Consider the following 109,104-nt stretch of genomic DNA (forward strand, 5'->3'; position numbering starts at 1 on the left):
TGGGGCCAAAACTCACCCGTGATCAAGACCCCCAAGATCGCTAAATGGGGCCAAAACTCGCCGGTAGGTGGAGCCAGCTCTCACCCCTGAAATCAGACGGTGTCGGGCCGTTATCTGTCGTTCGCGGAGCGGGAAGAGATCGCGTTATGTCGTGCCCGGAAGGTCGGCGTGCGCGAGATCGCGCGGCGTCTGGGGCGGGCGCCGTCGACGATCTCACGCGAGATCCGGCGCAACGGCTCGACGCGGACGTATGACGTGGAATATCGAGCGACGGTCGCGCAATGGCACGCCGAGCGCCGAGCTCGTCGGCCGAAGATGGCCAAACTGGCGGCCAACCAGCAGCTGCGCGAGTATGTGCAGCCGCGGCTGGCGGGACAGGTCCGCCACCCGGACGGCACGCTGGTGGCGGGGCCGCAGACGGCGCCCTGGAAGGGACGGAACAAACCCCACCGTCAGGACCGCCGCTGGACGACGTCGTGGAGCCCAGAACAGGTCTCCCACCGGCTGAAGGTCGATTTCCCCGAGGACGACACCATGCGGATCTCACACGAGGCGATCTACCAGGCCCTGTTCATCCAGGGGCGAGGAGCGCTCAAGCGGGAGCTGGTCGCCTGCCTGCGCACCGGGCGTGCACTGCGGGTGCCGCGAGCACGCGCCCGGCAGAAGGCCGTCGGCCACGTGACCCCCGAGGTGCTGATCAGCGCCAGGCCCGCTGAGGCCGAAGACCGCGCGGTCCCGGGCCACTGGGAAGGTGACCTCATCATCGGCACCGGCAGATCGGCGATCGGCACCCTCGTGGAGCGCACAACACGGTTCACCCTCCTGTTGCACCTGCCCCGGATGGAGGGCTACGGCACTCAGGAACGCGTGAAGAACGGCCCAGCATTGGCCGGCCGCGGCGCCGAAGCCGTGAGGGACGCGATCACCAAAGAGATCACCGGGTTACCCGAGCAGCTCCGCCGCTCCCTGACCTGGGATCGTGGAACGGAGCTGGCCCAGCATGCTCAACTGCGCATCGACACCGGCTTGCTCGTCTATTTCGCCGACCCCCATAGCCCCTGGCAGCGTGGCACCAACGAAAACACCAATGGTCTGCTGCGCCAGTACTTTCCCAAGGGCACCGACCTGTCACGATGGGATGCCGAGGAGTTGGCGGCCGTAGCATTCGCGCTCAACACCAGGCCCCGAAAGACCCTCGGGTGGAAGACGCCGGCAGAAGCCTTCAGCGAGCATCTAAACTTGCTGCTGAACAGCAGTGTTGCGACGACCCTTTGAACCCAAGGTGTCCATGTCGACCAGGATGGTTGCGTAGCTCTGCCCTTTGCGTTTGGCGAACTCGTCTACGCCCAGCACCGTGACCGGCCCGACCTCTGGGTCAGGAAGGGCGCGGATCAGTCGCAGCAGCGTGCACCGCGACACCGCCACCCCCAGCCTCGCTGTCAGGCGTGCTCCGGCCCGCCCGGCCAGCGCCAACGCGACCCGCTCCAACACAGCACGCAACCTGGGCGTGCGGCGTTGCCGCCACTGGGTCACCCCCTCGACCTGTTCAACGAACGTCGCCACCCCGCACGCGGGGCCGACACAGCGAAACCGGCGCACCTCCAGCTCAACCCGCACCGGCCGCCCGGCACACGACAGGTCCTTCAGACTGCGCCGATACCGGTCATGCACTCGCGCGGACGGCGTCCCGCACTCCCGGCAGGCCACCGGGCCCGAAACCGTCCGAGCCACCAGGACCACTCCCGTGTCCCCGATCTCGACCCGAACGAACTCCAGCCCGTCCAGGTGCGGGAACAGCACCTATAACAGGCGAGCCTGGTCGGACGACACCTCGTGCAGCACAATGGACCCCACGTGTCCGTTCTTCACGTCGATTTTCGAGTTATCCAGATCGTGACAGAACGGTCACGCCCATGCGCAGCCTGTTACAGGACCGCGATTGACGCCAGCAGCGCCGGAACTCACACTCCGTAACCCGCCCCATGAAGTGAGACAGAGCCGTTTCCACATGACCGCTAACACACGACCAGGCAGTGGCGACGGTGCGTATGTACCACCGGCTCGCCGGGTTGAAGCATCAGCCGGACACCGACGCGGCGCGGCTGCACTACGCGGGTACAAGCGTCGACGGGCCGACAACGGTCAGCGCAACCAGAAGGAAGCGCCGCCGGTCACGATCGAGGCTCTGCGCGCCATGGTGGCGGCCCGCGACCTAGCGACGGCGCGGGGCTGCGGGATCGGGTGCTACTCGTGTTCGGCTTGGCGTTGATGGGCCGCCGGTCGGAGCTGGCGGCGTTGACGCTCGACGACGTGCGCGAGGCGGGCGACGGCCTGGAGGTGACGATCCGCACCAGCAAGACCGACAAGGAGTCCCGCGGCGAGGTGGTGGCGATCCCGCGAGGCTCGCACCCTTTGACGGATCCGGTTGAGGTGTGGCGGTCCTGGGTGGATTTTCTTGCCGCGCGGAGCGTCATGTCGGGTCGGCTGCTGCGGTCTGTGGACCGGCACAGCAATGTGGGGGAGTCGATCAGCGAGGACGGGATCAACAAGGTGGTGCGGGAGCTCGCGGTGACGGCTGGGGTGCCGAACGCCGAGTCATTCACTGCGCACAGCTTGCGGGCCGGGGGCGCGACGGTGGCGTATGCGGCAGGGGTCCCGGTGTCGGTGATCGCCCGGCACGGCCGGTGGCAGCAGGGGTCGCCCGTGGTGTTGCGGTACATCCGGGCGGTGGATCGTTGGCGGGACAACGCTATGCGGAATGTAGGTCTTTGACCTCGTGACTAGTTATGTCGGTTCGGGATGGGAGAGCACGCCATGTCTGTAGCGCCGGAGCCAGGGCCAGCCGGGGAACATGTTGGAGAACTGATCGCGCAGCTCCAAAAGCTGGGGATGGACCTGCTGCATTTGCTAGAGGGGATAGGGAACGACGAACAGTCGAACCAGAGCGAATCAGGAGTCACCCGGTGGGATGCGCTGCTGGCGCGAGTCAGTATCGAGGAGCTGGAGGAGATTCTACAGGAGCGGCTCTCTGCCCTCCGCCTTCAGCGACGTGTCTTAGCTGCCTTGACGACGGATATGGCGTTGTCTTCTCCCGAAGACACTTTGTCGAGAATATTCGACGTCATCCGAGCTGATACGACGGGAGTCATGGCGCCCACTCCCGTGGTGCTCTACCTTGATGACGAAACCACCTACTCGTCGGTGCACAGCGCGCTCGTGGGAGCACTCGAGTCGTTCGGCCTGGAAATCGCTGTGGCAACGCAGACGCTTGAGGGGTCCATCTGGCAGGCGTTCGTGGCGGCGCTTAGACGTCAAGTGGATGGTGAGCGGCTAGACCAGGTTGGAGATCTTGCCGTCGCAGGAGCGAAGGCACGGTGGCACGGCGAGCCTCAGTCGCAAATCACCAAGGCACAGGGAGAAGCCATCGCCTCTCTGCTCGCAGCTCTGGAAGGTAACCAGAACGCGTTACTGGCGTTCAGTAACATCCTGATAGTGAAGGTCGATGGGGTTCCGCTCGTGCGGGAGTTGACGCCGGAGCAGGTGGAGCATCTTCAGAGGAATCCGCGGCTCTACACGGATCCGCGCCTGGCGCTGGGGATGCTCGATGATGGCCGAGTCGTCCAAGGGGACGTCGCTTCAGGGCCGGGCCAGCAGGCCATTGCGCCGTGACGTTATGTCGAATCTCTCGGCGCTTCTCGCTTTCGCGGCCGGACCTCGCTGTTGAACCGCTTGCGCGCCCATTCCACCAGGGCGTGAAGCCCTAGCCCGCCGGTCAGCACGAGCAGGATGGCGGCGCCCAGGCCGGTGTCCCCAATCGTCTCGATGCCGCCCCAGAGCAGGATGGCGAGTAGGGGGGTCCACGTCCGGAACTCGGAGCAGAGTATCCAGCAGAGAAGCCTACAAAAAGGTACGGTTGCGCGCTTGGCTAGCCACGCGCAGCGAGATTCCATGCTGGCCCACAAGAGACCTGCCGCGTATGTGAGAACCCGGCGGCGAGTACCTGTTGTTGCCAGTTCGAGAAGGTCCCATCGCCATGCTTCTTCAGCGTTCGGATCGGCTGCTAGCAGTGCTGCTAAGTCGGTTAGACGAGCCGCCAATAGGGGGCGACCGGAAGATCCCGTGAGGCCCATTGAGGACATGTAGGCGGAGTTTAAGGCATGAAGCGCGGAGCAGAAGCGATCGGGATCGAAATGAATCGCATGTTCCTTGGCCAGGGCCCAGACTGCGAGTTCGCTCCTTTTTGCGCCGCCGCGCCTATCTAGACTCCAGCGACCCGCCTTCCACTGGTAAATCTCGAAGTGAGCAGGGACGCCTTCGCTAGGCGTGAGACTAGACGACAGGGGAGAGAACTTCGCCCTGTATCTCAAGCCTGAGTCGGGTATCAGAATCTCGTACTCGGTAAGGTCGTGGGGGCTTGTGATAAGGAACCTTACATAGAAGATTCTATCTAGGGCCTCGTTACGAATCCCATACCACCTCATATTGGATTCATCACTATAGACGACGTGGGTGAAGTTTTTGTCATCTGCCCTCATCGTGCGGCGGTCCATCCCCAGTGACTGCTCAGCTTGGCACTCCTATTCGATAGAGCCTCGGCGGCGCTGCCGCGCCCATCAGCGGTCATCTCCAGCAGACGCTTCCGCGGCCCAGTCGTCTCACTTTCGTCCCAGTAGGAGCGCACCCATCCGATGCCCTCCAGTCGGCGGATGATGGGGTAGACGGTGCCGGAGCCGTGGCCGGTCATCTGGCAGATCTGGAGTCCGTATGTGGGCGTGCCCTCGGCTGCCGCTTCGAGGAGCACGCTGAGCACGTCGCGGGTGGGGGCGGTGAGCCGAATCGGGGAGGTCATCCACACTCCGATAGTCGAGTACGACCTATGTCGAGTACGACACTAAGGCATAGCACGCTGGCATGAGTGGGGGTCGTCGGAAGTCCACACTCGAATCGGGCCAGTTATGGCAGGCTCACCTGTCGTGTTGCGCTACATCCGGGCGATGGATCGTGGGCGGGACAGCGCCATGCGCAACGTGGGGCTTTAGAACCTCGCGCCCCGCGCCTACGCGTAGCAATAGCCCGTCCAGCACGGGCCAGCGCTGGTCACGGTCGAAGGCGTACGAGCTGGTGCAGCGGGCCGCGAAGCCGGCCCGCGTCGAGTCGAAGGTGACGCCGCACACGGCATGCCATACGTACGCGTTGCTCGCAGAGGAAGCGGGCGTGCCCATGCGGACGATCCAGATTGGCCTGAGCCACAAGGACGTGTCCACGACGGAGATCTACACGGCCGGCCGGGACAGACTGGAGAAGGACGTGTCGCAGATCGTGGCTTCGGCGATCGAGTGAGGTCCTCTACTGCGCCAAATTGGTCTCGCCATGCCGAACTGCACAAGTGTTCTCAAACGTTATCTCTGTGAATCATGGGCTTATATGCCTTGGGTGGGCCGTGTTTGGCGTTGACGCTTAAGTGTCAGGCCTTTGCCCGCCTGGCCCTCCCAGATCTGTCTCCTCTGCTCCGTCCTCGCCGAGGTCCAATAGGTGGTACAAGAGTCGATTCCGGTCCGGAACTTCATTTAGCGCGGCGGAGACTACGCTTGCCCAGATATCTACATAGGTTTGTCTATCAATCCCGCTCGGTATGCGGATACGGCTGGAGTGGCTGATGATTTGGGCCACGTTACGCCTGGTCAATTGAGTCGAACTCGCAAGAATGTCATCCCTAGGGATCCCAAGAAGATCGAGCACCTTGGGCAACGCCTCACGTCCATGGGTTCGCAAGAGATTGAGACACTTTCCGTTCGCTTCTTCGATGTCCTGTACCGAAGTCAGGTAGTCATAGATGTGCGCATACTCCGCCCTGGCCGTGAGTACAACATCGCTGGCCTTGGCGGACTCGATCATCCTTACTGCAGTCCGCCGCCTTTCGTTGGTGCGAAGAATGCGGGCGCGAATTAGCGACGCCAACAGGTCCCATGCTTCTATCGGCAGGGGCTCTAGAAATAGGCAAGTATCCACTACCGGCAGGAGTCGCTTGATACGCCCAACAACTATTGGGGATGTCAAAGGGTTGAATTCAATCATAAGCGACCCGAGGCGATCTATTGCGCCGCTGTGCGAATCGGCCTTACCCACAAGATGTCCGCACTCTAGGATGTGCAAAGTGGTCAGAGAGACCAAGGCGGACGAAAGCACCTGATCGCCCGCAGCCTCTGGGCTGAGCCTGGACGCATGGTCAACCACAGCCTGCGTTGAGGCAACGTGCCGAGACAGTCGCAATGCGAGTCTGTCTTGAGCCAACTCCCGACCCCACTGGGACTCGGCGATGGTTCCGTCAGCGCGAATATGACGTGAGGGCTGCGCCTCCGGTGAGTCGCGATCACCGATCAACAAATGGGCAGCTTCATGTGCCATCGCAAATGTAAGTGCCGAACGGAAGAGCAGAGCTGATGACGCAGTTAGTCTTGGGCGATAGCTAGCTATAATTCCATGGAAATTTAGCTGAATCAATAGGTCTCGAACTATCGCGGACCGGGCCAGTGCGGCGTACTGCTCGGGCGGGGCGCCTGCAATTGTAGGAGCTCCGAATCGGCTAATAGCAAGCCGCAAGGCTGGCCTCGATAGCTGGAAGCTCGCCAAGGTGGAGAGAACGAGAGTGATTGCTATGAACTGGTGAGAGACGAGCAATTGGCTGCTTCCGTCCGCGAATCGTCGGATACTAACGACATGCCCCGAGGCCGTGGAATGGACAGGGACAACGCCACCTATCGCGTCAGTGTCCAAGTTGCTGCGCTCTTGATCGCTAAGATCATTGATCGCATGTACCAGTTGATTCCAAACGCTATCGATGATGGCCTGCTCGGGGCTGTGAGAGGATTCAACTGGGTATCGCCATCGCAAGAACGCGCGTCGACCTGCTTCGAACCACCCGCTCGCAACCTCTGAGTCATCCTCCCAGGCCCTCCGCTCCCCTTGGTGGAGTTGCGTGCGTGCACGTTCCGCGTCCGAGTTCGTTAGAGATCGAGGTCGAATCGGTGGTCGATCATCCATGTGCGATCCTCGCACTCGTCTATCGAGAAATAGATTCAGCTATCACCGGGAGCGCCGTCTGTTCGACGCTGTGATCCCTCGGCCCCGAGTGTCGCGGCGGGCAAAAGAACCCAATGATAGGTATCATGTCGGATGATCCGCTAAGGGGCTATCCCCCTTGAGTCAAGTCCTTGGAGACTCCAATTGGACCAGATGCCAGCATACGATGAGTTCACAGAGGATGCCCTCCTCGCTGCCCTCGCGGTGGAGCTATACGGCGAAGCCGCTGAGGGGTTCGGGCCTCCTGACATTCGGCGGCGCATAGAGGACGCCCGCGACTGGGTGCAGGGGTGGCTGTCTCGACATCGACAGGGCCTCTGCAAGGAACTAGAGCGTCGCGGGTTCCGGTCTTCAGGCACAGTCGATGCAGTTGTGGACATCGCTACATTGGTAGACCTCCTAGTTGTGGGCTTTGGTCTCGGACAAGCAAGTGCTGCTATTGTTGGCGCCCTAATCCTTAAGTGGGGCCTCCCTACTCTGTGTAAGTAGTGCGTATGGCCTTGCCACGATAGGCGAACAGGCGTGCCGACAGGCTGCCTGCTGGGCTTGAACACCTGCCGACGAGGACGGCATGCGTTCTCCAGAGGTGCGCGAGGGCTAGCGCACTATGCAGTCGGTCAGGCTGCGCCTTACCGCGCATTGCAACTGTTTGTGCGATCTGGCGACCTTCATGGGAGGTTGCGGCGGCTTGACAAGCGTGCGTGGGTTGATCGCCATCGTGGGACGAGTTTTGGAGCTGGGCAGGCCCTTTCCTACACGATTTGGGCATCGCGAGTAGGTGTGTCGTCGCGCCAGTACCCCTCCATGAACCACATCGTCATCGCAAGCGCCGCAACCTCGATCGCCAGCCAGGCGTTCGCCTCGAACTCGCCCATCCGCATCCCAAAGGAGCCGGAGACGTCGCGCAGCGCCCACCAGGTGAGGAGTTTGCCGAGCGCAATCACGGCGATGACGAGTGTGCCGATAGGGGCGAACGCGCGCAGCTCGTCGATCTCCTCTTCGGGGATGCGGTCGAGCCAGCGGCTCAGGGGGCTCATGAGGGTGAGTGTACGACTGGGCCGTACGCGTTGCGCCGATTTGACAACGCTGCGTACGATGATCGTCAGTGTGGGTCTCGTATGATCGCGTACGGCGCTAGGAACGGATGCGCTGCCCCTGTAACCAACGGCGTACTCGTTGCCGCAGGCTTGTGGGGGCAGGGGGGCGGCGCAGAAGAACCTTCTCGGCTCGCTCCGCTTCTGCGACGAGTTCTTTGCCCAACTGGCGAAGCCACCACCGGCGGTTGTTCCTGCCTAGGATTGCGGTGGCAGGCGCGACGATGAGTGCCAGACCGGCATAACTTAGGCTTGGCCATTGGTCAGCGATGGTGATCTTCCCGCGGACGAGGCCTTGGGTGAGGACTGCCGTTGTGAGGCAATCGGCCAGGTACATGATGGCCAAGGGCGTCAACCACCATGCTCGCTGGATCGCCCAGCGTCGCATCGTCAGAGAGCTGGCCCGATGAATGTAGCGTTTGCCGACGCACTGCATACGCCTTACCCACGCCAACGCCTGAGTGAGTTCAGGTGCAGCTTGGCGTAGATCGGCGTATTCATGAAGCTTATGCCGTACCCGGTTGAGCCCGTGCGGACCCTTGCTGACGATTCTTAGCAGAGCCAGGCTGCCCCATGCAAGCATGGACAGTGACAGGATAAGGAAGCCTAAGCCGGCGAGGCCCACTGTCGTATTAGCATCGCTGTCTGTGTAGAGGTTCACTCCGACCCCGGCCACGACTGCCACGGCACCGGAGAGCAAGGGCGCATACACAAGCGGCACAGCCATCTCCGGCCGGACTCGGCCGACCTCTCGACTCCATCGGTAGACCGCGCGCGCCGCGACCTGAGCCAAACCTTGTACCACGAAGACGAAATAGACTAAGCCGCTGAAAATAAAGGCAATCGCTGCGGCGGCGTAGATCAGAAAGGTGATGGCGGTCCTCCTATATTCGAGCTAGATATGCGCTGCGCCGCTCGAACGGCTGAGTGCCGTCCCGAAACGCTTTGGTGGGAGCTCAATTCTTTCGAAATCGTAGGGCGAACTTGACGACTCTGCCAGCCTACGGTTCCTATGTTGCGGAGGGGGTGCTGTGGCCAAGCTCGCTTCCCAGGAATACCGCCTGGTCCCCGTCGCCGACCTTGAACCGCACCCCGAGAATCCGCACCGCGGCGACGTCGAAGTGATCAGCGAGTCCATCGCGGAGAACGGCTTCTACGGCGCGGTCCTGGTGCAGCGCTCCCGGATGCGTATCATCGCCGGCGAGCACCGCTGGCGCGGAGCCCAGACGCGGGGCCTGGCCGAGGTGCCGTGCGTGCTGCTCGACGTAGACGACGAGCAGACGAAGAAGATCCTTCTCGCTGACAGTCGCACCGCCGCGCTCGGCTAATGCCTGACCTGGATGAGGTGGTCGGCATGCTGGGGGAACCGACCCGGCAGGACGGCTGGGTGCCGGTGAAGTTCCGCACGCCCCGCCCGGTGAACGCCGCGTGGAGCGAAGCCGTGTCTGGCCGTGAACCGACGTAGGTGCTGGCCGAGCTGCTGGGTGTCGAGTGGCGGTGGGACGGTGAGGAGGCGGCGTGATCGCGGCTCGACCGTGCCGACCAGATCGCCGGCGACTATGACCCAGTAGGCACCGTCGTCGCGGTCGGTCTTGATGACCTGGACGGCGTCGAGCTCGTCGTCGGTGTACCAGCGGCGGCGCTTGATGGGGGTTGGCGTCATTCGCCCACGGCAGCGTGTCCCCCCACCAGGCGTTCTCCTGAATCTTCGCCGCCAGGGGCGACTCGCTCGGGAGGTGTCCCAATGTGGACACCGTGAGGCGGCAACCTTTCACTTGCCGTGGCCGTCTCACCGTTGTCACGTTCCACCCCCTACCCCCGGAGCCCTTCTTGCTCAGATGTCTGCTTGTCTCCGCAGCCCTCATCGGGTCAGCTCTGGCCGTCCCGATGGCAGCAGTAGTCCCCGCCTCGGCGGCCGTCCAGGCGCACACCGCCGCGTCCTGCTACAAGCAGAGCGGCACCCACTGGGTGTGCATCACGCCGGGCGCGTTCTGCCCGGCTGCCGCCCACGCCCGGTATGGGTACGCCAAGGTGACCAAGAGCAAGTACAAGTGCACATACAAGACCTCGGACCCGTATTGGCGCTGGAGACGCGCCTAAGGGGGCGGCACTGGTGACCTCGCCTGAGTCCTGCGGCAAACTCGAAGAAGCCCTGCTCAGACCTCGGGATCGCCTGCGCGCGGCTGGGCGAGAGCAGGCGGTCGCGCGCGGCCTCGCCGCGCCTCGAAGGCTGGTTTGGCGAGATCGAAGGCATCGACCTGACCCTGTCGCTTCTGCGCGACAAGCGCGCCCGCGCACGGCGACTCACGACGGCCACCGAGCTCGGCATGCCGACGGAATCGGGCCGTGGAGTGAGGCAACTGCCGGTCAGCGTTGTGTGCAGCGTAGGCGGTAGACATGAAAAGCCCCACCGCGACAGACTCGTGACTCAATGTGACTTTCTGGGTACTTCTCTGTCGTGTCCTCCGTTGAGGGTCCGGCAGACGATGGAGCGCCGGATGGCCTTACACCATCGTTGCCTTCTGACGTCCCCAACCGCGTTTCCAGGACCTTCCGTAACCTCCGCCGTCCTCCACGGCCGACGTCTAAGCCACCTCTAAGGTGGCTCAGACTAAACCCTCCCGTCACGCCGCCTTCGCGGGCTGAGCTGGACAAGTTGCCTATTAAGGAGCGCCAGGAGCTCTACAACGCCCATCGCCAACGACCTTGGCAGATGGTGACGTCTCTGAGTGTCTTCTTCGGCATCCTCTTCGCCGCCGGTGGTCTCGTCTACACCGCACGGACCTGGGAGACCAGCCAGGAATCCCAAGTCACCGACCGCTACACCAAAGCTGTCGAACAGCTCAGCTCAGCCAAGATCGATGGTCGCCTTGGTGGTATCTACGCCTTGGAGCGCCTAGCGAACGACTCCCCCCGCGATCACCAAACGATCTATGACGTACTCACCGCGTTTGTTCGCGAGCACGACCCAGGGCCCGGGGCGCCCCTACCAGAGAAGCCTGCAACGGACATTCAGGCGGCGCTGACGGTTATCGGCCGTCGAGACGCGACCCTGGATAGGGAAGATACTTCTATCCACCCTGGCCCCGCCTACGGTCAGATTCTCGATCTGAGGGTGATACGTGTTAAAGGCGCGAACCTGATTCACGCGGACCTGACCAGCGCGGACCTGGCCGACGCGAACCTGACCGGTGCAGACCTGACCGACGCCAACCTGCCCCGCGCGGACCTGACGGACGCAGACCTGGCCGACGCGTACCTGACCCGCGCGAACCTGACCACTGCGGACCTGACCGACGCGAACCTGATTCGCGCGAGCCCGTTCGACGCGGACCTGACCTACGCGGACCTGATTCGCGCGGACCTGACCAGCGCGGACCTGGCCGACGCGAACCTGACCGACGCCAACCTGACGAACGCAAACCTGAGGACTGCGGACCTTACCGACGCGGAGCTGACCGGTGCGGACCTGACGGGTGCGGACTTGCGGGGAATCACCGGCCTATCAGAGGCGGCAATACGTAAGGTCGCCAAGACAGATAGGACCCTCTTCGGCCCGATGCCGACGGAGTAGCGATCTCACCTAGATCCGATACCGCATGTGTCGTGGAGGCCGATGCCACCATCGGCGAACGGCGGCGTTCGTGCAGATAACGGAATGACGTTGTCAGCTGGACGGTCCTGTCCGCTCGCATCGCTCATGCTTGGTCAACGTGTGATCATGTCATTCTGCTTCGCCGTCTTGGGCGATCGCGCGGGCGAGCTGGGCGATTGGGCGCCACCGACGCTCATCCTCAACACGCTGCTGGGCGGGTTGCTCAACCACGTGCTGGCCACGCCGGAAAGCTGCGGCCGGAGATAACCGCCCGGAGCACCCGGTACGTCGAGGACGTCACGGCTTTCGTCCTGACCGCCGCCGTCGCGATCTACAGGCCACCGGCCTGACGATGGTCCCGGATGGTGACATATCCTGGTCCGGGCTCCTGGGTGCAGTATTCGCCGTGCATGTCGATCCCCTCGAATTCGGCAGGGAAGGCGGCCTCCGGCAGGAGGATGCCGACATCGAGCATGAATGTGACGCGCATACCGCTGCCCGGGTACGGATCGAACCTCTCCACGGCTGCGAGGGGCCGTATCCCGGCCAGCTCCTGACGGAAGCCCTGGCCGTCCCGCCACATCTCAACGGACGTCCTCTCGCACAACGCCGCCACGGTTGCCAAGCTCCACCAGTTGAAGCCGAGCAGGGAATCGTAATAGCCCAGGGCCGGCGTATCCTGCCAGGCAGGCGGCTCGTCAAGCGTCACCCGGAGACGGAGGTCACCCAAGACCTCGATCAAGCCGGAAAGGGTGTGGGACTCCGCAACACCGGCGGTGGGGTGCAGGATGTGGCTAGCGACAGTGGAAAGGATCTCGGTCGGCAGTCGGGGATTGTCCAGTCCCACGCGGAAGTACATGCCGGGCCGCTTGCGGACACTCTCGTCGAACTCGATAACCGTGATGTCGGCCGCAGTGTATTCATGATTCGCCATGGGGTAGTCAGGGGCGCGGTGCCGTGAAGGCCCGGTTCCCCATACCTCTTTCAATTCCGTACGTGCGGTTTTCCCGCATACGGCTTTGCGCCGCTAACGGGACCTTTCGTTCCGTATCATGCCGCCTGCCAGCGGGACGTGCTCCTCGGTGAATCGGACTCGGTTGGGGTTCGCGACAATGCGCAGCAGCTCGACCGCCCGGCCGTGCGGGTCCGCGATGACCTGGTCAGCGGCCAACACCCACGACCCGGACGCGAGCTTGAGCTTCTTGGCCTCGTCGCCGGTCGCGAGCCGCGCCCCGGCCGTACGGCGCGCGATGGCCGCGGGGGCGTGCCCGGCCTGGGCAAGCGTGGAGTAGATGCCGCCCGGCACCAGATGCTCGGTCGCGATCGGAGTGCCCTCGACCAGATCGCGCGGATAGATCGCCTCATCGAGCCGGACCGGCGCATCCCCGATGAATGCTGTCCGGCTTCGGACCACGATCGCGGTGTGGTCGGGGCGGCCGAGCAGCGCGGCCACCTCCGGGCCGGCGCCCTTGGATGTGATGCCGTTGGTAACCATGTGGCCCTCGACGCCTGCGAGCGTGCAGCACTCGGACCAGGGGAGTGGGCCGTGGCCGTGGGGGTTGTGCAGGATCAGGTCCACGACCTGCGGATGGGGGTCCTGCACGAGCATGCCGTAGCGGGGCACACGATAGATCAGTCCTTCCGCGAGGAGGATCTTGTAGGCGCGGCTGAGGGTGTTGGTGGAGATGCCGTGGCGGGCCATCAGCGTGTCGGCGTTCGGCAGGTAGGTGCCTGCCGGGTACACGCCGGTGATGATTTCCTTGCGGAAGTGGTCGGCGATGTCGCGGTAGGTGGCGCGAGCGGCGGCGGGCATGCCATGCATGTTATGCGCATGACAAGGCAGTGTCTAGCGAATGCCGCAGCCTCGCACGGCAGTGATCAACACGCGAACGCGAGCGCCTGCCTTTACGCCGACACACCCGCCATCGCCCAGGCATTCGAGGAACTGGCGGAGCAGAGGGCTGGTGATTTGACCTTGGCGATCCGTCGGTCCCGCCGACCGACTGAGCTGATCAGACGACGGTCGAGCTTATCTTGGCCCCCGCCGCGTAGATGTGATCGACTGATGAACATGCAGGCCATTTTCACCGCGTGTATCGCTGTGGCTGGGACCTTGCTCGGGTCGCTGGCCACCTACATCTTCCAAAGCCGAACGGCTGGTCGTGCCCAAAACTTCGCTCGCGCCGAGCAGTTCCGTCAGGAACGACTCACCGCCTACAGCACCTTTGCTGGTGCCGTGCTGGACTTGAGATCCAAGCAAGGAGCTCGATGGGGCGCAAAGAGAAGATTGCCCTCCGACCCGGTCTCCTACGCCGAGGCCAAAGCAGCGCAGGTGCTCAGCCGCACCACGGCGTGGCAATCCCTGTACAGAGTGCGCTTGGTGGCTGACGGCAAGGACGTGACTCAGCTGGCAACCGCCGCGATGGACCTCGCAGCGGACATAGACAAGATCCAGACCCTCGACGAACTGGACGGACGCATGGCCGAGGTCAGGAACGCGGTGGAAAGATTCATCGACGAGGCGTCCAAACAGGTGCGCTGAGAGCTCCATAGACGGCGGCTCGGCGGTTACGGTCCGGACACTCAGCCAGCGCGGCGAGGTGCGGCGGGATGCTCTGGCCGTGGAGCAGTGGGCGAAACTCATCGAGGCAGTCGGCGGGCTGCTTACCGGGCTGGCGTGGCCAGTCGCTGTCGTGCTCGCAGTATGGCTGATCATGCGACGGCACAACGCCGCGTTCGGCAGACTGATCGACCGGGTCACGTCATTGCAATTCCCCGGCGGCCAGATCGACTTGGCTGACCTCTGGCCGCCCAGAGAGAGCACGTTGACGAACTGGCCGAGCAAGTCGCAACCCAAGATGGCGAAGCGCAGCGGCGGCAGACAATACGCGAACTGACCTCGTCGGCCGTCGAACTCGGCGCGATTGAGCATTCCCGCAGAATCGCCGAACGCCTCGCCTTGCTGCCTGGCGCCGAACCAACCTCCGCAGTAGAGGCGGCGATCTTCGGCCTGGCTACTGCTGCCCCGCCAGAAGGGCCCTCAGCGGCATCCCAACTGCTCCGATTGCGATCATCCCCGCGAGGGCGTGGCGCCGCCCCCCTGACGAGGATGACCCACGGCGTGAATGATCCGCCCCGCAGCGTTACCTCTGCCCGTTCAGCCTTCGCGACCGGTGACGAGCCCGGCGAACCCAGGGGCGTCCGCGGTGTTCGACAGCGCTCAGGCGGTAGTCGTGATCAGCTCGTGGAACGCGACGGCCTGCGGCCGTTCTGGCCCCCGCGATGAGCATCGCGTCCAAGCGGGGCAGCTCGGCGCGGACGGATTGCGATCCGGTCTCCGTGGCGATGATGAGCGCCTCGCTCGCCGTGTCCGCCGCCGCGTCCGGAGCGTGGGCGGCGGCGTGCGCGTGCGCGAGCCGCGCCAGGTACGACGCCTTGTCGCGGCGGTGCGTCGGCGAGATCCCGCTGATGCACCGCGTCAGCAGGTCGATCGCGGGGCACACTCCGTGCAAGGGCGCGATCGTGCTCTACGACTGGGCCGGAAGCCGCAACATCCCGGCCATTGATCACGTCGGCATCGTCGAAGCCGTCCGCTCCAACAGCATCGTGACGATCGAGGGCAACACCGGCAACCGCGTGATGCGTCGCGAACGCTCGGGCCTGGTCGCCGGCTACGGCTACCCCGCCTACTCAGGCACCACACCCGCGCCCAAGCCCACGCCTGCCGAGCTCACCTGGACGGAGAAGATCGTGAAAACACTGCCCACGCTCAAGCTCGGCGCGCGAGGCTACGACGTCAAGACTGTCTTCTACCTGCTGCACGCCCGCGGCCTCGGCTTGTCCGGCTCCCTTGACGACACCGTGCTCGGCGAGTCGCTGGATGAGGCGCTGCGCCGCTTCCAGAAGGCGGCCCATCTGACGGAGGACGGCGAGTGCGGGCCGAAGACGTGGGCCGCGCTCCTGCGCGTGGTCTGATCGGGACTTAGAACTTGGTGTCGTTGTATGTTTTTGCGACCTTGCGGATCTCTTCCGGCGTTATACCCGTGATATTTCTCAGGTCTGCCCCGGTCAGGTCCGCCTGGGTCAGGTCTGCCTCGGTCAGGTGCGCGCCAGTCAGGATCGCGCCGCTTAGATCTGCCTCATGCATGTTTGATCGCCCGATCACAGTGATCGCTGCTTAGACATCGGCTGGAAGCTTCGGACGTGTGGAAGTTGGCGTCGCGACCTTCGAACCCTCTTCTGCTGATGGCTGTTTGGACGGCTGCGGTGCGGTGCGGTGCGGCTCGTGGTCCCTGACGAAATGCGATAAGACCTCTTGCACGGTGCCGTAGTCGCGTTCAGAGTCGCGGGCGATCCGTTCTAACGCGTAGATCCCACCAATCCTGATGTGCAAGTTGTTCACGTCTCCGAGCTGCTGAATGGCCTTCGTGTAGCGGTCCGTCACCTGCCCTTGCTCCGTCAACTCCAGCGTGCGAGTCGACGTCTGCTGCGTGAGTGCGAGGGAGCGGCGGGTCGTATCAGCGTTGCGCGCCGTGTAGTAGACGGCGACCAACGCGACCAGACCGGTGGCGATGGCCAGCGCCCGGCCCCGCACGGCATCGGCTGCGGTCGCGATGTCCTTCTCGGGCCGCTTGGTGAGGTCCGCATCGAGGTCCACAACCCAACGGGCACCAGCGCCGAGCACCCAGACCAGGGCGGCGAGCAGCAGCAACGCGGCGACGACGAGAATCCACGTGCGAGCGGGGAGCTTGCGGAGCGTGGCCCACATACTGGAACGGTACGGCGTGGCCCTGTACGACGGCTTGCACTCTGATGAGCGTCAGTGTCGTGGTGGGTGCTGTCACCAACCTTGTTTAGCGTCGCGGTGAGGTCGTTCAGCAACTCGAACCAGCCCGATTTCCAGCCCTGCACGTCCCAGTCCTGGTCGCCGGGAGGAGAAGCGTCACCTCGCCCTCGTCCGCCGGCTCCTCCGCCCTCCGCTCGGTCGGTGCGATGAGCCGCAAGGCGGAGGTGTTGCCGCAGGTCGGAAGCTATCAGCCGCCTCCATCACGCCGCTGCTGGTGGTCACGCCGTGCGGACCTCAACACCCGCCGCTTCCATCATGGAGCGGCGGGCCATCTCGTCATATCGGGGAAGCCGTGCGAGGACATGCGCGAGTGTAGGGGCGTCTTCGACAGTCTCCCTTCAGTGCCGGGGGATCAGACTCGCTTCCACCGCCACTGGCCGTTGCTGTAGATGCCGCACCGGTATTGCCGCTTGGTGATCTTGGCGTAGCCGTAGCGGCGGTGTGCTGCCTTCGGGCAGTACGCGCCCGGTGTGATGCAGTTCCAGTGGTTACCGGCCTGCCGATAGCAGGAGGCTGTCGTGTCGGCAGAGGCGGCCTGATCCCGGTTCGCTCGACGCCGCAGGTAAATGGGGTCACGGTGCCGTGCCCGGCTGCCGACCTTGAGGGAATGGCAGTGGGGGGACGGGACGACGGTGTGCACGGCTTGGTCGACGTCACCGTTGGGCTGGGATCAGGCGGCGTGTGCTCGTCCGGGGCGCTGACCCATCGCAGGGCCAGGAGAAGCACGACGAGCAGGGCTGCCGCCGACGCGATACACAGCACGGTCGGCCGCTGCGCTGGCGCGGCCGTCTCGAAGGAGGATCGCAGCGGGAACGGCTCTCCCACTTCTATGGCAAAGTCCTTCTCGTCTTTCAGGAACGACTGGTAGGCCTCGAGCGCGGCGGTCAGCGCCGTACGAAGGTCGGCCTGGTCAGGACAGATGCCGCGTGCGCGGGGGCAGACGAACCCGTAGAGCAGGTGCAGCGGGCGTCCGTGTTCGTCCTTGGGTGCGGCTGCCTGGCCGAGGTCGGTCCCGGAGACCCGGTGGGTGGCATGGACGACGCTGATCGGCTGTCCGGAGGGGGTGGTGAGGTCGATGATGCCGGGCCGGTCCAGCACGGCGCCGGGTTCGACGTGGTCGGCGAGTACGGTGTAGTCGCCATCGGTGACGAGCAGAGCGGGCGCGAGGAGCGTGCGGTAGCCGACGCGCCGCCCGCGAGAGATCAGGAACGGCCATCCCCGGGCGTCCACCGTCACTTTCCCGCTGACAGACGGGAGCTCGGCAGCCGCTCTTCCAGCATGGTGGGTTTGCCGCGCATGTCCTGCAGCACCTGCCGACGGACCCGCAGGAACTCACCGGCGCGCCGCGCCGCCTCGCTCGCCTGTGAAGCGGGGCCCGCCTGTCCCTGCTCGGCGGCCATGCCGCGGGAGTCCCGAGGTAGTCCCATGAGCACGTCTGCGGCGAAGGCAGCGAGCGGCAGGCTGAGGGCGCCAAAGAGAGCGCGTGCCGAGGCCTGGAAGGCCAGCATCGCCGTCGACTGGGCGCTATTCAGCCGAGTCTGGCGGCGGGCTTCCGCGTCGAGGGCGGCACGAAGCTTCGCATCCAGCCGCATCTCGACCTGGTCGAACAGGTCGGGGACCACGGCCGACAGCGGGACGTCGACGTAGGCGGGCCGGGCCTGGGCGCTGCGGATCTTCACCACGTGGCCGGAGGCGTCCAGGGAGGCGAACCCCGAGCCGACCGCGCTGACCGGGATGAGCCGGATCACGCGTTGGGCGCTGTGGAGGTGGACCAGCGTCCGGAAGTGGTCGTTGGACATCAGCAGGTCGCGCACGAGAGACAGGCGGGTGTTCTCGTCCTCGTGCAGGTGCGACAGCAGGTCCCACTTGGTGACGACGAAGCTGACCGGGCAGCTCGCGCCGATCATGTGCGGGACGAGGATGTTCAGGGTGCGGTGCAGTTCCGTCCAGCCCTGTGGGTCGCCGTCCAGGTGCTGGCGGATACGCCCGCCGTCGATGATGCCGAGCAGGGCGTGCGCCGAGTGCACCTGCGCGAAGAGCTCCGTACGCCGGTCGGAATTGATGTCGGCGGCGTCGGTCAGGAGCTCTCCGGCGTACTCCAGATAGTCCAGGCGAAGGACCTCGTGCACCCGGTCCCCGGCCTGGGTCTTGACGCCGAAGGAAAGGTGGCGTGTCTCGCTGGCGAAGGTGCCTCGCGGCCAGTCTTCGGCCTGTGAGGTGTTGGCCATCTGCGCGAACCAGCTGCTCAGCCTGGCCACGTCGCCGTCGGCGGCCGACAGGTAGTAGCTCTGCCGGGAGGGCGCCTGGAGCTCATGGAACATGCTGGCCAGCAGGAGTGTCTTCCCCGCCCCCGGCAGGCCGAGCGCCAGGACGTGGAAGGTGGGGATGACCGCCTGGATCTCCGCCTCGCCTGGCGGTGGATCGTCGTGCCGGCGCTTGCGGGAGCCGAAGCGTGCCATCAGGGTCGCCACGATCGCGGCCACAACAAATATCACGAGGAGAATTTCCATGGCTGTCACCGCTTTTCGATGGGGGCAGCAGAGAGGCAGCAGCTGGCAGTGGGCTGCCGACCACGTGCAGCGCGCTGGTGATCGCCCGAGTCAGGCACGCGATGACGACCGTGATGCACGCCGTGAGCACGGGCGTGGCAGAAGCGGGCGCCGCCGACGGCATCAGTGAAGGGTTCTCCCTTAGCTTGCCGGGACCAGGAACCCGTCCTGCTGATGGAAGGTGTACGGGCACTTCCGGGTCGTGTAACGGGTGTGGCTGCCGGGGCATTATGCAACCAGACAGGTGAGCAGGAGACGGGCAGTGGCTGCCCGCACGTGAAGCCGCGCATGATCAATGTCCTCATTCAGGGTCGACGTACTTGCAGAGGAGCCGGGGAACCTGAGTGATACATCCGCACTGCTGTCTCGGCTCGGGAGGATGGCCGAGCTCGCCCGAGGACGGGCGCGGCCATCGACCGCCGCCCACCTCGGGCTGATCCTCATCGGCATATCGCATGGTCAGGGTGGGAACGGTTCGCGCTCCCACCAAGCCGACAGGGTTGAACTGCGGGTCCGGATCGAGGGCAGGCCTTCACCGCCCCGATTCACCTCACCCAGGGCCAGTCTGTTGAGTGCGCTGTACCGCTGCCCTGGGCCAGGGGAGGGAGTCAGGTCTCCACGACGACCGGAGCCGCGACAGCGGTAGAGAAGTCGCTCAGAACTCCTGCGACGACCTTGAAGGTTGCCTTGATGTCCAGGATGTCGCCCTCGTCGGCCATCCAGTTCGCCGGAACGGCGAGCGTGATGGTGGACTTATACGGCGTGAGCTTCTGAACTGCGGTGAGGGGGTCGGTCTTGTCTTTTTTGAAGACCGCCTTCAGTTGGGTGATGTTGTTGATGGACACCATGAGGGTGACGTCCTTGACGACCTGCATGACGTTGGACCCGACCTGGTAGTCCGCCACCACGTTGAAAGGGTCGCCTACCTTGATGCTGGAGATCGCGAATCCCGCCGCGTCCTCGGCGCGGATGAGCAGGACACTGGCGTCGTTCTGTCCGGAAGCCATGATCTGTTCCCCTCTCGGCTGACTTGAGGTCAGCAAGACATCGAAAGATGGCTGGAACGCTATGGTGTTCGCCAGTAGGGTTCCCATAGGGCGAACTCCCCATTGACATCGACACGCCCAGCGCATATCAGGGGGCCCGCATGGGGGAATATGATGGGCATCTATCATCGTTATCGGCCGGCGATTATCGTTCCGTGCTGGAGTTTGTCGCCTCCGCACTCCGCTGCGCCGGGCCGACCTTTCCTGATACCGGCATCACCGGGCCGCTTCGCGACCTGTTCGATGCCGGCTGGGCCGGCGCGTGCGACATCGACCTTCGAGGTGAAGCCAGCCACAGCTGGGCCGACACGCCTCACCTCTACCCCGTCGGGTCACTTAAGTTCCACCAGGTCGCAATCGGCCATCCACTCACCCTGGCTTACCGGCGTTCCCGCACGCACTCCGCCCTGCGATTGAGCGATCACGCCGATCCCCGCAAACTAGCGTCGATTTACAGTCAATTCGGGGACGTGCTCACCGTTCCACTGGTCGTTGCGCCGCAGCGTATCGTCGGTCTGGCCTTAGGGGCCTCATCGCGATATTTCCCTTTGAGGCAATTGACCCTCGCGCGACAGCTCCACCCCATCCTCGCTGAGATCTACTCGCTGCAAAAGCGCGCAGTTCTCCCGTCCGCCGGTGAGCGGAAAACTTCCGCTCCCTTCCGCGATCAGGGCATCCCCCTTACCAGTCGTGAACTCGCCGTCCTGGACCTGATGGCCAACGGATTGATCGCCCACGCGATCGCCAACCAACTCGCCATCTCCGCCAGAACGGTCAGCAAACACATCGAGAGCATCTACCGCAAACTCGACACCCACGACCGAACAAGCGCAGTCATGCGAGGGCAAACGCTGGGACTTCTGCCCTCGCCGCCTCGCTAGCTCACGCCGAAGGGATCTGGGGGGACTGTACGGTCAAGAGAGACAGAGCCACTGACTGGACACACCCGGAAGCGGGACGGGCGTGATGCGATGGTGACTCCGTCCCCGCGTGAAGCGTGGACTTCCTGCGTCGGTGGCTAGGCCACGTTGCAGAGGACCAGCCCGGCCCGGAGGACGTTCGTTGCGCCGACGTGGTCCGCGTTCGCGGTGAAGCCGCACGCCGTGCACTGGAACTTTGCTTGGGTGACGCGGTTCTCCTTCGCGACGTGCCCGCATTCGAGGCATGTGCGGGAGGTATTGCGGGCGTCCACCGGGATCGTCAGGCGACCGGCACTTTCAGCCTTGTCCGCCAGGATCCTCAGGAACTGTCCCCAGCCCGCGTCGAGGATGCTGCGGTTGAGCCCAGCCTTCGCGGCGGCGCCATTCGGCAGGAATGCGCCGGACGTTTCGGGGTTGGGCTGAGGCGCGGGCGCCTTTGTCATGCCCGCGGTATTGAGTCGCTCGTGCGCGATCACGTCGTGGTCGCGAACGAGCGCTCGGGCGGTCTTGTGGTGGAAGTCGAGGCGCTGCCGCCGGATCTTCGCGTAGAGCTTGGCGACCCTCTGAGCGGCGGCGCGGTGCTTCTTCGTACGCTGCCGGGTGCGCTCAGGGAACGTGGCGAGGTGCCGTTGAGCGTAGGCCAGCTCGTCCGCCGCCGCGTCGAAAAACTTCGGGTTGGCGACGTGTGCACCGTCCGATGTGGTCAGGAAGTGCGTGATGCCCATGTCGATGCCGGCCACGGTGCCTGTGGACGGGAGGGGCTCGGCGGATACATCGTCGCACGAGAGGACGACGTACCAGCGTTTGCTCTCACGCTTGATGCTGATCGTCTTCACGCGGCCCCGAACGGGCCGGTGCTGGTGCACACGAACGTGCCCGACACTCTGGAGGCGGACACGGGTCTGCGGATCGTGCGGGGTGGAGTCCCAGCGGCAGCCGTCGCCGTCCTTGGGGAAGGCGACGGCGTCGAAGTGCCCGACGCCCTTGAAGCGCGGATATCCCGGCTTTTCCCCAGCCTTGACCCGGCGGAAGAACGCCTGGAACGCCTTGTCTAAGCGGCGCAATGTGGCCTGCTGAGAGGAGAACGACCAACGGCCCTGCCGCTCGGGGTCGAACGCCCGGATCTCCTTGAGCTGGGCGGACTGGTCGCTGTACCGGATGCTCGTTTTGGAGATGTGCCGGTAGGCATCCCGGCGCTCTTGGAGTGCGCCGTTGTACAGCGAGCAGTGGTCCCGCAGCATCTCGCCCAGCGCGACAGCCTGACGGGTCGTGGGGCGCAAGAGGAACTTGTACGCGCGAATCATGCGCCACCCCCTCCCCGGGGCAGGGAAATCGAAATCGCAGGAAAGGTACTGCTCAACGACGATCGTTTCGCCAAAATGCCCGAACTGGTGGCAGTTAGCTCGGGAGAGCCTGAGCTGCCGCGATAATGAGGTCTCGCGCCCGGTCCCCAGTCACAGCCTCATCCCAGAGCTTGTCGAGAACCTGCATATATCGAGCGGCTTCCTCACCGGTGTGACTGGTCTCTCCTATGAACGTCTCCACCATGACCAAGGGCTCGTCGGCGACGAAGATGGAGAAACCGTTCTGCGGCGTGATCGTCAACTGGCTTCCCATGGGCAGGATGCCAAAGCGGACGTGTTCCAGGCCGATGATGGTTTGCAGCCGGTCGAGTTGGGCGCGCATCACGGCCGGCGGGCAGATCAGCCAGCGAAGCACGGGCTCTCCGATCAGGAACTCGAACCTCTTGGCCGAGTCGTACAGCATCTGCTGCCGCCGCATGCGTGTCGTGACCGCAGCGTCAACGTCGTCGATATCGAGATCGTGCAGCCAGACCATCTCCTCGAGGACACGGCGGGCGTAGGCGGGGACTTGAAGCGTCCCGGGAACGTACACGGTCTCGAAGTTTCGGATGAGGCGGGCCTCGCGTATGAGCCGGCTGTAGTCCTCTTGGACGGCTTTCTGACCGGCCCGCATCCGGCTGTGGAAGGTCAACCGGGCAATGCGCGCTTCTTCTAGCAGCTGCAACAGCTCCGCCACCAGCTCCGGGCCAGCCGAGCACGTCGCGCCCCACGCCTCGACATCCTCAACGGACGGAAGCTGCTTGGCGTTCTCTATACGGGAGACCTTCGACTGCTGCCAGCGGTGGGCATCGGCGATGTCCTTTCCTGACAACCCTGCCTGCGCACGCAACGTCCGCAGGCGGGCTGCCAAGCCTTCGGGCCGGTTCAACCAGTCCTCTAGGGATTCCACTGTTCTGTTCCTCTTCTTAGGCGGGCGCGTCCTGGCCGACCAGGACGCTGTGGTGGACTGCCAGGTCCCGCCACTTGCACGCCTGTATCACGACTGCCGGGTCTTCGATCAGCTCGTACGCTTCGGGTCTGCCGGAGCCATCGAAGTGCATCTTGATCAGCCGTGAGGAATCGAGCAGCCACCAGTCGTCGCTGCCCGCCCTCGGCAGCAGGCCGATATCGTGCGCCTGCTGCCGAGGGAGATACCTCATGATTTCGCCTGCTTGACGGTTCCACTTGTCCAGCCAGCGCTCGAAGCGTTGGTAGTCCGTGGGGGGATCGTCCTGGATGCGCACGCGTTCGATGCGCTTACCCTGCCGTACGTGTTCGGAGATCTGGTCGTACCACGCCTTGTAGACCGTGGTTGGAGGCACTGGTTCCCCGCAAAGGAACGCAGCAAGGAGTTCGACCTCTTCGGGCACCAGATAGCTCGGTTGAAGTTCGAGACGGAAGGCTGTGTGCTCGAACTTCGTCAGCTCCTCGCCGAACTCGGCAGGGGTGATCGGACGACGGTCTTCGCTCACGCCAGTCCTAGGTCCTTGATCCGCTGCTGGACGAGGCGGTCGATGACGTCGGCGGGGACGTAGACGGCGTCCTCGTTCGGGGCGACGTTCCGAAGCTGGGATCGCGCCTCGTCGTCGATCTTCTTGCCTTGGGTGACGTAGCCGCCGGGAGCCTCGTAGAGGGCGGGGCAGTTGCCGCCACCAGAGTCGCTGGTCTTCCACATGAACTTGATGTTCATCGTGTGCCCTTCGGTTGGTTGGCATCACTGGGTTCATGCTCGCAAGTTGCGCGCTTCTTGGCAATGATCCCCGCCTGACGGGCGGGGATCATTACGCTGAAACGCGGAACCTGGCAGCCGTCAGGCTAATACACAGAAGCAAATCTTGCGCAATGCTTGACTATTGCTCATCTTGGATCCACGCTGACATCAAGGCAGCCGGTTCCGACCAAGCTGGCCTCGCTCCTCCTTGAGTGGTGCAACACCGAAGGAGGAGCTGAACAACAAGAGCGGCCCCCGGCGGTGCAACGCCGAGGGCCGCGGTCAGGTCTCCTCGCGAAAGAACAACCTGATGACTCCTATCTTGGCACCATCCCCACCTGGCGTGAACAACAGGCACGCCCCACCCCGGCAACTGCTGACGTTCGAGCAGAACCTCCGCCTCGAACGCCGCATCCTCACCGCAGAGATCGCCCAGGCCAACGGCCGACCGTGTCTTCCCAACCCCAACGCCTGGGACGACAACGTCGCCAAGCCCATCGCGAACAAACTGTGCCAGAGCTGCCCGGTCGCTGCCGCGAAGGCGTGCCTGCGCATCGCCGTCATCGACGAGGCGATCCTGCACGCCAACTCGGGCCGCAACCTCTACATGATCGTGTGGGGCACGCGCGGCGGCATGAACCCCCGCGCCCGCCGCCCTCTCGTCACCGAGCTGGCCGACCAGATCATCACCGACCGCATAGACCACGCTGAGCGAGCCCGCGCCGAAGCCGAGCGCAAGCGCGCTGAGGCTGTGGCGGCGAAGGCGGGGGCGGCGGCATGATTCTCGCTGCTGACCGTGGCCGCCACATCGACAGCCACGACACTGACGACGCGACGCCGGGCGCGCCCGGCAGCGTCTGCCACCTCATGCGGTCCGCCACGAACCCGGAGGTAACGCACCACGAGCGGTTCGTAACGCTCGGCGGGGACGAGGGGCCGACCGTTACCTGGACCGCCATCTGCGCGGACCAGTGCCCCAGCCTCGACGACAACGGTGTGTGGAACTGCACCGGATGCCCCGCCAAGGACCGGCCGGGCCCGCTAGCCGACGCCGAGCAGCACGTCATCTCCTGCACGAGGGGTGCGTGATGTCGCTCCTGATCGGTGTGGCTGTGCTCGTGGTGTTCGCCTGGATCTTCCTCCTGATGTGCTCCTGGATCTTCAAGGTCGTCGCGCACTTCCTGTTCCGGCTCAAGCCGTACCGGATCGTCGGCCACTGCTTCGACACCGGCATGGTCAAGGTCTGTTGGCGGGACGAGCCCGACCACACCTACACCTACACACCCGCTCGCCTGGCCTCCCTGGAGCAGGGGAGGGCCGTCCGATGATCGTGAAAATCACCCTCGCCACCGCGGTCATCGCGGCTCTCCCCATGGCCGCCGCCTCCCGCTGCGCCCCCGAATCCCCGGCGGGCGCGAGCTCGGCCGGGCCGGCGTGCAGCCCGTCCAGCAAGACGCGGGCCAGCCTGAACCTGAACAAGGAACAGGCAGACAACGCCGTCGCCGTGATCCGGGTCGCCGCCGACATGGGCCTGCCCGAGCGCGCGACGGTGATCGCCATCGCGACCACGCTCCAGGAATCCGACCTCGACAGCAGCGTCGTGGGGGACGGCGGCCTCGCGATCGGCATCTTCCAGCAGCATCCGTCCTGGGGCCGCAACCGCACCGATCCGGCCGCTTCCGCGAAGCGGTTCTACAGCCGCCTCGTGAAGGTCAACCGTTGGCAGACCCGGCCGCTCACCGAGGCGGCCCAGGCCGTCCAGCGCAGCGCCTACCCCAATGCCTACGCCAAGCACGAGACCCGCGCCGAGCGGATCGTCGCCAAGCTCACCACCTGCACGGAGGCTCGCTGATGACCGGATATCCGCTCCTCACCGAGTACGCGTGCGGTGCCCCGTTCCACCAAGTGACGGTCCCGGTGACGATGGACCGTCCGTCGTTCCGCGGCCAGACCGAATTCACGCTCCGGCCCGGGACGGTCACCGACGACGCTGTCGAGTTGTTCGGGTACGCCCACTGTCAGGCGTTGGCCGGTGCCATGCATGAACTGACCGGCTGGCCGTTCGCCTGGTTCGAGCGATGCAAGGACGGCCAGTGGGCGTTCACACATGCAGGGGTGGTCACCCCTTCCGGTCTCATGCTGGACATCCACGGCCTGCGGACCCCGGAGCAGGCGATGAAGGCCATCTGGGCGGACATCGGGTTCGACGTCCGATGGACGCCTCTCGCCTCGCCGCCCTATGACGTGGTGCCGTGGACCGCCTGGACCGACGCCTCGCTCGGTTCGACTGCCTGGGCCGGCTTCGCGCTCGGTGTCGAGATCGTCCGCTACTTCGCCGAATGCCTGTGCAAGGAGGCCCGCTGATGAGCCTGTTCAACCTGGCCCACACCAGGGGCAATCCGTGCCAGGACATCCGCAACTCGCTCGGGACGCACATGTCGCCCCAGCACGAGCCGTGCTCGATGTACCGCGATTCCGACCAGATCGTCCATGTGATCTGGGGCGGCGACGTGGAGTTCCGCGCCACCGGCGCATGCCCTGTGCTCGCCCCGGCCGCCACCGAGACGGCGTCGGCACATCCCTGACCCTGCTCCAGCATCCACGCCACACGTAACCAGCAAGATGAGGAGATCATCCCGTGACCGCCCAGCCCAGCACTCACGACCACGTGCGATGGCCGCTTTGGGGCCTGCTCGTGTTTTGCGGGGCTATCTCCTTGACCTTGAGCGTCATGCACGCCATGAGCAAAGCCGCAGCCGGAGACCACAAGGCCATGGTGGCGGGCTTCCTGATCGGCATCTCGCCGGTCATCGCCGCCGCTCTCCTGGCTCACCTGCTCACCGACCCCTACGCGGCCGGGGGCTTGAAGGCCGGCGTCGGCCTGGTGTTCGTGGGCGGCATGGCGCTCAGCGTGAACGCCCAGCACGAGGTGGTGCTGCCCTTCGTCGGCGGCAACGACTTCCTGGCCATCCTGTTTCCGATCGTGCTCGACCTGTCCACCGTGATGGCGCTCCTGGCGCTGTCCGGGGTCGGCTACTCCTACAACCGCGCGGTCCAGTTGGAGGAACTCCGGGCGGAGCTCCAGCCGGTCCTGGAGAGGGAACTGCAGGGGAAGTTCGCGGAGGAACAGGCCGCCCGCGAGACGGAACTGCGAACGGAACTCGGGCGGAACAAGGACACGGAATTCGCGGAACTCCGGGCGGAACTCACCGAGGAACGCCGGGCGGAAATCGTCGCCCTTCGGAGGGAACTCAACGAGAAGCACAGTGAGGAACTGACCGACCAGGAGCAGACCCTCCGGAAGGAGTTCGCAAAGCGCTGGGAGGTGGCTGAGGTCGAGATTCGGCGCGAGGCCGCGTCCGAATCGGAGGCTCTGGTCCGGGATGCCGAGATCGCTGCCGAGGCCCGTGTTCGGCTGGAGCTGACCAAGAACGACACCAGTGGTCAGCGTCGGCAGAAAGCGATCGGGCGGGGCACCAAGAACGCCAGCAAGCCCCAGATAAGCGTGCGCGACCGAGCCGCCGCCATCCTCCGCGACAAACCCGACATGAAGGCGAGCGATCTCGCCGCTGCGATCCCCTGTACTCCGAAGTATGCCCGCGACCTGATCAAGGAGCTAGTGCCCGGTCGTGGAAACGGTCAGGACGAAACCAGCGGAGAGGAGTTGCGTCTCCGTGTGGTCCCGTAGCCGGAGTTCCGGCCCGTCTTCCCTCTGCGCCGGGGCTCCAGTTCCCTCCCGAGTTCCCTCCGCGCGACCCGGTTGTTCCCTGCCGAGTTCCCTCCATCGTTCCCTCGCCAGTTCCCTCCTGAGTTCCCTCTCGCGCGGGGCGAGTTCCGTCCCGAGTTCCGCGTCCCAGTTCCCTTCTCGACCCCGAAGGAGTTCTCCCGCGATGACCGCCACCGACATCCTCGCTCGACACATGCCGCTGCCCGTCTGGGACATGGCCACCGGCGACGTCCTCGACGGCGAACTCATCTACGGCCCAACCCTGGAGCCGCACCACGTGACCGTCCTCCTGGAGGGGTGGATGCTGCTCGTCCCGCACACCGACCTGGCCGGCGGCCTCACCCGCGTGATGCGGGTCGAGCTGGGTGGCGGGCTGCTGCTGAGCATGTTCCCGCATGCCGGGGGCGAGTACGTGGTGTGGGAGCTGTCCCAGCCCGCCGCGGGCGATGAGCGGGTGACGGTGCTGCTCGTCAAGGTGCAACCCGCCTGGCTGCTGCCGTACCTGGTGGCGGCTGGGGAGGTGGCCCCGGCCGGGGTCGAACTGTCGGTCGTGGACTGGGATTCGGCGGCGGCCGAGTGGTTCGGAGGCCCGCATGAATGTGACGGTGAGTGACCGGCGTCGGGGGTCCTCCACCCAGGGGAGCCCTCGACCAGGGCGTTCCCCGCACCCCCTACACGTAGAGGCGCGCCCGCGCGCCAGCGCGCCAGCGGGCGGGCGCGCGAAGGCATCGTATCCGCAACTACGCATGGTGACAACCCGGAAGGTGGGAATGGCGCGGCTGACGCGGGCGCAAATCAGGCAGGAAGCCCGAGACGAGGAGTACGAGCGGCGCAAGAACAAGGCCACGACAGGCCGGGAACTGCTCGACGCGGCCCTGGATCTGCTGCTCGCCGAGCTGACCGACCTGTCCAAGCTCCTGGCCCGCCGCGAGGACGAGGCATGCCGCGACCTCGCCCAATCCATCGAGTCCATCGCCAACGAAACCCGGAAGGAGGCCGACGATGAGCGGAAGAATCAGGTCACCGTTCGCCAGCAGCAGCACCTCAGGCGGCGCTGACGCCCCCGCACCCCCTGCCGAGCAGCCAGCCACCGCCGCGACGGCTACGGCGACGCCGGACGACCGGCCCGCCGAGCAGGCCACCCCGTCCACGTCTCCCGCCGGGCTGGCCGCGTCCACTCGCCAGATGACATGGCTCGATTGGCTGGAGACGCGGATGCCCGCGCTCGGCGCCCAGCGGCTCCCGGCCACGGCCACCGTCCGCGCCTACCACAAGGACGGCAGCTACGTTCCGTGGGAGTCGGACGCCTTGCGCGCCATCTGCCGCCTCCACGGCGCATGGGTCGCCGTCCCCTGGTGCTTCGTCTTCACCGCGGTGGCGTGGCTGGGCGCGGGCGACTACCGGCGCCGCCTGCGCAAATTCAGGGAGGAGGGTCTGCCCGGCCTGTACCGGTCCCAGCTTCCGCCGCTGGACGCGCTGCATGGCTTCTCCCGCGTGTGGGTGGCCTGGTGGGCGGCCGTCGCCTGGACAAACCTCAAGATCACGCGGCTGCCCATGACCGCGTTCTTCTACGTGCTCCCGGCCACCTTCCCGTTCTGGTGGCCCCTGTTGTGGTCGCTGCTGCGATCGATCTTCACTAGGTGAAAGGACCACGCCATGGAGTGGTACAACGTTCTCGCCGCCGTCTTTCTTGGCGGGGGCCTGGCCTTGGGCAAGTTCCGGCGCAAGGACAAGAGCAAGGGCCACCAGCCACGTACCAAGATCGCCTACGCGGCGGCGGGTGCGCTGCTGCTCGCCGGTCTGTGCGGCATGCTCACCCCGATCGGTGGCTGGTCGGCCAACCTTGGCGACTGGCTCTCGGGCAGTGTTGTGATCGCCGCCCTCTTTGTCATCGCCGCCGCCACGTTCATCGGCATCGGCGTGGCGATCGACCTCAAGGACGGCGTCCCGGACAAGAAGGCTCTCCTCGCCTGCATCATCGCCCCGCAAATCCTGATGATCGCGTTCGGCGCGATATGGGGTGCCAGCGTCCACAAGGAGATGGTCAAGCGGGCCAACCTCACTCAGGAGAGCATCACCACTGCGCAGGTCCGCTGATGGAGATCGTCAAGATCCTCGTTGCCCTCGTGATTCTGATCCCGTGCGCCCTGTACGGGATCAGCGCGATGCGGCGCGAGCGCGAGCAGCCCGAACCCCAGCCACAGCCGCAACCTGGGCAGGAGCAAGCGCAGACGCCGCCGTTCGAGCCCGACCCGGCCACGCACACGGTCCAGCAGACCTTCAACAAGACAGAGAAGGTCACGAACGTCGCGCTCACATGGGTCAAGCAGGCCATCACCGGAGGCTCGGACAGCACCCGTCCCGCGATCGACCCGCCACGGCCCAGGCCCGGACTCGAGGACGGGTGGGAGTGGAAGCCGCCGACCAGCCTGGACGGGCTGCCCGACCTCACGGAATACGACGTCGAGGTCGAGCCGTCCGCTCCACACACCCCGCCCCCACCGGATCGGGTTCAGGCGGCCAAAGCCATCGTGATCGAGCGTGGCCTGTTCGACCGGCTGCGAGACCTGTTCAGCAGCGGCGACAAACCCGCCGCGCTGCCCCCACGCGAGCCGGCCCAGCCGCCGGCCCTGGGGCAGGCGGACCCGGACTGGATCGCCGCGATCCCCGATCCCCGCCAGTTCCCCGAACCAGAACTCCCGAACCTGCCTGAACCCGAGCTGCCTGCTCTCGACATTCCGGCCGGGTTCGACGTGGCCATCGAGCGGGTCCCCACCACAGCGGTCCCCGAGCCCACCAATCCGATCGCACTCCCGCCCGCCAACCCCCCACCGGAATCCACCGTCACCGCCGAGGTCATCGAACCTGTCGAGATCATCGCACCCATCGACCTGCAAGGAGTGGACATGGAACTCGTGCCGCTCGGCCGCCGCACCATGGCCCACGTCCCAACCCCCGGCGGACTGCGGGTCGCGCTGAAGACCGGCGGTTTCCGCATCTTCCGGGGTTGGCTGGCCAGCTTCCGCAAGGCCAACGACACCGACCTCGGACACGCCAAGCACATGCACCGCATGGCCCTCGCGCACGTCCAGCGTGCCCGGGTCAAGCTTGCTGTTGCCGCCAACATGCTCATGGCCGTCCAATCGGACGGCATCGGTCCAAACGTGGTCCGAAGGTGCATGACAACGTTCAGCCAATGCCAACGTGAGTACGCAGCCGCTTTCCAGGCCGCCACCGCAACCGCAGCGCTTGTACGAGCCTCGGGCGGCACCCCCACCTCCATCAAGGACGCGATCCACGCGCTGGAGCGCGACCACGGCGGCATGGCCGTCGCCGCTCGCAAGATGACCGTCGAGCCCGTCCGCGACCTGGAGTGGTACCGCCGATAGTCCCTCCTCCCGTCCCATCGCCGCGCCCGACATCCGAAGGAGAACCACCCCGTGGCCGCCACGCCCACCGACGCACCGCCTCAGACCGGCCCGGTGCCGCAGACCAGCCCGCCTCCTCCATCGCCGGAGCAGGAGAGCGTGTCCGGGCTGGCCGCCGCCGTCTCCACCTGGAACTGGACCCAGATCAAGAACCGCGCCGAACGGTTCCGTCACACCTGGCCCGCGCACGCTGTTCCTCCGGTTGTGTGGGGGAGCGGCATGCTCCTCCACACCCTCGATGTGCCCGGCTGGCAGGTCGCCGCCGGCGGGGCCGCCGCATACGGCGTCACTGCCCTGGTCCGGATGTTCATTCCGAAGTTGCGTAAGCGGCTCGCGTCCCGCTGGTGGTGGGCCGCCGCAGGGGCGTGGCTCACCATCGCCGCCGAGGCTGGGGCGGACGGCTGGATGCAGACGCTGATGTTCGCCGGGGCCGGGCTGGCGATCCTCCCGCGCATCTACCGCTACCGGACCCGCATCAGCCTGCCGGACCGGCCGAAACGGCAAGCCCTCCCATCCCGGCCCACACCGCAGGAAGAAGACCGGCCGGACCCGTATGTGATCCGCTGGGACGCCACCACCGCCAAGAAAAGTCGGGGCGCGCTGCCAGGCTCCAAGCTCACCAACCGGACCGAGTTCAACTATGGCGGCGCACACGGTGTCCGCTACAGGCTCGTCCTCGACGGGAACATCACCCGCGAGGCCATGGCCGCCCGCGAAAAGGTGTGCGGGGACTTCGGCGCCACCATCGACGAAATCCAGATCGAGGCACCCCTGGACCGGCGTCTCAACGCCGCCGAGGTGACGTTCCTCAACAAGCTCGCCGTCGAGGACATCCAGTGGTGGAACAAGCCTGGTCTCGACATGGAGACCGGCATCTGGGAGATCGGCCCGTTCGCCGATGGTCGCGGCGACGCCGCTCTCAGGCTCTGGCAGCCGGGGTCAGGCCCTCGGCCCGTCACCATCATCGGCGCGCAACGCACCGGCAAGAGCACACTACTCAAGTCGGCCGCGTGCGAATTCAAGGACAAGCCGATCAAGCTGCTGTACGGCGACCCGATGAACGGCCAGTCCTGTCCCCAGGTGCTGCCCTACCTGCCCAAAGACGGTGTCGCGGTCGAGCATCTAGGGATCAAGGCACTGGTAGAGCGGGTTCACGCCGAGAAAGAGCGCCGCAGCCGCTTCCTGGCCAACGTCGAATGGACCGACCAGTTCGGCAACAAGCTGCGCGGAGTGCAGTCCTACGACCACCCCGGCGCACACGGCCTCGACATGCTCGTGCTCGCGCTCGATGAGTTCCACGCGCTGGCCCGCGACGCTGAGCTGGTGGAGATGGTGTACGACATTCTCGCCGAGGGCGCCAAGACCGGCATCGTGCCGTGGATCCTCGATCAGAACGCGTACGTCGCTTCGTTTGGCGGCGGCGACCTGCTGGGTCTGCTCAACGCAGGCAACGTGATTCTTCTCCGCAACGGCGACCCGTACATCGCTCAGGCCACCATCAACCAGACGATGGAGGTCTACCCACACATGATCGATGAGGTATTCCCGAACGGCGCGGACACGGCGGGCTGCGGCTACGTCAAGGGAGCCACGAAACGGCCGGTCATGGCACGGCTCCGGAACGTGGAGAACCTACACGCAATCCTGAGCGACGAGCCGCCCGCCCCGATCTGGTGGATGCCAGCGAACCCAGACGAAGCCGCCACGCAGGCTGCGGGCACTCCCAACACCGGAGGCCAGCTCGGCGACGACGGCGAGGAAGACGGGTTGCCCGAGGGCACGCCGCAGCTCGGCGACGACGGCAACGGCATGCTCGAAACGCCCGACCTCGACAACCTGATCGCCTTCATGAAACTCGCGCCTGAGGAGCTGGCCGTCGCCGAGAGCGCGATCCGGCCGCTGCTGGCGCATGCCGAGCAGGGGCTGACCGTCATGGACATGTCGCTGGCCACCGGCATGCAGCCCATGCCGATCCTGCTGGCCGTCCAGTCGCTGGAGGGCAAAGGGGAGGCGAAGCCGGTCGATGACGAAAGTGACCGGTACGTGGCGGTTGGGAAGGCGTCATGACCTGCCTGTGGTTATGCGCCGAGGTGCGCGATCCGCTCCTTGATGGTCGGAGTCGCGAACCTTGCCCCCAGCGGTCCAGGCTGGGACTCGGGTTCGGCCTGCTCTGCACGCCACCTCAGGCTGTCCACGACGGCCTGTCGTCCGACCCAGTCCACGGCGAGATCGTCGGCCTCGAAGATGCGTTCCCGCATCGCCTGCGCACCGGCGAGACGGGGGCGCACGCCCAGCATGCCGCCGGTCATTCCCAGGCCGCCCAGGGCGATGAACCACGTCACGGCGCCGAGCAGTCCCAGCCCCAGCAGGACCGCGCTGCACACGATCAGCGGGAACGCCCACCCGCCGGCCGCCTCAGCGGACCGGCGCTCGCGTGTTGCCAGGTGCGCCTGGGCGACCTCGACGGCGACGATGCCCTGCATCACTCCCCGCGCCCCCGCGAGAATCACGCGGTCACCGATCGTCAGGACGGGCTTGGGGTTATCCGGCGTGGACGGCACAATCCGGACGCCGTACCCGTCCTCAATGAGAACGTCGGGGAAGGCGTACCGGGCGGGGACAGGGATGTCCGCCACCCGCTCACGAGCAACCTGGGCGTACGACTCCGCGAACGAACCGTCCATGCGCGCATGGTAAGCGCCGCCCGGCTTCCCGTACAGGACACAGATTCCTGCTGTCCTCTGGTTGGCGAAACCGCCAACGGAATTTTGGGCTTCCTCCGGCCACCCGGCCATGGGGACATCCGGCCCGTCACCGGGCCCGACGAAAGGAAACGATCATGACGAACCGATCCCCGAGGCGCCGCCCGTACGGCGGTGGCCAGCGTGGCGGCTCCCGCAACCCCAGCTGGCCCAGCACCGACTCCACCGACACGGCCGACACCGGCTGGTTCGGCACCAACTCCACCGAGGAGCCCCCCGCCTGCGACTCGTCCACCGACTCGTCGCCTACCAGCGACTGCTCGTCCGGCGCGTAGGGCTCAGATTCTCTCCGTAACCCGATGACCAAGGGCTGGCGCAGAGGCACGTGAGGGTGAGCCGCGTCAGCCCCCTAACTCTCAAGGAGATCACGAACGTGACCACCATGAACGAACCCCCGACCGGCCGGTGCTACCAGGCATACGTGACCGGCACGAACGACGACGACCTGCGGCAGAAGGCGATGCGCGAGGCCACGAAGTACTTCGGCCCCGACCTCAAGCTGTGGCTGCCGCTCACGTACACCGCATCGGCAGTCACCGCTCCGAACTGGACCATGGCGGCCCAGTTCGAGGCGATGATCCCTGTGTTCGAGGTCCTGGAGGCCGACCAGTGAGCACGAAGGTCTGCGACAACACCAGCGTCGCCGCCCTCATCTTCGACGAGGACGGGCGGCTGCTCGTGTTCGACCGCAACACCGACCCGCCCGGCGCCGCCGGGCCGGCCGGGCACATCGACACTCACGGGACCGCCGCCGACGCCGTATGCGCGGAGGTTCACGAAGAGGTCGGACTGAACGTCGTCCGCCTCGAACTCTTCTTGGACGCGTGGTGGCCCAACCGGTGCCGTCGCCAGCCCGGCCCCCGCGGCATCGGCCACCACTTCTACTTCTACAAGGTCCAGGTGACCGGCCATCTCAGGCCAAGCTCTCGGGAGACCCGCAACGTCCGCTGGCTGGACCGGGGACAGCTCCGGGAGCTGACGCGGCGGACAATCAAGTACGCCCGAGGCTTCATCAGTCACGTCGAGTTCCGCGCCGCGCCTGGCATCGAACCGGTCTGGGTGTATGGGCTCGCCGCCGCGGGCCTGGTCGAGGCGTCGCACGACGACCTCGCCCTGCTCGACCAGGTCGCCGCCGACTTCGTGCCAGGGGGAAGCTGATGGGCGAGCTGTTTCGCGCCGTCGAGATCGCATATGCCGGAGACGACGGCATCTCTCACGTGCTGTACGCACGCGTCGGCGAAGGCCAGTACGAGATTCTGCTCAACCCGAACGATCTGGTCGCCCCGCCAGAGGACGTGGTCATGTCGGTGTACGCGCAGCTCACCCCGACCGGGGACGTCGGCCCGCGCGTGATCCGGCTGAGCTGGGTCACCGGCATGAAGCTGTGGGAGCCGCCGCTGGACTGCGGCTTCGCCCGTGAGGGGTGGCTGTGATGCCGGATAGTCGGCTGATCCAAGCAGCCCGGCTGCTGAGGGCCGCCGCGCTGGACGAGGACGACCAGACAGTCGTCGTGGCCAGCGAAGCTCTGGCCGGTCTCCTGGAAGTCATCGACGCCACTGCCCAGAAGCGCCTGCCTCTGAACGTCTTGGATGCTGCGGAGCACCTGGCCGCCGCGACGGTGGAGTTGCTGACCGTGGACACCGCATGAGCAGCCGCGTAGACGACAGCGCCCTTCAGCGGCTGATCGACCAGCTCGCCACGGACGCCCAGCAGACGCTCGCCGCGTACGAGGAAGCGCACGCCGCCAAGTACGAGCGCGGAAAGGATCTCGCGTCTCAGCGGCTCCAGGGGCTCCGCGTTGCGCTGGGGAGAGCTCTCGCGTTGCAGGCTGGCGTCCCGCCCGAAGGCGTCGTGACGGCTTTCAACCGGGGCCGTGACTACCAGGACCGGCTCGTGGCCCCGTCTGTGTCTGGGGAGGCGTGATGTGCACGCACGCGACCGCGCCTGGCCCGCTTCTGCCGCCTGACCTGCCCGAGGGGTTTCCCGCTCATGGCCTCCAGGTCTACGACGCCGAGGAGGACGACTACCTGTTCACCTTCGGCCACGTCACTCCGGACCAGATGACGGCGGCTGTTGCCGAGTACATCCGACACATCCACTTCCCGCCCGACGCCGTGGTGGACGACCCGCTGGCCACACTCGTGGGCGGGGCTGAGCGGGTGCGGGCGACGATCTGCTATGGCTACGCCACGTATGACCCTCGGCCGACCGGGTTCTGCTCGTTCAGCGCCGACCTGTTCGTCGATCCCACGACGGAGGGCGCGCTGCCGATCACGTACTGGCCGGGGGAGTTCGGCTGATGAGGTACGTCGGAAACACCGCGTTTACGACCGTCCAACACCCGTCCGGACACGGATGGGTGGCCCTGTTCACATGCCCTGGCCCTAGCGGCGGGTGCGGAGCCAACGGCGTCGCGCTCGCAGACACCCAAACCGGCCCGTTCAACGGGTGGTGCAGCCGCGGGCACGAAATCCACTTCCCGTATGCCACGCCGATCTCGGAGGGGCAATGAGGTACACGTACACGGACGGCCAGCCCAAGGTGGCACTGATCGGTGACCTGCTGTACGGCGTCGCGGGCGCGCTCGCCACGCTCACGGTCGTCATCGCCGTGCTGGCAGCCGTCACCAGTCGCACCACCAAGCCGCGCTCCGCGCCGGAGATGCACACGTCCTGGCGGACGGCCGAAGGGCGGCGCTGATTCATGCCGCACATCGAGATGCAACGACTGATCGACCAACTCACCCTCGACATACAGCAGGAGCGGCAGGTGCACGCGCAGGCGTACGCCATCGCCCACCACCGCGGGGAGCAGATCTCCGAGGGGCGGCTGTCTGGCCTGCACCTCGCTCTTGGCCGAGTCCTGGCCTGGGGTGACGGGATCGCGGAGGAGGACGCCACAGCGGCGCTTTACCGTGGCCGCGAATACACGGGGGAGGGAGCGTGACGTACGTGCACACGGACGGGCGGCCGGCGGGTGTCCGCATCACGCCCGAGACACACCCGAGCCGGTGGCTGGCGGAGGAGGTGGCGCTGTTCCGGCAGGGCCTCTGCTCCTGGGTCGTCGAGCAGGGCAACTGGACCGGGACCAAGCGCTGCCGCGAGCAGTCCGACCCGGAAGCGGACTTCGGGCACTGCACGGAGCACGCGCTGGCTGTCGAGGACGACTACGGCGGCGCGAACTGGTGGGAGGGCCTGGGCGAGGAGCACGACGACCCGACCATCGACTGGAAGCGCGACCCAGCGCTCCGGCCGGAGGCATGACGGATGCCACGTGAGGTACCGGCCGACGCTGCCACACCCTGCACCCGTGACGGGTGCGGCGGCACGCTGGAGCCCGTCGAGGACGAGGCGTACTTCGGTATCGAAGGCGACGCCCACGTGCTGCTGCGCTGTAGCAGCAGGTGCGGCATGGAGTCCGTGCACTACTTCGGCTGGGAGGGCGAGATGGAGGCATGGGCCGACTACGGCAACGATTGGCCGGAAGTCTGACCTCCCAGCCGAAGTGATCTAGTAAAACAGCAGGTCACAGGGCTATTCATGGCTCAGTGGACAGGATTGATCGCGTAGCCATAAGGTGACAGAGACGCGCGTTGATCGCGTCTCTCGCGCCGCATGCCGAGGCATGATCGTCTCGGTGGTGGTGCGGGAGACGCGATCACTCGGACGCCACCCCTCGGTCGCGCGGGAAAGGCCATTAATGATCGGCAACAACCTGGCGACACGCCCGGCCGCCCCGGATTCAGGCGCCACCCGCTACTTCCGGCGTACGCAGCGCACCCCTCACCTCGTCGGATAAGGGCTTCCGCCACCCCCCGTTTGGAGGAACCCGCATGAGAATCCGCATCATCGGTCTGCCTGAGGAAGCCACCCAGGCCGCCAACCTGATCGCCCGCACCTTCGACGTCGTCGAGATCTCCCGCCCCATCCCGTGCCGAGGCGCCAGCCGCAACGTTCGCATCTACGCCGAGGTCCGGCTCCCACAACCCGCTGAGTAGCGCAACGGCCCCGGGCTCAAGCCTGCAAGCACCGCCCGGGGCCGTACCCCTACCACCTCAACCCGATAGGAGTGCCTCCATCATGGCCGCATCCACCCGCCGTAACCAACCTGGCTCCACCCGGCCGGCCCGGAAGAAGGCCGTCAACTCGGCAAGCATCGACGACAAGTGGATCACCGTCCCCGAGATCTTGGAGGAGCTGAAGATTGACCGGCGGACGTGGCAGCACTGGGTGACCCGCGGCTGTACGCCCGAAGGAATGATCCGACTCCCCAGCGGGAGATACCGCATCCCGCGCGACCACTACCGAGCGTGGCTGGCCTCGCTCGAGGTGGACGCGTGAGCAAATCGTACAAGGTCAAGTTCTGGAAGATCAGGCGCAACGCGAGCAGCAAGAAGCCGTCGTACGTGGTGCGGTGGACCGTGGACGGCAAGCCCTTCTCCAACACGCTCGGCGGGTCGGAACTGGCTGAGAACTTCCTCTCCGACCTGCGCCAGGCAGCAAAGAACGGCGAGTGGTTCGACACCGACATGGGCCTGCCTCAATCGATGCTCAAGGCCAAGAACTCGCGTACCTGGATGGCGTTCGCCAGGGCCTACATGAAAGCCCGGTGGCCGCATCTGGCGCCCGGCACACGCCAGAATGTCGCCGAGGCCCTGGTCGCGGTCACACTGGTCCTGACGACCGACCGCAAAGGCCGCCCAGGCACTGCGGTGTTGCGCCGCGGGTTATTCAAACATGTGTTCCTCCCCGAGGAACGCCAGCCGGAACTCGACGGGCAGGCCGCCGCCGCGCTGCGCTGGCTGGAGGCGGCCTCACTGCCGGTGAACGAACTCAAGGAGACCCGCCACGCCCGCGCTGCTCTGGAGGCCCTGGCTGTATGCCTGGACGGCACAAAGGCGGCTCCCTCGACGTTCAGGCGCAAGCGGGCCGCGCTGCACACCGCCCTGGAGTACGCCGTCGAACTGGAGGAACTCGACGCCAACCCCCTAGATCGGGTCAAGTGGAGGCCGGTCAAGTCGAGCAACCTGGTGGACCGGCGCGTGGTCGTCAACCCTCGGCAAGCACGCGAATTGCTGATCGCCGTGACCTACATCGGACGCACGCGCGGACCCATGCTGGCGGGGATGTTCGCGTGCATGTACTTCGCCGGCCTGCGCCCGGCGGAAGCACAAGGGTTGCGCGAGAAGGACTGTTTCCTGCCGGTGCAAGGCTGGGGTCAACTCACCCCGGCCAGAACACGCCCGCAGAGCAGCAAAGATTTCACCGACTCTGGGCGGGTCTTCGAGGAGCGCGGCCTGAAACATCGCGAGGATGGCGAGGACCGTCCGGTGCCGATCCCTCCAGAGCTGGTCGCCATCCTGCGCGCCCACATCGAGACCTTCGGCACGACTCCGGACGGGAGGCTCTTTTACACCCGCGGCGGTGGCACGTTCACCAGCGATAGCTATCCCCAGGTGTGGCGGAAGGCCCGCCAACTGGCGTTCACTCCTGAGCAGGTGGAGTCCCCGCTGGCTGGGCGGCCCTACGACCTGAGGCATGCGGCGGTGTCGCTGTGGCTGAACGCTGGCGTGCATGCCCCCGAGGTTGCCGAGCGGGCCGGGCACAGCGTGGCCATACTCCTGAAGATCTACGCCAAGTGCCTCGACGGCCAACGCGGGATTGCCAATCAGCGCATCGAGATGGCACTGGGGGAAGAATGATCGACAGGGCTTCGCTACGGAATGTGCACGGAATGGCCACGCCCCTGTGTGGCCTGTCTCATTCTTCCTCGCAGGTCACAGGGGCATTCCTGGAACCAACGGGCGTCAGTCAGACTAGATGGCATGAGGATAGGTTTCGCCGTGCCGCAGTCCGGGCCGTGGGCCACGCCGGGCAACATGCGCCGTGTCGCCGCCCGCGCCGAGGAACTGGGATACCACGAGCTCTGGACCTTCCAGCGGGTGCTCTATCCGGTGGGGCACCCGATGGGTCCGACATATCGCAGCGTGCACGACCCACTCGTCACGCTCGCCTACCTGGCGGGGGTGACGAACACGATCAGGCTGGGCGTGGCGATCATCAACGCCTTCGTCCAGCCGGTGCTGCTGGCCAAGCAGCTCGCGACCCTCCAGAACGTCTCCATGGGCCGGCTGACGGCCGGGCTCGGGCTGGGGTGGCTGCCGGAGGAGTTCGAGGCGGCGGGAGTCGGCTTCGAACACCGGGGGCGCAGGGGCGAGGAGTTCGTCCAGGTCCTGCGCAAAGCGTGGAGGGACGGGGTGGTCGAGCACCACGGGGAGTTCTACCAGGTGCCGCGCTCCCACATCGACCCCAAGCCGTCGCCGGTGCCGCCCATCCTGCTCGGCGGCACCGCCGACGTGGCACTGCGCCGAGCCGGGCGGCTCGCGGACGGCTGGATCAGTTCGAGCCGGGAGGACCTGTCGGCGGTCGCCGGGCGGATCGAGCTGATCAAGTCGGCGGCCGTGGAGGCGGGTCGCCGCGACGCCGACGGGTTCCGCTTCGTCTGCCGGGGGGTGACCCGGGTACGCCCTGGCGGGGCTGAGGAGCGGCAGCCGCTGACTGGGACCTTCGAGCAGATCCGGGCGGATGTGGGGGAGCTGGCGGCGAAGGGCGTGACAGATGTCTTCCACGACCTGAACTTCGACCCGGAGATCGTCACGTCCGACGCCAAGGAGGCGATGCGCCGCGCGGAGGAGGCGCTGGAGGCTCTGGCCCCCTCCGCCTAGGAACCGCCACCGCCTGCCCGGCATCCATCGGTCGCTTTCGTCGACGATTCGCGTGATCCTACGGTCGCGATTATGTGGCACGTTCCATTCTGATCGCTCGGCATGCGATTGCGCCGAGGACGTGTGTGTGGACTCTTCGCAGGGAAGAAATCATGCTTGCTCAACCCTCCAGGACGCTCCGGCGCACCTCATTTCGCGCCCTCATGCCCATGCCTCTGAAATCCCGCTCAACGATCCTTGACACGTGATCATTCTGGCATTCATACTCCGTTCAAAGCGCTTCGATCAGCCCCCTTTTGTGTTCACGCACGGCAACTCCAGAACGCAAGGAGTGACGTCTCGAAAATGCATCCGGGAACGTTAGGACGTAACGCGCGGCGAGGATTTTTCCTGGTCCTCGCCGTCATGCTGGTGGGGACGGTGGGTATCTCGCCGGCATTCGCCCACTGGAACGGCACCGGCCAGGACATCGCCAGTATTCACATCTACCCCTACAGCTATAACGGCACCTGGCAGACGCCGATGAACAAGGCGCTGGCCAACTGGAACGCGACCTCGAGCCCGGCCAATTTCTACAAGAACTCGAATTCCGGCTCGACGATCACGGTGAAGTCCTACAGCAACACCTATTATGGGCACTATCAGCGGTGCGGCGGGATGTGCATGTACATCCGGCTGAACTCCCGGACGATCAACAGGGACGCGTCGAATTTCTCGAACTTCGTCACGAGCACGTTGGTTCACGAGCTCGGGCACGCGTTGAACCTCGCGCACAACTCGGGCACCTCGATCATGAATTCGAGCAGGAACCGCAACTCGATGACCAAGCCCCAGTCGCACGATGTCGCCGACGTCAACGCCTACTACTAAAGGAGGCCGACCAGTGCTACGGCGTCTTGGCGCGATTGTCTTCGCCGCGGTGTTCGTGACCGCATGCTCGGCGCATGAGGAACCCGTCCTCTATCGAGCCGACTATCCCCAGTACCAGAGCGCCGATGCGCTCTTCGACAAGGCGACCCTGGTCGTCGAAGCCCGCATCGTCGGGGAGCCGCGTTATCTCCAGGAACAGGCGGAAGCGCCCGATCCGGCGGAGACAGATCCGAACCTGAATCCCAACGCGGGAGCCCCTGCCGCGGTGGCCGCTGAGCCCGAGGCCCCACCGACGGTCATCACCGTCTACACCGCCCAGGTGATAAAGGTCTTCAAAGGTCAGGCTCAGGCGGGGCAGTCCATCGAGGTCAAAGAGCTCGGGGGAAACTTCGAAGGTGTGACCTACGCGGAGGAACACACCACTGCGATGAACGAGGACAGCGGCTACGTCCTGTTCCTGGAAACCTACCCTGACTCGCCCGCCGCACTGCTCAACCCCGTCCAGGCGAAGTATCCGCTGGACACCTCCAGCAACCCCGCGTCGCTGCCGGATAACCCCCTCAAGCTGACGCGTGCCGAACTGGAGACGATGTCTTAATTCGGAAGTATCCAACCCCGAAAAGCCCGCCCTGTGCGGGCTCTTCGGCATCTCCGGGTGCACTATTAAGCCATTGTGGGACCCTGCAGCTCTGGAGAGGACCGAGCATGGCCCCTCAGCGCAGTGCCACACGTCGCCGACGCCCCACCGTGAAGACGGCGCGCAGTGTGGCGTACGTCATCGCCGCCGCGGTGCTGACGATCAGCTTGGGAGTGGCGACCAACCAGGTGCTCAACGGCGGCGATTTTGAGCCGCTGTGGTTGGTCCTGGGGCTGGTGCTGGCGGTGCTACGCCGAGCTCCAGCCGGTCCTGTGGCCGGATCTCACTGACGGCAGCGGCCGCCCGAAAGAGCTGAACGAGATCAGTCCGCGGGATCTGGGGGTACACGTCAACCGGTTCGCCGCCGACGGGCAGCAGCCCTACATTCCGCGTGCCGCCGACGATCTGCTGGCAGCGGCGTTCAGCGACGACGACGGCCCGCGTCTCGTGATCGTCCACGGGCCTCGGCTCGCGGGAGCCACCGCCACACTCGCGCACGCGGTGCTCACTCACCTGCCCGGTCACTGTCGGGTGGTGGCCTACCACGACGATCCCCGCCTGCCGGTCGGCGCGATGATCGAGCACGCGGCCCGTCATCGCGCCGATCGTGGTGGTGTTGTGGTGCTCTGGCTGGACGGTCTGGTTCCGCAGCGCCTGGATGATCTGGCGGCGATTCCGCTGGACCAGTTCACGCCAGGCTTGTGGGTGGCGGTCACCCTGGCCTACGGCGGGTCTCGGGAAGAGCCGCTCTCCGGTCGGACGGCCAGATTCCTCGACGAGAACGCGGTGCGGGTCGAACTGGGGACCATCACGCCGGTCGAGCGTCGAGCCCTCGAGTCCTGTAACGCCTACGCCGCTCTGCGGCCGGTGCTGGCCGAAGGCCATGATGTGCTGATGGGCCGCCTCATGGTGGCCTGGGAAGAGCTCCGCCGTGCCCTGGCCGGTGACGGGGAACACTTCACCGACCGCATCGCGGTGCTGCACGCCGTCACCGATTGGTACCGGCTGCACCTGGACACCAAGCGCTTGCTCACACGCGACATTCTTGACCATCTCTTCCAGACTTACCGGCGCGAGATTGCCGCTCTCCCGCCCGATGCTCCCGTACCCGTCACCGGCTACCGCTCGGCCCTGAAGTGGGCCATGACCGCCGACAGCAGCCGACCGCGGCTGATCGATCTCAAGGCTTCGGGGTCGGGCCGGTTCTATGGTCCGCACTCGCTGCTGACGGTGTTCGCCGAGGACGCGAGCGAACCGGCCTGCTGGCCCGTGCACGACGCCTTATGGGCTTATGCCGACGAGTACTTCGATGGGGATCAGCGCCGGGACATCGGTTATGCCGCTCTGCAGCAGCAGGCGTACCCGGCGGCGTTCTCCCTGCTGGATCACCCCGACACCGACATCGAGGCGGACGTGTGGGGGCGAACCGCCAGTCAGTTACAAGATGCCGGGGAATTCGATGCGGCGCGCCGCTGGTGGAGGAAGGCGATCGCCCTCCGCCATCCCGACCATTCGCCGTACGCGATGTACGAGCTCGGCCTGATGGAAAAGCGCCAAGGCAATGTCGAGCAAGCCCGGCACTGGTATGGCGAGGCGATCGCCAGCGGTCATCCCGAACACGCGCCCCGTGCCAAATGCAGTCTGGGGCTGATGGAAAAGCAGCAGGGCAATCTGGACGAGGCCCGGCACTGGTTCGGTGTGGCGATCGCCACCGGTCATCCCGAACACGCGCCCTGGGCCATGATCCATCTGGGCGCGTTGCTGCACGAGAAGAACGAGATTGCTCCCGCCCGGCTCTGGTACGGGGAGACGATCGCCTCAGGCCATCCCGATCACGCGCCGAACACGATGCACGACCTCGGACTGCTGGAAAAGCAGCAGGGGCATGTGGAAGAAGCCCGCCGCTGGTACCGCGAGGCGATCGCCAGCGGGCACCCGGAGACGGAGCAGCTCGCGCGCAGGGCGCTGCGTGACCTCGAGAGGCGGGAAAAGGATCTACGGCGGGCCGAGCAGTACTCCCAGTACGGTTATCTCGCCTACGCCGACCCGTCGATGATGCGGCCCCCGCGCACCCCGAAACCTGAGGAACGCCCGTCCAAGCAGGACCCTTCGCCGCCCCAATAACGGGCTTGGCTCCTACCGCACAGATTTACGCCATGCCGAGCATTGATTCCGCTGTCCTCATCGCAGCGACATTCCCGGCGACATCATGGACCCGCACGACCCTCGCGCCCCGATAGACGCACATCGTGTTCGCCGCAATCGTTCCGGCCTTCAGTGCTTCGCTGCCCGGCACCACCCCGAGGCTTTCCCGGATGAAATGCTTGTTGCTGCACGCCACGAGCACCGGATATCCCATTGCCGCGATCTCTCCCAGTCGGCGGGTTATCGTGTTCGAGTGCTCGGTGGTCTTGTTCAGGTCGTGCCCCGGATCGATGAAGATTTTCTCCGGTTTGATGCCACAGCCGACCGCGGTGTCCGCCCGTTGCCGAAGGAATTCCGCCACCTCGCCAACGACATCCTCATATTGGGGACTCGCTACGACCTCGCCCGGCCCGCCGATGCTGTGCGTGATGACAACGCTCATCCCCGTTTCGGCAATAAGGCTCGCCATTCCCGGCGCACGGAGCCCGTTCGTGTCATTGATAACGTCGGCACCCGCCTTGTAAGCCGCCTCCGCGACCTCCGGCAGATGGGTGTCCACGCTGATCACGGCGTCACTCTTCTCCCGGATACCCTTGATCACGGGCACCACTCGGTCTATCTCTTCCGCCCCCGACAACGGCGGCTGATCAGAGCGGAACGCCCGGCCCCCTACATCAAGCCATTCCGCGCCATCCCGTAGTGCCCGCTCCGCCGTCCTGATCGCCTCACCGGCCTCCATCGACCGATTCGGATCCAGGCCCGAGTTTGGCGTACGATTCACAATTCCCATCACGACCACGTGCCGGGACAGGTCGAATTCTCGCCTTCCCACTCTCCGCACCGGCGCAATGAGCTTGGGATAGTACACCTGCATTACGTTCGGCTCCGTCCAAAATAAATGATCCGCTCAAAGCCATGAAAAGGCCCAGCATACGCCGCATCATGGGGATCGACATAGCCGCCACCTCATTGGGACCCGACCGGTCTGCCAGCATGAGGTGCCTTCCTGCGGCGTCGCCTGCGCGCGCGAGGTGGAGGACGCCGAACCCTCTACGAGTCACCGCGAAAAGGTCACAACCCAGCCACGAACAGTCCCCGCAACGGAGCGATCACTGCCATTTCAGCGAGCTTCGTGTCGTCCAGTACGTCTGAGGGCTCTCAGTCAGTACGGCCAGGCGCTCGTCCAGTTCCGTATCCCAGTCGACGCGGATCGCGGTCAGGTTGCTGCGGAACTGATCCACCGAGGCGGCCCCGCTGAGCACCACGCCGGCCCACGGTTGGGCGAGGATGGCCGCCAAGGCCAGGGCGTCCGGCGTGAGGCCGCGTTCCCGGGCGGCATGGTCGAGCGCGGCAGGGGCGGTGTGGGAGGTCAGGCGGCCGTTCGCCACGCCCTCCTTGACGATCACCCCCATGCCGGAACGGTGCGCCCGAGCCAGGGCCGGGCCGGCGGATCGCTCCAGCAGGTTCCAGGTGGCCTGGACCGTGTCGAACAGGCCGATCTCGACCGCCCGATCAATGGTGTCCGCCTGGTGCGGACCGGTCGTGGACAGGCCGACCGAGACGCCCCCGGCGCGCAACTCACGCAACTCGGCCAAGATGTCCTCGTCGTCGAGCACGCCGCTTTCGACGGTGGCCGAGTGGATCTGGTAGAGCGAAAGATGCTCGCCCAACAGCGCTCGGGTCTGGCCCAGCTGGTGTCGCAGCCGGTCAGCGGACAGTTCCTTCACCTCGTGCCGGTCGGCGTCCATCTGCCAGTCACCGACGTAGGCGTACCCCCATTTCGACCCCACGGTGACAGCCCCGGGCGCGATGGCGCGCTCACGCAGCCAGCCGGCGAGGAACTCCTCGGCTCTGCCGTAGGAGCGGGCCACGTCGAAGTACCGTACGCCGGCCGCCAGCGCCGCATCCAGCACCGCCCAGGTCCGCGCCCGCATCGCGGCGACGCTGCGATCACCGCCGAGATCCTCCTCCCGGCCGAGCGTGATGTACGCCGGCCGGCCCAGCGCGGCCAGCCCGATCCCCACCGGCGTGACCGGCAATCCGAGCCTGCCCATCGGCCGCACAACCAGCTCATCACGCATCGCGGCGCCTCTGCTTTCTCAGTCGATATCGTCCGTCCACCACATGCTTACCGGGTCCCGCACCGTGATCGGTCACGCCTTCTTGGGCTCCGTGCCCAAGGACAAGCGCCCGTTTGTAGCTTGCGACACTGTTCGGCACCTCTGAACGACCGGCCCTATAGCGCACCGCAATCGGTTCCGGGCAGTTCCCAGTCATTCACGACGGAGATGCCCACACGCGCTGTGCCATGAGGGGGCATCAGTGGTGAGTGCCGTTCAGCGGCACATCGCGTCGATGAGATCCGGGAAATGCGGGAACTCCGCTCGTGCGGCGGTCACGATCTGACTGGGGGAACGGCGGCGGCCGGGTGCGTGTCGCTCGGCGATGGCATGGAAGGCCTCGTTCGGCTGTGCCGGGGAGTCCGGGTCCGTGAAGGCCTCGGCGGGGCCCAGACCGGCGGCGAACAGCCAGAGGAGGTCGCCGAGATCGCGGGCGATCACACCGTACTCACCCTCGGAACCGATGTACACGACGGGCTGGTCGATGATCGCCGCATCGGGCCGTACCAGCCAGAAGCCGGTGTAGTCACCCGCCCCGGTCGTGCCGAAGAAGCGGAACTCGCTGCCGTCGACCTCTTGGTTGCCGGTCCACAGGCGAAACCACCACGCTGTCCGGTCGGGCTCCTCGAACTGGTCGTACGGCTCGAAATCACAGCCGCTGGCCTCGTCGGTCTCCTCGTCCCACTCCCACTCGAAGCCGACCTCGGCCACCTCGGCCAGGGCGGTGGGCAATGCGAGGTCTTCGGATGTGTTCGCCACCTCCGAAAGATTAGACGATCGCTGGAAGCCTGGTGATTCAAGCGCGAGCCGCCGGGACGGTCGCGGTCGCCTCGGTGAAATGCCCGTCGTCGACGACGGCGAGGAAGGTCCTGACGGCACCGAGGTCCAGCTCCATGAACAACTCCTGGTTGTTTCCCTCGGCGTGTCGGTTGTTGGACACCCCGCGACAGGCTCCGATTTGATGAGCGGCGCCAAGGGACTACAAGCCACCGCGAGCGCGAAAGACGCCTCATCCGGCCCCGGAACCCCCTCATCATCCAAAAGGAGAGACATGACCGTCACCACCCCGGCGCTGGACCCTCGGACCACCGCACTGCTCGTCATGGACTACCAGCCGGCGATCCTGGCCTCGCTCCCCGAGTCGGCCGACCCTGAAGCACTGCTGTCACGGGTGGCCGGCGCCATCGCCGACATGCGAGCGCACGGCGCTGCCATCGCCTACGTACGGGTCGGCTTCACCGAAGCCGACTGGGCCGCGATCCCGCCGGCCAACAAGACCTTCTCCTTCATCGGCCGGCAGCGCCTCATGCACCACGAGGATCCCGCCACCGCCTTTCACGATCAGCTCGCCCCCGAGCCCGGTGACATCACCGTCCGCAAGACCCGCTACGGCGCGCTGTCCACGACAGACCTTGACCGGCGGCTGCGGGATCGCGGCATCACCACCCTGGTCATCGCCGGCATCACCACCAGCGGCGTCGTCCTGTCCACCGTCATCGACGCCGCCGACCGTGACTACCAGCTCTACATCCTGTCCGACGGCGTCACCGACCCGGACCCGCAAACCCACCACACCCTGATGACCAGCGTTCTCCCTAGACTGGCGCACATCATCGACACCGCCGAACTGCGCTCATTCCTGCACGAGACGGCGACCAGCAGGGCATGACCGGTCAGGCAGGTTCGGGGCCGCCGAAGTACTCGTCGTCTTCCGACTTGGCCACGGCGGAGCCGGCCGCGCAGACCGCGCAGTCTTCGAGCTGGTGGAGGAGGACTCCGTACCAGCGGAGCACGCTCTGCTGGTCGATGGACACCCCCATCGGCTCGAGTCCCGCGTGGGCCAGCTCCCGGCGGTTGATCCACTGGTGGATCGGGGCGACGAGGTCGGCGCCGAGGGTGGCGAACGCGGGCGACTCGCCGTCGAGCAGCTCCAGCAACGCCAGCTTGGCCATGTGGAGGGCGATGGGCACGATGTCGGTGGACAGTCCCGGCTGCGGGGCCACCGCGCGGTCGGTGTAGGAGACGCGCGCGGCGTCCTCCGCACTGCTGATCTCGTTGTCGGCGGCCTGTTCGGGAAGCGCCTGTACGAAGCATTGGTAACAGGGCGTCAGACCAGGGATGACCCGCTGCACGATGCCGCCGTACGCGCGACGGTAGACACCCCCGAGGATCAGCGGAAGCCCCTCTTGCAGGCACATCCGGTTGATCAGCAGCCGGCTCTCCCGGGTATCGGTCGCGCAGATCACCAGATCCGCCTCGACGTACCTGATCAGGTCCTTGACCTGCCGGCGGGTCTCACCGTTCAGGTGCAGGCCGCTGGTGAAGACCCGCGCGGCAGGATGGTGCTGATGTACGACGTCGCGCATCGCGTTGGCCTTCAGCCGGCCGACGTCCGCGAGCCCGCACTCGTGCCGCGAGACGTTCCCCACCTCGAGCCGGTCGTGGTCGAGGAGCAGGAAGCGGCCGACTCCGGCTTTGGCGAGTTCGCGCACGATGAAGCTGCCGCCGGAGCCCAGGCCGAGCACCGCGACGGACTTCTTCCGGAGCACGTCGGTCTCGAAGATGCCGTGCACGCGCTCGAAGGCGTCCGCGGCGGCGGGGACCACGGAGGTCCCGATCCGTTCCCCGACCGGCAGGCCCAAGCCGGACGTGCGATGCGCGCGGATGCCGTCGTCCTCGGTCCAGCACACGATCAGCGGGCCGGGCTCGTCGAGGACCCAGTCGTCCGCGGGCTGTTCCGGCAGCACCAGAACGTCGTTGCCGGCCGCTCCCTCGACGGTCGCCAGGTCACCCTGGTCGCGCAGCCGCATGCCCAGCCTCTTCGGGCCGGGCGTCGCGACTCGCGCGATGACGGCGAGCGCGCTGTCCGTGAACACCACATGGCGGGGCACGGTCGCCTGGTCAGTCATGAGCGAACGCCTTCATGTCCTCGGCGGACACGTTCGGGATCTGGTCGCCGGGCCGGTCGCCGACCGAGCGCACTTCGAACTTGCCGGTCTGCGGGTTGAGCACCATCCGCTTGCCGGACGGCGGGTTTCCCCCCGATGCCTTCATCTGTTCCATGAACGCCCGGATGTCGTTGTGTTTATCCGTGGCCATGGGGGCCTCCTGCGGTTTCGATTCTTTCACGCGTCTATGAGAAAATTCTTGATCGGCTTGCCGTCTTGCAGGTGGCATTCATACGCGACGATCCACAGCAGGCCTTTCTCGACTATCTTCAGCATCGAGTGCTCGACCGACCAGTGCTCGGGACGATAGGTGCAGATCTTCACCCACCCCGGCTGATCGGTCTTCCAGGTGTGCATATCGTGGCTGGTGCCGTAAGACTCGATCGTCCGCCACCCCATATAGCCCTGCAACGGGCTGGGATAGCTGACGTAGGTGCTCGGGCACTCGTCCGGATAGCCGGGCGGGACGGTGATCGTCACCCCGTAGCCGTTGCCCATGTTGCTCGTCCAGTAACCGCTGACATATGTGTGACCGGTCGGTTCGTAGAAGCTGAAGGACGGGAAGTACGTCCGCAGCCCATTCGAGTCTTCGACGAGTCGCATTCTCTGGTAGTAATCCCAGGCCACAGTTCCCCCCTAGAATTCAACGAAGCTTTTCCAGAAGCAGGACTCCCCAATTCAGCGGGACGCGCAGGTCGTACAGGTCCGCCCGCTGCCGCGCGCGCCATTCCACGACCTCGTGCGACTTCCCGCGCGCCACCGCGACTCTGCAGTCGGCGATGACAGCGCGTTCGCCGTCCCAGGCGGCGAACAGGAGAAGGCGCGTCGCGCGGCCGGGAATTCTCACGATCACGGCGATGCGGTCCGCATGGATCACCTTGACCTCGACGTCGTAACGGCCGGCCAGCGGCCGCACCGCGGGCTCGATGTACTGGGTGACGAAGTCGGGGAGATCAGGGATCGGCAGGAGCGCGATCCGCCCTTCCGAGGGAGGTGACGGCTTCGTGGGAGCCGCTGCCTCTCGCGGCCGCTCCTCCGGATCGTCCGGCCGTTTCTCGGAGACCGCCGAGCTGCCGGCGAGCTCCTCGGCTACCGGCTTGGCGTCCGATGCCTCAAGTGAATCGTCGGCGCGGTGGTCGTCGGCGACCTCGTCGACGTCCCCGGAGTCTGACCGTACGCCCGAGACGAAACGCCGCCACCCGGACACCGCCGACGCGGCCGATCCGGCAAGCCGGTAGGACTCCTGCGGCAGCCGCGAAGCGGGCCGCATGGCCGTGCTGAGGCCAGGTCTGTCCACGAGCCCGCCCACGAGCCTGGCGAGGGTGCCGCGCAGCGGGCTCTCCCCGGGGAGCACGTGGAAGAAGGTCTCCGCCCTGGTGAGGTTACGGGCGTCCAGATAGAAGAAGGGCGTGAGCTGGACGCGGTAGTCGCTCCCGGGCCTGCCCCGGCCACGCCGGGAATTCGCCGGGTCCTTGCTGACGAAGTTGGCGAGTATCTCGGTGTACTGCGGACGGTGATACTTCTGCGCGTACCTGCGGGTGCGCTCCCGGTCGCCACTGCTCGGTTCCATCAGACCGATCCAATGGTGGGAGTGCCACATGCCGATGCATTGGACCCCGAACCCGTCCCAGGCGACCTGCTCGAGCGCGCGGGTCACCTGCGGGTCGAGTTCCAGTGAGGTCTGTCGTTTCAGGACCTCTCCCGCCGGACGCGTCGCGAGGAAGACGGTCGGCCCGCCGCCGTGGCCGAAGAGGCCGAAGAGGCTGCCACCGGTCTCCAGCTCGTGATGGTCCAAGGTCTCGTCAGTGATCACCGCGAGTTCGGACTCATAGATGCGGACCACGAAATGCTCGCTCATCCGAGCACCTCCACGATGTCGAGCAGGGTCCGCTCCGGTGACCAGATGGATGAGTCGAGCTCGAGGTGCTCCGGTCCGGTGTCCTCCACGTAGAAGACGTCGGGCGGGGTGGCGGGGAAGCCGGCGTCGAGCACGAAGGAGACCCCCAGGGCGTTCGTCGAGACGATCAGCGCCACGCGATCTCGATCGAGCTCCAGGGTGTCCACGGTGAAGCCACGTCGCTCGAGTTCCATGACTTCCATCTCCACCCGGCAGGCGAACACGTCCTGGGCGCCGACGTCCTGGGCTCCGATGGCCTGAGCCGGTGCGTCGGCCGGCGCGGGCGCGGGACCGCCGATGGGCCCGGCTGTGTCCGGGCGCAGGCTCACCACGGCGCCGCGAAGCTGCCAGTAGGTCTCCACGCAGGTCAGTACGAACCAGGCCACGATCGCCGCGACGATCTGCTCGTCCGGGTGGTCCAGCTCGGTCATGTTGATGTACTGCCAGATGGGCAGCGCGCCCTCGCCGGACTGGCCCATGGTCGTCCGGTCGTCCCAGCCGAAGCACGCGATCCGGATCGGGAAGCCTGTCAGACCGTCGACCGTCGGGAAGAGAGAGCTCAGATACGCGAACGCGTTGAGCTGATCGCCGTCGGCTTCGAAGTAGACGACCACCGCCGGGTGCGAGGGGAACTCCAGGGCGCTGATCTCCGCCGCGCCCGTCGAGCCCTCGATCAGCCGGCTCACTCCGCCGTCGCTGACGAACGCCCCTGTGTGCAGCGCGGCATGCCGGGAGAAGTCCGGGATCTGGCGTAACGCGTCGTGGACCAGACCGGTGACCCGGCCACTCGTGCCACCGGCGAAGCTCATCGGCGAGACCAGCACCGCCGGCCGCTGATCGGTGGTCATCGAGCGCAGCCGTCCGATGGTGCCCAGTGGATAGTGCGCGTTCAGGCTTTTGTAACGTTCCAACAGGAGCTGTCGCCGGTGCTCTTCGTCCAGATAGGCCATCCGCGCGGCCTGCCGCCGTTCATCGGCGACTCGGCTCAGCCCGTCTTGGTGGTTCATTGTACGGATGACGCCGCGGGTGCGTAATTCGTCGCCGATGAGTTGCGGAATCAAGTTGACGAAGCCCTTGATCAGAGATCCGCCGATGAGACCCAGAAACCACTCCATGCCTCATGCCCCCCTGCTACCTCCACAACGGGATTCCCCGGGTCCCGCGAACAGGAGGCCATCATAAACCTCTATGACCGGAGAAATCATGCAATATAACGCCGTTGGCTACGCGCTCCAAGATTCTCTGAGTCGGAAAGGGCTTTCACATGATCTGGTCTGTTTCGTGAGGGAATGAATGACTCCTACGGGCGAATTGTCGCCGACTCGCCGCTGTGTGTTGCTGTCGCTATTATTATGAATTGCCCCGATATATGGTCTATCGCCCTCGCATGCCCCGCCAAAGGGCGCGCCAGCGGAATGATCTCCCGCTTTTCGGGATGCGTCGGCGCGATCAAGACAGTTCACCGACGGGCGCGGCAGTATGCGTTCCATCGCCGGCGCACCGCCAAACAGCCATCCCGTGTTCCCATCCGGCGTGCAGGCCACGATCGTGCGTGGCGCAGACGGGCCAGACTCTCCAGATCAACGCCATGATCGTTTCTTGGACGGCATCGGCGACTTCCCAGAGCACCCCTTGAGGGTCGCTTCCCGCGTTGGCTGGGATGCCGTTGCCGTGATAGCGACCCTGGAACTCCACCCAGGCAAGACTTCTGCTGTCCTCCTCGTGGGTGGTCAGGCGGAGCGTACCGGTGATCCCTCCGGTGCGAACGTCGCGTTCCACGACCTCCAGCGCGCGTTCCAGCGTCGTCCACAGGCGGGGTTCGAGGGCGAAGGTCGGCTCGACGTTGGTGTCGCGGAGCAGGCTCTCGCCCGGGCGGGTCAGGTCGCCGTCGCGCAATGCCGGGTAGATGCGGCCCATCAACTCGTCTTCTGCCTGTTCGGCTCGCTCTTCGGAGTCCACACCGCAGTCTTGCCTACTGCGTGAACTCAGGCCACCGTGCAGCCGACCTTGACCTGGTGCCTGTCCGACCAGCGCCCGGACAGCCCGTCCTGCGCCTGGGCGTAGGCGAGGAAGCCATCGGTGCTCCCGAGCTTCTGGCAGTCGATGACCCCCGTCTTCACGCTGAAGCTGCCTCCGGCGATTCCCTTGTGGCCGGCGGCCTTCGCCGTGCCCTGCCAGATGATCTGGTGGTTGGGCCGGTAGATGTACAGCTTGGTGGTGCCGTAGTTGAAATGGTCGCCCTTGATCATGATCTTTGGGAGGTCGGAGTCCGAGAGTACGGGCTTGCCGGGCTCCACGGGGTCGACGTACGAGGTGACCGTCAGCCGGGTGGTCACCCAGCGGGTGGATGCCTGAGCGTTGTCCGTGGCGGCCCGCCACTGTACGGCCGGCGTCACGCAGACCTCGTCTCCGGCGAAGGCCTTGCGCCACACGTAGCCTGCGACGCAGGTGTGCGGACCATCGTCACCGGAGATCCAGCGGCGAGTTGCGGCCGCGTTGTCGGCGGCGGCCTGGGACCGGGCGCTCGCCCTGACACAGACGTAGTCCGTGGGTCCGGCCTGGCGCCAGACATAGCCGTCGAGGCAGTAGTCCGGGCCGGCGGCCGCGGAGGCCGTGGCGGCGGGAACGACGGTGGCCAGGCCCGCGACGGCGGCGGCCGTAAGACCGAGCAGGGTGCGCTTCATCGGGTGCTCCTAGATACGAGGGGTCCCGGTATGGACGGTTCGTCCGGACCCTGTGCATCAAGGAATAAGCGACCTCCTTTGCAGGATCATTGGTGGGCGCTCAACGATCGCTCGCAAGGCCGCTAGGGTGCGCCGTACCCGAGTTGATCTAGATCGGAGGAGTACGCGGCGATGAACGTGAGGGAGCCCGACTGGGCGTACGTGGCCAAGTCCCTGGTCAAGGTCGTGGCCGTTACCGCGGCGCTGTTACTGGTGCTCGGCGTGGCCGAGCGGGTTCTGTGGCTGTTCACCGACTTCGGCGACGAGCGGGTGGCCCAGGTGTACGGCACGGCCGCCCGCGTCGTGAACCCGGACAAGCGCCTGACGAGCGGCTACAGCGATGGCGGGGCGCTGTGGGGGACGACCTACACGCTGTTGGGGGAGCCGCGCAAGGCCGGTCGCGGCGAGGGTGAGGAGGAGTACGCAATCGAGGAGAACTCGTTCGGGTCCGTCCGGGCTCCCTCCCTCGGAGGGCCGTCCGGCGGCCTGGCCCGCGCGATCGATTCCGTGGAGGAGGACGCCGACGTCGACAAAGAGCTGACGGAGGAGGCCCGGAAGACCATCGACGCACTTCCCCAGACGCTCGACGCCGTCGCGGTCGTGGAGTTCGCGGACTCGATGACCGCCGAGCGGCTCGTCGCCTTCAACCGCAGGCACAGCATCTGCGGAGGGGCGGACGTCTCCTACATCTACTCGCTGTCCTACTACGACGACTCCAGCGACCCGCCCTCGGCGAACGCGGTCGTCTGGAACCGCGACATGACCAAGGACGGCTTCTCGACAGAGGTCAGCTATCAGTGCGAGACCGAGCCCACGGCGGCGCTGGCGGAGTTCCGCCGGTGGGTCGGGCTGCTCAACGAGGGGGACGACCTCAAGGAGTTCGACCTGGACTACAAGTGGCTCACCGAGGACGCCGAGGAGGGCGTCGTGCACGGGCTCGTCGTGGACCGCTGGAAACTGGCCGACCTGCGCAAGCTCCTCGACGACCCCGAGGTGCGGACGGTTCGCCTCGCCGACGTCGCCTTCGACCTTGGCGAGGCCGGATAGCGGCATCGATCCCGACAAATCTCATGATATATGGCCGAACGCAGTTACGATCTTACGCACCGTAGACTATCGTGACGTTCTGGAAATTCCGGTTTCCCGTTTGCCCATCGTTCCGCTGAGACCGAGGATGCCCATGTCGCCTGGCCCGGCCATGCCTCAGTCCGAACCGCATCAGGCACTCAACCGTGCCGGCGTCGCGGAAGGGCGCGCGTCGCACCGACGCGATCCCAGCCGGCCGCTGCGCGAGACCCCCACGCGCCGCTAGCGCAGGCTCTCCGGCGGTCAATAGCTCTCCGCCGGTTTCCCCCGACCCCAGGATCGCCATGCCGTCAGACTCCTTCAGCGTCCCGATAGTGATCGGCGCCGCCGTTCTCGCCCTCGCCCTCGTGGGCGTCCTGATCCTCCACACGCGGGTACGCCGCGACCTCGCCCAGGCCCGTGGGCAGCTCGTTCAGGCCCGTCAGGCCCAAGTGCACCTGACGGGCGAGTCCAGTGCCAGGGACCAGCGGCTGGTGCGCGCGGAGCACCAGGCCAAGGAGAGCGCGGAGCTGCTGCGCGAGGCACGCGCCCAGCAGGACCTCGTGCACGCCGAGACCGAGTACCTGGTCTCGAAGCGGATCCCCGCCCTGCTGTCGCACCTGCGCGCCCCGCACGTGATCGTGCCCGGCGTACAGAACCCGGCGCTCGCCGGCACGAACGTCGACCGGCTGCACCGCGCCATCCTCGACACGCTCACCCGCGGTGTCCGCGAGGAGGGCGAGCGCATCGACGAGGCGGCCCAGGCGGTCGTCAGAGGCGCGATATCCCGGGTGCAGACCCAGGCACTGCGCGCCCAGGACCTGCTCGCGGACCTGCAACAGCGCTACAGCGGCGACGAGCACACCACACTGCTGCGCGAGGTGCTGGGGCTCGACATGTTCAACGAACTCATCATCCGTCGCGTGCAGGTCACCGGCATCGCCTGCGGCGCCACACCCGGCCTGTCGCGTGACGACACCTATCTGGTGGACCTCATGGTGGGCGCCATCTCACGGGTGGAGAACTTCGAGCAGCGCATCGAGGGCCCGGCCAACCACCTGCGCCGCCGGATCGGGATCGCCGCCCGCGCCGCGGAGTCGATCCTGTTCATCACCGCGGAGCTGCTGGCCAACGCGGTCCACCACTCTCACGGCACGCTGAAGGTGACCATCGCCGTGCACGAGACCAACAACGGCGCCGCCATCGTCATCGACGACGCCGGCGTCGGTCTCAACGAGGAGCAGTACGCCCGCGCGACCCGCCTGCTGAGCGGCACCCACCCGGTCCGCCTGGTCGACCTGGGCAACCCGCCCCGCACCGGCTGGGCCGCGATCGGCCGCCAGGTCGCGCACTACGGCATGCAGGTCACGATCAAGAAGAGCGCCTTCGGCGGTGTCCAGGCCGTGTTGAGCATTCCCACAGCCCTGCTGGTGGAGATGCCCGAGGACAGCAGGCCGTCGGTGCTGGCGCCCGAGCCGGTCCGGGCCGGCGTCCCGACCGCCGCCACGGTCATCCGATCGGGACCCGCAGCCGCCTTCCGACCGGAGCCCGTGCGGTCCGAGCCGGCGCAAGCGCGCCGCCCGGAACCCGCGACGGGGCGTGACCACACGGAGGAGCTGGCGCCGCTGCCGCAGCGCCGCCGCCAGACGACGCGTGCCGCGTCCGGCTCCAGGCCCACCGGCGGACCGGGCGGCTCCAGCGGCTCCAGCGGTGCCGACGGCTCGGGCGGAGAGCCGCTCACCACTCCGGAGGAGGCTCAGAAGCGGTGGGGAGACTTCCAGGTCGGAGCCGAAGCGGGCCGCCGCGAAGCGCTCCCGCCGCAGCAGCATGACATCACCGAAGGGAATTGACCGCTCCATGGACACTCACAGTGCTTCCGGTCGTGTTCAGACCAGGGGCCGCCCGTTGTCCCTCGACGTGTCCTGGGTCCTGTCGCCCCTGCTGGCACTCCCCGGCGTCGTCCGCGGCGTGGTGCTGAGCCGTGACGGGCTCATCCTCGGCGGCTCGGCCGACGTCAGCGCCGAGACCGGCGAGCGCTCCGCCGCCATGACGAGCTCCGTCCTGGGGGCCGCCCGCGCCCTGTGCGACGGCCTCAGCGACGGCACCGAGAGCGAGGTGGTCGACATCGTCATCTCCGCCGGCAGCGGCTACTACTACATCGCCCCGGCCGGCGACCGCGCCGCCATCGTCGTCGCGGCCACCGGAGCGGTCAACATCGGCTCGCTGGCCTACGAGGTGCAGCTCCAGGTGCAGAAGCTGATCAAGGCTCTGAACGAGGCCAGCGCGGCCAGGGTGCCAGGCGTCCGGACATGACCTCCGGACGGCAGCGGCGGCGGGTCGTCCCGGACTACATGGCCGCCGCGAGATTGACCGTGCCCGACCACATCACCGTCGAACGCACGACCTTGGTGTCCATCGTGCCCGACGCCGCCACCGACGGGCTCGACCCGCCGGGGTCGCATCTGCTGGCCCTGCTGGGGGACGGGCCGTTGTCGGTGTACGAATGCGCCGCGCATCTGGGCCTGCCGTACTGCGTGGTGCGGTTGCTGGTCGCCGGGCTCGTCGGCGGCGGAACGCTGCTGACCCGCGATCCGCCGGCCGCCGACCTGCCCGACATCGAGATCTTGGAGTTGGTGCTCAGTGGCCTCCGCGCTCTCTGACAGCCGTATCAGTACCGAACACATCCCGGTCAAACTGGTCATCGCAGGGCCGTTCGGCGTGGGCAAGACGACCATCGTGGACGCGCTCTCGGAGATCAAGCCCCTCAACACCGAGGAGGTGCTCACCCAGGCGGGCACGCTGGTCGACGACCTCACCGGCGTCAACGAGAAGACGACCACGACCACCGCGATCGACTTCGGCCGTCTCACCCTGCCGGGTGTGGTGCTCTACCTGTTCGGGGCGCCGGGACAGACCCGGTTCCAGGTCCTGTGGAAGGAGCTGGTCCGCGGCGCGCTGGGAGTGCTGGTGCTGGCCGACACCCGCCGCATCGACGACAGCTTCGCCGTACTCGACCTGGTGGAGAATGCCGGCATCCGCTACGCGGTGGCCGTCAACCACTTCCCCGACTCGCCGGATTACCCGCTGGAAACCGTGCGCAAGGCGCTCGACCTGGACCCGAGCACGCCGCTGGTGGTGTGCGACGCCCGTGACCCCGCCTCCGCCCGCGCCTCGCTGATCGCGCTGGTGGAGCACATCAGAGAGCTGGTGCTGTCATGACCCTGCGCTACCTGCCCGACGCCGGGCGCCTTTATGGGGACGAGTACGCCAGGGACCCCCAGGCGATCTATGCGGAGCTGCGCCGGCAGCACGGCGCGGTCGCGCCCGTGGAGATCTCCCCGGGCATCGGGGCCCACCTGGTGATCGGCTATCAGGCCGCCGTGGACGTGCTCACCAACGCCGGCGGCGTCTGGAGCAAGAATCCCAGCGCCTGGCAGGCCCAGCTCCCCGACACTCCCGACGCCGCGGGAATGATCGCCATGCTCGGATACCGGCCCAGCGCGCTGTTCGCCGACGGGGCCGAGCACGCCCGCTACCGGAAGGTGGCCTCCGACTGCTTCGCGCTGGTCCAACCGCACAAGCTGCGCCAGATGGTGAGCGAGGTGGCCGACTCGCTCATCGCCCAGTTCGCCGCGAAGGGCGAGGCCGACCTGGCCGCCGACTTCGCCCGGCCCATCCCGCTGCGCGTCTTCAACCTGCTCTTCGGGCGCCCCGACTCCGACAGCGCCACCTTGAGCAAGGCTCTGTCGGACATGATGGAGGCGGACGGCGAGGTGGGCAAACGGGGCAGCGACGCGTTCAGCCAGTACATCGGCGAGCTGATCCAGGCCAAGTACGCCCAGCGGGGCGACGACCTGACCTCCTGGTTCATCGACCATCCAGCCGGGTTGGAGGGCGACGAGCTGGTGCAGTCCGTGGTGCTCGTCATGGCCGCGGGCTTCGACCCCACGTCCAGCCTGATCTCCAACGCGATCTCCCGGATGGTCAGTGACGACCGCTACTACAGTTCCCTGTCCAACGGGGCGCTCAGCACGTACGACGCCGTGATGGAGGCCCTGCGCGCCGAGCCCGCCATGGCGAACTTCGGCCCGTACTTCGTGCGCCAGCCCGTGCACTTCCACGGCACCTGGATCCAGCCGGACGAGCTGGTCCTCGTCTCCTACGCCGCGGCCAACACCGAGCCCACCGACGTGCCTGAGGAACTGCGCTCCGACGGCGGCGCGTACCTGAGCTTCGGCGCCGGGCCGCACCGCTGCCCGGCCAGCGACCCGGCCCTGCTCATCGCCGTGACCGCGATCGAGCGGCTGACCTCTCACCTGTGCGACCTCGAACTGACCGTGCCGCGTGAGGAACTGCCGTGGCGGCCGGGCCCGTTCCACCGGTCGCTGGCGCACCTGCCGGTGCGCTTCACCCCTATCCGCCCCGATCAGCCAGGAGATTCCCCTTGGGCACCGCATGCCCCGTCGTCCTCAGCCCCTTCGGCGCCGATCGTCCCGCCGAGCTCCACCAGCTACGTGACCTCGGCTCCCTGGTCCTCCTAGAACTCCCGGCCTGAGCCGTCACCCGGCACGACCTGCCCGCCGACATGCGGGCCATCATGGACGCCACCGCCACCTCGGAGCCGGGTGCGCCACCACGGTCGCGGAGCGCTGCCGCATCGGCGCTTCAGTCCGCCAGCCGCAGTGCCTCCGCGGCGACCGCGTGACGCAGGCCGCGGATACCGTCGCGGCCGCGTACCGGATGTACGGCGTTCGTCAGCAGCACCACGGTCAGCCCGCGCGCGGGATCGACGACCAGCGAGGTGCCGGTGAACCCGGAATGGCCGAAGGCTGCGGCGCCCAGCGGTCCCACGATGGCCGGGTCGCCGATCCGTACGCCGAGACCATGCCGGAACGCCGCGCCCTCCGCTCCCTGGTCGCGGAGCATCTCGGCCGCGGTCTCCGGGCGCAGTAACCCGCCGCCGTCGAGTCGTAGCGTCTCGCCGAACGCCAGCAGGTCGTCCGCCGTCGCGAACACGCCCGCGTGCCCCGCCACGCCACCCAGTCCGTACGCGGTCTCGTCGTGCACCTCGCCGCGCACACAACCGGGCACCTGCGGCTCGGGCGTCCAGCCCGCGACGGTCTCCCGGTGTTCCGACGTCGCGTCGGTGGCCCCTTGGCGCTCCGGTTTCCATTCGGTGGCGGCGACCCGGGGCAGGGTCGCCGGCCCCGGCCGGTAGCCGGTGTCCGCCAGGCCGAGCACGCCCGTGACCCGGTCGCCGACCAGCGCGTCCAGCGGTGCGCCGCCCGCCAACTCGGCGATGCGGCCCACCATGACCATGCCCACGTCGGTGTAGAGGTACGGCCCGCCGATCGGGCCGGTGACCGGAGTGCCGATCATCGCCGCCATGCGTGTGGCCGGGTCGGCGTCGGGAAGTTCGAGGTCGATGCGGCGGGTGGGCTGCAGACCGGCCGTGTGGGTGAGCAGGTGCCGCAGCGTCACTCGCGGGTCGCTGTCCTGCAGCCAGGCCGCCACCGGCTCGTCGAGGTCCAGGCGGCCCTCTTCGACCAGCGACAGCACCACGGCCGTGGTGAACAGCTTGCTGATCGACGCCAGGTCGAAGACCGAGTCCCGGCCGGCCGGCGGCCGATCGGCGGCCAGGGTCCCCTCGGCGTCGGCGTAGCGGACGAGCTCCCCCGTCGCGGCCGAGGCCGCGACGGAGCCGTCCACGGCGATCAGGGCCACCGCCGCCGAGCACACGCGCGGCACGCCGTCCGCCAGGATCGCTTCCAACCGGTCGGACATCGTTCAGCCTCCCCGTGAGTACAGCCCCGTGCAGGCACCCCCGCACGGTCACCCTCGCTCAGTCACTCCCGCACGGTCACCCCCCGCGCAGTCGCTCCTGAGAGGGCACCCCGCGCGGTCAGCTGCTCAGCGCGTCGCTGAGCCGCTCGCCGTGCGATTCGAGCAGAGCCCGCGCCCCACCGGCGTCGAGCCCGTGCTGGATCATCAGCACCGCTATCTTCACCTGGCCGCTCGCCGCGTCCAGCGCATTTTCCGCCGTGTCGTGGTCGGCGCCGGTGATGTCGCTCACCATGCGGAGCGCCCGGTCCGCCAGCTTGCTGTTCATCGCCGACATCTCGACCATCTTGTTCCCGTACGTACGGCCGAGCCGGATCATCGAGATGGTGGAGATCATGTTGAGCACCAGCTTCTGGGCCGTGCCCGCCTTCAGGCGGGTGGAGCCGGTCACCACCTCGGGTCCCACCACCACCTCGATCGCGTGCTCGGCGGCGGCCGACAGAGGCGCGCCGTCGTTGCACGAAAGGCCGACGGTCAGCGCGCCCCGGCGGGTGGCCTCCGCCAGCGCACCGAGGACGAAAGGCGCACGCCCGCTGGCCGACACGCCCACCACCGAGTCGAGCGCGTCCACCTCCAGCGCCGTGAGCGAGGCGGCGCCCGCTTCGGCGTCGTCCTCCGCGCCCTCGACGGAGCGGGTGAGCGCGTCGAGTCCGCCCGCGATGACACCCTGGACGAGCGACGGATCGGTGCCGAACGTGGGCGGGCACTCGGAGGCGTCGAGCACGGCCAGTCGCCCCGACGTGCCCGCGCCGACGTACAGCAGCCGCCCGCCGTCGGCCATGCGCGCGGCGATCGCGTCGATGGCGGCGGAGATGGCCGGGATCACGACGGCGACCGCGGCGGGCACGGCGGCGTCGGCCTGGTTCATCAGCCGGGCGACCTGCTCCGTCGGCAGCCGGTCGATCTGGCTGTAGCGGGGATCGCTCTGTTCGGTGGGCGGCTCAGGGAGCGGATTGATCATGACGCTAATTTCCACCCTCTACTTCTCTCTTGTAAATATCTTTCAGACAATGGGTTAATGACGAACGTACGCAGCGGCGCTGAACGGCTGGCCACGGATCCCACCCTGGTGGGTGGCGACCGGCTGGGCCTGATCACCAATCCCACAGGCGTACTGCCTGATCTGACCCCGACGACGGACGCGCTCAGAGCGGCCGGAGTGCCGTTGACGGCGCTGTTCGGCCCTGAGCACGGCATGCGGGGCACCGCTCAGGCGAACGCCAGTGAGCACGACACGATCGACGCCAGAACCGGCCTGCCCGTCTTCGACACGCACAAGGTCTCCGGCGCGGCGCTGGACGATGTGGTGGCGCGATCCGGCGTGGACACGCTGGTGTTCGACATCGCCGACGTGGGCACCCGCTTCTACACCTACATCTGGACCATGTACGACCTCATGGCCGCCGCGAGCCGGCTGGGCCTGCGGTTCGTGGTGCTGGACCGGCCCAACCCGCTCGGCGGGACCGTCGAGGAGGGGCCGCTGCTCGACCCGGCGTTCGCCAGCTTCGTCGGCAGGTTTCCGCTGCCGGTGCGCCACGGCAGGACCGCGGGGGAACTGGCCACGCTGTTCGGCTTCGACCTGGCCCTTGAGGTGGTGCGAATGGACGGCTGGTGGCGCGGCATGACGTTCGCCGAGACCGGGCTGCCCTGGGTGATGCCGTCGGTCAACATGCCGACCATCGACACCGCGTACGCCTACCCGGGCACCGGGCTGTTCGAGGGCACGAACTTCTCCGAGGGGCGCGGCACCACCCGGCCGTTCGAGCTGGTCGGCGCGCCGTACGTCGATGACCGGTTCGCGCCGGCGCTCAACGCGCTCGGCCTGCCCGGGGTGCGGTTCAGGGAGACGTGGTTCACGCCGATGTTCCACAAGCACGCGGGCGCGACCGTGCACGGGGTCCAGGTGCACGTGTACGACCGGGTCGCGTACCGGCCGGTGCTGACCGGGCTGTCGATGCTGCACGTGGCCCGTACGCTCTACCCCGGCGAGCTCGCCTGGTGGGGGCCCGAGCTGTTCATGGACCACCTGTGGGGCTCCGACACGCTCACGCGGTGCTTGGACGCCGGGGAGGACCCACGCGCCCTCTGCCCCGACCCCGTCCACCCCGAAGGACGACTGCTCTATGCGTGACATCACGCCAGATCGCGTCGGTAGAGCCAGAAGACGCGTTCCGCCCGCGCGCCCACGGCCCGCGAGTAGAACCGCAGCGGCCCGACCCAGCTGATCTGGGCGCTGGACTGCCCGGCGGCGCGCATGTCGGCCAGGCAGCGGCGCAGCAGCACGCCGCCCACGCCGAGGGCGCGCGCCTCGGGCGCGGTCCCCATCGGCCCGAACCAGGCGGGGCGCGACCCCCAGGCGGCGAACCCCAGGATCCGGCCGTCGCGCTCGGCGTAGTGCAGCCCGGTGGCGTTGACGGCCTCCCAGGCCCAGTTCTCGTTCCAGTGCTCACGCACGAACGCGGCGACCCGCTCGCGTCCCTGCTCGGCCGTGTGGACGTGTACGCCCCGCTGGGCCAGCCGTACCAGGTCGTCGTCCACGGACAGGTCCGTGTCGAGGCCGGCGGTCATGTTCCAGGCCATGTGGTAGCGCTCGTAGCCGAGGCTCTCCGCCAGGCACGCGGCGGCGGTGTAGCGCACGTCGATGCCGGGCCAGGCGTAGCAGGGCGGGTTCCCGGCGAAGCGCGCCTGCGTCACGCCCGCCGACCGCAGCCACTCCTCGGCCGCGCGGACCAGCTCCCGGCCGTGTCCCCGGCCCTGTACCTCGGGGTGTACGGCCAGCAGGTCGACATGTCCGACGGCCGAATCCTTGCCGGACACCGAGGCCATGACGACCCCGCCATCGATCACCAGGGCGGTCCAGCGCCGACCGGCGGGCGGGTTCGCCAACCGGTCGACGAGGGCGGGCCCCTCGCCCGGGTCCAGTGTGAGCGCCGCCCGCGCCACCTCCGCGGCCGCCCGCAACTCCGCGGAGCCGCTCGCCTGGCGGACAGGCGTCACGGCGTCGCCGGCCTGGGGCACGGGCTCACACCTCGCTCATCGGGCGGGCGATGACGCTGCGCCGCTGCGGGTAGTAGCAGGCGTGCTCCTGCGGAACACCCTCCGTCACCCGGAGCAGCGGCCGCTCGTCCACGCACCCGTCCCCGCGGAACGGGCACCGGGCCGCGAACAGGCACCCGCTCTCGGACTGGCCCTCGGCGAGCGACTCCAGCGGCACCACCGGCTCCTCACCGGGCAGCTCCAGCCCGTGCAGCACGGGGATCGCCGACAGCAGCGACTGCGTGTACGGATGCACCGGGTCGGCGATGATCGTGTCGACCGGCCCCCGCTCCACGACCTGGCCACGGTAGATGACGTACAGCTCGCCGTCGCCGCCGATGTAGCGCGCGGTGGCCACGTCGTGCGTGATGAACAGCACGCTGACCCCCAGCCGCTCGCGCAGGTCCTTCAGCAGCGCCAGGATGCCGAGCCGAAGCGACACGTCGATCATCGAGACCGCCTCGTCGGCGACGAGCATCTCGGGATCGACGGTCAGCGCGCGGGCGATCACGACGCGCTGCCGCATGCCGCCCGAGAGCTGGTGCGGGTAGCGCGACAGGACCGTTCCCGGATCGAGGCCGACCAGCGACAGCACCTCGGCGGCCCGCTCGTCGATCCACCCCTTGGACCGGCCGGTCTGCCCGGCCCGCAGCGCCAGCGGCGCCTGGAGCGTCTGGTAGATCGTCCGGGTCGGGTTCAGGGCGGAGTACGGGTCCTGGTGGATCATCTGGATCTTGCGGAAGTGCGGCTGCCGGTGCTTGTGCTTGAGCGGTGACATGGGCGTGCCGTCGATCTCGATCTCACCCGAGTCGTACGTCTCCAGCCCGGCGATGATGCGTCCCAGCGTGGTCTTGCCGCAGCCCGACTCGCCGATGAACGAGGCGGACCCGCCCTTGGCGATCGTGAAGTCCACACCGCGCAGCGCCGGGACCTCTCTCCGCCCGAGGACGTTGCCCCGCTGCTTGAACGTCTTGGTGATGCCCGTTCCGGTAATCACGAAGCGTGCTCCTTCACCGTCACCGCGTGGCAGGCCACGACCCTGGCTCCGTCCGCCACGACCGAGGGGTCGACGGTGTCGCAGACGTCCATCCGCAGCTCGCAGCGCTCCCTGAACACGCAGCCCTCCTTCGGCACCGTCACCAGCGTCGGCGGGCGTCCCGGCAGCGCCCGGGCCTCGTCGATGTCGCCGACCAGCCGGGGGATGGCCCTGATCAGGCCCCTGGTGTAGGGGTGGCGGGGCGAGCCCAGCACCTGCCTGGTGGGGCCCTGCTCGACCAGCCGGCCGCCGTACATGACCGCGAGCCGGTCGGCCACCTCGGCCACCACGCCGATGTCGTGCGTGATCACCAGGGTGGTCAGGCCGCGTTCGGCGTGCACCTCGCGGACGATCTTGAGGATGTTCGCCTGGGTGATCATGTCGAGCGCGGTCGTCGGCTCGTCCAGCACGACCAGGTGCGCGTTGAGCACCAGCGCCAGCATGATGCCGACCCGCTGCCGCATGCCGCCGGACAGCTCGTGCTGGTGCGAGTCCAGCACTCGGGCCCCGTCGAGGCCCATCCGACTGAGCAGCTCCTTGGCCTCGCGGACCAGGCCGCGCGGGTCCTCGACACCATGGGAGCGGCCCAGGTCGAGGAGCTGCTTGCCGACGGTCTTGAGGGGGTTCAGGGAGTTCTGGGCGGCCTGGAACACGTACCCGATGTGGGCGCCCCTGGCCTTGCGCAGTTGCTCGCCCGCGAACCCGACCACGTCGCCGAGCCCGTCGATCTCCACACTGCCCGCCGCGATCCGGCCGGGCGGCTGGACCGCGTTCAGCAGCGACAGGGCCAGCGTGGACTTGCCGGACCCCGACTCGCCGACGATGCCGGTGATCGTGCCGGGTTCCAGGGTCAGGCTGATGTCGCGTACGGCGGGCAGTTCGCCCGCCGGTGTCTTGTAGACGACCGTGAGGCCGTCGATGCGCACTCCCGGCGCTTGGTCCGCCACTGCTACTCCTCACGCAGCCGGGGGTTGAAGATCTCGTCCATGGCGTCGACCACGAGCACGATGCCGAGGGTGAGCAGCAGGATCGCCAGCAGGGGCGCCAGCAGGTATCCGAGCGCGTTCGTGGTGATCATGGCGCCTGCCTGGAACACGGCCAGATTGAGCATCACACCCCAGTTGTCCGACTCATAGGGCAGGACCCCGAGGAAGAACAGGCCGACCTGCGCGTAGACGGCGCCGGTGACCGCGATGAGCATGTTCATCGCGATGTAGGGCGCCATGCTGGGCAGCAGTTCCTTGCTGATGATGTGCTTGGTGGACAGACCGAGGCCGCGCGCGGCCTCGATGAAGCCGCGTTCACGCAGGGAGAGGGTCTGCGCGCGCACGGCCCGCGCCACGCCGCCCCAGCCCAGCAGGCCGAGCACCAGGCCCATCTGGATCGGGCTGCCGAACTTCCAGACGGTCGCCAGGACCAGCAGCAGGGGCAGGCCGGGGATGGTGAGCTTCATGTCGGTGATCCGCATGAGCACGGTGTCCCAGCGGCCCCGCTTGAACCCGGAGAACAGACCGAGCGAGGTACCGAAGACGACCGTGATGAGCGCGGTCACCGCGGCGCTCAGCAGGACGTAGCGCGAGCCGGTGATGACCAGCGCGAGAACGTCCCGGCCCTGAGGGTCGGTGCCGAACCAGTGAGCCCAGCTCGGCGGCTGGGTGATGGCGTTGGGATTGTCCGGCAACTGGGCCGGGAAGAACATCGGCCCGAAGACGCCCATGAAGGCGAAGCCGGCGATGATGACCACACCCACCATCCGGCTGGGCTTGCGCTTCATCACCCGCCAGACGCCGAGCCAGAAGTTGCGGCGCATGGTCGCGGAGGTGGACATCGTGGTCTCGGGGATCAGCGTGTCGCTCATGACGCGTCCTCTCCGCTCCGCACCCGTGGATCGATGACCGTGTAGAACAGGTCGGCCACGATGTTCGCGACGATGATCGACGCGGTGATCAGCAGGAAGGCGCCGCCCATCAGCGCGTAGTCGCGATCGTTGACGCTGTCGATGAGCATCAGCCCCAGCCCCGGATAGTTGAAGATCTTCTCGATGAACACGGCGCCACCGAGGAGCAGCCCCAGGGAGAGGGCGAGGATCGTGAAGAGCGGCAGGATCGCGTTGCGCGCGATGTAGCGGAAGACGATCGACTTCTTCATGCCCCGTAGCTCGGCGGCCAGGATGAAGTCGTCGCCCAGCACGGTGACCACGCTGGACTTCATCGCCAGGACCCAGCCGCCGTAGGCCGACAGCGCGTACGTGACGACCGGCAGCACGGCGTGCTCGACGAGCGAGCCGATGTAGCCGGCGTTGAAGCCCGGATCGAACAGGATGTCCACCGGTCCGTCCGCGGGCAGGATGGGGATGAGCGTCGCGAAGATCACCACGAGCAGCAGCGCGAGCACGTACTGCGGGATGCCGTGCAGCAACGAGCCGGAGATGGCCAGCGCGTCGCCGAGCTTGCCCGTGCGCTTGATCGCCGCGTACACGCCGAGAACGACCCCGACGAGGAAGCTGAGCAGGGTGCCGACCAGCACCGGTAGAACGGTCCACTTGGCCGCTTCGGTCAGCACGTCGAGCACGGGAGTGCCCGGCCTGCTGACGGAGACGCCGAGGTCGAGGTGGAGCAGGCCGCCCATGAAGTCGGTGTACTGCTGCCAGAGCGTGCCCGTCGGCTGGAACCCGTACAGCACCTTGACGGCCTGCGCGGCCGCCTCGGGCGCCATGCCCCCCTCGATCAGCTTCTCGTAACGGGCGGCCATGGGGTCGCCCGGGATGTTGTTGATGATGAAGAAGCTGATCGTGGCGACTACCAGGATCATGACGAACCCGCGGGCCAGGTGGCCCGCGAGTCGCCGGATGATGATCATCATAAATTTACTGCTTCGACTTGACCATGCCGAGCTGGATCCACACACCGGAAGCGAGCACGCCGGTACCGAGGCGCAGGATCTCGTCGTCGTGTGGCCAGCCGGTGAATCGGCTGTTGTTGACGAACTGGTTGTTGACGTAGTCCCAGAGCTGGATGACCGGCAGGTCCTGGTTGGCCGCCGTCGCGAGCTGCGCCATGATCGGCTTGGCCTGGTCCTCGGTGGCGGAGTTGAGCTTGCCGGTCAGCTCGCCCGGGTTGATCTTGGCGCCGTCGACCTCGATCTGCTCGGGGTCGCCCATCCAGTTGCCGTTCTTGCCCGCCGGGGAGTGCTCGATCTTGCCCGCGACGTTGGTCCAGCCGTTGGAGGCCCCGTAGAGGCGCTGGAAGATGTCATACGGCGCGGGGCCGAGCGCCATGAGCCAGAAGCCCACGTCGTACTTGCCCGCTGACAGTTCCTCGAGGTAGAGCGGGTAGTCCGTGGTGGTCACGACCTCCGCGTCGATCCCGGCCTTGATGAGCTGGCTCTTGATGTTCTCCTGCGCCGAGAGCCAGTCGGAGAAGCCCGCCGGCGCGTGCATGGAGACCTTCCACGCCTTGCCGTCGGCCAGCATCCACTTGCCGTCCTTCTTCGTCAGACCGGCGTCCTTGAACTCCGCCTCGGCCTTGGCCACGTCCGGCTTGTACGGCTCGAGCTTCGGCAGCGTGTCGGGGATCCAGGCCTGCGCGGCCTTCTGGTGGATGCCGGTGGTGGTGATGGCCGGCGTGCCGCCCTCGGGCGAGGCGACCTTGGTGACCTGGTCGCGGTCGATGAGGTAGGCCAGGCCCCGGCGCACGTGCACGTTGTCGTACGGCTTCTTGGACTGGTTGAAGGCCATGCTCACGGCCACCGGCGAATAGCCCTTGATGACCTCGCTGCCCGGGGCCGCCTTGATCCGGTTCATCACGTCCGTGGGAGCGGCGACGAACCCGGAGGCGTCGAGCTTGCCGGCGGTGAGGTAGTTCCAGATCTGCTCGTTGCCGGTGTAGTTGAGGAACTTCACCTGAGCCGGAGCCACATTGGCGGCGTTGTAGAAGTTCTTGTTCTTGACCAGCAGCGCCTCGCCGGGGTTGACCCGCTCCAGCACGAACGGGCCCGCGGAGACGTCCTTGGGCGGCGCGAAGGTGAGCACCTTCTGGCCCAGGGTGGTGATCTCCGCGCGGGCCTTCTCGGCATCCGCGCCCTCGCCGCGGGCGGCCTTGAGCTTGTCCCAGAAGTCCGCGGGCAGGACGCTGCTCCAGACGTGGGCGGGCAGGACCGCCGTGTCGAGCACGCTGCGGGCGAACTTCGGACTGGGGTTGGCCATGTCCTGCGTGATCTTCAGCGTCTGCGGGTCCACGACGGTGACCTCGGCGGCGGCGCCGGCCGCGCCGGGCGTGACCGAGAAGGCCGTGCTGCCCTGCGTGTAGGCGATGCCGATGGACATCTTGACGTCCTCGGCGGTGACCGGCTTGCCGTCCGACCACTTGGCGTTGGGCTGAAGCTTCAGCGTGATGGACGAGTTGTCCGGGGCGATCTCCCAGCTCGCGGCGATGCCGGGCAGAGCCTGGTTGGGATCCGTCAAGTGGTTCTTCACCCACGCGATGCGCATCGCGTTGAAGCCCGAGAAGGAGTTGCCCTTCGGGTTGTACGGGTTCGCCGGCGCACTCGCATCGAGGCCCGGCCTGTTGACGTCGATTGTGGTGAAGAGCCCGCCACCACCGCCCGAGCTGGACTTGTTGGTGGAGCCACTGCTGCACGCTGTGGCAGTGGCCAGGCCCAGCAACGCTACTACCGCTGCTAGTCGCTTCATGTACCGCTCCGGGGGATGTCTCGGACCTGTTGAGGATCGCGGGGGATTAGCCCGGACCCTACGGTCACGCACAGGTCACGTCAATAATCTCCAGATGTTGTGAGGCTAATGTAATTTTTCTTCATAGGCTTCTTGGTGTAGCTTGGCGCCATCAACCCAGCATAAGTACCGCGGCCCCGTTGACCTGCCCGTCTGCCAGTCGGCGGAGTGCGACGTCGGCCCTGTCGAAGGTGTAGGGCGCCGTTGTCACGTGAGGCGGATGCCCGAGTGCCAGGTCGAGATAGGCCCGTCCGTCGGCCCGGGTGTTGGCGGTCACGCTCCGTAGCGTCCGCTCCTGGAAGAGGTGGCGCTGGTAGTTCAGCGAGGGGATGTCGGTGAGGTGGATCCCGGCCACGGCCAAGGTGCCGCCCCGGTCGAGCGCCTCCAGCGCGGTGGGCACCAGATCGCCTACGGGCGCGAACAGAATCGCCGCGTCCAGTGGCTCGGGCGGCCGGTCCCCGGCGGACGCCGCGCCGAGCCGCAGAGCCAGCTCCCTGGCGGCGGCTGACCTGGTCACCACGTGTACGACGGCCCCATGGGCGATCGCCGCCTGGGCGGTCAGGTGGGCGGACGCGCCGAACCCGTAGACCCCGAGCCGCCCGCCTTCCGGCACCTCGGCTCGCAGCAGCGCCCGATAGCCCACGATCCCCGCGCACAGCAGGGGCGCCAGCGTCTCGGCGGGCAGTTCTTCGGGCAGGGGATAGACGTATGCGGCGGGCACGGTCAGATACTCAGCGTAACCACCGTCGGCATCCCACCCGGTGTAGGCGGACGAAGGGCAAAGATTCTCTTTACCCGCCAGGCAGTACCGGCAGGCACCGCAGGTCCACCGGAGCCAGGCGACCCCGACCCGCCCGCCGACGTCCCCGTCGCCGCTGACCACCCGCCCGACGACCTGATGGCCGGGCGAGATCCCCGGGTGCCGGGGCGCCAGGTCCCCTTCGATCAGGTGCAGGTCGGTCCGGCACACGCCACAGGCCTCGACCTGGACGAGCACCTCACCCATCCCCGGCTCCGGCACGGGCTTGTCCACCATGACCAGCAGCCGGGCCGGGTCCGGAATCCACGCCTTCATCGAGACCTCCTCAGACGGTCGGCAACGCGCACGTCACGGCGCCTAACTCATCCCACCTGAGGAGCGTTCCCCTGGACAGGGCCCCGCCACGGTCGGTGGGTGGGGCCGGCCCATGCTGGCCGTAAAAAGAATCGGGCCGTAAAGAATGGGACGGCCCCGGAGTCAGGACGCCAGCCGGGACAGCGCGAGGGAGGCGTACAGGGCGGCGCCGTCCGGCAGGACGGAGTCGTCGAACTGCGCCTCGGGAGAGTGGTTGTACGGCGCGACCGCCGGATCACGGTCCGGCGGGCAGGCCCCCAGGAAGGCGAACGCCCCCGGGACGTTCTCCAGCACGTACGAGAAGTCCTCCGACCCCATCACCGGCTGCGGCGTCACGAGGAACCGCCCAGGCCCGAACAGCTCCTCCGCCGTCCTGGAGACGAACTCCGCCTCGGTGGGATCGTTCACGGTGACCGGGTACCCCATCCCGAACGACGCCTCGACCGACAGCCCGTGCGCGGCCGCGACCCCCTCGACCACCTCCACCAGCCGCCGTTTCGCCAGCGTCCGGTTGGCCGCCGAGAACGTGCGCAGCGTCGCCTCGAAGCGCGCCTCGTCCGGGATCACGTTGTCGGTCGTGCCCCCGTGGAAGGACCCGACCGTGACCACCACCGGGTCGAACACGTCGAACGTCCTGGTCACCATCGACTGCAGCGACGCCACCATCTCGCAGCCCGCCTGGATCGGGTCGAGCGCGCGGTGCGGGCTGGAGCCGTGGCCGCCGCGCCCCTTGACCGTCACCTCGAACACGTCGGCCGCGGCCATGAGCGGCCCGGGCCGGGAGGCGAACAGGCCCTGGGGCAGCATCGACGAGACCACGTGCAGGCCGTACGCCGCCACGGGCCGCGCGCCCGCCGCGTCCAGCACGCCCTCCTCGATCATGTGCTTGGCGCCGTCGTGGCCCTCCTCGCCCGGCTGGAACATGAAGATGACGTCCCCGGCCAGCTCCTCGCGCCGCGCGCTGAGCAGGTGCGCGGCGCCCGCGAGCATGGCGGTGTGCAGGTCGTGGCCGCACGCGTGCATCTGCCCGTCGATCTGCGAGCGGTAGGGCAGGTCGTTGCGTTCGGCGACCGGCAGCGCGTCCATGTCACCGCGCAGGAGTACGGCGGGGCCCGGCCGGCCGCCCCTGAGCACGGCGGTGATCGAGCTGAGCGCCTTTCCGGTGGTGATCTCCAGAGGCAGCCCGTCGAGCGCCGTGAGGACCTTCTCCTGGGTACGCGGCAGCGTGAGGCCGATCTCCGGAGTGGTGTGCAGCGAGTGGCGCAGCCGGACGAGCTCGTCCCGCATGTCCCGCGCGGATTCAGTGAACGACATGAAGAACATTCTTCATGTGCCGGTCAGGAAGTCGATATAGGACACTCTGTACGATGGGCCGGGTGACTCAGCGTAAACGGATCGATTCCTGGCTTTCCGACATGGACGGCGTGCTCGTGCACGAGGGCAGGCCGGTCCCGGGCGCCGACGTGTTCATCAAAAAGCTCAGCGAGTCCGGCAAGAAATTCCGGGTGCTGACGAACAACTCCATCTACACCCAGCGCGACCTTTCGGTACGGTTGGCCGCCGCCGGCCTCGAGGTGCCCGCCGAGTCGATCTGGACCTCGGCGCTGGCCACCGCCCAGTTCCTGCACGACCAGCGGCCGGGCGGCTCCGCGTACGTGATCGGCGAGGCCGGGCTGACCACCGCGCTGCACGAGGTCGGCTACGTGCTGACCGACCTCGACCCCGACTACGTGGTGCTCGGCGAGACCCGCACCTACAGTTTCACGCAGATCACCCGGGCCATCCGCCTCATCGAGGGCGGCGCCCGCTTCATCGCCACGAACCCCGACCCGGTCGGCCCGTCCACCGAGGGTTCGCTGCCCGCCTGCGGCGCGGTCGCCGCGATGATCACCAAGGCCACCTCCGTCGACCCCTACTTCGTCGGCAAGCCCAACCCGCGGATGATGCGCAGCGCGCTCAACGAGATCGAGGCCCACAGCGAGACCACCGCGATGATCGGCGACCGGATGGACACCGACATCGTGTGCGGGATGGAGGCCGGGCTCTACACCATCCTGGTGCTCACCGGCGTGACCCAGCGCGACCAGATCGACCGCTTCCCCTACCGGCCGTCGCTGGTCGTCGACTCGGTGGCGGATCTCATCGAGCTGATCTGAACCTGACGCCGGTTGACAGGTACGCCTGGGAAGGTGGTCCGCATGACGCGCATCTACCTGGAGGTCGGCCCGAAGAAGGTCTTCGCCTGTTCGCTGGAGTGGCCCGGCTGGTGCCGCGTGGCCAAGGGCGAGGAGGCGGCCATCGACCTGCTCATGGAGTACGCGCCGCGCTACCGGGTGATCGCCGGGCGGGCCGGGCTCCGGTTCGAGCCGGGTGATCCCGTCGTGGTCGCCCGTGAGCCGGGCAGCGACATGACCGACTTCGGCGCGCCGTTCGCGATCCCCGAGCTGGACCAGGCGCCGATCGACGCCGAGACCGCGGGCCGCTGGGTGGCGCTGCTGCGCGCCGCCTGGGAGCTGTTCGACGAGGTCGCCGCCGAGTCGCCGGAGGACCTGCGCAAGGGGCCGCGGGGCGGCGGGCGCGACCTGTCGAAGGTCGTGGAGCACGTCGCGAACGCCGAGCGCGCCTACGCCAGGAAGGTGGACGTACGGCACAAGCCGTACAAGAGCCGGGAAGACCGTGACGCGATGCGCGAGGAGCTCGCCGAGGTGCTGTCACGCCCCTGGCAGCCGCCGCAGACCACCGGCTGGCCGCCCGCCTACGCCATGCGGCGGACGGCCTGGCACGTCATCGACCATCTGTGGGAGATCGAGGATCGCCGATGAGGCGCGGCAGCGCGCTGATGTTGCGCGACAGGTAGGCGGCCACGGCCTCGGGGACGACGTGCCGGGAGGTGATCTCCGTCTCGCGCAGCGGTAACCGCACGACCTCGTACTCGCCGCGCGAGGGGTCCTCGAGCTCGGGCCCGTGGCGCAGGGCCGGATCCAGGGCGACCAGGCGGCAGCCGTACACGTGCTGGGTCTTGATCCCGCCCTGCCACGGATAGGTGACCGTGGTCAGTGGCGTCACGCTCGAGACGGTCGCGCCCAGCTCCTCCAGCAGCTCCCTGTGCAGCGTGTGCTCCAGGGTCGCGTCCTGCGGCTCGACGTGGCCGCCGGGCACCGACCAGTAGACCTGGCGGCCCGGCACCGTCCGCCGGAAGATCATCAGTCGCTCGTCGTGATCGAGTAGGACGCCCCGGACACTTGGTCGCATAAGGTCACCTTATTTGGCGCCGTGACCTTCGGGTAGCCTAACTTACGGTACCGTAACTACAGGGAGACGATCTTGATGGCGATGACTCAGACGGAACTGCTGCACGAGCTCGAGCCCGTGGTCGCCGGGGAGCTTGACCGCCACAACGCGATGGCGAAGGAATGGTTCCCGCACGAGTACGTTCCGTGGAGCCAGGGCCGTGACTTCGACGGCATCTACGGCGGCGAGGCCTGGCAGGACAGCGACTCGAAGCTCCCCGAGCCCGCCCGGATCTCGCTCATCGTCAACCTCCTCACCGAGGACAACCTGCCGAGCTACCACCACGAGATCGCCACGACGTTCGGCCGTGACGGCGCCTGGGGCACCTGGGTGCAGCGCTGGACCGCCGAGGAGGACCGGCACGGCACCGCGATCCGCGACTACCTCACCGTCACCCGCGCGGTCGACCCGGTCGCGCTGGAGCGCGCCCGCATGAGGCACATGGAGGCGGGCTACGTCACTGAGTACGGCACCATGCTCCAGCAGCTCGCCTACGTCTCCTTCCAGGAGCTGGCCACCCGCATCGCGCACCGCAACACCGGCCGCGCCTCCGGCGACGAGGGCTGCGAGCGGCTGCTGGCCAGGATCGCCGCCGACGAGAACCTGCACATGCTCTTCTACCGCAACCTGCTCAAGGCCGCCTTCGAGCTGGACCCCAACCAGACCATGCGCGCCGTGACCGACGTCGTCAAAACCTTCCAGATGCCCGGCTCCAGCATCGAGGGCTTCACCCGCAAGGCCATGATCATCGCCCACGAGGGCATCTACGACCTGCGCCTGCACCTCGACGACGTGCTCATGCCGGTGCTGAAGCAGTGGGCCGTGTTCGACAAGACCGGCCTCGACGCGGGTGGCGAGCAGGCCCGCGAGGAGCTGGCCGCGTTCCTGGCCAAGACCGAGACGACGGCGGCCAGGTTCGTCGAGCGCAGGGCCGAGCGCAAGGCGCGCGCCGCCGCGCGATGACCGTGCACGTCGCCCGTGAGGCGCGCGCCGCCGCGCGATGATCGTGCGCGGGGTGATCACCAGCCGTAGCCGAAAGGCTCGCGCGGCCGGTACGGCGCCTCCAGGCGGGCCACCTCCTCAGCGGTGAGGACGAGGTCCACGGCGGCGAGCGCGTCGTCCAGGTGGCCGGGGCGCGTCGCACCCACGATCGGCGCGGCGACGGCGCCGTTTCCGGGCCCCTTGCCGAGCAGCCAGGCCAGCGCCACCTGCGCGGGCGGCACGCCACGCTCCCCGGCGACGGCCCGCAGGGCCGCCACGATCCCCTCGTCCTCCGGCGTCCGGTCCTCGTGGGCCGCCCTGGTGGTGGCCCGCCCCTCCCCTCCGGCCAGCAGACCGCGGGCGAGCGGACTGTACGGCAGCACGCCCAGGCCCTGGTCGGCGCAGTAGGGGAGCACCTCGCGCTCCTCCTCCCGGTAGGCGAGGTTGTAGCGGGTCTGCATCGCCACGAACCTGGTCAGACCAGCCGACTTCGCCGCGTGCTGCGCCTTGGCCAGCTGCCAGCCGTACATGAGGGAGGCGCCGATGTAGCGGGCCTTGCCCGCCTTGACCACGTCGTGCAGCGCCCGCATGGTCTCCTCGACGGGCGTCTCGTCGTCCCAGCGGTGGATCTGGTACAGGTCCACGTGGTCGGTGCCCAACCGGCGCAGCGAGGCGTCGATCGAGTCCAGGATGTGCTTGCGCGACAACCCCCGCTCGTTGGCTCCCTCGCCCATGGGGAAGCCGACCTTGGTCGCCAGCACGTAGTCGTCGCGACGGTCGAAGAGCCTGCGCAGCAGGCTGCCGGTGATCTCCTCACTGACGCCGCCGGAGTACATGTCGGCGGTGTCGAAGAAGGTCACCCCGCCGTCCACCGCCCGGCGCACGATCGGCTCGGCGGCCTCCTCGGGCAGGAACCAGGGCACGTCCGCAGGATCGCCATAGCTCATCATGCCCAGGCCGATCCGCGACACCTTCAGACCCGAGCTGCCCACGCGTGTGTATTCCATGGGGATCATCATCCGGCAAAGCCAGTGCTTCCCCTTGACCCGGAGATGGTCTTGGACATCCACGACATCGGGAAGGTTCCCGACTACGGGCAACACATCAACATCTCTAGGAGTGAAGGGTGAAAATCTTCGGGATCGCCGCGAGCCTCCACGCGGGATCGTTTATCAACAAATTGCTGGAGGCAACGGGCAGGGAGCTGCCCAGGGGGGTGTGCCTGGAGTGCTGGCGGGGACTCGGCGCGGTCCCGCCCTACGCGCTCGGCCCCGTACCCGAGCAGGTGGCAGGCCTGCTCCGCAAGGTCGGCGAGTGCGACGCGGTGCTGCTCACCGCGCCCGAGCACAGCCTGCTCCCGGCTGAGCTGGGCCACGCGCTGCGCTGGATGGCGACCGGCGGACGCCTGGCCGGCAAGCGCGTCGCCGTAATGAGCGCGAGCGTGCGCGCCTGCGGCGCCATGTGGGCGCAGGCCGAGCTGTTCAAGGAGCTCACCGGGGCGGGCGCGGTCGTGATGGGCAGCGAACTGGTGCTCTCGCCCACCTGCCCGCATTTCGACGACCAGGGCCGTCTGACGGCCCCCTACCTGCGTGATCAGGTACGGGAGATCGTCGGCCAGCTCTGCCCTGTGCCGCTCGCCGTACAGCCGGTGTTCTCGGCCCAGCTCGTCCTGACGGGTCGTTCGGCGTAGTCCGGCCCGTGGCCGGGTCAGGGGCTGCGGCGCAGGCGCTTGACGTCGGAGCGGAGCTTCTTGGTGGCGATGCGGCGCTCGACCGAGCCCCGGCTGGGCTTGGTGGCGCGGCGGCGCTTGGGCGGGGGCGCGATGGCCTCGCGGAGGCGCTGGGCCAGGCGCTGTTCGGCGGCCTCGCGGTTGCGCAACTGGGAGCGGTACTCCGACGCGGCGATGGTGATCGTGGGGGCGCCCAGCCGGTCGAGGGCGCGGGCCTTGAGCGCCGGTGACAGGGCCGTCGTGGCGGAGACGTCGAAGACGAGTTCCACCCGGCTGTCGGTGGTGTTGACGCCCTGGCCGCCCGGGCCGGAAGAGCGGGAGAAACGCCAGACGAGCTCGGCGTCCGGGATGACGACCGAGTCGTTGACGACCAGCGGGCCGGGCATGTCGGGGTACTCCTGTTCCTTCAACGTGGAATGTCACCGTATCTGAGCGACATATCCCTAATGCAACGGCATTTCCAATAACGGAGGTCGCTGCGATTATGGAGACAACGATCTGTGGGGGAGGCCGATTCCGTGGTGCACGTGACGGCGGCGGCCGATTCCGTGGTGCACGTGACGCCGGCACAGATAGCGCTGACGGTGCCACTGGCCATCGCCTCCGCCACGGGATTCCTCCTGCTCCGCTGCCAGGGCAGGGGCCGGCCCTTCGGCCCCGGAGGCTGGTGGCTGGCGGTCATCATCATCCTGCTGACCGGCCTGGTCTCCTCCGCTGTGGCGCTGGTGAGCGGTGGGCTGCTGAGCAATTACCTGTCCACGGTGCTGGGCGCCGTCGCGCCGGGCGGACTGTGGCTGAGCCAGGTGCGCTCCCGCGAGGACGAGCGGCGCTCGCTGGCCAAGGAGGCGGCGACGTTTTGGCTGGTGTCGCTGCTGGCCCGGCTCGACCAGGCGATGGCCGAGGACCAGCGGCGCTGGTGCGAGCGGCGGGTCGACGATTCCTGGAGCGTGTACGAGCTGAGCCTGGCCGCCAACCGCTACCACGAGCGCATCGTCGAGCGGCTCTCGCCCGAGGAGCGCAGGAAGGAACGGGTGCACGCCCGGCTGGACGCGATCGAACGGCGGCTGGACGTGGCCGCGCTGATCGAGGACGGGGCGCCGCGCTCCAAGGTGATCAACGCGCTGCGCGGCTCCCGGCAGACGCGGCTGGCAAGGTATGAGCGGTATGTCAATGACCTGACCCGGTTACACGGCATCCTCCGGCATGACGCGGAGAACGACGTCCTGCGGCTGCTGGCCTCGGCCTATCGGGCCGGGTATCGGTCGCTGCCCAGGTTCGTGCCGCCGGCGCGGTCACGGATCACCGCGCCGCTCAGGCCTCACCCATGATTCTCTTCGACGAGCAGGATGGACTCCTCCTCGGCCTCGCTGAGCGTGAACTCGATGCGGGCGCCGAGCGCTTTGACGACGGCACCGAGCGTACGGAGCGTGAGGTTCTCGTCTCCCGACAGGATCTGGCTCACCCTGCCCGGCGAAACGCCCATCGAGGCGGCCAGATCGGCGCGGGACATCTTGTGCTCCCGCATGTACCAGGTGATCTCGTCGACGGCGTCCTGGGCGAGACCGCCCGGACTCACCTCGTCGGGCGTGCTCCGGCGAAAGGCCATCACGGTCTCGCTCTCAGCGCTCGGTTCCTTGTCTCTTCACTTTAGCTCTACCTAAACCTTTAGGCAAGACTAAACCTGAAGGCGCGCTGCAAGTGAGGTGTGTCACTATCGCTCTGGAATCACGGGGTGAATGGGGAGGCGCTGTGGCGGGCATCGTCGGCGTGCACGGGATCGGCAAGTACAACTACTACGTGGCGGCGGGCAACTCCGCGACGGGGGCGGCGGAGGCGATGCGCCTCAAGTGGGACCGCTACCTGCGGGTGGCGCTCGGGGGAGAGAGCAGGACCTACTTCAGCGAGGTGGCCTACTTCTCCCACCTGCTGCACGACCGGCAGCCCCAGCAGGGCCCGCAGGCGTTCGCGGCGCTGCCGGCCCCCGCCCAGCAGGTGCTCGTCGACTGGGCCAGGAACCTGGACATGGGCGAGCGCTTCACCGGAGCGCTCAAGATGTTCACCGGGTGGCTGCTCACCCGGCTCGACAGCAGGTCGGCGGCGTTCGCGTCGCTGTTCGCGCCGGAGGTGGCGGCCTACCTGACCGATTCGGCCAGGCGCGTGAGATGCCAGGAGGCCGTGCGCGACGCGATCAGGAAGAACAGTCCGCGGGTGGTGATCGCCCATTCGCTGGGCAGCGTCGTGGCCTACGAGACGCTCTGGGCCAACCCCGACCTCGAGGTCGACCTGCTGCTCACCCTCGGCAGCCCGCTCGGCATGCGCAACGTGGTCTTCGAGCGCCTCCTGCCCGCCCCGATCAACGGCCTCGGCCGGCGGCCCACGGGCGTCAAGCGCTGGGTGAACATCGCCGACAAGGACGACATCGCCGCCATCCCGGCCAACCTGCGGGGCAGCTTCACCGGCGTGGACCTGGAAGAACGGGTCAACCTCGACTGGATCGACTTCCACACCGCCGAGAAGTACCTGGGTTGCCCGGCACTCGACCCGCATCTGCGACCATTCCTGCCATGACGTGGATTGTCTTCGACTACGGCAGCGTGCTGTCCCTGCCTCAGCCCGAGTCCGACGCCGACGAGATGGCCCGGGCGGTCAACACCGACCCCGAGGCGTTCAAGCGGCGCTACTGGGAGCACCGCCTGGAGTTCGACCGGGCGTCGCTGACCCCGGCCGCCTACTGGTCGGCGGTCCTCGGCCGGCCGGCCGCCATCGCCGAGATCGCCCGGCTGGTCGCGATGGACGTGGCGAGCTGGGCCTACCCCGACGAGGGCACGGTCGCCATCCTGAACGATCTCCTCGACCGTGGCGGCGACGTGGCCCTGCTGTCCAACGCGCCCGCCTGCGTGGCCGACGGCCTGGACGGGCTGCCCTGGATCGCGGCCATCGAGCAGCGCTTCTACAGCGGCAGGATGGGCCTGGTGAAGCCGGACCGGGAGATCTTCGACCGGATGGCGGCCGAGCTCGACGCCGACCCGGCCGAGATCGTGTTCATCGACGACCGGGCGGAGAACGTGGCCGGGGCCGAGCGCGCGGGCATGACGGGCGTCCAGTTCACCTCCGCCGAGGCCCTGCGGGAGACGCTCAAGGCGTGACACACTGCGGCGGGAGGAGGACTGATGCTGTTCATCCAGCCTTGACTCCGCAGTCACGACCGTGTCAGTCGGGCTGGACATACCTGGACCGTGGACCGCAGATCCTTCCTCGCCGCGGCGGCAGTGACCTTCCTCGCGCCGTCCCAGCAGGCCGAAGCCCAGCAGACCAGAACCCTCAGGACCGACCCCTTCACCCTCGGCGTGGCCTCCGGAGACCCGTCGACCGACGGCTTCGTCCTCTGGACCCGCCTCGCCCCGAACCCCCTGTCCGGCGACGGCCGCGGCGGCATGCCCTCTCGCGGCGTGGACGTCGACTGGCAGGTCGCCACCGACGAGCGCTTCTCGTCGATCGTCAGATCCGGTACGGCCGAGGCCCGGCCGGGCGCCGCGCACACCGTCCACATCGAGGTCGCGGGCCTGGAGCCGGGACGCGACTACTTCTACCGGTTCAGGAGCGAAGGCAGGCTCTCACCCGCCGGCCGGACCAGGACCACACCGACGGGTGAGCGGCCGCTGACGTTCGCGGTCGCCGCGTGCGCGCACTACGAGCACGGCTACTACACCGCCTACCGGCGGCTGGCCGAGCAGGAGCCCGAGCTGGTGGTGTTCCTGGGCGACTACATGTACGAGTACGGCCCCAGCGGCTACACCGCGCTGGCCGGGCGGGTCCGCACGCACACGCCGGGCAAGTGCGAGACGCTGGCCGACTACCGGCTGCGGCACGCCCAGTACAAGAGCGACCACGACCTCCAGCGGGCGCACGCGGTGGCGCCGTGGCTGGTGGCCTTCGACGACCACGAGGTGGAGAACAACTGGGCCGCGTCCGTCTCCAGCACCGGCGCCCCCGGCTTCGCCCGGCGCCGGGCGGACGCCTTCAGGGCGTACTACGAGAACATGCCGCTGCGCCGGGCCAGCGTGCAGGGCGCGGTGCTGCGGGTGAACCGGCGCGTCTCGTGGGGGTCGCTGGCCCGCTTCCACCTGCTCGACACGCGGCAGTTCCGTGACGACCAGGCCTGCCTGGACGGGGTACGCGCCAGGTGCGACGACCGGCTGGCGGCCAAGCGCACGCTGCTGGGCGCCGACCAGTGGCGCTGGCTGGAGGACGGCCTGCGCGAGTCCGGCACCCGGTGGAACCTGCTCGGCCAGCAGATCCTGATGGCGCAGCGCGACTACAAGGTGGGGCCGGGCCGCGAGGTGAACCTGGACTCATGGGACGGGTACGCCGCCGAGCGGACCCGGCTGCTGGGCTCGCTGTCCGGCACCTCGAACCCGGTCGTGCTGACCGGCGACGCCCACATGCACCACCTGGCCGACCTCAAGACCGACTTCGACGACCCCGACTCGCCCGTGGTGGCCAGAGAGCTGGTGACCTCGTCGATCGCCAGCGACGGGGACGGGTATCGGGACAAGACGTGGATCGCCGAGGCGTTGCAGGAGAACCCGCACATCTCCTACATCGACCAGCGGCGGGGCTACATCATGGCCAAGGTCACTCGTGACGATATCTCGGTGGATTACCGGACGCTGGATTACATCTCCCGCAAGGGCGCCCCCGCCAAGACCGCCCACAGCCTGACGATCCCCGCCACCGCCCATGCCCGAACCTGAACGTCTGCTGGGAAAGGGCTGAGGGTTCGCTCAACGCAGAAGCGGCCGAGCCACCGAGGTGGCCCGGCCGGGGGTCGTCAGCTCTCCGGCCAGCTGGTGTCCGGGAACTCGCCCGTGGCGCTGCCCGCCATCACCACCTGATCGCTCTCACTGAGGCCTGAGGTGATCTCCACGTACTGGTCCCCGCGCACCCCGGTACGCACCACCCGCGCCGAGTCGTGCCCGCCCGAGCGCACGGTGACCACGCTCGTACCGTCCGCGCGGCTCTTCACCGCCTCGGCCGGCACGTAGATCCCGTCGTCGGCCGTGCCCGTCGTCACCGACACCGAGGCCGTCTGCCCGAGCATCAGCCCGCGCGGCGGCTTGTCGAAGGCGAGCGTCACCGAGTAGCGGACGAGCTTGTCGCTCACGGTGGCGGTCGGCGCGATGCGGGTGACCTTGCCCGTGTACTTCTCCGAGCCGCGCGTGGCCAGGGTGATGCTCGCTTCCTGGCCGAGTTTGAGCTTGTTCACGTCGGATTCGGTGACCATCGCGTCGACCTGGAGCTCGTTCAGGTCGCCGAGGCTGATGAACGTGCTGGTGCCCGCCGTGTCGCCGACCGATCCGGCCACCGACAGGACCGTGCCCGAGGCGGGGGCCACGATCCGGGTGCCGCGTACCTCGTCGGCGGCCTGCTCAAGGGCGGCCTGGGCGCGGTCCACGTTCGCACTGGCCTGGTCCTCGCTGATGCCGCCCTTGCCGTTCGCGCCGCCGCAGGGGCTGCCGCCCTGGGACTGGCGGGCTCCCGGCGTGGCCTTTCCGGTGGGCCTGCCCGAGGCGCCGGGCTTTCCGGTGGGTTTCCCCGTGGCCTTACCGGTGGGTTTCCCTGTGGCCTTGCCGGTCGGCTTGGCGGAGGACTTGCCCGTGGGTTTGGCGGAGGGCTTGGCGGAGGGTTTGGCGGTGGCGCTGCCGGTCGGCGAGGCCGATGGCCGGCCGCCGTCCGGGGTGGCCGTCACGGTCGCGGTGACAGTCGCCGTGGCCGTGACGGTCACCGTGACCGTGGGCTGCGGCTCGTGGCCGCTCGGCGTGGGCTCCGGGGTCGGCGTCCAGGTGGGCCGGGGGGTCGGGGTCGTGGCCGGGGTGAGCGCGGTGGCGGGGGCGGCGATGGGCGCCGCCGAGGGGCCGAAGGCGCCCTTGGCGGCGACCGCCCCCACGACCGAGGTGGACGTGCCGCTGCTGCTCGGCGAGCACGTGGCCGTACTGGTGGCGGCGGTCGTGGCGGTGGTCAGGGCCTCCTCGGCGGCGGCCAGGTCGGCGGCGGCGGCCGTGTAGCCCTCGCGTGCCGCCGTGCCGTCCACCCGGGCCAGCACCTGCCCCTTCTTCACCTTGGCGCCGACCTTGACGTAGATCTTGGTCACCGTTCCAGAGCCACCGAATCCCAGGTCGCGCCGCGAGCCGTCCACGGTGTTGCCCGCGGCCGTGACGGAGGCGGTGACGACGCCCCGCTTGGCGGCTGCCAGCCGTACCTGGGCGGCGGGCTCCGGATCGTCGCGGAGCGCCAGCACCAGGCCGGAGCCGGCCACCAGGACGGCAAGGGCGAGCCCGCCTAGCTTGAGCGCCTTAGGCGGGAAAGTCGGTCTCATGGAGGCCCATCATGGCGTGAGCAGGTTAGTACGGGGCTGCGAGGCAGCTCAGAGTTGTCTGTGTGTCTCCAGAGGCGTCCACTTTGTCAGCGAACCTTCAGCTAGCTCGCGGCTGTAGCGCAGACTGGTGTGCAAGGGTCACCGGCTGTGAAGGTGTCGACAAGGCGCAGAGCGCTGATAACCAACGGGGCCCTAGGCGTGCTCCTGCTGGGCGGTGTCGCGTTCGCGTACGCCCAGCTCGGCGGCACGGAAGAGGTGGCCAGTGAGACGGCCACCCGGACGGTGACCGCCGGGCGCGGCACCGTGACCGCCTCGGTGTCCGCCTCGGGCGCGGTGGAGAGCTCCAGGAGCAGAACGCTCGCGTTCGGGACGAGCGGGACCGTCGAGCGCATCTACGTCAAGGCAGGAGACAAGGTCCGCAAGGACGACATCCTGGCCAAGCTTGACGACGCGGCGGCGGAGGAGAACCTGTCGGCCGCGCGCGCCACGTACAACAGCGCCGTCGACGACGGGACCTCGACCGCCCAGCTCTACGCCGCCTACATCAAGGCGCGCAACGCCTACCGGGAGGCCCAGCGAACGGCCACGGCGACAGTGCTGAGAGCGCCGTTCGCCGGCACGGTCACGGCCGTGAACGGCGCCGTCGGCGGCTCCTCCAACGGATCCGGGACCTCCAGCGGCACCTCGACCCAGAGCACCAGCCAGAGCGGGCAGAGCGGCCAGTCCGGAAGCGGATCGGGGTCCGGGTTCATCGACCTGGCCGACACCGGCAAGCTCCAGCTCGTCGGCACCTTCACCGAGTCGGACGTCAGCAAGCTCAAGGTCGGCCAGGCGGCCACCGTCACGTTCGACGCGCTGCCGGGCGTCACCGCCACCGGCAAGGTCACCCAGATCGAGCCGGTCGCCTCCACCAGCAACAACGTCGTGCAGTATCCGGTGACGATCTCCTTCACCAAGGTCCCCAAACAGGTGCGCCTGGGGCAGACCACCACCGTCGAGGTCGTGACCGGCGAGGCGGAGAACGTCATCACCGTCCCGTCCACCGCGCTCTCCACCAGCGGCGGCCAGAACACGGTCACCCTGCTCAAGAACGGCCAGCAGGTCAGAACCCCGGTCGAGGTGGGCGTACAGGGCGCCTCGCTGACCGAGATCAAGTCGGGCGTCTCCGAAGGAGACCAGATCGTCCCGCCCGCCACGTCCACCACCACGGGCACCGGCAACCAGCGGCAGGGCGGCTTCGGCGGCGGCTTCCCGGGCGGCGGCGGCGTGCCGGGAGGCGGGCGATGACGGCTCCCGTCCTGAGCGTGCAGAACCTGGTCAAGGAGTACGGCGAGGGCGACGCCAGGGTAAGGGCGCTGCGCGGGGTGAACCTCGACGTCGAGCAGGGCGACTACCTCGCCATCATGGGCGCCTCCGGCTCCGGCAAGTCGACGCTGATGAACATCCTCGGCTGCCTGGACGTGCCCACCACAGGCCGCTACCTGATCGACGGCGCGGACGTCGGGCAGCTCGACGAGCACCAGCTCGCCAAACTACGCAACCGCCGGGTCGGCTTCGTCTTCCAGTCGTTCAACCTCATCCCGCGCATGAGCGCGCTGGCCAACGTCGAGCTGCCGCTGGTCTACGGCGGCATCGGCCAGGCCGAACGGCGCAGGCGCGCGCTGGCCGCGCTGGAGCAGGTCGGCCTCACGGACCGCATCCACCACGAGCCCAACCAGCTCTCCGGCGGCCAGCAGCAACGCGTCGCCGTGGCCAGGGCGCTCATCACCGCCCCCGCCCTGCTGCTGGCCGACGAGCCCACCGGCAACCTCGACACCGCCTCCACGCAGGACGTTCTGGAGATCATGGACAGGCTCAGCGAGTCGGGCCGCACGATCGTGCTCATCACGCACGAGAACGACGTGGCGGCGCACGCCAAGCGGGTCATCAGGCTGGTGGACGGCGAGATCGTGGAAGACGTCCGGCAGGGCCCGCTCGAGGGGCCGCCGCCGCGGATGGCGGAGGTCGCCCGATGAACCAGCTCGAGATCCTGCGCTTCGCCCTGCGCGGGCTGCTGGCCAACAAGATGCGCAGCTCGCTGACCACGCTCGGCATCCTCATCGGCGTCGCCGCGGTCATCCTGCTCGTCGCCGTGGGCGAGGGCTCCTCGCAGAGCATCCAGAAGAACATCCAGCGGCTCGGCGCCAACACGCTGACGATCTCCCCGTCCTTCTCGGGCGGTGGCGGGGGCGGCGGCGGTGGCGGATTCGCGCGGGCCGGCGGCGGCGGTGGCGCGCCCGGCGGCGGGCAGAACACCGGCCCGCGTACCCAGGCCAGGCAGCTCACCCTCGCCGACGCCAAGGCCCTGACCGACAAGACGGTGGCGCCGTCGGTCGCGTCGGTCTCGCCGGTCGTGACCGCCTCCTCGGCCGCCACCACCTACGGGGCGGCCAGCCACTCGATCTCCCAGCTCATCGGCACCTACCCGAGCTACTTCGAGGCCACGAACAAGCCGGTGACCAAGGGCACGTACTTCTTCAACGACGACGTGCTGGCCGCCAGGAAGGTCGTGGTGCTCGGGCAGACCGTGGTCGAGGAGCTGTTCGGCACCCTCGACCCGATCGGCAAGCAGGTGACGATCTCCGGCGTGCCGTTCACGGTCGTCGGCGTGCTGAAGGAGAGCGGGTCGACCGGCGGGCAGCAGGACGCCGACGACGTGGCCATCGCGCCGCTGCCGGCCGTACAGCAGAGCCTGACCGGGTTCGGCTCGCTCAACTCGATCGTCGTGCAGGCGAGCGGCTCGACGGCGACGGAGTCGGCGCAGTCCGAGGTCACGGGCGTACTCAACCAGCGGCACGGCATCACCGGCACCGCCTCGGCCGACTTCCGGATACTCAACCAGGCCACCCTGCAGGAGACCGTCAGCGCGGCGACCGGCACGTTCACCGTGCTGCTCGGCGCGGTCGCGGCGATCTCGCTGCTGGTCGGCGGCATCGGCATCACCAACATCATGCTGGTGACCGTCACGGAGCGGACCAGGGAGATCGGCATCCGCAAGGCCATCGGTGCGCCCAGGAGCGCGATCCTGGGTCAGTTCCTGATGGAGGCCACGCTGCTGAGCCTGGTCGGCGGGCTGTCCGGGGTGCTGGTGGCGTTCCTGGGCACCCGCTTCACCATCGCGGGCATCGAGCCGGTGCTCGTCCCGTCCTCGGTCGCGCTCGCGCTGGGCGTGTCCGTCGGCATCGGCTTGTTCTTCGGCAGCTATCCCGCCAACAGAGCCGCCAAGTTGAGGCCGATCCAGGCCCTGCGCCACGAGTGACAGACCCCCCCCGAAGGAGACAGAAATGGCCAAACTTGACGGCTCGCCCTACCCCGACGATCTGAACAGCGAACTGGCCGTCCAGCCGCGCAAGCCGCTGTCGAAGGTGACGCTCGGACTGATCGCGGGCGTGGTGCTGGTGGCCGGGGTGGTGATCGGCATCCAGGTACAGAAGGCGATGGGCGCGCCCGCCACGGCCGCCGCCGGCCAGCAGGGCTTCGGCAGGCAAGGTGGGATGCCCGGCGGCTACGGCCAGCAGCCGGGCGGCAGAGGACAGATGCCGGGCGGGTACGGTCAGAGGATGGGCGGCGCCGGTGGCGGCGGCACCGTGGGCACCGTCGAGAAGGTCGAAGGCGGCAAGATCTACGTCAAGACCATGGATGGCACCACGGTCACGGTCACCACCACCGACGCGACCACGGTTCAGGTGACCAAACCGGGCAAGCTGGCCGACCTGCAGACCGGCACCACTGTCGTGGTGCGCGGCGAGAAGGGCGGGGACGGCTCGGTGGCCGCCACCTCGATCAGTCAGGGGGGAGGCGGCAGATGACCGAGCCGGAGGCCAGGCTGCTGGTGGTGGATGACGAGCCCAACATCAGGGAGCTGTTCTCCGCCAGCCTGCGGATGGCCGGGTTCGAGGTGCTCACGGCGGCCGACGGCAAGGAGGCCCTGCGGGTGGCCGAGCAGACCACGCCCGACCTGGTCATGCTCGACGTGATGCTGCCCGACCTCGACGGCCTGGCGGTCGCGGGCAGGCTGCGGTCGCGTGGCCGACGGGTCCCGGTGCTGTTCGTCACCGCCAAGGACACGCCGGAGGACCGGCTCGCCGGGCTCGGGCTCGGCGAGGACTACGTGACCAAGCCGTTCAGCCTGGAGGAGGTCATCGCCCGGATCCGGGCGGTGCTGCGCAGGACCAGGCGCGGCACGCCGCCGCCGAACCGGCTGCGGATCGCCGACCTGGAGCTGGACGAGGAGACGCACGAGGTGTGGCGCGACGGCGTCCAGGTGCGGCTGTCGCCCACCGAATACCGGCTGCTGCTGTACTTCATGCTCAACGCGGGACGGGTGCTGTCCAAGACGCAGATCCTCGACCACGTCTGGAACGGCGACTGGCGCACCGACGTCGGGCTGGTCGAGTCGTACGTCTCCTACCTGCGCCGCAAAGTCGACACCGGCGAGCGGAGATACCTGCACACACTGCGCGGCGTCGGCTACATCCTGCGCCCGCCCAAGGATTGAGCCCGGCCGGGAAATGACATGAGGAGGTATCTCGCGCGGACGCCGCTCTGGCTGCGTCTCGTCTCGGCCACCCTGCTGATGGTCACGCTGGCCATCACGCTGACCGGGCTGTTCGCCGTACGGCTGCTGCGCGGTTATCTCGTCGAGCGCGTCGACCAGCAGCTACGTGCCGCCAGCACGCCGTGGCGCGCCGCTCCGCCGCCTCCCGAACCGCAGCTGCGCCCGCAGCCGCAGCGTTTCTACGGCCTGTTCCACTCGGTGCTCGTCGACCCGACCGGCGCCAAGATCAGGACCATGACCGAGTCGACCGAGACTCACACCCCGAAGCTGCCCAGGCTCACCACCGCCGACGTCGCGCGCATTGCCGGGCAGCCCTTCACCGTCGAATCGCAGGCCGCCGACGGCCCCTCCTGGCGGGCCGTCGCCATGCCGGGCCGCGACGGCGACAGCAGGATCATCGCGATCAGCCTGGGCGACCTGGACGACACGGTCTCCCAGCTGCTGCTGATCGTGGCGGTCGGGGGCGGCGGGACGCTCGTGGTGCTCGGCGTCGCCTGTTACTGGCTCGTACGGCGGAGCCTGCGCCCCTTGGGCGAGATCGAGCGGACCGCCCGCCACATCGCGGACGGCGATCTGTCACGCCGTGTACCGCTCTGGGCGGGCACCACCGAGGTCGGCAAGCTCGGCCGGGCCCTGAACGGCATGCTCGGCCGGATCGAGGTGGCCGTGCGGGAGCGCGAGGCGGCGGCCGAGTCGGCGCGCGAGTCGGCCAGGGCGGCGCGGCGCTCGGAGGAGCTGACCCGCCGGTTCATGGCCGACGCCTCGCACGAGCTGCGGACCCCGCTCACCTCGATCAGGGGGTTCGCCGAGCTGTTCCGGCTCGGGATGGACAAGGACCTGACGGAGGCGACCCGGCTGCTGAGCCGGATCGAGGGGCAGGCCGCGCGGATGGGCCTGCTGGTCGAGGACATGCTGCTGCTGGCCAGGCTCGACCAGCGCCGCGAGCTCGACGCGCGGCCCGTCGACGTGCTCAGCGTCGCCGCCACCGCCGTGATCGACGCCCAGACGCTCGCGCCCGACCGGAAGATCGAGCTGGTCATGCTGTACGGGAGCGAGGGGCCGGTGCTCGTGACCGGTGACGAGCTGCGGCTCGGGCAGGTGCTGGGGAACCTGGTGGGCAACGCGCTCTCGCACACCCCGCCGGGCACGGCCTTCACCGTCGGGGTGGGAGCTCGTGACGGGCAGGCCGTCGTCGAGGTGACCGACGAGGGGCCCGGGTTCTCGCCGGAGGTGGCCGAGCGGGTGTTCGAGCGGTTCTACCGGGCCGATCCGGCGCGCAGCACCGGCGGTGCCGGGCTGGGGCTGTCGATCGCCGCCACGCTCGTCGAGGCGCACGGCGGCAGCGTCTCCGCGTCGAGCGTGCCGGGCAAGGGCGCCACCTTCCGCGTCACGCTCCCGCTCGCCCCGTCCCAGGTCGCTCCACCTCGGGTGAAGGGCTCTCTTCAGCCGAACGCGTAGCTTCGGTCGATCGCTCGGCCTCAGCCTGAGTCTCGGGCTCAGCCTGAGTCTCGGCCTCAGCCTGAGTCTCGGCCTCAGCCTGAGTCTCGGCCTTAGCCGAAGGCGTAGCCGTACAGACCGGGGCCGCTGCTGAGCTCGCGGACCTTTCCTGGCCGCAGTCCGGGACGGGTGCCCGGCTGGCGCGAGCCCGGCACGTACAGCACCTTGCCCTGGTCCGGCGCCGCCACCACCAGCCCGAACAGCGGACGCTCCTTGGTGAGCGACCGGTAGCGCCCGCCGAGCGCGGGCAGCGCGGCCAGCGACGCGCCGAAGTCCCGCCCCTTGCCCTTGATCAGCAGGTTGCCGTCCTTGGTCAGCCCGCCCTTCCTGGCTCCGGCCAGCACCTGGACCCCCTTCTCGCCGGGTACGCCGACGGCCAGCTCGTCGTCGCCGTCTCCGTTGAAGTCCCCGGCCGCCAGCGCGGCGCCGAACCTGTCGTAGTAGCGCGGCTCACCCTTGAGCAGCCGCTGCGTCCACATCTCCGACCGCGCGCCGCGCAGCAGCCCGCTCCCGTTCCCGTACAGGACGTGCACGGCTCCGTCGCCGTAGTCCATCGCCCGCTGGTTGGCGCTCAGCCCCTCGCCGGGTACGCCGACGACCAGGTCGGAGTGCCCGTCGGCGTCGAAGTCGCCGGTCGTGAGCGCCGCCCCGAACGCGTCCCACTTCTCGGCTGCGCCCTTGATCCCGGAGCTGCTCTGCGTCAGGAGCCGGGCCCGCTTGGCCCGCACGTCGACGACGGTGACCGAGCCCTGGCCGTCCTGGGTGACGCTGTCGGCGGGCGCGCCCACGGCCAGCTCGTCGCGCCCGTCGCCGTCGAAGTCGCCAGTCGCCAGCGCCGCGCCCCACTGGTCCGTCACGTTCGCCGCCTGCCGGATCCACGGCGTCTTCTGCGTGATCTGGTACGGCTTGCGGCCCTTCATCCAGTAGATCGTGACGCCCCCGCCCGTACGGTGGCCGGGAGCGCCCACCACGAGCTCGTCGCGCCCGTCGCCGTCGAGGTCGCCGGCCGCCAGCGACGCCCCGAACCGGTCGCTCGACGGCTTGGCCGGCGCCAGCTCCTTGCCCGGCCGCAGGCCCGCGGGTGAGCCGTGGAACAGCTCGACGACGCCGTTGCCGTCGGCCCCCGGCACGCGCTCGCCTGCGAACTCCTCCGACACGCCCACCGCCAGGTCGGCGCACCGGTCGCCGTCGAAGTCACCGACCGCGAGCGCGGAGCCGAACGAGTCGCCCGGCTCGGCGCCCTCCTGGGTCAGCTTCACCTTCTGGCCGTTGCCGTAGACGATCGTCACAGAACCGGCCCGCTGGTTGTCGTACGGGGCGGCCACCGCCAGATCGGGACGGCCGTCGCCGTCGAAGTCGGAAGGGGATCCGCCGCATGACGGAGCCGCGGTGTGGGTCGTACCCGAAACCAGGGGGAGAACCAGGCAGGCGGCTAGCAGAGCGTTCATCTAAATAGTGGCGCGGACCCGGTCCTTCAGGGCCGGAAGGAAGCGCCACCCCTCCTTTCGAAAACAGTATGGAAAGACTCGGTCACGTTCGGTAATGTGTGCGTTGGGTGAGGGCGCTGTGACAGGAGGTGCGCGATGGCGATCCGCCGCTCGGTCACCAAACGCCACGGCCTGCCCACGGTCGTACAGTTGCGGCTCACGCCGACGCCGGTCCAGGCTGAGGCGCTGGCGGCGGCGGTGCTGGTGTGCAATCAGGCGGCCACCGTCGTGTCCCGGCTGGCCTGGCAGCACCGCACCTTCGCCGTGGTGGAGTTGCATCGGCTGGCCTACAACGCGGTGCGGGGGCAGGTGGCCGGGCTGGGTGCGCAGGCGGCGGTGCGGGCGATCGCCCGGGTCGCCGGCGCCTACGCCAACCGGCGCGCCACCAAGAAACGCGCGCACATCTTCCGGCCGTATGGCGCCGTCCCTTATGACGCCCGCCTGATGAGCTGGAATCGTGACGCCCGCACGGTGTCGCTGTGGACCCCCGCCGGCCGCGTCACCGTGCCCTACACCGGCCGCCCAGAAGACCTCAAGGCGGTGGATACGCTGCCGATGGGGGAGGCGGACCTGATCTGCCGGCGCGGGGTGTGGCTGTTGCAGGTCGCTCTCACCGTGCCCAAGCCGGCGGTGCGTGAGCCGGTCGGCGGCTTTCTTGGGGTGGATCAAGGGGTGGCGAACCTGGCGGTCACCTCCGACCGGGTCGTGCTGCCCGGCCCCGCCCTCCCTGGCCCGATCAGTGGCAACGGCCACGTCCGCACGCTGCGGGAACGACGGCACCGCCAACGCCGACGCCTGCAGAAGAAGGGCACGTCGGCGGCGCGGCGGGTGCTGCGCCGCCTGTCCGGGCGTGAGCACCGGATGATGACCGACCTCAACCACCAGATCAGCAAGTATGTGGTGCGTGAAGCCGAACGCACCGGCCGTGGTGTCGCCCTGGAGGAGCTGCAGGGTATCCGCGGCCGGGTCAGGGCTCACCGGCTCCAGCGACGCACCCTGCACACCTGGGCCTTCGCCCAGCAGATCGCCTTCACCCGCTACAAGGCCGCCCGGGCCGGGATCGCCTTCGTCCTGGTCGACCCCGCCTACACCTCCCAGGCCTGTCCGGAGTGCGGGAACGTGGCCAGGGCGAATCGGCCGGCGCGGGGCCGGTTCGCCTGCACCCGGTGCGGCCTCGCTGGGCACGCCGACCACATCGCAGCCCGCAACATCGCCACACGCGGCGCAGCGGGCTGGGCCGCCATCAACCAGCCACACGCTACCGGCCTCCCCTCACCCAGACGGGACCGCGAGAACAAACCACCAGCTTCAACCGGTGGTAGTTGACACAGGTAGGTATGTCCGCCCCGCCCGAACCAGGTCTTAACGCCATGGGAACGTGCCAGGATAGGCGGGTGGACATCGACCTCGCGGATCTGGCTTTCTGGCGCCGGCCCCTCAAGGAGCGGCACGAGGCGTTCGCCAGGCTCCGGCAATTGGAGCATCCGGTGTTCTTCCCGGAGAAGAAGGTGCCTTTCCTCCGGTCAGGAAGCGGCTTCTACGCCCTGGTCAGGCACGCGGACGTGGTCGAGGCCAGCCGCGACGCCAAGGTCTTCTCCAGCGAGCCGGCCGTCACCAATCCGGAGCCGCCCGGCTGGGTCAAGCAGGTGTTCGGCGAGTCGATGGTCAACATGGACGACCCGCGCCATGCCCGGCTGCGCCGGATCGTCACCCGCTCGTTCAGCCCGCGCATGCTCTCCGGCCTGCAGGACGACATCGAGGCCGCCTGCGAGCGGATCGTCGACGACGTCGTCGAGCAGGGCCCGCGTGACTTCGTCCACCAGGTCGCGGCCCGGCTCCCCATCCACGTCATCTGCGACATGATGGGCATCCCCGACGACCTGCGGGCCAAGGTCCACGAACACGTCGACGTCTCCACCGCCTACACCGGCGTACGCCCCAGCCTGGTCCGCAGCGTGCAGCTCGCCGGCCAGAACATGCTGGCACTGCTCGCCCTCCAGCGCATGGTGATCAAGCTGGGGCACGAACGGGCCGCCGAGCCGCAGGGCGACCTGGTGTCCCTGCTGGTCACCGCCAACCCCGACGGCGAGAAGCTCACCGACCGCGAGCTCGGTTCCTTCTTCGCCCTGCTCCTGGTGGCGGGCAACGAGACCGCCCGCAACACGATGGCCCACGGCATCAAGCTGCTCACCGACAACCCCACGCAGCGCGAGCTGCTGATGGAGGACTTCGACGGCCGCATCGGCAACGCGATCGAGGAGATGGTCCGCCACGTGTCGCCGATCATGCAGTTCCGGCGCACGCTGACCCAGGACTACTCCCTGCGCGGCCTGGAGCTGAAGAAGGGCGACAAGGTGGTCCTCTTCTACGGCTCGGCCAACCGCGACGAGACGGTCTTCCCCGACCCCGACAGCTTCGACATCACCCGCGAGACCAAGCCGCACGTCGGCTTCGGCGGGCCGGGGCCGCACTTCTGCCTCGGCGCGAACCTGGCCAGGCAGGAGCTGCGGACGATGTTCCGGGTGCTGCTGACCCGGTTGCCGGAGATCCGCGCGGTCGGCGAGCCGGACCTGCTGCTGTCGAACTTCGACAACAGCGTCCGCAGCCAGGGGTTCACGTTCTGAGCTGCTCCTCAGGCGCCAGGACGTTCCTCCTGATCGTCAGGAAGGTGATCAGTGCGGGGACGACCATCAGCGCGGCGCTGATCAGCATCGCGGAGTGGAAGCCCGCGTTGAAGACGGGCGGGTTCTTGAAGGCGTCGCCGACCAGACCGACCAGGGGCGGCACCGCGGCCACCGCCAGCAGGCTGCCGGTGCGGGCCACCGCGTTGTTGACGCCGCTGGCCGTACCTGCGTAGCGCTCGCTCGCGGTGGCCAGCACGGTCGCGGTCAGCGGCGCCACCACCGCCGTCAAGCCGAGCCCGAACACCGTCACCGCGGGAAGGACCTGCAGCACGTACGAGGCGCCGACGCCGATCGTGCTCATCCACAGGAACCCGAGCCCGGCCACCAGGATGCCGATCGTCATCGGCCAGCGCGGGCCGTACCGCTTGGCCACCTCGCCGGAGCGCGCCGACAGCAGCAGCATCAGGATCGTCACCGGAATCAGCGACAGCCCGGCCGCCGTCGGCGGGAACTTGGACACCACCTGCAACTGCACGACGAGCAGGAAGAACACCACGCCCATCGCCGCGTACACGAACAGCGTCACCACATTCACGGCCGTGAACACCGAGTCCCGGAAGATGCTCACCGGCACCAGCGCGTCGGGGGACCTGCGCACCTCCAGCACCACGAACGCCGCGCCCAGCACCAGCCCCACGACCAGCGGTATCGGCGCCCCCTTCTCGATCAGGCCATAGGTGAGGCAGGCCAGAGCCAGCGCCGCCAGCACCGCGCCCAGCACGTCGAACCGGCCCGCGGCCTGCTCGTCCCTGCTCTCGGGCACATGCCGCAGCGTGACCAGCACGACGATCGCCGCGAACGGCAGGTTGATCAGGAACGCCCACCGCCAGCCCGCCGTCTGCACCACCGCGCCACCCAGCAGCGGACCGATCGCGGCCGCCACCCCGCCCAGCCCGGACCAGGCGCCGACCGCGCGCGGGCGGTCGTCCCTGATGAACGACGCCTGGATGATCGCCAGCGCCCCCGGGGTGAGCAGCGCGCCGCCGACGCCCTGCAGCCCGCGGGCGGCCACCAGGAACTCGATGTTCGGCGAGAGCCCGCACAGCGCCGAGGCCAGCGCGAACCAGACCGTGCCGATCAGGAACACCTTCCGCCTGCCGTAGCGGTCCCCGAGCGAGCCGCCCAGCAGGATCAGCCCGGCCAGGGTGAGCGTGTAGGCGTTGATCGTCCACTGCAGCCCGGCCATGTCGGCGTCGAGGTCCTTGCCGAGAAAGGGCAGCGCGACGTTCACCACGGTGCTGTCGAGCATGGCCAGGCCGGAGCCGAGCACGGTCGCCGCCAGGATCCAGTGCCCACGGGCGGATTTCAGCGCTACGTGATCGTCGTCCATGAAGTCAATCTTGTCACCGCCTTCTGGCACATCTGGGCTCCCCCCGACAAAAGCAGCCATGTTCTCGTTCTACGAACATCTCCCGTCCCTTTACGACTTACCGGTCTATAGGCGGGAGGCCGTGCAGCGACTGCCCGCCGACGCCGCCTGGCGCATCACCGCCATGTCCTCGTCCGGGGACTCGGACGCGCCCTCACTCAAGGACCTCGACGACCTGCTGAGCCCAAGAAAGACCTCGACGACCTGTTGAGCCGGGTCGATGGCCCGCGCATCCGCGCGATCGTGGTCGGCCAGCGAGGGCTCGACTACTGCCGCCTGCGGCCTTGACCTTGGCAGAGATGGCGGTCGAGGCGCTGGCCGCAGCCGCCGACCGGCTGCCTGCGCTGCGCCACCTTCGACGACTGGCGTTCTATCGCGGTTTCGGAGGGAGCGGGCCTCCCCTCGTCGTCGTCGGGACTCCTTCCCGGGAGCGGCGGCGGCTTCGGCTGTTCGCCGCCGCTCTGGAGCGCCCGGGGCTGCCTGAGCCGTACGTGGTCGCCTGGTCCGACGTACTGACCGACCTGGTCCGGCGTACTGGCCGGTGTGGCGCCCGACGTACTGACCGACCTGGTCCGGCGTACTGACCGGTATGGCTCCCGGCATGTTGACCGGTGTGGGGCCCGGCAACAGCGCGCCCTGCTGACCCGCGCCGCGCATGGGTTACGGAGCGGTGTTGCCCAGGGCTCTCAGCACGAAGCCCGTCACCAGTTCCCCCGCCGTCTCGACGGTGACCGCGCCGCTGATCAGGGGCACCCGCTCCGCGCCGATCACCGCGAGGATCATGCGGGCCGTCGCCTCGACGTCGAGTACCTGGAAAGCGGCTGATTCGATCCCGCTCTCCAGGATCTCCACGAGGATGCGCTGCATGGGCGCCACGTGTTCGGCGAGCTGCTGGTAGGCGTCGGGACCGAGCGCGGCGCTGAGATCGGCCGCTCCCGGATGCGGGTGCGCCAGCAGACCGGTCAGCTGCAGCCTCACGAACACACGCAACCGGTCGGCGGGAGACGCCCCTGCCGGCAACTCCCGCTCGTAGTCTTCGATGAAGTAGCTGGTGACCCGTTCAGTGAAGGCCAGCAGCAGGGCGGCCTTGTCCGGATAGTAGTTGTAGAGGACGGTCCGGGTGATCACGGCCTCGTTCGCCACGTCCGTCATCGAGATGGCGTCGATCCCCTGCACCCTCGACAGGCGGGCGACGGCCTGCAGGATGCGATCGCGCGTCTGGGCTCGGTGCTCACCGATCGTGGCGGCGGAGATGCGGGGCATGGGTCCAATGGTAGGCCGGGGGCTCGAAGGGCGGTGGTCATCCGTCTTTAAGCCGACTCGTGCGCAGGAGGTCTGGTATGGCGTACGAACGTGGGGGCCGCTCCAGCCTGCGCATACATCTGGAAAATCCCCTCAGACGTCCTGGAAAGGCGCGTCGAGACGACGTGCTGGAAAAGGTGCGTCAGGCCGGAGCCGCTCTGGACGGCGCCGCGGTCAGGTGCCCCAGCGGCGGACGTTGGCCTGCTCGGCGTCCCGCATGATCCCGGTGGCGTCATGCAGGGCCGGGCCGAAGCGCTGCATGGTGTCACCCATCGTCACCACGGCCTCGTTCCAGTTGCGCTTGGCCTCCAGATAGACGCCCTTCGCCGAGCCGTCCCAGGTCTCCAGGACCTTCAGGTCGTTCTCCAGGTCGGTCAGCTCGCCGACCAGGCTGCCGTACGCCCGGCCGAGCTCGGCCGCGATCTCCTCCATCTGGTCGAAATTAGCGAGAATGATGTCCGGGTTGCCCATGGCCACCCCTCCTTAGCAGTCGGTGTTCAGAGCTTGCCGCCGTTGAGCGCGGCCATGAGGTTCTGGGTGACGGCCTGCGTGGAGGTGCTGGCCTCCTCGTACTCGATCCCCGAGCCCTTGAGGTTCTCGGCGATCAGGTGAAGGGCGTCGATGACCTTCTTGAACTGCGGGTTCCACTCGTTGAGAACCTGCGCGTAGACGGTCGCCGACTCGCCCTTCCACGCGCCGCCGAGCTGCTCGGGGATCTGGAGCAGCCTGCTGTGGATCTGGGTGATGTGCTCGTGCGCGGTCAGCGCGCGCGTGGCCGCGTCCTGCTGACTTCCTTGCTGGTACGTGGTCGGCTGCGTCACGGTTCGCCTTCCGGTGCGGTGCGGTCAGGCGTGAATAACGCGCCTGAAACGTGCGAGAATTTCGTGCGACGCGAGCAAATATAAGCGCGCACGCGGCGGCGAAGCCACGATTTCAATTTTCCTGTAAATGTTGGCGAATGCGCGTACTTCGCGACCCGGCATGCGGCCGACCAGCGTCAACGCTTGTGTCGGCAGTGCGGGAAAGAGGGCGATATTCGAAATGAGCGCCGATCGGTCAGTGGCGGCGCGGCCACTCGTATTTCACCGGCAGGGCGTCCTATGCGGCTGCCTTGATCACGTGGAGCAGCTCGCCGAGCACCTCGGTGTTGAGCTGGTAGGCCAGCTTGACCTCGCCGATCATGCGCTGCTGCTCCCGCTCGCCGAAGGGCAGAGCGTCGAGGCGGGCGCGATATTCGTTCTTGAACCGGGGCAGGCTGCCGACCTCGTCGAACAGGTAGAAGTCGACCCCGCCGCCCTTCTGGTAGCCGTAGATCTTCTGCAGCTCCATCCGGATGAACTGCCCGCCAGACAGGTCGCCCATATAGCGGGTGTAGTGGTGGGCGATGTAGCCGCCCGGCCAGTCGGCCACCTGCTCGATCCGCGCCACCAGGGTCCGGGTCGCCTTCGAGGGGGCGATCCGGTCGCGCCAGCCGGCTCCGTAGACGGTCCGCAGGTCACGCTCCAGCGCCGGCTCCCGATAGAGCTCCGGGAAGACGAACCGCCCGGCCACCGGGTGGTCGACCAGCGTCTTGGCGGCGCCGTCGAGAGCGAGGTAGGCGAAGTAGTGCTGCGCGACGAGCTCGCCGTAGTCCTGCTCGCTCAGCCGGCCGCTCATCAGCTCTTTGAGGTAGCTCTCGTCCTCGGCCGACTCGTGGTCGCCCCAGGTGGCGTTCTTCAAGATCTCGGAGAACGACGTCACGCTTCACCCCAATGTGTGGCCGGGTCTTTCATGACAAAGTGTCACAAACCCTGGATGGGCGCGTCAAGTTGATGACGACACACTGTCATTAAACCCGACCCTGTCCTGCTGGTGCGGCAGCCACCACGTCGCCGGGGCGACCTAAGGCGATCAACGTGAGATTGCGTAGCGACGGCGTGCCGGGTGCGAAGTAGTCACTGTGCCCGCCGGGACCGACCTCAAACACCCGCGCGCCGTACCCGGGACTCAGCGCGTCGGCGCCGAAACCGAGCGGCCCGAGCTTCACTTTTGGCACGAATCTAATCCAGTCGCTCCCACCCACACCCGCCCACACTCTGGTGGCAGACGGTGCGCGGTCGGATGGCGCGCGGTCGGGCAGCGTGGGGTCAGATGGCGTGGCGTTGGGCAGGGTCGGGTCCGGCAGCGTGGGGTCCGGCAGCGTGGGGCCGGATGGCGCGGCGTCGGATGTGGCGTTGGATGGCGTGGCGTTGGGCAGCGTCGGGTTGGACGGTGTGGGGTCGGGCAGTGTGGGGTCGGATGGCGTGTGGCTGGATGGTGCGTCGATTCCCGGGCTTCCGAACAGTGCTATATCGGCCACGGGCAGGTCCGGTCCGGCCTTGGCGCACACCACGGACCCATAGCTGTGGCACAGCAAGGCGATCGGCGCGGATGTCCGCGCGTGCAATTCCGTGACGGTACGGCGAAGCGCCTTCGCTCCCTCGACGGCCGCCGTGTCCGTGATGGCGCCCAGGCTCCACGTTGGCGGCGCGTCGTAGCCGAGCCAAGCGATCACGGCCAGTCGCTCGCCGTGGCTCACCTTGGCGGCCTCGGCCAGCAGCGCCCGGGCCGCGCCGCCCGGCCGCTTCGTGCTCGCCTCGAAGGTGGCCACCGTGGTGTCGGCACCCGGCACGACGATGGCGACCCGATCGGCGGTGGCCAGATCGCCGTAGACCTTCACGAGCCGGCCACTGTGCTGGCTGGGCAGTGCCAGGACCGCGCCGAACGCGAGACTTCCGGCGAGCGTGAGCATTCTGAGCATGATCAGAAGCTACGGAAGGGAGGCCGTCGACCGCGTCACCGCTGGGTTTGAATTCTCCGGTAGTACCTGGGGTTGATGCGGCCGTCGGCAAGTACCTGGGGATGACGCGGCGGTCGGTAAGCGCCTAGGGATGACGCGGCGGTCGGTAAGCGCCTGGGGTGACACGGCCGAAGTCAAATGCCCGGGGATGACGCATCCGCAGGCAAATGTCTGGCGGTGACAGCGCCATCGGCAGGCACCTGGCGGACGAGGTGGTCAGCGCGTGTAGCGGTGCTTGGCGCCGGGCGGGAAGTACTCGGGATCGCCCAGTTCCCGGAGCCGGATGAACGGCGCCTGCCGAGCCATCGGCACATAGGCCGCGAACTCGCTGTTGAGCCGGAGCATCTGCGCCAGGATCGACTCGCCCACGAGCCGGGCCGTCTCCTCCGACGGCTTCTCGCCCGGCATCAGCTCCACCGTCACCGTGAGATTCCGGTCGCGCCGGTCGTCCTCCACCGCTTCCATGACGAACTTCCCGGTGACCAGCGAACTGACCGCCGGCTGCTGAAGTCCGATGGAGATGTTCTCCGGGAACACGTTCGCCCCGTAGTAGGACACGGTGAAGTGGCTGCGCCCGAACACGTACACGAAGGGCCGGGAGGGACCGGTCGCCGACGGCTCGAAGCCGCATTTCCCTAGGAAACGGAGCATCCGCTCGAACGGCACGATCCCGCCCTCGTCGGCGATGTGATAGCGGACCAGCGGGATGCCGTTGTCGCCCGAGAACACCAGCGTGCCCTCATGCTCCTCGAAGAAGCGGACCTCGGGGTCGTACTGGACGAGGGTCGGCAGCCGCGACTCGCCGAACAGCTCCCTCGCCGCCCCTGGACGTCCGGCCAGGAACCGGCGGATCTCCACGGAGAGGGGAGTCTCGTTGCCCAGCACCCCCGCGTCGGCCGTGCCGTACAGGGAGGCGATGCCGCGCACCGGGTCGGCGATGCCCGCCTTGTCCGCCACCAGCGCGCGCCACTCCTCGCTGAACACCTCGCCGGCCGTGACGAGCTTGACGTTCCACCTGGCCCAGGGCAGCCCCGCGTCGATGACGTCCTTGAGGAAGGGCGGATAGCCGAGCAGCACCACCTGGTCGAAGTGCGGGGCCAACTGTGGGATGACGCGAAGGATCTCCCGCTTGTCGTTGCCGGGGGCGACCACGGTGATCGGGTAGCCGCGCTCGGCCAGGTGACGGCAGCAGGCCAGGGTGAACAGCCCGCCCACCCAGGTGCCGAGCGCGAAACAGACGACGGCGAGCGTCCTGCGTTCCTGGGCCTCGAACGAGTCCCGGAACACCTCCTCGAACCGCGACGCGATCACCCGCTCGTCGGACGCGGAACGCGGCCAGAACGACGGCGTGCCCGTCGAACCGGACGAGACCGCGATCATGTCGCCGATCACGCCGTCGCGGCAGAGCCGGGGGAGTGGGTGGCGGTTGAGGTAGCCGTCCTTGGTGAGCAGCGGCAACCGCGCGAAGTCTGACATGGTGGACACCTGGCCCGGGTCGACGCCATGCTCGGCGAGGAACTCCCCATACGCGGGCACCGACGCGGCCACCTGACGGAAAAGCGCAAGCGGATCCATTTCTCAGACGGTAGATCCTGCCTTCCGTCCACGCACGCGGTCAACCCCGCCTGTCCGCGCAGAGGACGCTCACTCGCCCGGTCGTACCAGCCCCGTCTCGTACGCGTAGACGATCGCCTGCGCCCTGTCGCGCAGCCCCAGCTTCATCAGCACCCGCCCCACATGCGTCTTGACCGTCTGCTCCGCCACCACCAGCTTCACCGCGATCTCCTGATTGGACATCGCCTGCGCGACCAGCGCGAGCACCTCCGTCTCGCGCTCGGTCAGCTCCGCCAGCCGCCGCACCGTCGGCGCCCGGGGCGCGCCCAGCCGGGCGAACTCGTGGATCAGCCGCTTGGTGACCGCCGGAGCGATGAGCGCGTCGCCCGCCGCGACCACCCGCACGGCCTCGGCGAGCTGGACGGCCGAGGCGTCCTTGAGCAGGAACCCGCTCGCCCCCGCCCGCAGCGCCTCATAGACGTAGTCGTCGAGGTCGAAGGTGGTCAGGATGAGCACTTTCGGGCCGTCGCCCGCCGACAGGAGCCGTCTGGTCGCCTCCAGCCCGTCCATGACCGGCATGCGTACGTCCATGAGCACCACGTCGGGCCGCAGCTCGGCCGCCTGCCGTATCGCCTCCTCGCCGTTGGCCGCCTCCCCGACCACCTCGATGTCGGCCTGCGTGCTCAGGAACACCGTGAACCCGGTGCGCACCATCCCCTGGTCGTCCGCGATCAGGACCCGGATCACGTCGTCTCCTCCGTCGCCGCCACCGCGATCGGCAGCGTGGCGGTCACCTGGAAACCGCCTCCGTCGACCGGTCCCGCCTCCAACGTGCCGCCGAGCAGCGCCGCCCGTTCGCGCATGCCCACCAACCCCTGACCGGCTCCTTCGGTGCCGCCCGGCGCGGTGCCGCCGGCGTTGGCGACGCGCAGCCGTAAGGCGTGGCCGTCATGCTCGACGGTGATCGTGACCGTGGAGCCGGGCGAGTGCCGCATCACGTTGCTCAGCGACTCCTGCACGATCCGGTACGCGGACAGGCCCACGGCGGGTGGCAGCGGCCCGAGCGGCTCCGGTCGCCCCACCCGCACGGTGAGCCCGGCGGCGCGGGCGTTGGACACGAGCTCGTCGAGCCGGTCGAGGCCGGGCTGCGGCGCGGTGTCGGTGCGGCCGTCCTGGTCGCGCAGCACGCCGAGCACCTGCCGCAGCTCGGCGATGGCCTCCAGGGACAAGCTGCGGATCTCGGCCAGTCCCGCCTCCAGCTGGACGGGATCGCCGGCCGCCTTGAGCGGCACCGCCTCGGCCTGGATGGCGATCACCGACATGTGGTGGGCGACCACGTCGTGCAGCTCCCGCGCGATCCTGGCCCGCTCTTCGAGCACGGCCTGGGCGCCTTCGGCGAGCCGTGTGCGCCGTTCCTCCTCCACGAGCCTCGCCGTGGCGTTACGCCGTACGCGCACGTTGTAGCCGAACAGCAGGGCGACCGTCACGATGACGGTGACCACGGCCATCGAGTCGGGATGGATGATCCACGCGGCCAGGGCGCCCACCACCCACACGACGATGGTGATCCGGCGGTCGCAACGCGCGGCGACCGAGTAGGCCACGAGCACGTACATCACCGTCATGGCGGCCGTGTAGGGCGGGTCGCCGGGGCCCGGCCTGATCGTCTCAATCACCCACAACGCGAAGGGCAGCAGAACGACGGCCACCCGCCAGGCGCCCAGCGGCCACCGGTCACGCAGCGCCACGGGCAGGGAGAACGCGGCGGAGGCGAGAAAGAGCAGCTGGTCGTCGACCGGCAGCTTGGCCTCGTCGTTCCAGCCGACGAACTGGGAGAACGTGCTGCCGAACAGGAGCAGGGCCACCAGGATGTCCGCCACCTGGACCAGGTCGACATGGCCGGCCAGCGGCTGCCAGCGGGGCGGCCGGAAGCGCAGCCAGCGCGATCGGGGCGGCGGCGGGTCCGCGTCGCCCTGGAACAGCGCCAGCGCGACGGATCGCACCACTGCCGAGAACACGCGACCACCCTACGGGCGCGTGGCCGGGCGGGCATCAACCCTGGGTCGTCATCCTCAGGTATGACTGGCTTACATGATTACGATCGCCGTGAGCGAACATCGGCAAGCCTGGGAACAATCGGCGGCTCTAATGAATTGAGTCGGTATAACTCAACCCTTTGGAGTTCGTATGAGTGAGAGCTTGATCCTCCCGGTCCTGCCGCTGGACGACGAGGTCGTCCTGCCGGGCATGGTGGTTCCGCTGGACCTGTCCGACTCCGAGGTGCGGGCGGCCATAGACGCGGCCCAGGCATCTGGTGGCAACAAGCCGCGGGTCCTCCTCGTTCCCCGGATCGACGGCCGTTATGGCGCGGTCGGCGTGCAGGCCGTTGTCGAGCAGGTCGGGAGGCTGCCCGGTGGCGAGCCCGCCGCCGTGGTGCGAGGCGTCAACCGGGTTCGCGTGGGCACCGGCACGACCGGCCCCGGCGCCGCCCTTTGGGTGGAGGCCATCGTGATCGAGGCCGTCTCCGCCGGCGAGCGCGCCCAGGAGCTGGCCAAGGAGTACAAGGCCCTGGCCACCACCATCCTGCAGAAGCGCGGCGCCTGGCAGGTCGTCGACCAGGTCAACCAGATCGACGACCCCTCGGTCCTGGCCGACAGCTCCGGCTACACGCCTTGGCTGACGACGGCCCAGAAGGTCGAGCTGCTGGAGGCCGCCGACCCCGCCGACCGGCTGGCCAGGCTGGTCGAGTGGTCGCGCGAGCACCTCGCCGAGCTGGATGTGGCCGAGACGATCCGCAAGGACGTCCAGGAGGGCATGGACAAGCAGCAGCGTGAGTTCCTGCTGCGCCAGCAGCTCGCCGCGGTCCGGAAGGAGCTCAAGGAGCTCAACGGCGACTCCACCGAGACCGAGGAAGAGGACTACCGGGCCCGCGTCGAGGCGGCCGACCTGCCGGAGAAGGTGCGCGAGGCCGCGCTCAAGGAGGTCGACAAGCTGGAGCGTACGTCCGACCAGTCTCCCGAGACCGGCTGGATCCGTACCTGGCTCGACACCGTCCTCGACCTCCCGTGGAACGAGCGGACCGAGGACAACTACGACATCACCCGCGCCCGTGAGGTGCTGGACGCCGACCACACCGGTCTCGCCGACGTGAAGGACCGCGTCATCGAGCACCTGGCCGTGCGCAAGCGCCGTCAGGACAAGGGCATGGGCGTGGTGGGCGGCCGCCGCAGCGGCGCCGTACTCGCGCTCGCCGGTCCTCCCGGAGTGGGCAAGACCTCGCTGGGCGAGTCCGTCGCGCGGGCGATGGGCCGCAAGTTCGTCCGCGTCGCGCTCGGCGGCGTCCGCGACGAGGCGGAGATCCGCGGTCACCGGCGCACCTACGTCGGCGCGCTGCCCGGCCGCATCGTCCGCGCCATCCGCGAGGCCGGGTCGATGAACCCGGTCGTCCTGCTCGACGAGGTCGACAAGGTCGGCGCCGACTACCGCGGCGACCCGACGGCGGCCCTGCTCGAGGTGCTCGACCCCGCGCAGAACCACACGTTCCGCGACCACTACCTCGAGGTCGAGCTGGACCTGTCCGACGTGTTGTTCCTGGCGACGGCCAACGTCCTGGAGGCCATCCCCGGGCCGCTGCTCGACCGCATGGAGGTCGTGACGCTCGACGGCTACACCGAGGACGAGAAGGTCGCCATCGCCCGCGACCACCTGCTGCCCCGGCAGCTCGACCTCGCCGGACTGACCGCCGACGAGGTGGGCGTCGAGGACGCGGCGCTGCGCAAGCTGGCCGCCGAATACACCCGGGAGGCCGGCGTACGGTCCCTGGAGCGCTCGGTCGCCCGCATCCTGCGCAAGGTCGCGGCCAAGAACGAGCTGCCCGTCACGGTCGGCGAGGACGACCTGGTCGGTTACATCGGCCGCCCCAGGTTCGTGCCGGAGTCGTCGCTGCCCGAGGCCACCCAGCGCACCTCGGTGCCCGGAGTGGCGACGGGCCTGGCGGTCACCGGCGCGGGCGGCGACGTCCTCTACGTCGAGGCGTCCCTGGCCGAGCCGGAGACCGGCGAGACCGGGCTCACGCTCACCGGCCAGCTGGGCGACGTGATGAAGGAGTCGGCCCGGATCGCGCTCTCCTACCTGCGCTCGCACGGCGCGGAGCTGGAGCTGCCGGTCACCGCGTTCAAGGACCGCTCGGTCCACGTCCACTTCCCCGCGGGCGCCGTGCCCAAGGACGGCCCCTCGGCGGGCGTGACGCTGACGACCGCGCTGGCCTCGCTCCTGTCCGGTCGTACGGTACGCAGTGACGTGGCCATGACCGGTGAGATCTCGCTCACCGGACGGGTGCTGCCGATCGGCGGCGTCAAGCAGAAGCTGCTGGCGGCGCACCGGGCAGGCATCACCACGGTCCTCATCCCGGCCCGCAACGAGCCGGACCTGGACGACGTGCCCGAGGAGGTGCGCAACGAGCTGACGATCCACCCGGTCAGCGACGTACGCGAGGTCCTCGACATCGCCCTGTCCCCGGCCCAGGTCGCCTCCCCGGTCGCGGCCTGACCGACCAGCTGCCCCGCTGTACTCCGGTACGGCGGGGCTTTTGGCTATTTGGGCGAATTATTCGCGCGTTTGACTGAATGATTCGCGCATGCTTTTCTGGGTTCATGTTGTACGACACGCCCACGCTGGAGGCCGCGGACAAGGCGGTGCTCGCCGAGGTCGAGGACATGCGGCGCGACCTGAAGTACCGCCTGGCTGAGACGCATCGCTGGGACGGGCAGCTCCGCAGGCAGTTGCAGGCGCGGGCGATCCAGGGGTCGAACTCGATCGAGGGTTACCGGGCCAGTGTCGAGGATATCGAGTCGATCATGGCGGGGGAGGAGCCGCTGGAGACGTCGGTGTCGGTCACCCGGGAGATCGCGGGATACCAGCAGGCGCTGACCTATATCCAGCTGCTTTCGCGCGCTCCCGCGTTCCGCTTCGACGAGGGGCTGCTCAATGCGCTCAACTTCATGATGATCGGCCACCATCGTGACAAGACTCCCGGAGTTGTGCGTCCGGGCGGCATTTATGTTCGCAACTCCGCGACCGGAGAGGTGGTCTACGAGGGCCCCGAGGCCGAAGCGGTGCCAGGGCTGCTCGACGAGCTCATCGCATGGCTGAACACCGGAGATCTCGATGCGCCGAGTTACGTGCGCGGCGCGATGGCCCACTTCAACCTGGTCGCGATCCACCCGTGGCGTGACGGCAACGGGAGGATGTCGCGTGCCCTGCAGACACTGGTCCTCGCTCGTGAGCAGATCCTGACGCCTGAGTTCTCCTCCATCGAGGAGTGGCTCGGCCTGGGCGAGAACACGGTCGACTATTACCGCGCGCTCCGAGAGATCCAGGAAGGCTCATGGCGGCCTCACGGCGAGACGCTGCCTTGGGTGCGATTCTGCCTGCGAGCCCACCACCTTCAGGCCCAGCGGGTCCGCCAGCGACTCACCGAGGCCGGAGAAATCTGGATGCTGCTGGAGGAGCAGGTCGACGCCGACGGCCTCAACAACCGGAGCGTCTCCGCCCTCTACGAGGTGTTCGTGAACAGGCGCCTGCGCAGGAGTCGCTACCAGGCCGACGAAGGACTCAGCCAGGGCCAGGCCGCCCGCGACCTGCGCGACCTCGCGGCCAAGGGGTGGCTCCAGCCGTACGGCGAGACCAAGGGCCGCTTCTACGCCCCGGGCCCGCGCATGGCCAGGATCAAGGCCGACTTCGCCGAACGCGTGACCCCGCTGCGCGACCCCTACCGGTAGGCGGTGGACGGTCTGACGGGGGTTCTTGTGGCGAGGCGCGGCGTGGGTCAGGGGACGGTGCCGGTCTTTCCCGGGCGGACCGCGTGCTCAAGGGAAGAAGGACACGTGCGCTCCCGTGGTGACCCCGGAAGCTGCGGAGGTGCCGGGCCCTACCGCCTCGACGATGCCGGTGCCCTCGATGCTGGGAGTGAGGTACGCGGTCTGCGGGGGGTAGGGGCCCTGGATGGCGAGTAGGTCGTCGATGTGGATCGGGAGGGCACGCACCCGTACCAGCGCCTGGCCCGCTCCCGGTGGTCCAGGGGTGTCGACCTCCGCGACAGAGAGAACGTCCGCAGGGTTTCCGGACTGCACCTTGCGCGCCATGTGTGATGGGCAGTGCATTTCCGGCTGGGAGCGCCCGCCACCGGCTGGCCGGAGCTGACCCGTCCTAAGCCTTGCCACCTCCTGACCGCGGTTACGCGTGCAGTTGGTCCAGCAAGTCGGCTGCCACGGCCAGGATCCGGCACTCCGCAGGGGTGAGCCGCTGGGCCATCGACTGGGCCAGCCACAGGTCCGTGGTGCCGGCCTGTTCGGTGAGCATCGCGGTGCCTCGTTCGGTGAGGACGATGTGGTGCCGGCGGCGGTCGTCTTCGTCGCGTGAGCGGCGGATCAGGCCCTGCTCGTCCAGTGCGGCGAGGGCGCGGGTGACGGACTGCGGCTGCAGGTGTTCGGCCGTGGCCAGCTCTCCTGCGGTCATGGGGCCGCGTCGGTGCAGGTGACCGAGAAGGGAGAGGGCCAGGGCGCCGGGGCCGTGTGCGGGACGCTCCTCGCGCAGGCGCCGCGCCAGGCCGACGGCCGCCCGGCGGAGCGATACGGCCGTGGCTCGTAGTTCCTCGTCGTCCATGATTATTACGGTAGCACTTACTAAATGTCTGTATATCCAGGTAGTTAGCGGAAAATTTACTACGCAATGCGTAGGAAGATGGTAGGGTCCGGCGTCGGGAGGTGCCGATGTGGGGATCGAGACGCGACGTATGATCGCCGCCGGGCTGGGGCTCGGCGGGCCGGTCGCCTGGGGTGTCGCCTCCGGGCACCCGGCCCTCGGCACGCTGGCCGCGCTCGGTGCCCTCGCCGTCAGCGGCGTCTCCACAGGCGCTGGGCCCACCGGTGCCGGGTCAGTGGGCGCCGTACCCGTTGGTGGCGTCCCCGCGGGCACCACATCCGCCGACAGCGTCTCCAGGGCCGCCGCACCCGTCGATGGCGTGGTCGCAAAGGTCGCGTCCTTGGCGGAAGGGTTAGGGCGAGGTGGTTGCGCGGTCGCGGCCACGACCGTGGCGGGGCTCGTCGGTGCTGCCGTCGGCGGGCAGGGCTGGATCACGGCGGTCACCGTCGTGCTCGTCGCGGCCGTGGCGGCGGCGGTGGGCGGGTTCAGCCGTCCGATGGCCGAGCACACCACGCGCTTCATCGTCTTCATGGTCATCTCGACCGGCCTGGCCAAGCACGCCGCTCCCGTCGCCGCGGCCGTACTGTTCGCCGAAGGGGCGATCTGGGGCCTACTGGTCACCGCGCTGTGCACCCACACAAAGCTGTGCGCCCACACAAAACAGTCACGCACGAAACGACCGCGGCCCGTCGCCGTTCCGTCGGCGAGCCCCGCACCCACCAAGAGAGCGCTTCTGCGCCGCTGGTGGCGGACGCTCGGGACCGTGCGAGGCTGGCAGTACCCCATCCGCCTGATCACCTGCCTGGCCGTCGCCGAGATCATCGGCCTGGTGTGGCCGCAGCCGACCGCCTCCTGGATCGCCGTCACCGTCGTGATCGTCGTCAGACGGCAACTGGACGGCGCGCTGCGGCGGGCGATCGAGCGGGCCGCGGGTACCGGCGCCGGAGTGCTGGTGGGGTCCGCCGTACTGTTGTGGGTGCCGGCGCCATGGCTGTTCGTGCTGCTCGTCGCCGGGCTGGCCGCGGTCAGGCCGGTGCTCAAGGATCGCGACTACACCTTGTACGCGACCGTCATGACGCCGCTCGTCCTGCTGCTCATGGAGGGCGGTGGACGCGTGGCCCCCGCCACGATCGGGTACCGGCTGGCCGACACGGCCATCGGGTGCGTACTGGCCCTGGGCTTGGGATACCTGCCCTGGGCAGTACGCAGAGAGAGGAGCACACGTGCCATCGTGGACTGACCATGCGATCTGGTGGCAGGTCTACCCGCTCGGCTTCACCGGGGCACCGGCCACCGCCCAACCGGAGGTGCGGCACCGGCTGCGCCACCTGGAGGCGTGGCTGGACTACGTCGTGGAGCTGGGCTGTTCGGGGCTCCAGCTCGGTCCGATCTTCGCCTCCGAGACCCACGGCTACGACACCGTCGATCACTTCAGGATCGACCCCCGCCTCGGTGACGACGCCGACTTCGACTCTCTCGTCGCCGAGGCACGGCGACGCGGGCTGCGGATCATCCTCGACGGCGTGTTCAACCACGTCGGCCGGTCGTTCCAGGCGGACGAGCGATGGTTCAGGAGAGGAACCGAGGGCTACGAGGTGTTCGAGGGGCATCATGGGCTCGTCGCGCTCGACCACGCCGAACCCGCCGTGCGGCACCACGTCGCCGCCGTACTGAACCACTGGCTCGACCGTGGCGCTGCGGGCTGGCGGCTCGACGCTGCCTATGCCGTAC

129 protein-coding genes (1 of these 129 only partly in view) are annotated in these 109,104 nt (G+C 67.9%); 74 read left to right on the plus strand and 55 right to left on the minus strand.

The window, feature by feature from the left end:
• The first annotated feature begins 99 nt into the window (after positions 1-99).
• Positions 100-1,275 (plus strand): IS30 family transposase, encoded by a 1,176-nt coding sequence (locus tag AB0B91_RS28945; protein ID WP_358326057.1) that lies wholly within the window; start codon positions 100-102, stop codon positions 1,273-1,275.
• Here the strand turns inward: AB0B91_RS28945 and AB0B91_RS28950 are convergent.
• A complete protein-coding gene (locus AB0B91_RS28950; protein WP_358326060.1) occupies positions 1,234-1,800 on the minus strand; it encodes a transposase family protein in 567 nt (188 codons plus the stop codon). The genes AB0B91_RS28945 and AB0B91_RS28950 overlap by 42 nt on opposite strands.
• 429 nt (positions 1,801-2,229) lie before the next feature.
• Between AB0B91_RS28950 and AB0B91_RS28955 the strand changes: the two genes are divergently transcribed.
• On the plus strand, positions 2,230-2,772 hold the full coding sequence (locus tag AB0B91_RS28955) for a tyrosine-type recombinase/integrase (protein ID WP_358327075.1): 543 nt from the start codon (positions 2,230-2,232) through the stop codon (positions 2,770-2,772).
• Positions 2,773-2,889: 117 nt separating this feature from the next.
• Positions 2,890-3,669 (plus strand): hypothetical protein, encoded by a 780-nt coding sequence (locus AB0B91_RS28960; RefSeq protein WP_358326062.1) that lies wholly within the window; start codon positions 2,890-2,892, stop codon positions 3,667-3,669.
• 2 nt (positions 3,670-3,671) lie between these two features.
• Here AB0B91_RS28960 and AB0B91_RS28965 read toward each other — a convergent pair whose 3' ends face one another.
• Both AB0B91_RS28965 and AB0B91_RS28970 read right to left on the minus strand, forming a co-directional pair.
• On the minus strand, positions 3,672-4,535 hold the full coding sequence (locus tag AB0B91_RS28965) for a hypothetical protein (RefSeq protein WP_358326065.1): 864 nt from the start codon (positions 4,533-4,535) through the stop codon (positions 3,672-3,674).
• On the minus strand, positions 4,532-4,849 hold the full coding sequence (locus tag AB0B91_RS28970; RefSeq protein WP_358326068.1) for a helix-turn-helix transcriptional regulator: 318 nt from the start codon (positions 4,847-4,849) through the stop codon (positions 4,532-4,534). The genes AB0B91_RS28965 and AB0B91_RS28970 overlap by 4 nt, the downstream gene beginning before the upstream one ends.
• Before the next feature lie 62 nt (positions 4,850-4,911).
• Here AB0B91_RS28970 and AB0B91_RS28975 point away from each other — a divergent pair, with 62 nt between their 5' ends.
• Together AB0B91_RS28975 and AB0B91_RS28980 are read left to right on the plus strand one after the other, a co-directional pair.
• The gene (locus tag AB0B91_RS28975) at positions 4,912-5,340 is read left to right on the plus strand and encodes a tyrosine-type recombinase/integrase (protein WP_358326071.1); all 429 of its coding nucleotides are present in this window, start codon (positions 4,912-4,914) and stop codon (positions 5,338-5,340) included.
• Between the two features lie 1,323 nt (positions 5,341-6,663).
• Positions 6,664-6,936, plus strand: a complete 273-nt coding sequence (locus AB0B91_RS28980) for a hypothetical protein (RefSeq protein ID WP_358326074.1) — start codon at positions 6,664-6,666, stop codon at positions 6,934-6,936.
• 896 nt (positions 6,937-7,832) lie between these two features.
• Here the strand turns inward: AB0B91_RS28980 and AB0B91_RS28985 are convergent.
• Positions 7,833-8,117, minus strand: coding sequence for a hypothetical protein (locus tag AB0B91_RS28985; RefSeq protein WP_358326077.1), 285 nt, complete (start codon positions 8,115-8,117; stop codon positions 7,833-7,835).
• A 1,088-nt stretch (positions 8,118-9,205) separates the two neighbouring features.
• Here AB0B91_RS28985 and AB0B91_RS28990 point away from each other — a divergent pair.
• The gene (locus tag AB0B91_RS28990; RefSeq protein WP_358326080.1) at positions 9,206-9,502 is read left to right on the plus strand and encodes a ParB/RepB/Spo0J family partition protein; all 297 of its coding nucleotides are present in this window, start codon (positions 9,206-9,208) and stop codon (positions 9,500-9,502) included.
• Here AB0B91_RS28990 and AB0B91_RS28995 read toward each other — a convergent pair.
• Positions 9,499-9,837 (minus strand): hypothetical protein, encoded by a 339-nt coding sequence (locus AB0B91_RS28995; protein WP_358326083.1) that lies wholly within the window; start codon positions 9,835-9,837, stop codon positions 9,499-9,501. The genes AB0B91_RS28990 and AB0B91_RS28995 overlap by 4 nt on opposite strands.
• 224 nt (positions 9,838-10,061) lie before the next feature.
• Between AB0B91_RS28995 and AB0B91_RS29000 the strand changes: the two genes are divergently transcribed.
• The 3 genes from AB0B91_RS29000 to AB0B91_RS29010 all read left to right on the plus strand — a co-directional run bounded on the left by AB0B91_RS29000 (position 10,062) and on the right by AB0B91_RS29010 (position 12,036).
• Positions 10,062-10,274, plus strand: a complete 213-nt coding sequence (locus tag AB0B91_RS29000) for a hypothetical protein (protein ID WP_358326086.1) — start codon at positions 10,062-10,064, stop codon at positions 10,272-10,274.
• A 613-nt stretch (positions 10,275-10,887) separates the two neighbouring features.
• Positions 10,888-11,748, plus strand: coding sequence for a pentapeptide repeat-containing protein (locus AB0B91_RS29005; protein ID WP_358326089.1), 861 nt, complete (start codon positions 10,888-10,890; stop codon positions 11,746-11,748).
• A gap of 147 nt (positions 11,749-11,895) precedes the next feature.
• Positions 11,896-12,036 carry a hypothetical protein gene (locus AB0B91_RS29010; RefSeq protein WP_358326092.1) on the plus strand — a complete coding sequence of 47 codons (141 nt, stop codon included), beginning with the start codon at positions 11,896-11,898 and terminating at the stop codon, positions 12,034-12,036.
• A gap of 64 nt (positions 12,037-12,100) precedes the next feature.
• Here AB0B91_RS29010 and AB0B91_RS29015 read toward each other — a convergent pair whose 3' ends face one another.
• A complete protein-coding gene (locus AB0B91_RS29015) occupies positions 12,101-12,703 on the minus strand; it encodes a hypothetical protein (protein ID WP_358326095.1) in 603 nt (200 codons plus the stop codon).
• 93 nt (positions 12,704-12,796) lie between these two features.
• On the minus strand, positions 12,797-13,582 hold the full coding sequence (locus AB0B91_RS29020) for a GntR family transcriptional regulator (RefSeq protein ID WP_358326098.1): 786 nt from the start codon (positions 13,580-13,582) through the stop codon (positions 12,797-12,799).
• A gap of 252 nt (positions 13,583-13,834) precedes the next feature.
• On the opposite strand from AB0B91_RS29020, the gene AB0B91_RS29025 reads away from it, so the two are divergent.
• The 3 genes from AB0B91_RS29025 (at position 13,835) to AB0B91_RS29035 (ending at position 15,744) form a co-directional block, all read left to right on the plus strand.
• Positions 13,835-14,311, plus strand: coding sequence for a hypothetical protein (locus tag AB0B91_RS29025; protein ID WP_358326101.1), 477 nt, complete (start codon positions 13,835-13,837; stop codon positions 14,309-14,311).
• Between the two features lie 79 nt (positions 14,312-14,390).
• Positions 14,391-14,666 carry a hypothetical protein gene (locus AB0B91_RS29030; RefSeq protein ID WP_358326103.1) on the plus strand — a complete coding sequence of 92 codons (276 nt, stop codon included), beginning with the start codon at positions 14,391-14,393 and terminating at the stop codon, positions 14,664-14,666.
• Positions 14,667-15,051: 385 nt separating this feature from the next.
• Positions 15,052-15,744, plus strand: coding sequence for a peptidoglycan-binding protein (locus AB0B91_RS29035; protein WP_358326106.1), 693 nt, complete (start codon positions 15,052-15,054; stop codon positions 15,742-15,744).
• A 7-nt stretch (positions 15,745-15,751) separates the two neighbouring features.
• Here AB0B91_RS29035 and AB0B91_RS29040 read toward each other — a convergent pair whose 3' ends face one another.
• From AB0B91_RS29040 to AB0B91_RS29060, 5 genes are all read right to left on the minus strand, one after another.
• Positions 15,752-15,916: a pentapeptide repeat-containing protein gene (locus tag AB0B91_RS29040; protein WP_358326109.1), complete on the minus strand. Its 165-nt coding sequence runs from the start codon at positions 15,914-15,916 to the stop codon at positions 15,752-15,754.
• A gap of 30 nt (positions 15,917-15,946) precedes the next feature.
• Positions 15,947-16,537 carry a hypothetical protein gene (locus AB0B91_RS29045; RefSeq protein WP_358326112.1) on the minus strand — a complete coding sequence of 197 codons (591 nt, stop codon included), beginning with the start codon at positions 16,535-16,537 and terminating at the stop codon, positions 15,947-15,949.
• A 430-nt stretch (positions 16,538-16,967) separates the two neighbouring features.
• Positions 16,968-17,255 (minus strand): hypothetical protein, encoded by a 288-nt coding sequence (locus AB0B91_RS29050; protein WP_358326114.1) that lies wholly within the window; start codon positions 17,253-17,255, stop codon positions 16,968-16,970.
• A gap of 592 nt (positions 17,256-17,847) precedes the next feature.
• Complete coding sequence (locus AB0B91_RS29055; RefSeq protein WP_358326117.1) at positions 17,848-19,125, minus strand: hypothetical protein; 1,278 nt, start codon at positions 19,123-19,125, stop codon at positions 17,848-17,850.
• Positions 19,126-19,772: 647 nt separating this feature from the next.
• Positions 19,773-20,258, minus strand: coding sequence for a hypothetical protein (locus AB0B91_RS29060; protein ID WP_358326120.1), 486 nt, complete (start codon positions 20,256-20,258; stop codon positions 19,773-19,775).
• 107 nt (positions 20,259-20,365) lie between these two features.
• Here AB0B91_RS29060 and AB0B91_RS29065 point away from each other — a divergent pair, with 107 nt between their 5' ends.
• On the plus strand, positions 20,366-21,091 hold the full coding sequence (locus tag AB0B91_RS29065; RefSeq protein WP_358326123.1) for a LuxR C-terminal-related transcriptional regulator: 726 nt from the start codon (positions 20,366-20,368) through the stop codon (positions 21,089-21,091).
• Between the two features lie 137 nt (positions 21,092-21,228).
• Here the strand turns inward: AB0B91_RS29065 and AB0B91_RS29070 are convergent, their stop codons facing one another.
• The 4 genes from AB0B91_RS29070 to AB0B91_RS29085 all read right to left on the minus strand — a co-directional run bounded on the left by AB0B91_RS29070 (position 21,229) and on the right by AB0B91_RS29085 (position 24,163).
• Positions 21,229-22,434, minus strand: a complete 1,206-nt coding sequence (locus AB0B91_RS29070) for a transposase (RefSeq protein WP_358326126.1) — start codon at positions 22,432-22,434, stop codon at positions 21,229-21,231.
• A 94-nt stretch (positions 22,435-22,528) separates the two neighbouring features.
• The gene (locus AB0B91_RS29075; RefSeq protein WP_358326129.1) at positions 22,529-23,383 is read right to left on the minus strand and encodes a helix-turn-helix transcriptional regulator; all 855 of its coding nucleotides are present in this window, start codon (positions 23,381-23,383) and stop codon (positions 22,529-22,531) included.
• Positions 23,384-23,399: 16 nt separating this feature from the next.
• On the minus strand, positions 23,400-23,945 hold the full coding sequence (locus tag AB0B91_RS29080; protein ID WP_358326132.1) for a DUF6879 family protein: 546 nt from the start codon (positions 23,943-23,945) through the stop codon (positions 23,400-23,402).
• A complete protein-coding gene (locus AB0B91_RS29085; RefSeq protein WP_358326135.1) occupies positions 23,942-24,163 on the minus strand; it encodes a hypothetical protein in 222 nt (73 codons plus the stop codon). The genes AB0B91_RS29080 and AB0B91_RS29085 overlap by 4 nt, the downstream gene beginning before the upstream one ends.
• A 364-nt stretch (positions 24,164-24,527) precedes the next feature.
• Here AB0B91_RS29085 and AB0B91_RS29090 point away from each other — a divergent pair, with 364 nt between their 5' ends.
• From AB0B91_RS29090 to AB0B91_RS29150, 13 genes are all read left to right on the plus strand, one after another.
• The gene (locus AB0B91_RS29090; RefSeq protein WP_358326138.1) at positions 24,528-24,965 is read left to right on the plus strand and encodes a hypothetical protein; all 438 of its coding nucleotides are present in this window, start codon (positions 24,528-24,530) and stop codon (positions 24,963-24,965) included.
• A complete protein-coding gene (locus AB0B91_RS29095) occupies positions 24,962-25,273 on the plus strand; it encodes a hypothetical protein (protein WP_358326142.1) in 312 nt (103 codons plus the stop codon). Before AB0B91_RS29090 ends, AB0B91_RS29095 begins: the two co-directional genes overlap by 4 nt.
• On the plus strand, positions 25,273-25,512 hold the full coding sequence (locus tag AB0B91_RS29100) for a hypothetical protein (protein WP_358326144.1): 240 nt from the start codon (positions 25,273-25,275) through the stop codon (positions 25,510-25,512). Before AB0B91_RS29095 ends, AB0B91_RS29100 begins: the two co-directional genes overlap by 1 nt.
• On the plus strand, positions 25,509-26,036 hold the full coding sequence (locus AB0B91_RS29105) for a hypothetical protein (protein WP_358326147.1): 528 nt from the start codon (positions 25,509-25,511) through the stop codon (positions 26,034-26,036). The genes AB0B91_RS29100 and AB0B91_RS29105 overlap by 4 nt, the downstream gene beginning before the upstream one ends.
• Positions 26,036-26,548, plus strand: a complete 513-nt coding sequence (locus AB0B91_RS29110) for a hypothetical protein (RefSeq protein ID WP_358326149.1) — start codon at positions 26,036-26,038, stop codon at positions 26,546-26,548. Before AB0B91_RS29105 ends, AB0B91_RS29110 begins: the two co-directional genes overlap by 1 nt.
• Positions 26,548-26,769, plus strand: a complete 222-nt coding sequence (locus AB0B91_RS29115) for a hypothetical protein (RefSeq protein ID WP_358326152.1) — start codon at positions 26,548-26,550, stop codon at positions 26,767-26,769. The genes AB0B91_RS29110 and AB0B91_RS29115 overlap by 1 nt, the downstream gene beginning before the upstream one ends.
• Before the next feature lie 53 nt (positions 26,770-26,822).
• Positions 26,823-27,872: a hypothetical protein gene (locus tag AB0B91_RS29120; protein ID WP_358326155.1), complete on the plus strand. Its 1,050-nt coding sequence runs from the start codon at positions 26,823-26,825 to the stop codon at positions 27,870-27,872.
• 202 nt (positions 27,873-28,074) lie between these two features.
• A complete protein-coding gene (locus AB0B91_RS29125; RefSeq protein ID WP_358326158.1) occupies positions 28,075-28,524 on the plus strand; it encodes a hypothetical protein in 450 nt (149 codons plus the stop codon).
• 157 nt (positions 28,525-28,681) lie between these two features.
• Entirely contained in the window at positions 28,682-28,969 is a 288-nt protein-coding gene (locus AB0B91_RS29130) for a hypothetical protein (RefSeq protein ID WP_358326160.1), read from the plus strand.
• Positions 28,914-29,555, plus strand: coding sequence for a hypothetical protein (locus AB0B91_RS29135; RefSeq protein ID WP_358326163.1), 642 nt, complete (start codon positions 28,914-28,916; stop codon positions 29,553-29,555). The genes AB0B91_RS29130 and AB0B91_RS29135 overlap by 56 nt, the downstream gene beginning before the upstream one ends.
• A 12-nt stretch (positions 29,556-29,567) precedes the next feature.
• Positions 29,568-30,008, plus strand: a complete 441-nt coding sequence (locus AB0B91_RS29140; protein ID WP_358326166.1) for a hypothetical protein — start codon at positions 29,568-29,570, stop codon at positions 30,006-30,008.
• Positions 30,008-31,300 carry a hypothetical protein gene (locus AB0B91_RS29145; protein WP_358326169.1) on the plus strand — a complete coding sequence of 431 codons (1,293 nt, stop codon included), beginning with the start codon at positions 30,008-30,010 and terminating at the stop codon, positions 31,298-31,300. The genes AB0B91_RS29140 and AB0B91_RS29145 overlap by 1 nt, the downstream gene beginning before the upstream one ends.
• A gap of 51 nt (positions 31,301-31,351) precedes the next feature.
• Entirely contained in the window at positions 31,352-33,406 is a 2,055-nt protein-coding gene (locus AB0B91_RS29150) for a hypothetical protein (protein ID WP_358326172.1), read from the plus strand.
• 11 nt (positions 33,407-33,417) lie between these two features.
• Here AB0B91_RS29150 and AB0B91_RS29155 read toward each other — a convergent pair whose 3' ends face one another.
• The gene (locus tag AB0B91_RS29155) at positions 33,418-34,023 is read right to left on the minus strand and encodes a hypothetical protein (protein ID WP_358326175.1); all 606 of its coding nucleotides are present in this window, start codon (positions 34,021-34,023) and stop codon (positions 33,418-33,420) included.
• 155 nt (positions 34,024-34,178) lie between these two features.
• Here AB0B91_RS29155 and AB0B91_RS29160 point away from each other — a divergent pair, with 155 nt between their 5' ends.
• From AB0B91_RS29160 to AB0B91_RS29245, 18 genes are all read left to right on the plus strand, one after another.
• Positions 34,179-34,376 (plus strand): hypothetical protein, encoded by a 198-nt coding sequence (locus tag AB0B91_RS29160; protein WP_358326177.1) that lies wholly within the window; start codon positions 34,179-34,181, stop codon positions 34,374-34,376.
• A gap of 98 nt (positions 34,377-34,474) precedes the next feature.
• Positions 34,475-34,714: a hypothetical protein gene (locus AB0B91_RS29165; protein WP_358326179.1), complete on the plus strand. Its 240-nt coding sequence runs from the start codon at positions 34,475-34,477 to the stop codon at positions 34,712-34,714.
• Positions 34,711-35,259, plus strand: coding sequence for an NUDIX hydrolase (locus AB0B91_RS29170; RefSeq protein ID WP_358326181.1), 549 nt, complete (start codon positions 34,711-34,713; stop codon positions 35,257-35,259). Before AB0B91_RS29165 ends, AB0B91_RS29170 begins: the two co-directional genes overlap by 4 nt.
• A complete protein-coding gene (locus AB0B91_RS29175; RefSeq protein WP_358326184.1) occupies positions 35,259-35,534 on the plus strand; it encodes a hypothetical protein in 276 nt (91 codons plus the stop codon). Before AB0B91_RS29170 ends, AB0B91_RS29175 begins: the two co-directional genes overlap by 1 nt.
• Positions 35,534-35,749 carry a hypothetical protein gene (locus tag AB0B91_RS29180; RefSeq protein WP_358326186.1) on the plus strand — a complete coding sequence of 72 codons (216 nt, stop codon included), beginning with the start codon at positions 35,534-35,536 and terminating at the stop codon, positions 35,747-35,749. Before AB0B91_RS29175 ends, AB0B91_RS29180 begins: the two co-directional genes overlap by 1 nt.
• The gene (locus AB0B91_RS29185; protein WP_358326189.1) at positions 35,746-36,024 is read left to right on the plus strand and encodes a hypothetical protein; all 279 of its coding nucleotides are present in this window, start codon (positions 35,746-35,748) and stop codon (positions 36,022-36,024) included. Before AB0B91_RS29180 ends, AB0B91_RS29185 begins: the two co-directional genes overlap by 4 nt.
• Positions 36,024-36,401 carry a hypothetical protein gene (locus AB0B91_RS29190; RefSeq protein ID WP_358326191.1) on the plus strand — a complete coding sequence of 126 codons (378 nt, stop codon included), beginning with the start codon at positions 36,024-36,026 and terminating at the stop codon, positions 36,399-36,401. Before AB0B91_RS29185 ends, AB0B91_RS29190 begins: the two co-directional genes overlap by 1 nt.
• 208 nt (positions 36,402-36,609) lie before the next feature.
• Positions 36,610-36,801, plus strand: a complete 192-nt coding sequence (locus AB0B91_RS29195; protein WP_358326194.1) for a hypothetical protein — start codon at positions 36,610-36,612, stop codon at positions 36,799-36,801.
• Positions 36,802-36,804: 3 nt separating this feature from the next.
• Positions 36,805-37,047, plus strand: coding sequence for a hypothetical protein (locus AB0B91_RS29200; protein ID WP_358326196.1), 243 nt, complete (start codon positions 36,805-36,807; stop codon positions 37,045-37,047).
• Positions 37,044-37,364: a hypothetical protein gene (locus AB0B91_RS29205; RefSeq protein ID WP_358326199.1), complete on the plus strand. Its 321-nt coding sequence runs from the start codon at positions 37,044-37,046 to the stop codon at positions 37,362-37,364. The genes AB0B91_RS29200 and AB0B91_RS29205 overlap by 4 nt, the downstream gene beginning before the upstream one ends.
• A gap of 3 nt (positions 37,365-37,367) precedes the next feature.
• Positions 37,368-37,592 carry a hypothetical protein gene (locus AB0B91_RS29210; protein WP_358326202.1) on the plus strand — a complete coding sequence of 75 codons (225 nt, stop codon included), beginning with the start codon at positions 37,368-37,370 and terminating at the stop codon, positions 37,590-37,592.
• Between the two features lie 341 nt (positions 37,593-37,933).
• Positions 37,934-38,098, plus strand: coding sequence for a hypothetical protein (locus AB0B91_RS29215; protein WP_358326205.1), 165 nt, complete (start codon positions 37,934-37,936; stop codon positions 38,096-38,098).
• An 82-nt stretch (positions 38,099-38,180) separates the two neighbouring features.
• Positions 38,181-38,441 (plus strand): hypothetical protein, encoded by a 261-nt coding sequence (locus AB0B91_RS29220; protein ID WP_358326208.1) that lies wholly within the window; start codon positions 38,181-38,183, stop codon positions 38,439-38,441.
• The gene (locus tag AB0B91_RS29225) at positions 38,438-39,802 is read left to right on the plus strand and encodes a site-specific integrase (protein ID WP_358326211.1); all 1,365 of its coding nucleotides are present in this window, start codon (positions 38,438-38,440) and stop codon (positions 39,800-39,802) included. The genes AB0B91_RS29220 and AB0B91_RS29225 overlap by 4 nt, the downstream gene beginning before the upstream one ends.
• A gap of 123 nt (positions 39,803-39,925) precedes the next feature.
• Positions 39,926-40,825 (plus strand): TIGR03619 family F420-dependent LLM class oxidoreductase, encoded by a 900-nt coding sequence (locus tag AB0B91_RS29230; protein WP_358326214.1) that lies wholly within the window; start codon positions 39,926-39,928, stop codon positions 40,823-40,825.
• A gap of 345 nt (positions 40,826-41,170) precedes the next feature.
• On the plus strand, positions 41,171-41,695 hold the full coding sequence (locus AB0B91_RS29235; RefSeq protein ID WP_358326217.1) for a hypothetical protein: 525 nt from the start codon (positions 41,171-41,173) through the stop codon (positions 41,693-41,695).
• 13 nt (positions 41,696-41,708) lie between these two features.
• Positions 41,709-42,293, plus strand: a complete 585-nt coding sequence (locus tag AB0B91_RS29240; protein ID WP_358326220.1) for a hypothetical protein — start codon at positions 41,709-41,711, stop codon at positions 42,291-42,293.
• Between the two features lie 246 nt (positions 42,294-42,539).
• Positions 42,540-44,456, plus strand: a complete 1,917-nt coding sequence (locus tag AB0B91_RS29245) for a tetratricopeptide repeat protein (RefSeq protein WP_358326223.1) — start codon at positions 42,540-42,542, stop codon at positions 44,454-44,456.
• Positions 44,457-44,481: 25 nt separating this feature from the next.
• Here AB0B91_RS29245 and folP read toward each other — a convergent pair whose 3' ends face one another.
• The 4 genes from folP to AB0B91_RS29265 form a co-directional block, all read right to left on the minus strand.
• Positions 44,482-45,351 (minus strand): dihydropteroate synthase, encoded by an 870-nt coding sequence (gene folP, locus AB0B91_RS29250; protein WP_358326226.1) that lies wholly within the window; start codon positions 45,349-45,351, stop codon positions 44,482-44,484.
• A gap of 235 nt (positions 45,352-45,586) precedes the next feature.
• Positions 45,587-46,558, minus strand: a complete 972-nt coding sequence (locus tag AB0B91_RS29255; RefSeq protein ID WP_358326229.1) for an aldo/keto reductase — start codon at positions 46,556-46,558, stop codon at positions 45,587-45,589.
• Between the two features lie 255 nt (positions 46,559-46,813).
• Positions 46,814-47,356 carry an SMI1/KNR4 family protein gene (locus AB0B91_RS29260; RefSeq protein ID WP_358326232.1) on the minus strand — a complete coding sequence of 181 codons (543 nt, stop codon included), beginning with the start codon at positions 47,354-47,356 and terminating at the stop codon, positions 46,814-46,816.
• A gap of 37 nt (positions 47,357-47,393) precedes the next feature.
• Complete coding sequence (locus AB0B91_RS29265; RefSeq protein WP_358326235.1) at positions 47,394-47,537, minus strand: hypothetical protein; 144 nt, start codon at positions 47,535-47,537, stop codon at positions 47,394-47,396.
• Between the two features lie 111 nt (positions 47,538-47,648).
• On the opposite strand from AB0B91_RS29265, the gene AB0B91_RS29270 reads away from it, so the two are divergent.
• Positions 47,649-48,266 carry a cysteine hydrolase gene (locus tag AB0B91_RS29270; protein WP_358326239.1) on the plus strand — a complete coding sequence of 206 codons (618 nt, stop codon included), beginning with the start codon at positions 47,649-47,651 and terminating at the stop codon, positions 48,264-48,266.
• Positions 48,267-48,270: 4 nt separating this feature from the next.
• Here the strand turns inward: AB0B91_RS29270 and AB0B91_RS29275 are convergent, their stop codons facing one another.
• From AB0B91_RS29275 to AB0B91_RS29305, 7 genes are all read right to left on the minus strand, one after another.
• Positions 48,271-49,506 (minus strand): ThiF family adenylyltransferase, encoded by a 1,236-nt coding sequence (locus AB0B91_RS29275; protein ID WP_358326242.1) that lies wholly within the window; start codon positions 49,504-49,506, stop codon positions 48,271-48,273.
• A complete protein-coding gene (locus AB0B91_RS29280) occupies positions 49,499-49,696 on the minus strand; it encodes a hypothetical protein (protein WP_219534339.1) in 198 nt (65 codons plus the stop codon). The genes AB0B91_RS29275 and AB0B91_RS29280 overlap by 8 nt, the downstream gene beginning before the upstream one ends.
• Before the next feature lie 26 nt (positions 49,697-49,722).
• Positions 49,723-50,148, minus strand: coding sequence for a hypothetical protein (locus AB0B91_RS29285; RefSeq protein WP_358326244.1), 426 nt, complete (start codon positions 50,146-50,148; stop codon positions 49,723-49,725).
• Positions 50,149-50,188: 40 nt separating this feature from the next.
• The gene (locus AB0B91_RS29290) at positions 50,189-51,403 is read right to left on the minus strand and encodes a hypothetical protein (RefSeq protein WP_358326247.1); all 1,215 of its coding nucleotides are present in this window, start codon (positions 51,401-51,403) and stop codon (positions 50,189-50,191) included.
• Complete coding sequence (locus AB0B91_RS29295; protein ID WP_358326250.1) at positions 51,400-52,557, minus strand: hypothetical protein; 1,158 nt, start codon at positions 52,555-52,557, stop codon at positions 51,400-51,402. Before AB0B91_RS29295 ends, AB0B91_RS29290 begins: the two co-directional genes overlap by 4 nt.
• A 334-nt stretch (positions 52,558-52,891) precedes the next feature.
• A complete protein-coding gene (locus AB0B91_RS29300) occupies positions 52,892-53,401 on the minus strand; it encodes a hypothetical protein (RefSeq protein WP_358326253.1) in 510 nt (169 codons plus the stop codon).
• Between the two features lie 26 nt (positions 53,402-53,427).
• On the minus strand, positions 53,428-54,126 hold the full coding sequence (locus tag AB0B91_RS29305) for a hypothetical protein (protein WP_358326256.1): 699 nt from the start codon (positions 54,124-54,126) through the stop codon (positions 53,428-53,430).
• A gap of 171 nt (positions 54,127-54,297) precedes the next feature.
• On the opposite strand from AB0B91_RS29305, the gene AB0B91_RS29310 reads away from it, so the two are divergent.
• The 6 genes from AB0B91_RS29310 (at position 54,298) to AB0B91_RS29335 (ending at position 59,771) form a co-directional block, all read left to right on the plus strand.
• The gene (locus AB0B91_RS29310; protein ID WP_358326259.1) at positions 54,298-55,212 is read left to right on the plus strand and encodes a hypothetical protein; all 915 of its coding nucleotides are present in this window, start codon (positions 54,298-54,300) and stop codon (positions 55,210-55,212) included.
• A gap of 323 nt (positions 55,213-55,535) precedes the next feature.
• Entirely contained in the window at positions 55,536-57,080 is a 1,545-nt protein-coding gene (locus AB0B91_RS29315; RefSeq protein WP_358326262.1) for a hypothetical protein, read from the plus strand.
• Between the two features lie 55 nt (positions 57,081-57,135).
• A complete protein-coding gene (locus tag AB0B91_RS29320) occupies positions 57,136-57,543 on the plus strand; it encodes a roadblock/LC7 domain-containing protein (RefSeq protein ID WP_358326265.1) in 408 nt (135 codons plus the stop codon).
• Complete coding sequence (locus AB0B91_RS29325) at positions 57,540-57,890, plus strand: DUF742 domain-containing protein (protein WP_358326268.1); 351 nt, start codon at positions 57,540-57,542, stop codon at positions 57,888-57,890. Before AB0B91_RS29320 ends, AB0B91_RS29325 begins: the two co-directional genes overlap by 4 nt.
• Positions 57,871-58,449: an ATP/GTP-binding protein gene (locus tag AB0B91_RS29330; RefSeq protein WP_358326271.1), complete on the plus strand. Its 579-nt coding sequence runs from the start codon at positions 57,871-57,873 to the stop codon at positions 58,447-58,449. Before AB0B91_RS29325 ends, AB0B91_RS29330 begins: the two co-directional genes overlap by 20 nt.
• Complete coding sequence (locus AB0B91_RS29335; RefSeq protein ID WP_358326273.1) at positions 58,446-59,771, plus strand: cytochrome P450; 1,326 nt, start codon at positions 58,446-58,448, stop codon at positions 59,769-59,771. The genes AB0B91_RS29330 and AB0B91_RS29335 overlap by 4 nt, the downstream gene beginning before the upstream one ends.
• A 124-nt stretch (positions 59,772-59,895) precedes the next feature.
• Here the strand turns inward: AB0B91_RS29335 and AB0B91_RS29340 are convergent, their stop codons facing one another.
• Both AB0B91_RS29340 and murQ read right to left on the minus strand, forming a co-directional pair.
• Positions 59,896-61,014, minus strand: coding sequence for a serine hydrolase domain-containing protein (locus AB0B91_RS29340; RefSeq protein WP_358326275.1), 1,119 nt, complete (start codon positions 61,012-61,014; stop codon positions 59,896-59,898).
• 118 nt (positions 61,015-61,132) lie between these two features.
• Entirely contained in the window at positions 61,133-62,032 is a 900-nt protein-coding gene (gene murQ / locus AB0B91_RS29345; RefSeq protein WP_358326278.1) for an N-acetylmuramic acid 6-phosphate etherase, read from the minus strand.
• A 57-nt stretch (positions 62,033-62,089) separates the two neighbouring features.
• Here murQ and AB0B91_RS29350 point away from each other — a divergent pair, with 57 nt between their 5' ends.
• A complete protein-coding gene (locus tag AB0B91_RS29350; RefSeq protein WP_358326281.1) occupies positions 62,090-63,202 on the plus strand; it encodes a DUF1343 domain-containing protein in 1,113 nt (370 codons plus the stop codon).
• Between the two features lie 2 nt (positions 63,203-63,204).
• Here the strand turns inward: AB0B91_RS29350 and AB0B91_RS29355 are convergent, their stop codons facing one another.
• The 8 genes from AB0B91_RS29355 to AB0B91_RS29390 form a co-directional block, all read right to left on the minus strand.
• Entirely contained in the window at positions 63,205-64,089 is an 885-nt protein-coding gene (locus AB0B91_RS29355) for a GNAT family N-acetyltransferase (protein ID WP_358326284.1), read from the minus strand.
• A gap of 4 nt (positions 64,090-64,093) precedes the next feature.
• On the minus strand, positions 64,094-65,104 hold the full coding sequence (locus tag AB0B91_RS29360; protein WP_358326287.1) for an ABC transporter ATP-binding protein: 1,011 nt from the start codon (positions 65,102-65,104) through the stop codon (positions 64,094-64,096).
• Positions 65,101-66,090 (minus strand): ABC transporter ATP-binding protein, encoded by a 990-nt coding sequence (locus AB0B91_RS29365; protein ID WP_358326290.1) that lies wholly within the window; start codon positions 66,088-66,090, stop codon positions 65,101-65,103. The genes AB0B91_RS29360 and AB0B91_RS29365 overlap by 4 nt, the downstream gene beginning before the upstream one ends.
• 2 nt (positions 66,091-66,092) lie before the next feature.
• Entirely contained in the window at positions 66,093-67,001 is a 909-nt protein-coding gene (locus AB0B91_RS29370) for an ABC transporter permease (protein WP_358326293.1), read from the minus strand.
• Complete coding sequence (locus tag AB0B91_RS29375) at positions 66,998-68,005, minus strand: ABC transporter permease (protein WP_358326297.1); 1,008 nt, start codon at positions 68,003-68,005, stop codon at positions 66,998-67,000. Before AB0B91_RS29375 ends, AB0B91_RS29370 begins: the two co-directional genes overlap by 4 nt.
• A 4-nt stretch (positions 68,006-68,009) precedes the next feature.
• The gene (locus AB0B91_RS29380) at positions 68,010-69,833 is read right to left on the minus strand and encodes an ABC transporter substrate-binding protein (RefSeq protein WP_358326300.1); all 1,824 of its coding nucleotides are present in this window, start codon (positions 69,831-69,833) and stop codon (positions 68,010-68,012) included.
• A gap of 151 nt (positions 69,834-69,984) precedes the next feature.
• Positions 69,985-70,947 carry a zinc-binding alcohol dehydrogenase family protein gene (locus tag AB0B91_RS29385; RefSeq protein WP_358326303.1) on the minus strand — a complete coding sequence of 321 codons (963 nt, stop codon included), beginning with the start codon at positions 70,945-70,947 and terminating at the stop codon, positions 69,985-69,987.
• A 162-nt stretch (positions 70,948-71,109) separates the two neighbouring features.
• Positions 71,110-72,300 (minus strand): M20 family metallopeptidase, encoded by a 1,191-nt coding sequence (locus AB0B91_RS29390; protein ID WP_358326306.1) that lies wholly within the window; start codon positions 72,298-72,300, stop codon positions 71,110-71,112.
• Positions 72,301-72,353: 53 nt separating this feature from the next.
• Between AB0B91_RS29390 and AB0B91_RS29395 the strand changes: the two genes are divergently transcribed.
• Both AB0B91_RS29395 and AB0B91_RS29400 read left to right on the plus strand, forming a co-directional pair.
• Positions 72,354-73,142, plus strand: coding sequence for an HAD-IIA family hydrolase (locus AB0B91_RS29395; RefSeq protein WP_358326309.1), 789 nt, complete (start codon positions 72,354-72,356; stop codon positions 73,140-73,142).
• A 42-nt stretch (positions 73,143-73,184) separates the two neighbouring features.
• Positions 73,185-73,808, plus strand: coding sequence for a hypothetical protein (locus AB0B91_RS29400; protein ID WP_358326311.1), 624 nt, complete (start codon positions 73,185-73,187; stop codon positions 73,806-73,808).
• On the opposite strand, the gene AB0B91_RS29405 is transcribed toward AB0B91_RS29400, so the two are convergent.
• On the minus strand, positions 73,771-74,238 hold the full coding sequence (locus tag AB0B91_RS29405) for an NUDIX hydrolase (protein ID WP_358326314.1): 468 nt from the start codon (positions 74,236-74,238) through the stop codon (positions 73,771-73,773). The genes AB0B91_RS29400 and AB0B91_RS29405 overlap by 38 nt on opposite strands.
• A gap of 75 nt (positions 74,239-74,313) precedes the next feature.
• Here AB0B91_RS29405 and AB0B91_RS29410 point away from each other — a divergent pair, with 75 nt between their 5' ends.
• The gene (locus AB0B91_RS29410; RefSeq protein ID WP_358327077.1) at positions 74,314-75,240 is read left to right on the plus strand and encodes an acyl-ACP desaturase; all 927 of its coding nucleotides are present in this window, start codon (positions 74,314-74,316) and stop codon (positions 75,238-75,240) included.
• 56 nt (positions 75,241-75,296) lie between these two features.
• Here the strand turns inward: AB0B91_RS29410 and AB0B91_RS29415 are convergent, their stop codons facing one another.
• Positions 75,297-76,265: an aldo/keto reductase gene (locus AB0B91_RS29415; protein ID WP_358326317.1), complete on the minus strand. Its 969-nt coding sequence runs from the start codon at positions 76,263-76,265 to the stop codon at positions 75,297-75,299.
• A gap of 119 nt (positions 76,266-76,384) precedes the next feature.
• Here AB0B91_RS29415 and AB0B91_RS29420 point away from each other — a divergent pair, with 119 nt between their 5' ends.
• Positions 76,385-76,948, plus strand: coding sequence for an NAD(P)H-dependent oxidoreductase (locus AB0B91_RS29420; RefSeq protein WP_358326319.1), 564 nt, complete (start codon positions 76,385-76,387; stop codon positions 76,946-76,948).
• 17 nt (positions 76,949-76,965) lie between these two features.
• On the opposite strand, the gene arfB is transcribed toward AB0B91_RS29420, so the two are convergent.
• Positions 76,966-77,373 (minus strand): alternative ribosome rescue aminoacyl-tRNA hydrolase ArfB, encoded by a 408-nt coding sequence (arfB, locus tag AB0B91_RS29425; protein ID WP_358327079.1) that lies wholly within the window; start codon positions 77,371-77,373, stop codon positions 76,966-76,968.
• Between the two features lie 114 nt (positions 77,374-77,487).
• Between arfB and AB0B91_RS29430 the strand changes: the two genes are divergently transcribed.
• Positions 77,488-78,315 carry a hypothetical protein gene (locus tag AB0B91_RS29430; protein ID WP_358326322.1) on the plus strand — a complete coding sequence of 276 codons (828 nt, stop codon included), beginning with the start codon at positions 77,488-77,490 and terminating at the stop codon, positions 78,313-78,315.
• Here AB0B91_RS29430 and AB0B91_RS29435 read toward each other — a convergent pair.
• A complete protein-coding gene (locus tag AB0B91_RS29435; protein WP_358326325.1) occupies positions 78,306-78,593 on the minus strand; it encodes a helix-turn-helix transcriptional regulator in 288 nt (95 codons plus the stop codon). The genes AB0B91_RS29430 and AB0B91_RS29435 overlap by 10 nt on opposite strands.
• A gap of 143 nt (positions 78,594-78,736) precedes the next feature.
• Here AB0B91_RS29435 and AB0B91_RS29440 point away from each other — a divergent pair, with 143 nt between their 5' ends.
• The 3 genes from AB0B91_RS29440 to AB0B91_RS29450 all read left to right on the plus strand — a co-directional run bounded on the left by AB0B91_RS29440 (position 78,737) and on the right by AB0B91_RS29450 (position 81,741).
• Entirely contained in the window at positions 78,737-79,555 is an 819-nt protein-coding gene (locus tag AB0B91_RS29440; RefSeq protein ID WP_358326328.1) for a hypothetical protein, read from the plus strand.
• The gene (locus AB0B91_RS29445) at positions 79,552-80,133 is read left to right on the plus strand and encodes an HAD family phosphatase (RefSeq protein ID WP_358326330.1); all 582 of its coding nucleotides are present in this window, start codon (positions 79,552-79,554) and stop codon (positions 80,131-80,133) included. Before AB0B91_RS29440 ends, AB0B91_RS29445 begins: the two co-directional genes overlap by 4 nt.
• 90 nt (positions 80,134-80,223) lie before the next feature.
• The gene (locus AB0B91_RS29450; RefSeq protein ID WP_358326333.1) at positions 80,224-81,741 is read left to right on the plus strand and encodes an alkaline phosphatase D family protein; all 1,518 of its coding nucleotides are present in this window, start codon (positions 80,224-80,226) and stop codon (positions 81,739-81,741) included.
• Between the two features lie 77 nt (positions 81,742-81,818).
• On the opposite strand, the gene AB0B91_RS29455 is transcribed toward AB0B91_RS29450, so the two are convergent.
• A complete protein-coding gene (locus tag AB0B91_RS29455; RefSeq protein ID WP_358326336.1) occupies positions 81,819-83,363 on the minus strand; it encodes an efflux RND transporter periplasmic adaptor subunit in 1,545 nt (514 codons plus the stop codon).
• A 198-nt stretch (positions 83,364-83,561) separates the two neighbouring features.
• Here AB0B91_RS29455 and AB0B91_RS29460 point away from each other — a divergent pair, with 198 nt between their 5' ends.
• The 6 genes from AB0B91_RS29460 to AB0B91_RS29485 are packed head-to-tail and all read left to right on the plus strand — an operon-like array spanning position 83,562 to position 89,418.
• Positions 83,562-84,650 (plus strand): efflux RND transporter periplasmic adaptor subunit, encoded by a 1,089-nt coding sequence (locus AB0B91_RS29460; RefSeq protein WP_358326339.1) that lies wholly within the window; start codon positions 83,562-83,564, stop codon positions 84,648-84,650.
• Positions 84,647-85,378, plus strand: coding sequence for an ABC transporter ATP-binding protein (locus AB0B91_RS29465; protein WP_358326342.1), 732 nt, complete (start codon positions 84,647-84,649; stop codon positions 85,376-85,378). Before AB0B91_RS29460 ends, AB0B91_RS29465 begins: the two co-directional genes overlap by 4 nt.
• Positions 85,375-86,661, plus strand: a complete 1,287-nt coding sequence (locus AB0B91_RS29470; protein ID WP_358326345.1) for an ABC transporter permease — start codon at positions 85,375-85,377, stop codon at positions 86,659-86,661. The genes AB0B91_RS29465 and AB0B91_RS29470 overlap by 4 nt, the downstream gene beginning before the upstream one ends.
• Positions 86,662-86,686: 25 nt before the next feature.
• The gene (locus tag AB0B91_RS29475) at positions 86,687-87,211 is read left to right on the plus strand and encodes a hypothetical protein (protein WP_358326348.1); all 525 of its coding nucleotides are present in this window, start codon (positions 86,687-86,689) and stop codon (positions 87,209-87,211) included.
• A complete protein-coding gene (locus AB0B91_RS29480; protein WP_358326351.1) occupies positions 87,208-87,900 on the plus strand; it encodes a response regulator transcription factor in 693 nt (230 codons plus the stop codon). Before AB0B91_RS29475 ends, AB0B91_RS29480 begins: the two co-directional genes overlap by 4 nt.
• A gap of 18 nt (positions 87,901-87,918) precedes the next feature.
• Positions 87,919-89,418: a HAMP domain-containing sensor histidine kinase gene (locus tag AB0B91_RS29485; protein WP_358326353.1), complete on the plus strand. Its 1,500-nt coding sequence runs from the start codon at positions 87,919-87,921 to the stop codon at positions 89,416-89,418.
• 92 nt (positions 89,419-89,510) lie between these two features.
• On the opposite strand, the gene AB0B91_RS29490 is transcribed toward AB0B91_RS29485, so the two are convergent.
• The gene (locus AB0B91_RS29490; RefSeq protein WP_358326356.1) at positions 89,511-90,905 is read right to left on the minus strand and encodes an FG-GAP and VCBS repeat-containing protein; all 1,395 of its coding nucleotides are present in this window, start codon (positions 90,903-90,905) and stop codon (positions 89,511-89,513) included.
• A gap of 135 nt (positions 90,906-91,040) precedes the next feature.
• Between AB0B91_RS29490 and AB0B91_RS29495 the strand changes: the two genes are divergently transcribed.
• Positions 91,041-92,270, plus strand: coding sequence for a transposase (locus tag AB0B91_RS29495; RefSeq protein ID WP_358326359.1), 1,230 nt, complete (start codon positions 91,041-91,043; stop codon positions 92,268-92,270).
• Positions 92,271-92,338: 68 nt separating this feature from the next.
• Positions 92,339-93,568 (plus strand): cytochrome P450, encoded by a 1,230-nt coding sequence (locus AB0B91_RS29500; protein WP_358326361.1) that lies wholly within the window; start codon positions 92,339-92,341, stop codon positions 93,566-93,568.
• Here AB0B91_RS29500 and AB0B91_RS29505 read toward each other — a convergent pair.
• On the minus strand, positions 93,558-94,958 hold the full coding sequence (locus AB0B91_RS29505) for an MFS transporter (protein WP_358326363.1): 1,401 nt from the start codon (positions 94,956-94,958) through the stop codon (positions 93,558-93,560). The genes AB0B91_RS29500 and AB0B91_RS29505 overlap by 11 nt on opposite strands.
• 58 nt (positions 94,959-95,016) lie before the next feature.
• Between AB0B91_RS29505 and AB0B91_RS29510 the strand changes: the two genes are divergently transcribed.
• On the plus strand, positions 95,017-95,208 hold the full coding sequence (locus AB0B91_RS29510) for a hypothetical protein (protein ID WP_358326366.1): 192 nt from the start codon (positions 95,017-95,019) through the stop codon (positions 95,206-95,208).
• Positions 95,209-95,281: 73 nt separating this feature from the next.
• Positions 95,282-95,581, plus strand: a complete 300-nt coding sequence (locus AB0B91_RS29515; protein ID WP_358326369.1) for a hypothetical protein — start codon at positions 95,282-95,284, stop codon at positions 95,579-95,581.
• 76 nt (positions 95,582-95,657) lie between these two features.
• On the opposite strand, the gene AB0B91_RS29520 is transcribed toward AB0B91_RS29515, so the two are convergent.
• From AB0B91_RS29520 to AB0B91_RS29555, 8 genes are all read right to left on the minus strand, one after another.
• Complete coding sequence (locus tag AB0B91_RS29520; protein WP_358326371.1) at positions 95,658-96,260, minus strand: TetR/AcrR family transcriptional regulator; 603 nt, start codon at positions 96,258-96,260, stop codon at positions 95,658-95,660.
• A gap of 213 nt (positions 96,261-96,473) precedes the next feature.
• Positions 96,474-96,770, minus strand: a complete 297-nt coding sequence (locus tag AB0B91_RS29525; RefSeq protein ID WP_358326373.1) for a WXG100 family type VII secretion target — start codon at positions 96,768-96,770, stop codon at positions 96,474-96,476.
• Between the two features lie 26 nt (positions 96,771-96,796).
• On the minus strand, positions 96,797-97,120 hold the full coding sequence (locus tag AB0B91_RS29530; RefSeq protein WP_214641864.1) for a WXG100 family type VII secretion target: 324 nt from the start codon (positions 97,118-97,120) through the stop codon (positions 96,797-96,799).
• A 277-nt stretch (positions 97,121-97,397) separates the two neighbouring features.
• Positions 97,398-98,039: a biliverdin-producing heme oxygenase gene (locus AB0B91_RS29535; RefSeq protein WP_358326377.1), complete on the minus strand. Its 642-nt coding sequence runs from the start codon at positions 98,037-98,039 to the stop codon at positions 97,398-97,400.
• 88 nt (positions 98,040-98,127) lie between these two features.
• A complete protein-coding gene (locus tag AB0B91_RS29540; RefSeq protein WP_358326380.1) occupies positions 98,128-99,078 on the minus strand; it encodes an alpha/beta hydrolase in 951 nt (316 codons plus the stop codon).
• Between the two features lie 255 nt (positions 99,079-99,333).
• Positions 99,334-100,692: a phenylacetate--CoA ligase family protein gene (locus AB0B91_RS29545; protein WP_358326383.1), complete on the minus strand. Its 1,359-nt coding sequence runs from the start codon at positions 100,690-100,692 to the stop codon at positions 99,334-99,336.
• 69 nt (positions 100,693-100,761) lie between these two features.
• A complete protein-coding gene (locus AB0B91_RS29550) occupies positions 100,762-101,418 on the minus strand; it encodes a response regulator transcription factor (RefSeq protein WP_358326386.1) in 657 nt (218 codons plus the stop codon).
• On the minus strand, positions 101,415-102,689 hold the full coding sequence (locus tag AB0B91_RS29555; RefSeq protein WP_358326389.1) for a sensor histidine kinase: 1,275 nt from the start codon (positions 102,687-102,689) through the stop codon (positions 101,415-101,417). Before AB0B91_RS29555 ends, AB0B91_RS29550 begins: the two co-directional genes overlap by 4 nt.
• 169 nt (positions 102,690-102,858) lie before the next feature.
• Between AB0B91_RS29555 and lon the strand changes: the two genes are divergently transcribed.
• Both lon and AB0B91_RS29565 read left to right on the plus strand, forming a co-directional pair.
• Positions 102,859-105,219, plus strand: a complete 2,361-nt coding sequence (lon, locus tag AB0B91_RS29560; protein ID WP_358326392.1) for an endopeptidase La — start codon at positions 102,859-102,861, stop codon at positions 105,217-105,219.
• A 104-nt stretch (positions 105,220-105,323) separates the two neighbouring features.
• Positions 105,324-106,451 (plus strand): Fic family protein, encoded by a 1,128-nt coding sequence (locus AB0B91_RS29565; protein WP_358326395.1) that lies wholly within the window; start codon positions 105,324-105,326, stop codon positions 106,449-106,451.
• Between the two features lie 87 nt (positions 106,452-106,538).
• Here the strand turns inward: AB0B91_RS29565 and AB0B91_RS29570 are convergent, their stop codons facing one another.
• Both AB0B91_RS29570 and AB0B91_RS29575 read right to left on the minus strand, forming a co-directional pair.
• Positions 106,539-106,814: a hypothetical protein gene (locus AB0B91_RS29570; RefSeq protein ID WP_358326398.1), complete on the minus strand. Its 276-nt coding sequence runs from the start codon at positions 106,812-106,814 to the stop codon at positions 106,539-106,541.
• A gap of 91 nt (positions 106,815-106,905) precedes the next feature.
• A complete protein-coding gene (locus AB0B91_RS29575; protein ID WP_358326400.1) occupies positions 106,906-107,334 on the minus strand; it encodes a MarR family transcriptional regulator in 429 nt (142 codons plus the stop codon).
• A 109-nt stretch (positions 107,335-107,443) separates the two neighbouring features.
• Between AB0B91_RS29575 and AB0B91_RS29580 the strand changes: the two genes are divergently transcribed.
• Entirely contained in the window at positions 107,444-108,613 is a 1,170-nt protein-coding gene (locus AB0B91_RS29580) for an FUSC family protein (RefSeq protein WP_358326403.1), read from the plus strand.
• A protein-coding gene (locus AB0B91_RS29585; RefSeq protein ID WP_358326406.1) for an alpha-amylase family glycosyl hydrolase crosses the window boundary here: on the plus strand, positions 108,597-109,104 show its 5' end (the start). It continues 782 nt past the right edge of the window; 508 of the gene's 1,290 nt are visible here — the first part of the coding sequence; its start codon is at positions 108,597-108,599; its stop codon lies beyond the right edge, outside the window. The genes AB0B91_RS29580 and AB0B91_RS29585 overlap by 17 nt, the downstream gene beginning before the upstream one ends.

Source organism: Nonomuraea sp. NPDC049141 (assembly GCF_040648415.1).
Taxonomy (GTDB): Bacteria; Actinomycetota; Actinomycetes; order Streptosporangiales; family Streptosporangiaceae; genus Nonomuraea.

Excerpts from the sequence above, each read along its gene's own strand:
- AB0B91_RS28960 (WP_358326062.1), top strand. The coding sequence starts at position 2,890 with ATGGACCTGCTGCATTTGCTAGAGGGGATAGGGAACGACGAACAGTCG.
- AB0B91_RS29570 (WP_358326398.1), bottom strand. The coding sequence starts at position 106,814 with ATGGCGCGCAAGGTGCAGTCCGGAAACCCTGCGGACGTTCTCTCTGTC.
- lon (WP_358326392.1), top strand. The coding sequence starts at position 102,859 with ATGAGTGAGAGCTTGATCCTCCCGGTCCTGCCGCTGGACGACGAGGTC.
- AB0B91_RS29465 (WP_358326342.1), top strand. The coding sequence starts at position 84,647 with ATGACGGCTCCCGTCCTGAGCGTGCAGAACCTGGTCAAGGAGTACGGC.
- folP (WP_358326226.1), bottom strand. The coding sequence starts at position 45,351 with ATGCAGGTGTACTATCCCAAGCTCATTGCGCCGGTGCGGAGAGTGGGA.
- AB0B91_RS29350 (WP_358326281.1), top strand. The coding sequence starts at position 62,090 with ATGACGAACGTACGCAGCGGCGCTGAACGGCTGGCCACGGATCCCACC.
- AB0B91_RS29290 (WP_358326247.1), bottom strand. The coding sequence starts at position 51,403 with ATGAGCGAGCATTTCGTGGTCCGCATCTATGAGTCCGAACTCGCGGTG.
- AB0B91_RS29545 (WP_358326383.1), bottom strand. The coding sequence starts at position 100,692 with ATGGATCCGCTTGCGCTTTTCCGTCAGGTGGCCGCGTCGGTGCCCGCG.
- AB0B91_RS29405 (WP_358326314.1), bottom strand. The coding sequence starts at position 74,238 with ATGCGACCAAGTGTCCGGGGCGTCCTACTCGATCACGACGAGCGACTG.
- AB0B91_RS29395 (WP_358326309.1), top strand. The coding sequence starts at position 72,354 with ATGGGCCGGGTGACTCAGCGTAAACGGATCGATTCCTGGCTTTCCGAC.
- AB0B91_RS29380 (WP_358326300.1), bottom strand. The coding sequence starts at position 69,833 with ATGAAGCGACTAGCAGCGGTAGTAGCGTTGCTGGGCCTGGCCACTGCC.
- AB0B91_RS28975 (WP_358326071.1), top strand. The coding sequence starts at position 4,912 with ATGAGTGGGGGTCGTCGGAAGTCCACACTCGAATCGGGCCAGTTATGG.
- AB0B91_RS29335 (WP_358326273.1), top strand. The coding sequence starts at position 58,446 with ATGACCCTGCGCTACCTGCCCGACGCCGGGCGCCTTTATGGGGACGAG.
- AB0B91_RS29220 (WP_358326208.1), top strand. The coding sequence starts at position 38,181 with ATGGCCGCATCCACCCGCCGTAACCAACCTGGCTCCACCCGGCCGGCC.
- AB0B91_RS28985 (WP_358326077.1), bottom strand. The coding sequence starts at position 8,117 with ATGAGCCCCCTGAGCCGCTGGCTCGACCGCATCCCCGAAGAGGAGATC.
- AB0B91_RS29385 (WP_358326303.1), bottom strand. The coding sequence starts at position 70,947 with ATGAAGGCGTGGATTCCGGACCCGGCCCGGCTGCTGGTCATGGTGGAC.
- AB0B91_RS29310 (WP_358326259.1), top strand. The coding sequence starts at position 54,298 with ATGAACGTGAGGGAGCCCGACTGGGCGTACGTGGCCAAGTCCCTGGTC.
- AB0B91_RS29035 (WP_358326106.1), top strand. The coding sequence starts at position 15,052 with ATGAGCATCGCGTCCAAGCGGGGCAGCTCGGCGCGGACGGATTGCGAT.
- AB0B91_RS29105 (WP_358326147.1), top strand. The coding sequence starts at position 25,509 with ATGATCGTGAAAATCACCCTCGCCACCGCGGTCATCGCGGCTCTCCCC.
- AB0B91_RS29190 (WP_358326191.1), top strand. The coding sequence starts at position 36,024 with ATGTGCACGCACGCGACCGCGCCTGGCCCGCTTCTGCCGCCTGACCTG.
- AB0B91_RS29135 (WP_358326163.1), top strand. The coding sequence starts at position 28,914 with ATGAGCGGAAGAATCAGGTCACCGTTCGCCAGCAGCAGCACCTCAGGC.
- AB0B91_RS29510 (WP_358326366.1), top strand. The coding sequence starts at position 95,017 with ATGTTCTCGTTCTACGAACATCTCCCGTCCCTTTACGACTTACCGGTC.
- AB0B91_RS29015 (WP_358326095.1), bottom strand. The coding sequence starts at position 12,703 with ATGGCGAATCATGAATACACTGCGGCCGACATCACGGTTATCGAGTTC.
- AB0B91_RS29470 (WP_358326345.1), top strand. The coding sequence starts at position 85,375 with ATGAACCAGCTCGAGATCCTGCGCTTCGCCCTGCGCGGGCTGCTGGCC.
- AB0B91_RS29040 (WP_358326109.1), bottom strand. The coding sequence starts at position 15,916 with ATGCATGAGGCAGATCTAAGCGGCGCGATCCTGACTGGCGCGCACCTG.
- AB0B91_RS29160 (WP_358326177.1), top strand. The coding sequence starts at position 34,179 with ATGACGAACCGATCCCCGAGGCGCCGCCCGTACGGCGGTGGCCAGCGT.
- AB0B91_RS29145 (WP_358326169.1), top strand. The coding sequence starts at position 30,008 with ATGGAGATCGTCAAGATCCTCGTTGCCCTCGTGATTCTGATCCCGTGC.
- AB0B91_RS29480 (WP_358326351.1), top strand. The coding sequence starts at position 87,208 with ATGACCGAGCCGGAGGCCAGGCTGCTGGTGGTGGATGACGAGCCCAAC.
- AB0B91_RS29285 (WP_358326244.1), bottom strand. The coding sequence starts at position 50,148 with ATGCGACTCGTCGAAGACTCGAATGGGCTGCGGACGTACTTCCCGTCC.
- AB0B91_RS29280 (WP_219534339.1), bottom strand. The coding sequence starts at position 49,696 with ATGGCCACGGATAAACACAACGACATCCGGGCGTTCATGGAACAGATG.
- AB0B91_RS29095 (WP_358326142.1), top strand. The coding sequence starts at position 24,962 with ATGATTCTCGCTGCTGACCGTGGCCGCCACATCGACAGCCACGACACT.
- AB0B91_RS29315 (WP_358326262.1), top strand. The coding sequence starts at position 55,536 with ATGCCGTCAGACTCCTTCAGCGTCCCGATAGTGATCGGCGCCGCCGTT.
- AB0B91_RS29185 (WP_358326189.1), top strand. The coding sequence starts at position 35,746 with ATGAGCAGCCGCGTAGACGACAGCGCCCTTCAGCGGCTGATCGACCAG.
- AB0B91_RS29020 (WP_358326098.1), bottom strand. The coding sequence starts at position 13,582 with ATGCCCGCCGCCGCTCGCGCCACCTACCGCGACATCGCCGACCACTTC.
- AB0B91_RS28995 (WP_358326083.1), bottom strand. The coding sequence starts at position 9,837 with ATGACGCCAACCCCCATCAAGCGCCGCCGCTGGTACACCGACGACGAG.
- AB0B91_RS29275 (WP_358326242.1), bottom strand. The coding sequence starts at position 49,506 with ATGACTGACCAGGCGACCGTGCCCCGCCATGTGGTGTTCACGGACAGC.
- AB0B91_RS29230 (WP_358326214.1), top strand. The coding sequence starts at position 39,926 with ATGAGGATAGGTTTCGCCGTGCCGCAGTCCGGGCCGTGGGCCACGCCG.
- AB0B91_RS29060 (WP_358326120.1), bottom strand. The coding sequence starts at position 20,258 with ATGGGAACCCTACTGGCGAACACCATAGCGTTCCAGCCATCTTTCGAT.
- AB0B91_RS29370 (WP_358326293.1), bottom strand. The coding sequence starts at position 67,001 with ATGAGCGACACGCTGATCCCCGAGACCACGATGTCCACCTCCGCGACC.
- AB0B91_RS29155 (WP_358326175.1), bottom strand. The coding sequence starts at position 34,023 with ATGGACGGTTCGTTCGCGGAGTCGTACGCCCAGGTTGCTCGTGAGCGG.
- AB0B91_RS29455 (WP_358326336.1), bottom strand. The coding sequence starts at position 83,363 with ATGAGACCGACTTTCCCGCCTAAGGCGCTCAAGCTAGGCGGGCTCGCC.
- AB0B91_RS29210 (WP_358326202.1), top strand. The coding sequence starts at position 37,368 with ATGCCACGTGAGGTACCGGCCGACGCTGCCACACCCTGCACCCGTGAC.
- AB0B91_RS29390 (WP_358326306.1), bottom strand. The coding sequence starts at position 72,300 with ATGTCGTTCACTGAATCCGCGCGGGACATGCGGGACGAGCTCGTCCGG.
- AB0B91_RS29200 (WP_358326196.1), top strand. The coding sequence starts at position 36,805 with ATGCCGCACATCGAGATGCAACGACTGATCGACCAACTCACCCTCGAC.
- AB0B91_RS29520 (WP_358326371.1), bottom strand. The coding sequence starts at position 96,260 with ATGCCCCGCATCTCCGCCGCCACGATCGGTGAGCACCGAGCCCAGACG.
- AB0B91_RS29340 (WP_358326275.1), bottom strand. The coding sequence starts at position 61,014 with ATGTCCGACCGGTTGGAAGCGATCCTGGCGGACGGCGTGCCGCGCGTG.
- AB0B91_RS29305 (WP_358326256.1), bottom strand. The coding sequence starts at position 54,126 with ATGAAGCGCACCCTGCTCGGTCTTACGGCCGCCGCCGTCGCGGGCCTG.
- AB0B91_RS29125 (WP_358326158.1), top strand. The coding sequence starts at position 28,075 with ATGACCGCCACCGACATCCTCGCTCGACACATGCCGCTGCCCGTCTGG.
- AB0B91_RS28965 (WP_358326065.1), bottom strand. The coding sequence starts at position 4,535 with ATGAGGGCAGATGACAAAAACTTCACCCACGTCGTCTATAGTGATGAA.
- AB0B91_RS29045 (WP_358326112.1), bottom strand. The coding sequence starts at position 16,537 with ATGTGGGCCACGCTCCGCAAGCTCCCCGCTCGCACGTGGATTCTCGTC.
- AB0B91_RS29575 (WP_358326400.1), bottom strand. The coding sequence starts at position 107,334 with ATGGACGACGAGGAACTACGAGCCACGGCCGTATCGCTCCGCCGGGCG.
- AB0B91_RS29115 (WP_358326152.1), top strand. The coding sequence starts at position 26,548 with ATGAGCCTGTTCAACCTGGCCCACACCAGGGGCAATCCGTGCCAGGAC.
- murQ (WP_358326278.1), bottom strand. The coding sequence starts at position 62,032 with ATGATCAATCCGCTCCCTGAGCCGCCCACCGAACAGAGCGATCCCCGC.
- AB0B91_RS29415 (WP_358326317.1), bottom strand. The coding sequence starts at position 76,265 with ATGGAATACACACGCGTGGGCAGCTCGGGTCTGAAGGTGTCGCGGATC.
- AB0B91_RS29180 (WP_358326186.1), top strand. The coding sequence starts at position 35,534 with ATGCCGGATAGTCGGCTGATCCAAGCAGCCCGGCTGCTGAGGGCCGCC.
- AB0B91_RS29085 (WP_358326135.1), bottom strand. The coding sequence starts at position 24,163 with ATGAACATCAAGTTCATGTGGAAGACCAGCGACTCTGGTGGCGGCAAC.
- AB0B91_RS29255 (WP_358326229.1), bottom strand. The coding sequence starts at position 46,558 with ATGCGTGATGAGCTGGTTGTGCGGCCGATGGGCAGGCTCGGATTGCCG.
- AB0B91_RS29110 (WP_358326149.1), top strand. The coding sequence starts at position 26,036 with ATGACCGGATATCCGCTCCTCACCGAGTACGCGTGCGGTGCCCCGTTC.
- AB0B91_RS29485 (WP_358326353.1), top strand. The coding sequence starts at position 87,919 with ATGAGGAGGTATCTCGCGCGGACGCCGCTCTGGCTGCGTCTCGTCTCG.
- AB0B91_RS29375 (WP_358326297.1), bottom strand. The coding sequence starts at position 68,005 with ATGATGATCATCATCCGGCGACTCGCGGGCCACCTGGCCCGCGGGTTC.
- AB0B91_RS29505 (WP_358326363.1), bottom strand. The coding sequence starts at position 94,958 with ATGGACGACGATCACGTAGCGCTGAAATCCGCCCGTGGGCACTGGATC.
- AB0B91_RS29445 (WP_358326330.1), top strand. The coding sequence starts at position 79,552 with ATGACGTGGATTGTCTTCGACTACGGCAGCGTGCTGTCCCTGCCTCAG.
- arfB (WP_358327079.1), bottom strand. The coding sequence starts at position 77,373 with ATGCCCGGCCCGCTGGTCGTCAACGACTCGGTCGTCATCCCGGACGCC.
- AB0B91_RS29325 (WP_358326268.1), top strand. The coding sequence starts at position 57,540 with ATGACCTCCGGACGGCAGCGGCGGCGGGTCGTCCCGGACTACATGGCC.
- AB0B91_RS29175 (WP_358326184.1), top strand. The coding sequence starts at position 35,259 with ATGGGCGAGCTGTTTCGCGCCGTCGAGATCGCATATGCCGGAGACGAC.
- AB0B91_RS29130 (WP_358326160.1), top strand. The coding sequence starts at position 28,682 with ATGGCGCGGCTGACGCGGGCGCAAATCAGGCAGGAAGCCCGAGACGAG.
- AB0B91_RS29000 (WP_358326086.1), top strand. The coding sequence starts at position 10,062 with ATGGCAGCAGTAGTCCCCGCCTCGGCGGCCGTCCAGGCGCACACCGCC.
- AB0B91_RS29540 (WP_358326380.1), bottom strand. The coding sequence starts at position 99,078 with ATGCTCAGAATGCTCACGCTCGCCGGAAGTCTCGCGTTCGGCGCGGTC.
- AB0B91_RS29195 (WP_358326194.1), top strand. The coding sequence starts at position 36,610 with ATGAGGTACACGTACACGGACGGCCAGCCCAAGGTGGCACTGATCGGT.
- AB0B91_RS29525 (WP_358326373.1), bottom strand. The coding sequence starts at position 96,770 with ATGGGCAACCCGGACATCATTCTCGCTAATTTCGACCAGATGGAGGAG.
- AB0B91_RS29100 (WP_358326144.1), top strand. The coding sequence starts at position 25,273 with ATGTCGCTCCTGATCGGTGTGGCTGTGCTCGTGGTGTTCGCCTGGATC.
- AB0B91_RS29025 (WP_358326101.1), top strand. The coding sequence starts at position 13,835 with ATGAACATGCAGGCCATTTTCACCGCGTGTATCGCTGTGGCTGGGACC.
- AB0B91_RS29475 (WP_358326348.1), top strand. The coding sequence starts at position 86,687 with ATGGCCAAACTTGACGGCTCGCCCTACCCCGACGATCTGAACAGCGAA.
- AB0B91_RS29005 (WP_358326089.1), top strand. The coding sequence starts at position 10,888 with ATGGTGACGTCTCTGAGTGTCTTCTTCGGCATCCTCTTCGCCGCCGGT.
- AB0B91_RS29435 (WP_358326325.1), bottom strand. The coding sequence starts at position 78,593 with ATGGCCTTTCGCCGGAGCACGCCCGACGAGGTGAGTCCGGGCGGTCTC.
- AB0B91_RS29235 (WP_358326217.1), top strand. The coding sequence starts at position 41,171 with ATGCATCCGGGAACGTTAGGACGTAACGCGCGGCGAGGATTTTTCCTG.
- AB0B91_RS29270 (WP_358326239.1), top strand. The coding sequence starts at position 47,649 with ATGACCGTCACCACCCCGGCGCTGGACCCTCGGACCACCGCACTGCTC.
- AB0B91_RS29010 (WP_358326092.1), top strand. The coding sequence starts at position 11,896 with ATGTCATTCTGCTTCGCCGTCTTGGGCGATCGCGCGGGCGAGCTGGGC.
- AB0B91_RS29215 (WP_358326205.1), top strand. The coding sequence starts at position 37,934 with ATGAGAATCCGCATCATCGGTCTGCCTGAGGAAGCCACCCAGGCCGCC.
- AB0B91_RS29490 (WP_358326356.1), bottom strand. The coding sequence starts at position 90,905 with ATGAACGCTCTGCTAGCCGCCTGCCTGGTTCTCCCCCTGGTTTCGGGT.
- AB0B91_RS29295 (WP_358326250.1), bottom strand. The coding sequence starts at position 52,557 with ATGGAGTGGTTTCTGGGTCTCATCGGCGGATCTCTGATCAAGGGCTTC.
- AB0B91_RS29140 (WP_358326166.1), top strand. The coding sequence starts at position 29,568 with ATGGAGTGGTACAACGTTCTCGCCGCCGTCTTTCTTGGCGGGGGCCTG.
- AB0B91_RS29400 (WP_358326311.1), top strand. The coding sequence starts at position 73,185 with ATGACGCGCATCTACCTGGAGGTCGGCCCGAAGAAGGTCTTCGCCTGT.
- AB0B91_RS28970 (WP_358326068.1), bottom strand. The coding sequence starts at position 4,849 with ATGACCTCCCCGATTCGGCTCACCGCCCCCACCCGCGACGTGCTCAGC.
- AB0B91_RS29565 (WP_358326395.1), top strand. The coding sequence starts at position 105,324 with ATGTTGTACGACACGCCCACGCTGGAGGCCGCGGACAAGGCGGTGCTC.
- AB0B91_RS29070 (WP_358326126.1), bottom strand. The coding sequence starts at position 22,434 with ATGATTCGCGCGTACAAGTTCCTCTTGCGCCCCACGACCCGTCAGGCT.
- AB0B91_RS29410 (WP_358327077.1), top strand. The coding sequence starts at position 74,314 with ATGGCGATGACTCAGACGGAACTGCTGCACGAGCTCGAGCCCGTGGTC.
- AB0B91_RS29495 (WP_358326359.1), top strand. The coding sequence starts at position 91,041 with ATGGCGATCCGCCGCTCGGTCACCAAACGCCACGGCCTGCCCACGGTC.
- AB0B91_RS29055 (WP_358326117.1), bottom strand. The coding sequence starts at position 19,125 with ATGGAAATTCTCCTCGTGATATTTGTTGTGGCCGCGATCGTGGCGACC.